The sequence below is a fragment of the Marinomonas arctica genome (genome assembly GCF_003259225.1).
Classification (GTDB): Bacteria; Pseudomonadota; Gammaproteobacteria; order Pseudomonadales; family Marinomonadaceae; genus Marinomonas; species Marinomonas arctica.
On the sequence record NZ_QHJF01000021.1, the window covers coordinates 1 to 115,343 of the forward strand.

Below are 115,343 nucleotides of genomic sequence, written 5' to 3' on the forward strand. Positions count from 1 at the left end.
AGTCGGGGTGAGACAGGTTTCTTTCAACCTGACGGGTTTGCCAGCTTCGCTGGGCAAACAAAAAAAGGCCGATAAATCGGCCTTTTTTAAACACTGTTTTATTATTGACTACTAAGTTGCTGCTCTAGCATAAGCTGGTTAATTTGCTTACGAAGACGGATGATTTCAGCATTCACTTGCGTTCTAAATGCATCACTTGAATTGATTGCATCTTGGTGCTTCGTTAGCGTCTGCTGAATACTAACCATATCTGAAACGCTTGTATCAGCCGTTTGCTTATCAAGAGCATCTACTTTTTTCTGAAGTGCCGTCAGATCTTGCAGAATCTGATCAAGGCTAAGCTGCTGCGCTTGGTTCTGCCCTACTTGAGCTGTGATAAGCTTAACCTGACTCTCTTGCTTTGTTGCCAATGCCTTAACAGTATCGTCAATCGATGCAACCGAAGGAACCAGCTTATTGTAACCCGCCTCAACTTCATTAAATGCATCAGCCTGAACGGCGATAAGCTTAGACTGAGTTGACATATCATCACGCATGGTTGATAGCTTTTTCTGCAAATCATTAATCGCCGCTGTATTATTAGCAATCGCCGGACGGTTGGTATCGTAGGCAACGCCCCATAATTTACGAATCTCGCTATCATGATTCTTCAACGTCTCTTCCAACGTCTCACCTTGTTTGTTGGCAGAAACATCGGCAGCAAGAAGCTGATGATCAAGATTCTGTATTTCGCTTTTAGCACCATAAAGCTCATTTTTAAGCTGCGTGTTTTGCTGCCACAGCCAATAACCAGCTCCGCCAGAGACCAAAAGCAACAGTATTAATAAAAAATATATACCAGCAAGACTGGGCTTTTTGTGCACCACAATGGGCGCATGGGCTGGTCTTGCTGGGGTTGGGGTTGAAGAACCTTTGGGCACACCAGTACCCGGCCTTCTTTCGCTGACTTCATCTTGATCCAGAGTCAGGCTTGGGATCTCAACATCATCGTCTCTTCGCATGGATATCTTATATAGTCGCTATTAACAGGAATTATGGAAAATTGTTCTAGAACAAACCTAAATAATATTATCTTAAGTTGTTCGGTGCTACTATATAAGCACCATTAACTGCTTGATAACAAGCATTTTTCGTTAATAAAAAGCAAGGAGAATTGAAATGGCTTTTGAATTACCCGCTCTTCCTTATGCTAAAGACGCACTAGAGCCTCACATGTCGGTTGAGACACTTGAGTATCACCACGGCAAGCACCACAACACTTACGTTGTTAAATTAAATGGTTTGCTTCCTGGGTCTGAATACGAAAACAAAACGCTTGAAGAGATCATTGTATCTGCTCCTGCGGGCCCTGTTTTCAACAACGCAGCGCAAATCTGGAACCATACCTTTTTCTGGAACAGCCTAAGCCCTAATGGCGGCGGCGAACCGACTGGCGCTCTTGCTGATGCTATCAATGCAAAATGGGGCTCTTTCGAAAAGTTCCAAGCGGCTTTTGATGACAAAGCAGTAAACAACTTTGGTTCTAGCTGGACTTGGTTGGTTAAAAATGCTGACGGTTCTCTAGACATCGTTAATACAAGTAATGCTGCAACACCAATGACAAGCGGTCAAACAGCGATCATTACTGTCGATTTGTGGGAACATGCTTACTATATTGATTACCGCAATGTTCGTCCTGACTACCTAAAAGGTTTTTGGGCACTTGCTAACTGGGAATTCGCGGCAGCGAACTTCGCAGCTTAAACCTATTTTCTGATTTGAAAATAGTGTTAGACCAGTCAAAAAACGCGGCCTGTGCCGCGTTTTTTTTTATTAAGAAGCTTGGATCTCATTTTGCACAAAGAGCTTTGCTTGAATAAACTCTGAATGAGGCATAAACAAGAGCTCACTTATTCTTCTAATGCGATGGTCTTCATGAGCATCAATATTGCCATCAGCCAATGCCACATACCACAACCCTCTCAGCAATGACATTTTTTGCTCTAGCGTTGCCGTTTCATTGATGACCTTAGTAAACTGATACAGATCATTCGCTTCCTCAACGCCCGCGCGGGCTTCTTCAAAAAGTATATCCACATCATCGCCCAGCTCACTGACATCGCGCAAAAGCCGTTTAACTTGACTCTCTTCTTTCTCACTAACATGATGATCCGCGAGCATGACTTCCATCAACAATGCAGCCACAGCCTTTTGATAGGATATTTGTTCTCCCTGCTCAACAGGAAGGCTAAAAAGATTTTTTAATACTTTAAACATTATCTCTCCAAAATATGCTCACGCAGAGCTTCGATTAGAACATTCGGAAACTGTCGATAATCTAGATAAGGACACCAAACATAGGGAAAATGCACATAAGCATGGTGTGAATAACCCATGGATTGGGCACGGTCGTCCACTGGCCATGCGCTTCGAAACGTATTCCCAACAATAAAAACAGTCCCCTTATAGTGATCAAGCTGATCACAAGAAAAAACCATTCCAACCTTGTCAAACAGCTGATCATCCCGAAACGTTTTCCATGAGTGGTAGTCAGGTGCTGTAAGCTTCGCCATGATGGTCAATATTTTACGCCAATGATTACCGTTTAGTTCAATTAAAATAGCCGCGTTCGGTCGCTCTAAAAAAGAAGGATCCAATGGCGCACTAGGCAAAATCGGAACGTTGGGCAGGAGGAAGACGTAATCCGCTTTCTCTAAACAAGCCCCTAACCATAAACGATTCATGACAAACTCCAAATTCTATTAAGAATACAATGCACACTGGCAAATATCCGCTAAGCAATGGGTAAAGACAGTGCAATTTAAAGCACCACACAGAGCAATGCTGGGGTAGCATGCACTTTTTAACGCAATAAAACATTTAACAATATGCTACACAATACATTAGACATTACTTATAAATATAAATTAGAATAGTCTAATATTAATTTGAGGATTTAACGATGGACATGATTTTTAACCCATTAGTGGGCGGCTTATTGATAGGCATCACAACAGTCATTTATCTCCTAAGCCTTGGTAAAGTCATTGGCATTAGCGGGATATTATCTCAATTACTTTTTAGTAAGGAGCGATTTTTACCGTTTCTATTTATTGCAGGGCTTATCATAGGCGGCAGTGCATATGGTGTATTCACTGAGCAAACCGTGGCTTTTCCCGAAACGAGAAGCCCACTTATTTTAATCATTTCTGGACTATTGGTAGGCTATGGCACACGGCTAGGAAGTGGGTGCACGAGTGGCCATGGCGTGTGTGGCATCTCCAGACTTTCGCCTCGTTCTGTCGTTGCCACCTTAGTTTTTATGACTACAGCCATCATTACCGTCAGCATTCTTAATTAGGAGAATAATCATGTACGCCATTATCACCTTTATCTGCGGTTTATTGTTTGGCCTCGGGTTAGCGTTTTCTGAGATGACAAACCCTGCTGTTGTTTTGGGTTTCTTAGATGTCTTTGGAAATTGGAATCCTTCTCTAATTATTGTCATGGCAAGCGCCATTGCAGTCGGCATGATTGGTTACCTTATCAAAGGCAAACGCTTAGCGCCCTTTGTTGCCAGTAAATGGCAAGTACCGACTTTAAGACAGATTGATTCAAAATTAATCATTGGCTCGGCGCTCTTTGGAATTGGCTGGGGCATCAGTGGCTATTGCCCAGGGCCAGGATTAACCGCCTTAGTCAACAACCCAAGCGAAGGCATTTATTTTGTTATTGCATTAATCGTTGGCAGTGCTGCGCATCATTTCCAAACCCGTGCAGTGAAAATGTAAAGAAAACATTGCTGAAATAAAAAGGAGACGGCCTGGGTCGCTTTTTTTTGCCCTAAAATATGAAAAAATACTTGACCAAAGGCGCCTTGCGTCTTAAATTTCGCCCGCGTCATTGCTGAACATAATCCGCACCGCTTCAACTGCTGCGCTAGTCGCTTAAGGCCATAGAGCCGGATAAGTAACAGCCATAAGTAGGACGTGATAGAGTAAAGGCGTTTACTTTTTTTAATCGGTTTATGTTTTGCATAATTAAGGAGCTTCTAGCCCATGACTATTGATGTCAACTCATTTTACACTCCAGAGCGTTTTGCCCGTTTTAAAGCGTTTGCAGAAACTAAAGACACCCCTTTCGTTGTTATCGATACAGAAATTATCGACGAAGCCTACACGGAATTAACAACAGGTTTCCCAGTTGCGGATATTTTTTACGCTATTAAAGCCAACCCAGCACCAGAAATCCTAACGTTGCTTCGCGACCGCGGCTCCAATTTTGATGTGGCATCACGCTATGAGCTTGACAAACTAATGGCCATTGGCGGCGTTTCCCCTGATAGAGTGAGTTATGGCAACACCATTAAAAAGGCGAAAGACGTTCGCTATTTTTATGAAAAAGGTGTGCGCATGTTTGCCACTGATTCAGAAGCAGATTTGCGCAATATAGCAAAGGCTGCCCCAGGGTCTCGTGTATATGTGCGTATTTTAACAGAAGGCACAGTGACGGCTGACTGGCCGCTTTCTCGTAAATTTGGCTGCCGTCCTGACATGGCAATGGACCTTCTTGTTCTTGCAAAAGAGCTAGGATTGATCCCATACGGCATTTCTTTCCATGTTGGCTCTCAGCAACGCGATATCGGCGCATGGGATGCGGCGATTGCCAGCGTCAAAGTGATATTCGAGCGCCTTAAAGAAGAAGACGGCATAGTGCTAGAGATGATCAACATGGGTGGCGGTTTTCCAGCAAATTACATTGCTCGCACCAATGATCTTGCCACTTATGCAGAGGAAATCACACGCTTCTTAGAAGAAGATTTTGGTACAGATCTACCTCGCATCATTCTAGAGCCTGGTCGTTCTTTAATATCAAATGCAGGCGTTTTGGTGAGTGAAGTTGTACTGATTTCCCGTAAATCGCACACGGCCCTAAACCGTTGGGTCTTCACGGATGTGGGTAAATTCTCCGGCCTGATTGAGACACTTGATGAGTCTATTAAGTACCCCATTCATGTTGAAAAAGGCGGTGAGCTAGAAGAAGTGATTATTGCTGGCCCAACGTGTGATAGTGCTGACATTATGTATGAAAACTACAAATATGGCCTACCACTTAATTTGGCCATTGGTGATCGTATGTACTGGCTTTCAACGGGTGCCTACACGACTACCTACAGTGCTGTAGAATTTAATGGCTTCCCGCCATTGGCTTCTTACTACTTGTAATAACATCGGCTAAAAATTAAGCCCATAAAGCCTCAGAGTGAAAACGTCTGGGGCTTTTTTATTGGCATGTTCGTCTTCTTAAGCAATAATCTAAGCAATACTAACCTAACCTCTTACTATGAAAGGATTGTTTTCTTGTATTCACTAAGTGAACTCGCCATTTATCCAGTAAAATCTATCCAAGGTATCGCTTTGCAGTCTAGCAGGGTAGATGATGCCGGTCTTTGTGGAGATCGGCGCTATACTTTAGTGACACCAAATGGTGAACTTGTGACAGGCCGAACACACCCACAATTAACGCTCATTACAGCGAAAGCATTAGAAGATCACTGCTGGCAACTCTCACACCCTAGCACACAAACGTCTCTTATCTTGGATTTAACCAAATACGCGCAAGAGTATAGCGAGATAGTTGTTTGGGAAAACACCGTAAACGCGCAACGCACCTCAGACGAAGCGGACGCTTGGTTTAGTAAAATAGCAGGCGAATCCGTTCACCTAATGCATTTTGGTGAACATTCACAACGTTTTACCAAACGTAGACCCGACGTACCAATGGGCTTTGCTGATGGGTATCCATTTTTATTAACGACAGAAGCCTCGCTGTCGGAATTAAATCGAACCTGCGCACAGCACATTCAGATGGCTCAATTTCGCCCTAATATCGTTATTCGTGGTAACTCAGCATTTGAAGAAGACCGCTGGAAGCGCATTCGCATTGGCGATGTGGAATTTGAAAACATTAAACCCTGCGTACGCTGTATTTTTACGACATTGAATCCTCAAACGGCTGAGAGAATTCCGAAAGGCGAACCATTAAAAACACTGGGCAAATTTCGCCTTCTTGACGGAAAAGGCATTACATTCGGCGCGAATCTAATCGCACTTAATACAGGCATCATCCATATTGGCGATGAGGTTGAGATACTAGAGTATCAAGAAGCGGAAAAATACCAAGACAGACGCAAGTAAATCGCATATTACTTGGTATCACCCACTTGGCTAAAAAAAAGGAAGGCAAAAGAGCCTTCCTTTTTTATTCGCTACATGGTCAAAACACTTTGCTTCACGCTTCCTGTTTTTCCAAATACTCATCGTATGTGCCATGGAAATCGACAATACCCGCACTGGTTACTTCCACAATGCGCGTGGCCAATGTCGAGACAAACTCACGGTCGTGACTGACGAAAATCAAAGTGCCAGGGTAGTTTTCAAGGGCTAAGTTTAAAGACTCAATAGATTCCATGTCCATGTGATTGGTTGGCTCATCCATCACTAAAACGTTCGGTTTTTGCAGCATCAGTTTACCGAACAACATACGACCTTGCTCACCACCAGACAGGACCTTTACAGACTTTTTAATATCGTTTTGTGAAAACAAAAGACGCCCTAAGGTACCGCGAATAACCTGTTCATCGTCGCCTTCTTGAGCCCACTGCGACATCCATTCGATCAAATCCACATCTTTCTCAAATTCGTGATGATGATCTTGGGCGTAATAACCAATATTGGCATTTTCAGACCACTTTATGTGACCTTTCGTTAGCTCAGTATCGCCCACCAAGCATTTTAGTAAAGTGGTTTTACCGATACCATTTGGTCCGATAACCGCTATACGCTCACCCACCTCAACCATCATGTTTAAACCACTAAACAATTCTTCATCATATGATTTGGCAACATTTTCGATTTGTACCGCCATACGATGTAATTTTTTCTCTTGCTCGAAGCGAATAAATGGGCTTTGACGACTAGAAGGCTTCACCTCTTCCAACTGAATTTTGTCAATTTGCTTCGCACGAGACGTGGCTTGCTTTGACTTTGATGCGTTAGCAGAGAATCGACTTACGAAAGATTTTAACTCACTAATTTGAGCTTTTTTCTTCGCATTATCAGACAACAAACGCTCACGAGCTTGAGTTGCCGCTGTCATGTACTCATCATAGTTACCAGAAAACAGGCGCAACTCGCCGTAATCTAAATCCGCCATATTCGTACAAACAGAATTTAAAAAGTGGCGATCGTGGGAAATAATAATCATGGTGCAATTACGCTCAACCAAAACCCCTTCCAACCAGCGTATGGTATTGATATCTAGGTTGTTGGTTGGCTCGTCCAACAACAAAATATCTGGATCAGAAAACAAAGCCTGAGCAAGCAAAACGCGTAACTTTAAACCAGGGGCAACTTCACTCATCAAACCATAATGCTGCTCAGTTGGAATACCGACACCTAAAAGTAACTCTCCAGCACGAGCATCGGCAGTGTAACCATCCATCTCAGCGAATTCCGCTTCCAAATCACCGGCACGAAGTCCATCTGCTTCCGTCATTTCTGGATTGGCGTAAATAGCGTCTTTTTCAGACTTAATCGCCCAAAGTTCAGTGTGCCCCATGATGACGGTGTCAATAACCGAATATTCTTCGTAAGCAAATTGATCTTGCTTCAACTTACCAAGGCGTTCATTAGGATCTTTAGAAACGTTTCCAGAACTTGGCTCCAAGTCGCCGCCAAGGATTTTCATGAAGGTGGATTTACCACACCCATTCGCACCGATAAGGCCGTAGCGCTTACCTTCTCCGAATTTCACAGAGACGTTTTCAAAAAGAGGTTTTGCACCAAATTGCATGGTGATGTTGGCCGTCGTTAACAAAGTATTCTTCCGTTTATCATGAGGTAAATTAGAGCACTCCAGTCTTAGATCAATAAAACTGCTAGAGTGAAAATGACATAGGGCATTATCGCACAGTTTGACAACAGTCTTTAAGAGAGAAAACACATATTCCACAAAAAAGCTGGAACTAACTGTTACATTGAGCCTCATAAGTGTTACTAGAGAATACAAAATACTCCTATCGTTATTGGCTGAATGAGCCTAAAACTATAATTATTGTTTAGGCTCTTTAGAAAAGTATTTTGTAGCCGATGACATAAAAAGACCCAATAGCGGCGGAGGAAACAGTGAAAACCGTCTTGAAAAAACAAGTAAGGTATGACATATCACCTAAACATCTGAAAGAGGGATCCATTTTTGGAGCGCTCTCTGATAATGCCATTCAATTCTTATTAGAAAATGGTGTGTTGCATAACGTTAGTGAGGGCGATGAAATTTTTGCCTATGGCAGTAAAGGCAATAGCTTCCACGCAGTACTGCATGGAAAGCTGGATTTTTACAAACAGCATGGTGAAAAGAAAACACGTACGCGAACCATTAGTTTTGGTGAAGCGATTGGTTTTGTTTCCATGATTGCATTGCATGAACGTGTTGGCAGCCTATACGCTTTAGAAGACTGCTTGCTTTTGGAAATTTCCAGTCAGCTATTTAGTGATTTGCACGATCAATATCCATTCGATTTTGGCATCTTGCTGATGAATCTTTCTAGGGATATGGCAAGAACCATTCGTGTTTTGAGTAATGCCTTGGTAGAAAATGATGTCGTCGTTAAAAGAAATTAAAACAGACTAACGGTAGTGCAATGGTGTCAATCGTTAGTCTGTTCTGAAGAATTATTGCAACGCCGCAACGACGGATATTTCGACCAACAACTCAGGTCGTGCGAGTCTCGCTTCAACACATGCTCTAGCAGGAGCATGCCCCTCGGGAATCCACGAATCCCAAACTGCGTTCATAGCTGCAAAATCTTTCATATCTCGAAGATAAATAGTCGCAGACAATATGTAAGATTTATCCGTACCAGCTTGCTCAAGCAAAACATCTACCTTATTCAGCATTGTTCGTGTCTGCTCGGTAATGTCCGTATTCGCATCCGCACCAACTTGGCCACATAAATACACCGTCTCATTATGCTTAACGATACGACTCATACGTTGACCAACTTCCATGCGCTCAATGGTTGCCATAAAAACCTCTATTTGATTGAGAATTAAAGATTATAATCTTGTTGTTATTAGAATATTTTACAAATCATTAGCCGACTAATATAAAACGACAAGGCATTAAAACTCCAGCCCTTTTTGCGCTTTTATTCCTCTTTTGAAAGCATGCTTTACTTCTTTGATCTCACTAACTGTATCAGCAAGCTCAATTAAAGCATCAGAAGCGCCACGCCCCGTCACCACTAAATGCTGTGCTTCAGGACGGTCCATCAAAGCTTTTAACACCCTATCCTCAAGTAAATACTCGTAATGCAATAAATAGGTTAATTCATCAAGAACCACCAAGTCGATACTAGGGTCTGCTAGCATGGCGGACGCTTTTTCCCATGCTTGCTCTGACGAAGCAATATCAGATTCACGGTTTTGTGTCTCCCAAGTAAATCCAGCAGGCATGATTTCCCATTGCACATTTTTTTGCTCTTTGAAGAAATCAATCTCTCCTGTGTTCCATTCCCCTTTGAGGAATTGCACCACCCCAACCTTCATACCATGACCTAAAGCGCGGGCGACCATTCCCAACGCGGAACTGGATTTGCCTTTGCCATTTCCGGTTAATAGCACAAAAGTGCCTTTGTCTTCTTGCGCTTTCGCAATGCGTTTATCCACATGAGACTTAATGGCTTGCATGCGTTTTTTGTGTAATTCTGGATCTTTGACTGTTTTTGACATGTAAACACCCTTTAAAGTAGAAAAACCTAATTTGCGCTTATGGGTGACACAAATTAGGTTTTCAAAAATGGACTAAAAACGTCTAAATACGATCGTCTTCAGGATCGTAGCCAAGATTGGGAGCTAACCATCGCTCAGCGTCATCTTTACTCATTCCTTTGCGCTCTGCGTAATCATCCACCTGATCTGGACCAATCTTACCAACACCAAAGTAAGTGGCGTCTGGATGAGCAAAATACCAGCCACTTACCGCCGCTGTTGGCAGCATAGCAAAGCTTTCTGTGATCTCCATATCAATCTTTTCCTTCACCCCCAACAAGGTCCAAAGTTTGGCTTTTTCAGTATGGTCAGGACAGGCTGGATAGCCAGGCGCTGGACGAATACCTTGGTATTTTTCTTTGATCAATTGTTCATTGGTGAGCACTTCCGCTTCGGCATACCCCCAAAACTCTTTACGCACTTTTTCGTGTAAATATTCTGCCGTTGCTTCCGCCAATCGGTCAGCAACGGCTTTTATCATAATAGAGTTATAATCATCATGATCCGCTTCATATTTTGCCACCAAAGGATCAATACCAAAGCCTGCTGCACAAGCAAACGCACCAACATAGTCCGCGACACCACTGTCCTTTGGTGCAACGAAGTCCGCTAAACTGTGATTATATTTACCCGGTGCGGTGAGTTCGTTCTGAATACGAAGGAAAGACAAGCGCTCAATCACGTCGCCACGAGATTCATCCGCATAAATTTCGATGTCATCATGATTCACTTGGTTGGCAGGGAACAACCCCACCACGGCACGTGCTTGCAAGCACTGTGTTGCTATCACTTCATCGAGCATGTTTAGCGCGTCTTGGTAGACTCGCGTTGCCTCAACACCCACCACATCATCGGTTAAAATACGCGGGTAAGCGCCTGCCAATTCCCATGTTTGGAAAAATGGCGTCCAATCAATGTAATCTTTAACCACATTAAGATCGATGTCCTTTTCGGTCAGTACAGTTACACCCAATTTCTTAGGTTGAACAACATGACCATCGAATTGAATAGGTGGTTTGTTCTGACGCGCTTTATCCAAGGAAACTCGTCGACCAGCTTTGGCTCGATCCTTATAACGAATACGCGTTTTCTCGTAATCCGCTTTGATCTCATCCACAAATTTTTGACGGCGCTCTGTGTCTTTGCTTAATAAGGCGCTAGCAACCCCCACACTTCGAGAAGCGTTAGTGACATGAACCACTTGATTACGCTTGTAATTTTGTTCGATTTTTACCGCGGTATGCGCTTTTGATGTGGTCGCACCGCCAATCATCACCGGTAAGTTAAACCCTTGACGCTCCATTTCTTTCGCTACGTGCACCATTTCATCGAGTGACGGCGTAATCAAGCCTGACAAGCCAATCATGTCTGCGCCCTCTTCTTTCGCCGTACGCAAGATTTTTTCGGCAGGCACCATGACGCCAAGATCAATCACTTCAAAGTTATTACACTGCAGCACAACACCGACGATATTTTTACCGATATCATGTACATCGCCTTTCACTGTTGCCATGACAATTTTGCCATTACTAGACGATGCAGTGTCCATGTTTAGGCGTTTTTCTTCCTCGATAAAGGGCATCAAGTAGGCAACGGCCTTCTTCATAACACGAGCCGATTTTACCACTTGTGGTAAAAACATTTTCCCAGAACCAAACAAATCACCAACGATGCTCATGCCATCCATTAATGGCCCTTCAATGACTTCTAATGGTCGAGCGAAAGCCTGGCGCGCCTCTTCAGTGTCTTCATCAATAAATTCCGTAATACCTTTGACCAGTGCATGACTCAGGCGCTCAGATACAGACAACCCTCGCCATTCTTGGGTTTCTTTCTCAGCCACTTCACCATTGCCGGCAAATTCACCCGCCATCGCAAGTAGATTGTCCGTTGCATCGGGAGTGCGGTTCAGTACTGCGTCCTCTACCGCATTACGCAGCTTAGGTGGAATATCTTCATACAGCGCAAGCTGCCCCGCATTAACAATCCCCATTGTCATGCCCTGTTTGATGGCATGATACAAGAACACAGCGTGAATCGCTTCGCGAACAGGGTTATTGCCACGGAACGAGAAGGAAACGTTCGACACACCACCCGATACCTTGGCATAAGGCAATTCACGAGTAATGTCGCCTGTTGCCTCAATGAAGTCTAAAGCGTAACGGTTATGCTCTTCTATCCCAGTGGCAATCGCAAAAATATTTGGATCAAAAATAATGTCTTCTGGCGGAAAGCCGACTTCATCAACCAAAATATGATACGAACGGCGACAAATCTCGATCTTGCGAGAACGGGTATCCGCTTGCCCTACTTCGTCAAACGCCATGACAATAACGGCTGCGCCGTATTTCATGAGTTTACGAGCTTGCTCACGGAACTTATCTTCGCCCTCTTTCATACTGATAGAGTTAACGACGCCTTTACCTTGAATCCATTTCAGTCCAGCTTCTAAAATCTCCCATTTCGAAGAATCAAGCATGATAGGTACGCGAGAAATATCAGGTTCTGATGCGATAAGCTTAAGAAAACGCTCCATGGCAGCCTGCGAATCCAACATGCCTTCGTCCATGTTGATGTCGATGATCTGAGCACCGTTTTCCACTTGTTGACGTGCCACATCCAGCGCGGTATCAAAATCCCCTTCTTTAATAAGACGTTTAAACATCGCCGAGCCCGTCACATTGGTACGCTCACCGACGTTCACAAACAAACTATTACCATCAATATTAAACGGCTCTAAACCGGACAAACGACACGCTTTTTCAATGACAGGAATAACACGAGGCGTCGCATCAGCAAATGCTTTGGCGAAGGTAGCAATGTGTTCTGGTGACGTACCGCAACAACCACCAATGATGTTCAAAAAGCCTGAGTCCACCCAGCCCTGAATTTCTTCCAACATTTCCTCTGGTGACTCATCGTATTCACCAAATGCATTGGGTAAGCCTGCGTTAGGGTGAGCAGAGACATGCGTATCCGCAATACGTGAAAGTTCTTCAACATATTGACGCAGCTCTTTTGGCCCCAAAGCACAGTTCAAACCTACAGAAATCGGCTTAGCATGAGAGATAGAATTCCAAAAAGCTTCAGTGGTTTGGCCAGATAAAGTACGACCTGAGGCATCCGTAATAGTGCCTGAAATCATGATCGGGTAACGAACGCCAGTTTTTTCGAAATAATCTAATACCGCGTAAATAGCGGCTTTGGCATTCAATGTATCGAAAATTGTCTCGATAAGAATAATATCAACGCCACCCTTGATTAAACCATCAACCGCTGTGGTATAGGCCGCAACAAGTTCATCAAAATGCACGTTACGAAACCCTGGATCGTTTACATCCGGCGAAATAGTACAAGTACGGCTAGTCGGACCAACCGCACCGGCAACAAAACGTGGCTTATGTGGATCTTGCAGAGTAAATTGATCTGCGGCTTCACGCGCTAAACGAGCGGATTCGAAGTTAAGCTCGTAGCTAAGATCTTCCATGTGATAGTCAAGCATGGAAATGTAATTGGCGTTAAAGGTGTTGGTTTCAATGATATCGGCGCCAGCGGCAAGGTAGCTGGAATAAATGTCTTTAATGATCTTTGGCTGAGTCAGAGAAAGCAGGTCATTGTTGCCTTTTAAGTCACTGTTCCAATCAGCAAAACGTTCACCGCGATAATCTTGTTCTTCTAATTTATACGATTGAATCATGGTGCCCATGGCGCCATCCAAGATCAATACGTTTTCAGCTAATCGTTTCTCAATAATAGAATACGAATCGGACTTTACCACGCTCACCACCTCAAAAAAGAATATGCGAGGGTACTATACCGAAAAGTCATGCTTTTGGCGTTGAAAAAAAGTAATGCGGAGTTGAATGATACGAGAGGGAAAGGATTGCAAAGTCGACATCCTGTATCGACCTTGCGATCTTACTATAGCAGAAAGCTTAAGAGTTCAATTCTTGATTGTGTTTGCGTTTATTTAGGCGACCAATGAAGAACCCGCCTAGTAAAGCAAGTAAAATTGCCCCAGCCCAATAGCCATATTTTTCAAACCAATTAGTGTTAATCAAAGATAAGGTTTCATTACCACGATAGACCTGCTTTTGAATCGTTTGATCTTGGAAGCTAATTTGCTGACTGACAAACAAATTCAGTTGTGCGTCCGGCTTTTCGTTTAACCCCGCCACGCGCCAACGCCACTGCAAACGACCATTTTGAACGACAGCCGTCGCAATGCTATCACTTACCATCTGAATATCACTGTCTGTTACTAATTCTGCCTGATAACTCTGTCCAGAAAGCGAAGGCTGAACCTCAGCCGACACTAAAATTTCAAAGTTATTGTGCAAAGAGACTTCGCTTGGCAGTTGCCATTGAACATTCTGCAATGTTGAACTCAGTTGCAATTGCAGAGCATCTATTGCTGCAGCAATGGAAATACCACTGTTTTCTTTGGATTCTAATGCCTGTTGTGTGCTGGCTAGGCGAGCAGACAAGGCTTCAAGTTCCGTTTGGCTAGCAGCTAACGCTGCACTTGCTGTATTTAATTGATCAGTGAGTAAGGCATTATTTTGTAGTGCTTGTGCCAATTTATTATCAAGATCCTTCCAACGGGCAGCGTAATCAGCGCCTTCATCAAGCGCCGCCTCTAATTTCAATACGTCACGTTTATATTCATCAATCAGGGATTTTTGTGCGGCCATTTGATTTCTTAAGTCGGCAAGTTCTACACGCAACTGAGCATTTTCACGCTCATAATCAGCACTCCCATCCAACATTGGTGTTGCGTCAGTACCTTCAGAAGGTAAAGATTCAACCGCTTCTTCACCACTTAACGCACGAATTTTATCCCATAAAACTTGGTGCTGAGCACGGGCATCAGACAGCGCTCCTCCCAACATGAGATTTTCTTTTTTTAATGCACTGAGTCTTTGCTGATTAACTTGATTATCCGCTTCTAAATTAGCATATTTTTTTTGTAACTCAGTATTATCGCTCAACAATGCAAGGTAACTTTGCTTAAAGTCATCCTGAGACGTTGGCATATTTTCCAGGCTTGACACTTGACTCTTTAAAGATGTGTTTTCATTTTCCAATTGGCTAATACGACGCACGAGTAAATCATTATCAAGCTTCAACGCCGCGTAGCGTGACTCTAAAGCCTGACGTAACTTTTTCTGCTCTTCTAATGCCATCAAATTTTCGGCATTATTAGCGGATTTTTGCAAAGCCGCTATCCTTGCGTCTTTTTCATCAAGAGATTGATTAAGCGCAAACAATTGCTTTTTATTAGCGGCCAATTGCTGTTGGAGCGTATCGATAAGAGAAACTTTGGACTCTAATACTTTTTCTAACTCAATTTCCTTTGAACTGACTTCCGAACTCTGTAAGGGCGATTCAATCTGATTATTAACAGGTTCAGTTATTCCATCAGTTTGTTGGCGTGATGTCGTACTACAAGCAGACATCATCAGCCCCAACGTGATCGGAATTAAAATCGTCGTACGTGCTTTCATTTTTCGCTCCTTAAATAAAATCAAGGTCGACAATAGGTTAACACTCTTATGCCAGATTTGCGTACAGAATGCAAAGAACAGGTAAAGAACTTTGAATTATGGCCTAAAAAAACCTTCATGGGGAAAGCCATGAAGGTTTTGGGTGTTTTTTTACACAAACATAAAAGCACGCAATCAGTAGCAACAGATAACGAAGCTATGACATTGAACCTATTATGCCAAACTTTTAGAGACAACCTCGTACACATCTTTGGACAAATTTTCTGCCAAAATACGCTCAAGTTCTGCTTTCATTTTTACACTTAACTCCGGCTGCAGTTTTTTCCAGCGCGTGAGCGGTGTGCAAAGCCTAGACGCAATTTGTGGATTGCGTTTATTCAATAAAATAATTTGGTCTGCAAGAAACTGATAGCCACTGCCATCCGCCTTATGAAAACCTGAAACGCTTTGACCAAAACCACCAAGAACAGAACGAACTTTATTTGGATTCTTCAAGTCAAAAGCAGGATGCTCCAACAAACCTTTGACTGTCGCCAAAGCATTCTCTTGCTCTTGACTCGCACTGAGCATTAACCACTTATTAACAACCAATGGTTCAGACTGCCATTGCTCATAAAAAGCAGCCAGTAGCTCGGCCGCCTTAGGATGCTGAGAATGAACGGCAATAGACAAAGCTGAAAATTGATCTGTCATGTTGTTTGCTGTCTGAAATTGTGTCACCAGCTCTTGCTGAGCAAGCTCATCCCCAGTTTCCACCCAATACGATAACGCTATATTTTTTAGAGAACGGTGAGCAATGTCTTCTGCGGTTGCTTGATATTCACCATGGATTTTATGTTCGCGATACACTCGCTCAAAGTCCGCTGACAATGCATTGGCCAGTTGCGCCTTTAAGTATTGTCTTGCCTGTTTAATGGCGGCTGGGTAAATGGGATCAGCCAGTTCAGACAAATAGGCTTGGCTTGGTAACGCAAGAATCAAAGCCACCATAGCGGGGTCAAGTGCCGCATCACTCAACAAGGCTTTAAATCCTTGGATTAACTGAGATTCAATACTCAGTTCATCTCCCTTAATCGCCTGATTAATCAGCAATGTCAACTCATTCACGGCCAACTGTTGTGACGCACTCCAACGATTAAAACCATCAGAATCCGCTGACAATAGTAGCAGCAAATCTTTTGCAGAATACTCATAACGTAATTTTACTGGTGCAGAGAAACTGCGCAGCAAAGACGGCACTGGGCGGGACGTCAACCCCGTAAACACGAACTCTTGCTCATTCGCTTTCAAATGCAGCACATGATCTTCTGCTGCGACACCATTGACTTGCGCAGACAAAGCACCACCCTGCTGGCTCAATAAACCAACACGAACAGGAATATGCAATGGCAATTTCGTTGGCTGCCCAGGCGTTGCTGGCGTGTGCTGCTTCATGATCAGGCGATACGTACCCGTTGACTCTTCATAGCTATCGGTCACGGTAACCACTGGTGTTCCAGCTTGTGAATACCAACGCTTGAACTGTGACAAATCGACTCCCGAAGCGTCTTGCATGGCGGCAACAAAGTCATCGCACGTCACCGCTTGCCCATCATGACGATCAAAATACAAATCCGAACCAGCACGAAATTTCTCCGCACCTAACAGCGTATGAATCATTCGTACAATTTCTGCACCTTTTTCATAAACCGTTAGCGTATAAAAATTGGAGATTTCAATAAAAGACGCAGGACGAACAGGATGCGCCATCGGACCAGCATCTTCAGCAAACTGCGCTGTTTTCAGAAAAGACACGTCTTCCACGCGTTTTACAGTTTCAGAATGCATATCAGCAGAGAAGGTTTGATCGCGGAATACAGTAAAACCTTCCTTTAAACTTAACTGGAACCAATCACGGCAGGTCACACGGTTGCCAGACCAATTATGGAAATATTCATGAGCAACAATGGCTTCAACCCGCAGATAAGTGTCGTCCGTTGTGGTTTCTGGGCTCGCCAACAAACAAGAGGAATTGAAAATATTCAATCCTTTGTTTTCCATGGCGCCCATATTGAAGTCATCGACAGCAACGATCATAAAAATGTCTAAATCGTATTCACGTCCGTAGGTTACTTCATCCCAACGCATAGAACGCTTTAGAGCTTCCATCGCGTAATCGACCTTGTCGATGTTGTGAGACTCTGTGAATATTTGCAATTTAATTTCACGCTGGCTTTGCGTTATAAAGACATCGTTTTTTACCGCTAAATTCCCTGCCACCAAGGCAAAAAGGTAAGCCGGCTTAGGAAATGGATCGTGCCATACCACAACCGTTTTACCTTCGTCAGTTTTGCCACGCTCCACTTCATTCCCGTTGGACAACATCACTGGATAGCGAGCTTCATCAGCAATGATCGTCGTTGTAAAAACAGACATTACATCTGGACGATCTAGATAATACGTAATGTGACGGAAACCTTCCGCTTCACATTGAGTGCAGAACATGGAAGACGAACGGTATAAACCTTCAAGACGCGTGTTATTTTGCGGTTCAATCAAGGTTTCGCAGGTCAACACAAACTCATCCGCAGTTGCCGTAATGATCAGCTTATCTTCGCTGATGCGGTATTCTTCCGGAGGCAATTCGTAATCGTCCATTGCGACACCAATCAGCTTGACCTCTTCTCCACCGTCTAAAATTAAAGGCGCGGTGGATTTGCCAAACGCTGGATTACGACGCATATGCAGACGAGACGTCACGATCGTAGTGGTCTCATCCAAATCAAACGTTAATTCTGTTTTATCAATGAGAAAAGGAGGAACTTTATAGTCTTTTAAATAAATCGCAGATGGCTGACTCTCTTTCATGTGCTCTCTCCTAAAAATTCAATGTCGCTTGATAACCAGTGTATTTACGAATATTGATCACACCTGTATCAAGCATCCAATATTGGCCTTTAATGCCCATCAAGGTGCCTTCAATAACGGGTTTTTTTTCTGCATTGAGGCTGGTTATTTTGGTGGGATATTCTAAAACGGGGTAAGCAAATTCATGGGTTTCATTCTCGTCTGACAAATCGGTGATAGACTGCAATCCGAATTCATGTTGCAAAGAGTCTAAGCCTTCATACACTCGATCAATAAGTCGTTCTTGCTCTTGTTCAAGATCCATCTCGACCGATGATCCTTTGAGCATATTTCGCCAATTAGTTTTATCCGCTACTTGGGTCTTAAATAAGGTTTCAACCAAACCTGACATTCGGCGATTTTGAACTCGAAACAAAGCCCTCGCTTGCGTTGCTCCTTGATCGATCCAACGCGTTGGCAATTGATCGCCACGGGTAATCCCCACTTTCAACGCGGACGAGTTAGCCAGATAAACATAATGACTCTGCATGCAATATTGCTCTGCCCATTCAGGTTCACGGCAAGTGCCTAAATGAAAATGGCATTTTTCTGGACTCATGATACAGGTATCACACGCAGCTAATTTGCGAAAACAATTAAAGCAAAAGCCTTGGCTAAAGGACTTTTTAGTGACTTTGCCGCAATTAACACAATGAATGGTTCCATCAATGTGCAAGCTCACTTTTTTACCCAATAAATCATTGACGAATACGCGGTCATCACCCAAGTCTAAATGATAATAAACCTGACCATCACGAACCTCAGTTGACATCTTCTTAAGGTTACCCTGTAACATTAAGCTTGCCCCTCAGGGCCATCGCCAACCCATTTGATGGTATCTTGCTCTTTAGCAGGGTCTTTTTTGCCTATATTTTTATGACCGGTGGTATCAATGTAACCAACACGATCTTTTTCTTCTTTATTGCTGTAGTCGTAAGTAATGACAGCTTGCAAACATAACTCTGTTTGTTCTGGAGTCAGTCTCACGCCATTTGGCCATTTTCCAAGCTCTACCGCTTGCTTTAATCTGACATAAACTTCAGGCGACATATTGTCGATCATTTCTTTAAAATTCATTTTCGGATCTCCCTGCGCCTAGGCAGGCTAATAGTAAATATAAAGTGAAATATACTAATCAATTACGGCGGTATTTGGTCGCTAACCAATAGATTACACTAAGACTCAATCCTGATAGTAAGCCTATAGTATGTGCCGTATTCGCAATACTACCGAGACCTATCATCTCTGGAAAAGGGGTATAGCCTATCCCTAGCCAAACGGTAAAAAAAATCATGAGTTGTTTACTAATAATCGTAGGCCACCGCTTACTAAGCAGTGGTAGTAGCCAAGCAAAGCCGATGAGACCATAAACGACACCGGATAAACCGCCAAATAAGGGGTATTTGCTTATTTGATATTGCACAAGATTGCTCAGCACCGCGATAACAATAACACCCAAACTCCACACTACCGGTCCTAGTAGACGCTCAAGTTTTCTGCCGATGTCCCATACCCATAGCGTATTGAACACAATATGAAGCACACTAAAATGCAGTAATGCCGGTGTAAAAAATCGCCAATACTCACCTCTAGCAAAGACCTCAGCCGAGGTATAAAAATAAATATGCCCATTTTTTATATCAAATGGGCTAATGGACAAGTAAGAAACTGTTGTAAGGTCTGCACCAAGTTGAGTAGCAACCGCCACCAACAAGGTCAATAATAATAGCAAGCTGGTGATCGGGGCCATTTTAAGCTGAGAAAAGAATCCACTCTTAGACAATTCTCTAGCAATGACAGCGGGTTTTGCCTGCTGTAACAATGAAGGGTCGTCTTTCCAAATGCTTATCAGTTGCTCAACCGTTGGCAATTGACTTTGATCCAATATCCACAACTCATCATGCTGTTGTGTTGAAACAATTTGATGGGCTACTTTGTGTTGCCACAACGCTTTGGTTAAGCCTGAAGGGTCTTCTGTTTCTTCGAACTGATAAACAAAATACATGGGGCCCCTAAAAAAGATTCTCTTTGTAAAATGGTAAGATGCGACACTATAACCAAATGTACTTTACGGTCGATAGCTGGATTGCCAACCCAACTTATCACGGCATACGTTATAAAAATCGTGGTTTTTAGGGTGTATTAAACGTATACCCCCTGTTTTCTTAGTGATATGGATTTCATCGCCTGGTGCCGCTGTAATATTTAGCTGGCCATCACAACTCACACTTGGATACGTTAAATTGGATTCGCATACAACAATGCGAATTCGCGCATTAGCATCAATCACGATAGGACGATTACTCAAGGTATGAGGATGCATTGGCACCAAGACTAAGGCATCCAACTTTGGCAGCATAATAGGACCACCAGCCGATAAAGCATAAGCGGTTGACCCTGTCGGAGTTGCCACAATTAAACCATCGGACTTTTGGTTCATCACAAATTGATCATCAATAAAAAGATCAAAGCGAATCATTCGAGCGGATTTACCTGGATGAAGAACCAAATCGTTCAACGCAATACCTTCACCACTAGGGCGATTCTGGCGCTTGATCTTGGCTTCGATCATAAAGCGTTTTTCTTCTTGGTATTCACCACGAAAAATAGGATCCAACTCTTCTTGTAAGTTATGAGGAGAGATATCCGTTAAAAACCCCAACGTCCCTCGGTTGATCCCTAATACTGGAATATCATAATTACAAATGGCTCGAGCGGCACCAAGAAAACTGCCGTCACCGCCAACCACCATAACCATATCACAGTGATCGCCTAATTCTTTTAGAGCCGATGATGCGACTTTCACGCCCGGCATCATAGTCGCCAATTGATCTTCAAGCACTGGCGCAATGTTTTTTTCTTGAAGGTACTCCATCAGCTTCTTAACCGTATCAAGAATCTGAGGTTTGTCTAACCGAGCAATAATACCAACACGTCTAAAAAGACTCATGTGTCATTCTCTTCCCGTCTGTCGATGTAAGCAAAGCAACCCATTGGTATTGTGTAACGCTATTTTATTAGTCTGGGTTTTACATAATTAGCATAACTTTAACATGAAGCAGCCTATTCTCGCCATCTCGTTAAGAAAGCACAAAAGGATTACGGTCTGATGAAAAACCTCGCCATCCCTGCAGACCTCCCGTATGAATAAATAATGTACGACGATATGGCCAAGTCCCAGCTTTCATAGCACTTATTACTGCAAACATGCTTTTACAGGTATAAACGGGGTCTAAGAAGCAACTTGGATTGTCCTTTGCAAACTCATGCATGAAACGCACCAATGTCTGGCTATGTTTGGCATAACCACCTTCATGGCAATTTGCGTGAAAAAACAGCTTTTCTGCAAGATATTTTTGCGACACACGTTTATTTGTAAGCAAATGAGCTTGCTCAATAATGTGCTGCCTTTGCGCTTGAGCACCTTTTAAAGCGCTAAATACATGTAAATCAGGTGTTTTATCATAAGATAATAGACCTGCAGCCGTTGTCCCCGTCCCTGCTGACACGACCCACGCATCATAATCACCAGCCAAGCGACGAATTTTTTCGGCCCAATCGAGACACCCTCGTGCCCCAAGAATTCCGCCACCGCCCTCAGGTATCCAATAAACATTTCTATAATACAGGTTGATTGCATCCGCCACATCGGAGGACGTTCCTAATCGATAGTCTGAACGAGAAGAGGGCCACAAATTCACCCCATCGTCGACCATATCTTGTAAAGTGGGGGTTAACTGCGGGTGTAACTCTCCTCTCACGACAGCAACAGCCTCAAACGGCCGATTCTTCAGTGTTTTCGCAAACGCATGCAAGTGATTTGAAAAAGGGCCACCAAACGTGGCGATAGCATCTGCGTTTTGTTGAGCTGCAGCACTCAAATGGTGTTGAAGTTTATGCCATTTATTACCCGGTGCCTGAGCATGCTCAAGATCGCCACGATAAACATCAAACCTGTAATCACCATCTGCAAGATGCGACCCCAACAAAGACAAATCAATTGGGCAAAGATACGACATAACTGAATCCATCGAAAAACAAAACAGCACACAATAACATATCCATAAACGCCCTAGGGAGCCTATCGGCTCTATATGTTCATACTACCAAGTCGATTTCCCCCTCAAACGACTGTTCTGATATAATTTTCCGACAAAATATTACGCCGTTTATTTGTATGAGTAATCATTAATGTCCAAGAGCACTATCTCACCCTACTCAATGTCATGGATTAGCCTCATTTTGCTAACATTGAGCGGTTGCGAATCCCTCGCCTCGTTTGACTCTGTCACTTCAGTTAAAAAACTGTCTGAACAAATAAAAAACGCAGAGGACATCGATGACATCAAAGCGATTGCTCAGCAAGCTAAAACAAGTCGGGACTTGATTAGAGCGGACATAAAAGCAATTCAAGCCTTATATAAAGAACTGGATGAACAGGTAAATAAGCGATGGGGCAAAGGAAACAGCGAACTGCCTGATAAGAAAAAATACGTCAAATATACTAACGATTATCAAGCAAGAACCATCGTCGATTTTGAAAAAGGTCTTGTCCGTGTCGAGACGTTAGCCACTAGCGCCCCCCTAGACGCATTAACAAACGCGATTACTACCACGTTACTGACAACCTCCGATCCGAGCAAAACCGACATTTTCTCCAGTTCAGCACCGAATGTTGATGGCGTCCCTTTTTTATACCCACAGGTCATGGACCATGATGGGGAATTAGTAAGATACCCTTGGCGTGCACAACGTTATTCAACTTATTTGGTTACTAATCAATTACAAAAAACACAAGCCAATGGCAAAACAGTTTATGCCGTAGAATTTAAACTGGTTCAACAACATCAACACCTTCGTCAGGAAAAGTACAGTCAATATGTGATCGCTGCAGCCAATCGGTATCACTTATCTCCCGCTCTTATCTATGGCATTATTGAAACAGAAAGCTCTTTCAATCCCTACGCGGTTAGTCCAGCTAATGCATATGGGTTAATGCAAGTGGTCCCTTCCACGGCGGGAAAAGATGTATACAGCCTAGTCAAAAAAAGAGCAGGGCAGCCAACAAAAGCCGTCTTGTTCTCGCCCGAAAATAACATAGACATTGGCAGTGCTTATCTGTATCTCCTACAAACGCGCTATTTGGTTAACGTAACGAATAAAACAAGCCAAGAATACTCCATTATTTCAGCTTATAACGGAGGAACCGGCAATGTTTTGAAAACCTTTGATGCAGATAGAAACAGAGCTGTGCAGAAAATAAATCAGACCTCGACCAAAGAAGTGTATAGAAAGCTTAGGTACAACCACCCCAGAACAGAATCGCAAAAATACCTTGAAAAGGTCACTAAAGCCAAAGCGACCTACGAATAACACAAACTCGATTTATCTGGTGGAAATCGCTGTTTTTCATCAGATAAATATCACTACCTCTTCTATTTCTTTGTTAAAATCGGCGCACTCATCATTTGTGGAGATGAAACATGATTCCAAAGCTTTCTGACGTGTCGCCCGTTCAAACTAAGTACCTGTCTTTTATCGAACGCCTGAACGCTTCAGGATTCTCAGGAGATACTCAGCCTGATTACGCCAACCGAGTGGTCCTTTCTACCGATAACTCTATTTATCAAATACTGCCTCAAGGGGTTATTTACCCAAAAAATATTCTAGACATTCAGTTGCTTGTCAAACTATCTAACCAAGAAGAATTTAACGACATTGTACTCAGTCCAAGAGGCGGCGGTACGGGCACCAACGGCCAGTCTCTAACCGATGGTCTGATCGTAGACTTATCCAAGCACATGAATCGAATTTTGGAAATTAATGCCGAAGAAGGTTGGGCTCGTGTGGAAGCGGGTGTGGTAAAAGATCAGCTGAACAAAGCGATTCAACCCCATGGTTTATTCTTCGCTCCGGAGCTATCTACCAGCAATCGTGCCACCATTGGCGGCATGATCAACACCGACGCCAGCGGTCAAGGTTCGGTAATGTATGGCAAAACGCGTGATCATGTTCTTTCCCTTAAAACGGTGTTACTAGATGGTCATCTATTAGAATCCGCGCCTATTGATGACGAAACACTGGCTGAAATCCAAAGCGGCAGTGACTATTCCGCCCATGCCCACCGTATTGTCGACAGTATTCAGAAAAGCAAAGCGCAACAGATCAAAGATACTTTCCCAGCACTAAACCGGTGTTTGACAGGCTATGACTTAGCTCACATTCGCACCGAAGACGGTCGATTCAATATGAACTCAGTACTATGTGGATCAGAAGGTACATTAGGTTTTATTGTTGAAGCCAAAGTAAACCTCCTCCCTATTCCGACCTATGCGGCGTTAGTCAATATTCGCTACGATAGTTTCGAAGGTTCGCTGCGCCATGCGCGTGAGTTACTCGCCACCAAACCTACTTCAATCGAAACCGTCGATTCAAAAGTACTCGGTCTTGCCAAAGGCGATATTATCTGGAATTCAGTGTCTGAGTTTTTCCCGGAAAACCCAGGAGAAAACATTCAAGGCATTAATCTCGTTGAGTACACAGGTAACGATGAAAAAGAGGTTGCCGATAAAATTAAAATCCTCACCGATAAGCTGGATAATTTAGCCAAGCAGGGAGACAGCAGCACCTTAGGCTATACCATTGCCATGGGGCACGACAGCGTTAACAAACTTTGGGCAATGCGAAAAAAATCGGTGGGGTTATTAGGTAACGCCAAGGGAGAAAAACGACCGATTCCATTTGTTGAGGATACCGCCGTTCCGCCAGAAAATTTGGCTGACTTTATTATGGAATTCCGCGAAGTATTAGACAGCTACAAAGTACAATATGGCATGTTTGGTCACGTCGATGCGGGCGTATTGCACGTTCGTCCAGCGCTTGATCTGAAAGAAAAGTCCCAAGAAAAAAAGATCCGTGCCATCACCGACAAAGTGGTTGCTCTTACGCAAAAGTATAATGGTCTACTGTGGGGGGAACATGGCAAAGGGGTTCGCTCTGAATATGCCCCAGCTTTTTTTGGGGAGCTTTATCCAAGCATTCAACAAGTTAAAGGCGCTTTCGACCCAAGAAACCAATTAAACCCGGGCAAGATAGCCACCCCCTTTGAACTGGGTGCTGACTTATTAAAAATCGATGCCGTCCCACTACGAGGTCAATTTGATCGCCAAATCCCCGTTAAAAACCGCGATCAATTTCAAGAAGGCATGTATTGCAACGGTAACGGAGCTTGCTACAACTTCGACCCAAATGATGCCATGTGTCCTTCTTGGAAAGGTACGCGAGATCGTCGCCACTCGCCCAAAGGTCGCGCCTCTTTAATGCGTGAATGGCTGCGTGGCATGAGTCAGCAAGGCGTTGATACTGTCCAAGCCAGCAAAGACGCGAAAGACCGCCGTTTTTTACTTAGCTTCTTACCCAGATTGAAAAACACGCTAGCAAAGCGTCGTGGTGATTATGACTTTTCCAACGAGGTTCATGAATCAATGATGGGCTGCCTGGCGTGCAAGTCTTGTGTTGGTCAATGTCCAATTAAAGTCGATGTCCCAGAATTCAGAGCAAAGTTCTTAGAACTCTACTATAGCCGCTATCTTCGCCCTACCAAAGATTATCTGATTGGCTCATTAGAGTTTGTGATACCAATGATGGCGATCTTTCCGCAACCTTATAACTGGTTAGTTAGCCGCAGCTGGGTGAATCATTTCAGCAGCAAGTACATTGGTTTGTCAGACAACCCTAAACTGAGCAAGCTCAATCTAAAAAAAGAAATGTCACGCCGTGGCATTCGTCTGGCCACGCCACTCTCTATTGAAGCCTTAAGCCCAAGAGACCGCTCTCGCGCTGTCATTGTCGTACAAGATGCGTTTACCAGTTATTTTGAAACCGAGCTGGTATTAGACACCATGGAAACACTGAGTCGTCTAGGCTTTCAGGCCTATCTGGCGCCTTACATGCCTAATGGTAAACCCTTGCATGTGCATGGCTTTATGAAAGCCTTTCAGCGCACAGCGCGTAAAAATTTAGACATGCTGCAAAGTTTGGCCTTCTATGGTTTACCCTTTATTGGCATTGACCCTTCTATGACGCTGACCTACCGAGCGGAATACACAAAAGCCTTTGGCGACAGTCGGCAGATTCCAAATATCCAGTTGATGCAGGAATGGTTGATGAAAAAAAGCGACCACCTGATTAAACAACCTTTGGTGTGCGATAATACAACTTATCACCTAATGACCCACTGCACCGAAAAAACCAATGCGGCGGCGTCTATTCAAGACTGGCAAAAAGTCTATCGCATTTTAGGGCTTGAACTAAAAGTCGAAAACGTTGGTTGTTGCGGTATGGCAGGAACCTATGGCCATGAAACCGCCAATAAAGAGATGTCTAAAACCATTTATGATTTGTCATGGAAAGACAAGGTCACTGACCAAGGGCTGCTCGGTAAACTCGTAGCAACAGGTTACTCTTGCAGAAGCCAAGCAAAACGCTTTGACGATGTTGAAATACCGCACCCTGTGCAGGCGCTTTTGAAACACCTAAGAGACGCAACGGTGAGCAAATAGTCACTATTAGTGATCTTCTAAGGCTCGGCACCCCGAGCCTTATTTTTTTATAAGAAATCTACGCAACGATGATATTTAAAAAAGGGACAACATGAGTCACCAACACTTACTACATGACAGCGCCGATGAACTTGGCCCTATTCGCATTTTTGATGATGGGCAATATCGCATTTTGTCATTTGCTGATGGTGATGAGCAAAGCCGTATTCGTCTTTCTACGCCACATGTTTTACAGCATGAATATACCCAAGCCATGATGTTGCCACTCTTATTCTGCGAACCCAAACGCGTCTGTATATTGGGGTTGGGAGGTGGAACCTTACTGAATGCGCTTTATCATACCGTGCCCGCTATTCACATCACCGCGGTTGAGCTGCGTCAAGAAGTCATGGATGCGGCCGAGATGTATTTTAAACTCCCCAGAGGCAAACGCATTAACCTGGAAGTGGCTAACGCCATTGATTACATAGCGGATGGCCTGCCTAAAAAAGTCGATGTATTAATGACCGATCTCTATAACACCGAAGGAATGGATCGTGCCGTCCTCCAAACAAGCTTCATTGAAAATTGTGCGAAGAACATCAAAGAAGATGGCTGGTTAGCGTTAAATTGCTGGATCGATCAAAAAAACAACCATGAATTAACCGCTATCATCAAGCAGCATTTTAATGACGTTCGAGCACTGGATACTGGCAGCGGCAACTGGGTTATTATCGCGGGCAAAAGAGTCGATAGCAGTAACGCAAAAGAGCTCAAAGCCGCTGCACAAAGACTCAGCGACAAAATGGGCTTTCAATTGACCAAATGGTTATCTAGGTTATCTGAAATTTAACCCAGCGGCTTGTGAGATCAAACAAAAACGCCGCTTATCTTTTTATAAGAATAAGCGGCGTTTTCTTCTGTTTCAAACAGGGTAACGTGTTTGGTTAGCTACCAAGCACACTATCCACCAACGCTTTTGCTTCGTTTTCAAGTTCAGCAAGGTGATCTTCTGATACAAAGCTTTCTAGATAAATTTTATACACGTTTTCTGTACCAGAAGGTCGAGCGGCAAACCAACCATTCTTAGTAGACACTTTCAGTCCACCAATGGCAGCACCATTGCCAGGTGCATGCGTCAATACAGACACAATGGCTTCACCCGCCAATTCGGTTTGCGTGACATTTTTTACATCCAACGCACCGAGTAGTGCTTTTTGTGCAGAAGTCGCAACAACATCAATGCGTTTATAGAAAGGTTTACCATATTTAGCTACTTGCTCTTCATAAAGCGCCTGCGGATCCTTGCCAGTTACCGCTAAAATTTCAGCCGCCAGCAACGCCATAATGAAGCCGTCTTTATCGGTGGTCCAGACGGTCGCATCTTTACGAAGAAAGGATGCTCCGGCACTTTCTTCGCCACCAAATGCCATCGTGCCTTCAAACATGCCATCAACATACCATTTAAAACCAACAGGCACTTCACAAAGTTGGCGCTCTAATCCATTTACCACACGATCAATCATGCCACTGGAGACCAGTGTTTTGCCAAATTGAACATCTTGTGGCCAATGTTTTCTGTGTTGCGATAAATATTCAATCGCAACGGCTAAATAGGCGTTCGGGTTCATTAAACCAGATTTGGCACAGACAATCCCATGGCGGTCATAATCTGGATCATTACCAACGGCAATATCAAACTCGTCTTTCAGCTTTAGCAGCCCTTGCATGGCATAAGGGGATGAACAGTCCATACGAATACGACCATCTTTGTCACGAGGTACAAAGCGAAACGTTGGATCAACCTCTTTATTCACGACAGTAATGTTCAAGGCGTATTTTTTGGCGATAGGCTCCCAGTAGTGAATACCTGACCCACCCATAGGGTCAACACCAATGCGAATCTTCGCATCTGCAATGGCTTTCATATCAATGACGTTTTCAAGATCGTCAACATAATGACTAATATAATCAAAAGGCTCAATCAAGCCACTGGCTTCGACTTCTTCTGGAGAGAAGCGTTTAACGCCTTGCAAGTCTGCTTCCAGTAACGCATTAGCGCGTTTTGCTACCCAATCGGTAATGTCTTTATCGGCTGGCCCACCTTTGCTGGAATTGTATTTAATACCGCCGTCTTCAGGCGGATTATGTGAAGGCGTAATGACAATCCCATCGCTGATATCGGACTGGGTCTTGTTATGGGTTAAGACTGCGTGAGAAATAACTGGCGTTGGCGTGTAGCCGCCGTTTAACTGCGTGCGAACGCGAACACCATTTGCGGTGAGCACGCTCACTGCAGTTTGAAACGCCGCTTCAGACAACGCATGCGTATCTTTACCTAAGTATAAAGGACCAAAGATATTTTTAGAGAGTCGATATTCCGCAATCGCCTGGGCAATCGCAAAAATGTGATTTTCATTGAAACTGGTTAGTAAGGCACTGCCACGATGACCGGATGTACCAAAACTGACACGCTCATCTGGATGAGTCGCCACTCGAGGCTTTTTCAGGTAATAAGCTGACATGAGTTCAGGAAGATTGACCAGTAAATCGTGAGAAGCAAGCTGCCCTGCTTGTGGATGAATTGCCATATGTAAGATGCCCTATTAAGTCATGGAAACCAGTGCAATTAGTCTCTCTTATAATCAGATCTGTTTCAATGACTTAACCAAGGTATTACTTAACTTAGACAATTTATCCACGCATTGAAAAGAATAAGCAATCCGAAGCAAACACTAACGTTTACGAAGAATCAAACTGCCTATTGAATACCCCGCCCCAAATGAACAAATCACACCAATGTCGCCAGCCACTAAGTCCTCATGATATTTCGCAAAGGCAATAATCGAGCCCGCTGACGCCGTATTTGCGTATTCATCAAGCACCACTGGCGCTTCTTCAAGGGTGGCATCACGACCCAATAGACGCTTACTGATCAGCACATTCATATTGATATTCGCTTGATGTAACCACCAACGTTTTAACTGTGACACCTGAATGCCTTGACTATTCAGGTGGCCCTCAATGTGATCGGCCGCCATTGGACAAACCTCTTTAAATACTTTACGACCATTTTGGTGAAATAGCTTATCCGCACCATAAGGGTCTTCATCAGTAACACGAGTGGTGTAGCCAAAATTAGAACGAATATTATTCGAAAAAGACGTAATGCATTTCGTACTTAGCACATCGAACGAGTGAGCTGACTGACAGGTTTCACTACTTTCTACAACGACAGCGGTTGCCACATCGCCAAAAATAAAGTGAGAATCCCGATCCATATAGTTTACTTGTGGAGACGTTAGTTCAGGGTTAATAACCAATACCCCTTTTGCCGTGCCCGCTTTGACCGCGTCCACCGCTCTTTGCAAACCAAATGTCGCAGCAGAACACGCTACTAACATATCAAAACCAAAGCCCTCTATGCCTAGTGCCGCTTGCACTTCGATGGCAATAGCGGGGTAAGAACGCTGAGTATAGGCACAAGACACTATCACCATATCGATGTCTGCGGCGGTTTTATTGGCTGCTTGGAGGGCTTTCTGGGCAGCGGCAATCGCCATTTCAGCTTGATGAGATAGCTGCTCGTCAGTACGAACTTCTAATACAGGGCGCATCCGGTGGATATCTAAAGCGCCTTCTTTGGAATAAACATAGCGACTTTTAATACCAGAGGCCTTCTCAATAAACGCAGCGCTAGATAAAGGCTTTGCTTCAATGTCGCCACGTTCAATATCTTGAGCGTGCTCAAGATTATACTTTTCAGCCCATGCGTTATAACTCGCGACAAGCTCTTCATTGCTAATAGAATGCATGGGGGTCCATAGACCCACCCCACTAATAACGGCGGAATAATTCATTTCGTATCCTTTTTATTGTTTTTAACAACAGTATAGAAGAGATTGTGAATCACATTATGGCGCCAGTCTACAAAATGTAATAACAATGGCAGCATATTATCCAGAATACTTATAATAGACTGGTTTTATAGCATGGCATTCTCAGTAAAATTCTCCCATACTGTTTCTCAATGATTGTTTTAATTGAAGAAACGCTGTTTTTATGTGATACATAGATCACTGGAATAAAACCATACAAAGTGGACTTTTATGACCAATAACAATGCATTAATTCTATCTGGCGGTGGTGCGCGTGCAGCCTACCAAGTAGGTGTACTCTCAGCAATGGGAAAAATACTGCCAAAACATACCGCTTTACCTTTTTCAATATTATGCGGCACTTCTGCTGGCGCATTGAACGCCACTATGCTGGCCTCCTATGCAGACAATTTTTCGAAAGCCGTTTCGACCTTAGCTTTTGTGTGGCGTCATTTAACTCCGGATCAAATCTATACCGTGGGACGCTGGCCTGTGGCCACGTCCCTCACAAAGACTTTATTATCCCTTTTTCATGTCCACAATAGCGAAACATCCATGGCATTGATGGACAATACGCCACTGAAAGAACTGCTCTCAAATCATTTAGACTTTTCTAAAATACACACTGCAATAGACAAACAACAACTAAGAGCATTAGCGATCACCGCTATGAGCTATAGCACAGGTGAATCGACTACTTTTTTTCAAGGACAAGCCGATATTCAAGGCTGGCAAGAAAAAAGACGCAAAGGCGTGATAGCGCGCTTAGGGGTGGACCACTTGTTAGCGTCCAGCGCCATTCCCACTATTTTTCCTGCTCATAAAATTCAAAATCATTATTACGGCGATGGCGCCATTCGCCAAAAATCGGCCATCTATCCTGCCCTTAAATTGGGAGCAAACAAGTTATTTATCATTGGCGTGAGCGGTAACCGCAGCGCAAAAAAATGGGCCGCACCGGATGAAGAGGTAGAGTCCAGCGCTCCCAGTATGGCGCAAATACTAGGTCAGTTATTGAATAGCGCTTTTATTGATAATTTGGAAGACGATATCAACCAATTAGAGATCATGAATAGCCTTATTCGAGATCTACCTAAAGATAAACAAGCATTACATCAAAACCTTCCCACAGAGACGTTAATCATTTCTCCATCGGAAGAACTTAACGCCATAGCCCATCACTACATTAAGACACTACCGAAAAATGTGCGTATCCTCTTAAAGGCGGCAGGCGGATCGACTTCAGAGAAAATAAGCTCAGCAGCAAGCTACTTACTTTTCACGCCGCAATATTGCCGAGCCTTGATGGATTTGGGGTATCAGGATGCCATGTGGGAAAAGGATAGAATTATTGCTTTTTTTGAAGGACACGTTTAAATATTAACGTGTCTTTTATCGCTTATAGCGTCACTTGCCACCACCCATGAGGTGAGTCGCTGCATGTTTTTGGCGCCCAAAGAACTGCATAGCTCTATCTGCCCCTTTGGCTGAGAGGAGGAGTTCTGCAAAGCGTTCATTTGCTCAGGATAAGACGCTTCTAAACGCCGAATAAGTTGAGCGGTCACCCCCTCACTTGGCTCAATAATTTCGCATTCACTTCCTAAGGCCTGAACAAACAAATGCTTCACCAAAGGATAATGGGTACAAGCCAAAACCAACGTATCAATGTTTTGAGCTAGCATATCTTGGCTCAACACATTGATCGTCTGTTTGATTTTATCTTCTGTCTCAGGCCAGGCGTCGATATCAAACGCCAAGGTATCGCTGGACATAATCGATACCTGACTGTCCGACTTCCAAAGCCCAATCAATTGGTTCAAACGCGGACTTTGTGCTGTCACTGGCGTACCCAACACCGCCACTTTACGCTGCTTACTAATACGAAAAGCTGGTTTTACGGCAGGCTCAACGCCAATAATAGGCAATGACGTGCTCGCCCTTAACGCATCAATGGCAGCCACCGTTGCCGTATTACAAGCAACTACAATAGCAGACACTTTTTCATTTTCAAAAAACTGTCCTATTTTTATCAACCTTTCCTGCAATTGCGGGATGCTTTTACTACCATAGGGCGCAAACGCATCATCGGCCAAATAGACCAAATCAAGATAAGGTTGTTTTTTATGTATCGCGTTGAGAATGGTTAAGCCCCCAGCGCCAGAATCAATCACCCCAACTTTCAACCTAATGACTCCGCGTTCATACTGTGATCAACCGAGATTGTCGAGGGCAATTGAACGGGTTCACGCTCTAGCTCAACACCATACAAATCCAAAACAGATTGTTTTATCTGTGCTTCTAGCGTCAATAAAGAATCCGCTGTGTCCTCCTGATAATTAACCAGCACCAGCGCCTGTTTATCATAGACACCAACCCCTTGGAATTGCTTTCCTTTCCAACCAGCTTGATCAATCATCCAACCAGCCGCCAATTTAAATCCTTGCTCAAAAGGAAAAGAAACGAGCGAGGGAAAACGAGCGATTAACTCGCTATGTTTGGCCTGACTGACAATTGGATTTTTGAAAAAACTGCCAGCATTAGCCAACACGGTTGGATCGGGTAATTTTTCATTGCGAACCTGACACACGGTGTTAAAAACATCTTTCAAGCTCGGCTGAGCTTGAACTCGGTCAGATAGACCGCCATAACTTAACTGCAGTTGCCCCTGTTTTTTCAGTGATAACTCCACCGCCGTAATAATAAACACAGATTGCCATTTGCTTTTAAAATAACTGTCGCGATAAGCCAATCCACAGTCGCGAGCATTAATCCAGTAAACATCCCCAGACACGGTATTAATAACTTGAACTCGGGCCAATACATCTTTTATCTCAACCCCATAAGCACCGATATTTTGAACAGGGGCGGCCCCAACCGTTCCAGGGATGAGAGCCAAATTCTCAATACCAAACCACCCTTGAGTGACAACAAATTCGACCAGCTGATGCCAATTTTCACCCGCCGCAACCGTCAAACTCATCAAATTGCCACTGTGCTCTCTGGCATTGATACCAGACAATCGGTTAATAATGACCAACCCTGGCACATCATCAGAAATAAGCAAATTACTACCACCGCCTATCATGGTGACATGGTGTTCCAAGCGATTCGCCCAAGCCAATAAGACTTTGAGCGCGTCAAGGCTGTCTGCAATAGCAAAATATTCCGCCTGATAAGCAAATCGGAACGTATTGTAAGCAGCCAAAGACATGTTTTTTTGGATGGAATCTTCAACGGTTTGCGTGAAAAAATCGCTGGTATTAAGTCGCATATTCATCGGCTGACAGAGTCTTCTCGTTTTAAAGTAAGGTGGTTAACAAACGCTTGTGCAATATTAGTAAGGTGCTGTCTCATTTCAATAAACCCGCTTTCATCGCCATAATAAGGGTCCACCACTTCCCCAAAGGACACACTTGGATGAAACTCACCAAACAAAACCAAAGTGGCCCGACTGTGCTTAGGTTGAATTTTCTTAAGATTGGCTAAATTCTCTCTGTCCATGGCTAGAATCCAATCAAACTCATCGAAATCCGCCTTACTTACTTGTCTGGCTTTTTGTTGATCAATATGAATACCAACTTGCTTTAATACAGCAATGGATCGAGGATCCGGTGGACTGCCAATGTGGTAAGCGGCTGTCCCAGCAGAATCGAGTTCCAAAAAGACGCTTTTACTTTCAGCGCTCAAGCTTTCTATGATGCCCTGTGCGGCTGGAGAACGACATATATTCCCCAAACACACGGTCAGCACTTTTTGCGATGTCATTTTGATGAACCTGACTCCAGTCTCTCGTCTGTTGTTAAAGTACGCGCTTCGGTTTCTAACAACACAGGAATACCATCACGAATGGGATACGCCATTCCACCAATCTTGCTGATCAGCTCAGTACCATCCTTACTCAAGGTAAGTGCCGCTTTCGTGACAGGGCAAACAAGTATGTCTAATAACGTTTTATTCATGGCTATGATCCAATTTTATAAGGTTGAGTTTTTCTAAAAAGCGCTGCTTAAAATGCTCTGGCAATACTAAAGAGACTGGCAAATACCAGACGTTTGAATTCTCTAGACCTAAGGACTGGCATTTCACAGCGTCTTTTTCCGTCATAATAACGGCACCATCAGATGGAATATCGTTAACATCAAACACGTGATGATCGGCAAACCATTGATGAGTAATGTTTTCTTTTTGCAGGCCGAGTCGCTCTAATGTTTCAATAAAACGCTCTGGATTACCAATACCCGCCATAATATGCCATTTTGCCTGATCCACAAATGCGCCAAGACAATCTACGCGTTTTGTGCCATCTAAAGACAGCAACATACTCGGCACCAAAGGTGCGACGGTAATAGGCAAATTCAGTTGATCGAGGGCATTCGTCATGTTGTCCGCCACACTGACAATAAAATCCACGTCTTTTAAACGGTCAATCGGTTCCCTTAACGGCCCGACGGGTAACAAATGGCCATTCCCCACCCCACGCTTTGCGTCTAGCATTGCGATTTCAATGTCTCTGTCTAATTGGTAATGTTGCATACCGTCGTCGCTAACAATAATGTTTACATCTGTTGTTGCAAGAAGGTGTTTCACGGCTTCATCTCGTTTTGAGAATACCACCATAGGACAAGCCGTTCGACGAGCAAGCATAACAGGCTCATCACCAACGGCCTGAGCTGAGCTGTCAGGATACACCCTAGTCGGCACCTTAAGCGTTACGCCATGTCCTCGGGAAACAATACCGGGTCGATAGCCTTGGGCGGACAACAGTTCACACAATGCCACAACCATGGGAGACTTCCCCGTACCGCCGACACTGATATTACCTACGATCACCACGGGAACAGGCGCTTTATAAGACCATTCAGGGTGTGCTAAAAAGCGTTGCCTTTTATTGAGTATCACTCTTCGAACAAGAGGCTGTAACGGCCGAAACACACTTGTCCAACCACAACGACCGTACCAAGAACGAGTAAATAAAGACTCTAAACTCACTGGATGGGCTCTTTCTGTGCAGTATGAGCAAGTTTTGTAATACCGAGGCTTGCTGCCGCATCATACACCCTAAGCACCATGTCATAAGAGGCTTTTGCGTCAGCAGTAATAATAAGCGGACGAGTATAGTCGCCCTCACTGACTTCTTCTAATCCTTGTATTAATGTGCTCACTTTCTCATTAATGAGTGTTTGGCCATTGATAACATACTGACCATCCGCAGTAATGACCAACTCGACATTTTTAGCACGATCAGAACTAGGGGCATTTGAGGTGGCCGTTGGTAAGTCAATCGTCAACTCAGTACTTTGATTAAATGTCGTACTGACCATAAAGAAAATAAGCAATAAAAAAACGACGTCAATCAGTGGTGTTAGATTGATTTGAACGTCATCTATTTTCTGACGACGAAATTTCACTGGGCGACTCCTGTTTTATCTCGATCGCCATGCAAAGCATCGACCAATTTTGTGGACTGCTGTTCCATTGTCACAACAAGCTCATCAATTCGACGACTGAAAAACCGATGGAAAATTAACGCTGGAATGGCCACACCTAAACCCGCCGCGGTGGTAAGCAATGCTTCAGAGATACCGCCTGCGAGTAACGCCGTATTTCCAGCCCCACTTTCCATCAAGACAGAAAAGACCTTAATCATACCAACCACTGTCCCTAGCAAACCTAGCAATGGAGAAATGGCAGCAATGGTACCCAAAGTATTCATAAAGCGCTCTAACTCATGGATGACATGACTGGCGGCCTCTTGAACACTTTCTTTCATCGCATCTCGACCATGTTTAGAATTTAAAAGTCCCGCGGCGAAAATAGACGCAAGGCCTGTTTTCGCTTGCATAGAACGAATGTACTCAATGGTCATTCTGTCATCACGCAATCGCGCCATAACATCCGACAACAACCCTTTGGGGGCTACTCCTGACCTACGCAGCGTCCAAAATCGCTCAAGAATAATAGCCAGTGCAAGAATGGAACAGGCCAACAAAGGCCACATAAAAACACCACCAGTTTGAATAAAAGCTAACACTTCGCTCTCCAATTTTAGATTTGCTTGTAATTTAACACACTCTCTAACTTTTCTACACGCTTGCAAGTGTCAGATTTTAAGAGAAAAAAGTCATAAATACACAAAGAATGCCGCAACGAAACAGAACCATCATGAAAATAAAAAGCCAGTGATTCCCCAGCCGGAACCACCAACCAATTCACGCCCAAAGCGTCCAATATAATCTCGGTTTTAGACAGCCCTTCCTGATGCAAAACAACCCATTTCACATCATGATGCAGCAAAGCGTGTGGCGTGAGTTCTGCAGCAGGCTTTGGCGATAAAAAATACCCATCCTGAGCACGATTCAAGTATGAATCAAACCTTAATTTACTCAAATCAGAGCCCGCCCAAGTATCCACTAAGACCGGTGTTTCTTGATCCATTAATACCAACGAATGGTGGTTGTTTACTATTGTTACATCGGCCTCAAATCCGTTAAAAAAAGTAGAGGAAAACAGAATTGCCCAAATACTTGTCGCCGCTATAACCCCACGCTTTAATGGACTTTGGTACACCCATGCAATTAACAACGATAACATTATCCATCTTGGTAAATTCGACGAAAATGTGTCAAATGACAATACCGGTAACGAAAAAGCGACCCACTCAATACCTAACATAAGGTAACCAAGCCCTGTGTCTAACAGCGCGTAGCTATAACTCGATCCCAGCAACAACACTTCAGCACAAGAAAGCAGCCCCCATGGAAACCAAACAACGCCCGCAAGCGGAATAAGCAGAATATTGACGAAAATTGAAACGCTTGAAATAACCTCTTGCCAGCCAAGGATGAGCACCATCGATGCCGTGCTTAACATCACCTGAACCGCTAATAGGCGTAGCAACTTTGTCGATGTCTGGCAGAACCCTATTAACAAATACACCATGCTAAACGACAGCCATAAGCCAGGGCTCAAAACAGCCCTTGGATCAAACAACAATACCAACCATAGCGCAAACGTAATGATGCTATAAGGAGACACTTTTAAAGCAAGCATACGTGCGCACAAATACACACTTAGCATAATGGATGCCCTAACAACCGGTTCTCCCCAGCTTGTCACATAGGCATAAGCAAACAGCAAAGGAATCACAATAACAGCGTCACAATGCCAACGCGTTACCCCGGATAAAAGAATATTACGCGGCATGATCTGCCAAACTATCCGGCTTAGCATTCGACCAATAATAAACATAAAACCAGTATGCAACCCCGACACAACAAATAGATGAGCCAACCCAAGAGTACGCACAATCCAGGTGTCCCTTTGACTCCATAGGTCATCCTTTCCTAGTAATAACGCTTTAGTAAAACGCCAATAGTCAAAACGCTCCAAATGGTGATCAAGCTTAAACAATATCTGGTCTCTTAAGGAAACATCGGCTTGATGGAAGCGCTGTGGATCATAATGCTCAAACCGAAGGTTTAGCTGGGCTAACTGTCGTTGTATATAAAGATTTCGTTGCCACCAAGGGCCTGTTTTATCGGCCAATACAACCCCCGTAACAACGCCTTGATGCAATATGGCGTTTGGCTTTTGTGCGTTGTCACGGCTTGCGACTGATGCGCCATTAGAGTCGTAAAAAATAAGTGTAAAATCTTCTTGTACGAATCGCGAACCGTCTTCAGAAAAGTACATAATTTGAACACGCTGATTTCGGGAAAACGCCGCTTCATCAAAGGATGATGCTCGTTCGATAAGCACACTTTTCTTTTCAAAATCAATTGATACTTCGTCTCCCGCACTCACCGTAAGCATGGTTACCGCGGAAAACTCATTAAAAAGAACGGAAATAAAGGAGAGAAGTGTCAAAAACAAAACTATTAAACGCTTTGACCATATTAGGTAGAGACACACCAGAATGATATGCGTAGAATACAGCCACAAATAATGGCTCGGCACCAATATGGCGCCCATCAATATGGATAAACTACTTAGTAACACAAGACCTCCATGTCTTAAATTGCTAAATTATTTTTCACCTAATTATGCCAAAAAACTATCTTAAAAAATTCATACCAAATCCAGAAAAGCTGAAGCAAAGTAAAGCCCTTGGCTTATTAGGCGCTCAAATTTATGAAGCGAATTTATGGCACCTAAACCGTAAGTCCGTTGCTCGCGCTTTTTTTAATGGCCTATTCTGGGCATTTTTACCCATGCCTTTTCAGATGTTGGCTTCCGCTTTGCTCGCTATTCCCTTGCGTGCCAATATACCGTTATCGATTGCATTGGTTTGGATCACCAATCCACTAACTATGCCATTTGTCTTTTATTTCAACTATAAACTTGGGACCTTTATCCTTGGCGCTCATGACAAGAAAGACTTTCAACTTTCTGTTGAATGGATTTGGGACAAAATGGAACACATTTGGCTACCACTCTATGTTGGCTCAATTGTGTCCGGCGTGATTGTAGGTGCTATTAGCTACGCTTTAATCACCATATTATGGCGACTACACGTTGTAAAGCGCTGGAAAGAGCGCGCACAACGTAACCAATCTCAAAAATAGGCTTAAAAGCCAAGCTATTTTTTAGCCTGGCTTTCAAGCGATAGAAATGCTTTTAGAACACGCAGCGATTGATCACTTCAGTGACTGTAGCGTCCCTTTAGATAAGCGATAAGCAGAATCCATCCAGCTCAGCATTTTTTCATCGTGAGTAACGAGTAAAAATGCCATGTTATAAGTCACTTTTAATTCGTTAATTAAATTCTGGATCTCCAACGACGTGGTTTCATCTAAGTTCCCTGTTGGCTCATCCATCAACACGCAAGCAGGTCGATTAGCCAGTGCTCTAGCAATGGCCACCCTCTGTCTCTCGCCACCAGAAAGCTGTGAAGGCCTGTGATTAAAGCGATCCTTCAGGCCCACTTGTGCAAGCAATTCCTCACCGCGCAACTTTGCCTCCTGCTTATTCATACCGGCTATCCACATTGGCATCAGTACGTTTTCTAAAGCACTAAACTCCGCCAACAAATGATGAAATTGATAAACAAAACCCATTTCACGATTGCGCATTTTGGCGCGCTTTGAATCGCTCATGCTAGACCAAGAAACTTGCGCAAGCTTAACCTCTCCTGTCGTTGCTAGGTCTAAGCCCGCCAACAAGTTCAATAAAGTTGTTTTCCCTGACCCCGACGCCCCCACAATAGCGCAAGCCTCGCCCTTATTCACGGACAAGTCGATGGATCGAAACACATCTACAACCTGCTTACCATCTTGATACTGCTTAGAAAGTGCATGACACTCTAGAACAATATTATTACTCATAGCGTAATGCCTCTGCTGGCTCTACTTTGGAAGCTCGCCACGCTGGATAAATTGTCGCTGCGACCGTCATAATAAAAGCGGACACTACAATAAGCCTGACGTCAGACCATTCTAACTGTGATGGCAAATAATTAATGAAATACACATCTGAATTCAAAAATTCAACATTAAATAAGGTTTGTACAGCCGCAATCAGATCACTGACGTTCAATGCTAAAGCAACCCCAGATATCACACCAATTAAGGTCCCCAACATCCCGATGAACATCCCCTGAACAATAAACACCCACATCACTTGAGCGGACGTTAATCCCATCGTTCTTAAAATCGCGATATCATTGCGCTTGTCTGTTACGACCATAACCAACGTAGACACAATATTAAAGGCAGCAACCGCAACAATAAGCAGCAGCAGCAAGCCAATCATGGTCTTTTCCATCTGGATGGCTTGAAACAAATTTCCGTGCGTGCGAGTCCAGTCACTGACTCTATTTTGTCCTGGTATGTCACGAGCAATGTCCCAGATACGGACCGGCGCCACAAACAGATCGTCAAAAGAAATTCTTAACGCTTCCGCGTCATCATCGTTGTAACGCTTAAGTTTGGCGGCATCTTTGATATTGATATAGGCCAAACTACTGTCTAACTCAGCCCCAACCTCAAACGTACCAACAACCGTAAAGCGTTTCAAAACCGGAGCCACACCTGCAATCGATACATTGGCTTTGGGTAAAATGGCCGTGACCTTATCACCCACCGCCACTCCTAGCATTTTTGCGAGCTGAGCCCCTAAAACGATACCGAAACTGGTGTCATCAAGCGCACTTAATGAGCCCGATGCCATATTGTTATCAATAATGGAGACCTTTTTTTCCATATTGGGATTAATCCCATTAAGAATGGCACCATGAACACTGTCGCCAGATTGAAACATCACCTGAGCTTGAATATGAGGCGCAACACCAATCACGTTGGGCATTTTTTCAACAAGCTTGGCCGTAGCTCGCCAATCATCTAGTACAGGAGTTCCCCACAATGTAGCATGAGGCACCATGCCCAATATGCGCTGTCGCAACTCTCTGTCAAAGCCATTCATTACGGATAAAACAGTAATAAGTACCATGACCCCAAGTGCCAAGCCAGCAATGGAAGAAAAGCTAATAAAAGAAATAAAGTGATTGGAACGTTTTGCCCGGGCATAACGCAAGCCAATGGCAATAGGAAGGAAGTTAATCAATGTTTGTCCTTGCGCGGTAAAAATGGAGGCGCTTGTCCTCCATTTTGAACTAAGTTACCAATACGCTTATGCGTCGAAATCGATACCTATACGACGACCTACATCTTCGTAAGCTTCGATTACGCCACCCAAGCCTTGACGGAAACGATCTTTATCTAATTTTTCTTTGGTTTTGGCATCCCATAAACGGCAGCCATCAGGAGAAAACTCATCCCCTAATACAACCTCGCCCTTATATAGTCCAAATTCTAATTTGTAATCAACTAGAATCATGCCGCCTTCCGCAAAAATCGCTTTTAATACATCATTCACCTTGAATGTAAGCTCTTTCGCTTTGGCTAAATCTGTGGCTTTCGCCCAACCAAATGATTCAACATGCGACTCATTGATCATTGGATCACCTAGCGCATCATTCTTTAAGAACAACTCAAATGTTGGCGGTGTAAGCGTAATACCTTCTTCGACACCTAATCGACGACATAGACTGCCAGCAGCGACATTTCGAACCACGCATTCCACTGGAATCATATCGAGACACTTAACCAGCGACTCAGTATCACTTAACAGTTTTTCAAAATGGGTTGGAATACCGGCTTCTTGTAATTTTGTCATGATGAATGCATTGAACTTATTGTTCACCATGCCCTTTCGGTCAAGCTGCTCTATTCTTTTACCGTCAAAGGCAGAGGTATCATCACGAAACACTAGAACCATCTTGTCAGGATCATCTGTACGAAATACAGATTTTGCCTTACCTGCATACAGCTCTTGTCGTTTTTCCATTGGAGGGTCTCCGGTTTTCTTTTTTGAGGGGTTAATCTTTAGTTTACAAAACGTTGTGCCAAATGAAACGACACGACTTCTGGAAATGCCATGGAGGACACATCAATCACCAAAAAGTCACCTGCTTTTTGATGCGTGATTTTGTAAGCGTACTCGCGCTCTTCCCAGCTTACGTCGTCTAAGTCGCGACGAATTGTCTTAATGGATTCTAGTTTTTTCCCACTGCTTAGAGGAACACTGAAATCAATGACATCACCGACTCTAGCAACATCTTCTGGTCGCACAGGAGCAAGCATGTTTTCAACGCCTGGAATCAGATAAATATCCGCCGCATTTAACTTAGCTTCAATGTCCGATTGAGAAACGTTATTGCCTAAATAAATGGCATACAGCCCCTGATGATCCACCCAAACTGGGAAAGAAGAGGCGTCATTACGGTTTGAAAGATACGCAGAGGATTGGTTTAATTGACGACCCATTGCGCCCCACAAACGTACAGCAACGGAATAAGCATCATCGTTCTGAACAGGACTCATCCAGCCAGTTGGCTCAACATCCTGTTGCTCGTTGCGGAACTGAACACTTACCAATGTTTTCTCGCCAGATTCACTAAAGCGAAACGAGAAAGCCGTTTGCGCTGGGTGTAAACGGGTAATACCGCTCCACAATGATGCCCACCATCCTTGCGGATGGAAGTCGAAAGGAATGGAAATAATTTGATCTTGTGTTTGTGACGCTATCGGGTCGCCCGCGCCATTCAGGGCGGTCAAAAAATCCGCTACAATACGCTTAGATTGCTCCATGTTTGCTGGCACAGACAATTCCAATGAATCATCTTGCTCCATTACGCCAACATCGACCATTGGGTAGAAAATAAAAGGCGCCCGTGGCGTCGTAAATGGCTTAGATGGCTCCAAACTGGCAATTTTATCTTCATTCGGAATCACTAACACATCTTTTGACGGTACAGACCCTTCAGGCACAACCAAGGTTGTTGCTTTTGGGGTGCCATCTTGATAATCGTCAGAATGATCGGTCAAAAAAAGACTGCAACCAGACAATAAAATAGCCAATGAACTTGCGCTCATTAACTGTAACGTGAACTTATTCATACTAATAAAACTCCAGCTTCTATCATAGCTTGTCGAACAGCGGCATGATGCGGCGCTGAAAGTGGGGTAAGTGGCAATCGAATTCCTTCTTCACACAGACCTAATTGGCTGCAAGCCCATTTAACGGGGATAGGATTGGATTCTAAAAACAAATTTTTATGAAGAGATGCTACCGTTGTGTCAACAGAGTGCGCTTGATCTGCTTTTCCTGCTAAAGCGAGTTCAGCGGCCTGAGCAACGGCTCTTGGGGCAACATTTGCGGTTACAGAAATATTACCTTTACCACCCAATAGGATTAACGAAACCGCAGTCGCATCATCTCCCGAGTACACAGCAAAATGCTCTGGCAAAGCTTTAATCAAGGCTTCGCCACGCTCAAGGTTACCTGTAGCGTCCTTGATACCCACAATATTTTTAACAGAAGCAAGGCGAACAACAGTCTCATTTTGCATATCGCAGGCGGTACGGCCCGGTACATTATATAGAATTTGTGGAATATCAACCGCCTCAGCAATGGCCTTGAAATGCTGATACAGACCTTCCTGAGTGGGTTTATTATAATATGGTGTGACAAGCAAACAGGCATCAGCACCCGCTTCTTTTGCTCGGCGAGTTAAATCAATGGCTTCATGGGTTGCGTTAGCGCCTGTGCCAGCAATAACAGGCACTCTACCCTTAACCGTTTTCACTACTTGGCGAATAACATTGGCATGTTCTTCTGGGGTTAAGGTCGATGACTCACCTGTGGTCCCAACCGCAACAATACCATGCGTTCCCTCGTTAATATGAAACTCTATTAGATCATCTAATTTTTTAGTGTCTACAGCGCCATCTGGTGACATAGGTGTGATAAGCGCAACTAAACTACCTGTGATCATTTCGAGTCTCCGATAAAATTATAAGCGCGCCTATAGTAACGTCCAGACTCAGCTTTAACAATAATTGAGGGACGTAAAGCCAGAGTAAATTAGCAAGAAAACGCATTCAAGGGGATTTTTTGCTTCGCTCTTGGTAAGCTATTCTTATTTAACACATTTCGTTAATAACAGAGAGTAGCATTATGACAATCGAAATTGGACAAATTGCGCCTGATTTTAGCGCCAAAGATCAAAATGGCGAAACCATCACTTTGAGCCAGTTTAAAGGCAAAAAAGTGGTGCTGTATTTTTACCCAAGAGACGCAACACCTGGCTGTACCGCTCAGGCCTGCGATTTGCGTGACAATTACCAAGCACTGTTAGATCAAGACTACGTCGTTCTTGGTGTGAGCACGGACACAGAAAAGAAACACCAAAACTTCATTGCCAAATACGATTTGCCATTCCCTTTAATCGCCGACACTGAAAAAGAGGTACACGAGCTATATGGGACTTGGCAATTGAAAAAGTTCATGGGTAAGGAGTCGATGGGCACAGTAAGAACCACATTTATTATCGATGAAGAAGGTGTTATTGCGGACATTATCAGCAAGGTGAAAACCAAGGCTCATGCAGAACAAATACTAAAATAAAGCATTCAGAGTGGGACGCTATTATGTTCGCGTCCCACTTTTTCTTGCCTGAATTCTTAATACGTTAAATGCCGCCGCGAATTTCCGATCTCACCTCATCACGATAAAAATCGGCCAGCAACACATGCAGCTCTTTGCTCAATGGAGGCAGTGAAGATGCCGCCGCATTACGAACAACTTGTGAGGAACGACTGGCTCCGGCAATAATACTAGACACCTGAGGTTGATCTAAAATCCAGCGCAGTGATACATCAAGAATATTCTGCCCTTCAGGTAATTTCGACTTTAATGATTCCACTAACGCCACACCTTTTTCAAACGGAATGCCATTAAAAGTTTCGCCCACATGAAACGCTGCGCCATCTTTGTTATAAGAGCGATGATCATGCTCATCAAATTGATGATGGCTGGACATTTTGCCTGACAACAATCCGCTTGCTAAAGGCAAACGTACTATGATGCCAACATTATTCTTTTCGGCTAATGGCAAAAGCGACTCAACGGCATCTTGACGAAATACATTAAACAAAATTTGTAAGCTGGCCATTTCAGGATGTTCACAGCAAAACCTTGCTTCGTCTAACATTTCTACGCTGGCACCAAAATGCTTAATAATGCCCTCTTGCTTAAGATCTTCCATCCAAGCAAGGATATCACCATCAAACAGTACCTCTCTTGGTACACAATGTAATTGCGCCAAATCGATACTATCAACCCCCAACCGTTTCGCTGACTCTTGCAGACTTTTTTTCACTGCTGCCTTGCTGTAACCGTTTGGGTATAACGCGGCATTTCGTCCCACTTTTGTAGCAATAATGGGCGGCTTAGCTAAGGCTTTACGCCACTCTCCAATTCGCTGCTCACTGATTCCACCACCATATACATCCGCAGTGTCAAAAAAACGAATTCCCTCAGCCATCGCCGTTTGCAATATCTGCTCAGCGTCTTTGTCTTCTAAAGGGCCGAAGTCGTTACCCAGTTGCCAACAACCTAAGCCAATCTCTGATACTTCAAAGCCTGTTTTTCCTAACACTCTCGTTTTCATACATCCTCCTCGGCGAGATTTAATAACCCATAACACTACTATACGAGCCTTTTTACTGTTTATAATTATCAATCCATTAAATGCATTGTTTATTAAGGCTTAACAATATGAGCGCCAACGTCCCAGAAGGCATACCCGAGTTTTTGGCCGTGGTAGAAACACAGAGCTTTTCAAAGGCAGCCGAACAACGCAATCTGTCACGTGCGAGAATATCGCAAATCATCAGTGGGTTAGAAAAACACATGGGCGTTCAATTGCTCTATCGATCCACACGCTCTCTGTCTTTGTCTCCCGCAGGCGAGACCTTTTACCAACTTTCTCGCCAAGGCATAGATCAGTTGGAACATGCGGTGCAATCGGCGCAAAATGCTCATGCCAGTATCGGTGGGAAAATTCGGATAAACTCGGTTGGAGGTTTGTTTGGTGAAGCCATACTCGCACCGATCATGATTCGCTTTATGATTGACAATCCGCAAATAGAAATAGACCTGAGTTTTTCCAGTACTCGAGAAGATCTAATTGAGGCGCAGTATGATTTAGTGGTCAGAATGGGAAGCTTGTCCAACTCTAATCTAATCGGTCGCAAGTTAACCCACTATACGAATCATCTCGTGGCGAGCCCAGTCTATTTAACATCCATGCCTACACTGAAGAGTCCGAAAGACTTATTAGACCATGCATTAATCAATGGCTCGGTGAAAAGATGGTCTTTTACACACACCACCACCAAAGAAAAGTATGAGCTCCCCGTATTAGGAAAATTAACCTGTTCAAATGGTCATGTCTCCAAGCTGGCAACGCTCAATGGAGCCGGCATTTCCAGACAGCCTGCCTATTATGTAGAGCAAGAAATAGCGGAAGGACTACTCGTTAACCCTTTACCAGACTGGCAGCTATCCTCTTCTGACGTCACTTTGCTCTACCCTAAATCAAGAAATATCAGCTTAAGAGTGAAAACCTTGGTGGACTATTTAATAGAAGCCTTTAACATAACCGCTAATTAATCCCATTGAAATAACCATAAACCAAACCACTCGCAAGGGTTCTTTATGCTAACAGCACTAGCAGGCGCACTTACTCCCATTCTATTACTGATTTGCTTAGGCTTTTTTCTCGGCAAAAAAACCAACTACCTAGAAAATCCGTCACTAGGCGCCCTAGTTTCCAATTTAGGCTTACCCGCTCTGCTACTTCATTCCGTACTGTCCATGCAGATGCAGATTTTTAGTATGCTAAAAATCATTGTAGCGACTACGATTGTCTTAGCACTGGTTAGTTTACTTTCTTATGGTTTTCTAAAGCTTCTCAAACTTCCGACACGGTTTTATTTACCACCATTGGTCAACCCCAATACGGGGAATTTAGGCATCCCCGTTGCGTACGCTTTGTTTGGCGCGGAAGGAATGGCCATCGCGGTGGTGATTTCATCTGTCGTGCAAATAAGCCATTTCACATTAGGTGTTGGGTTTATGTCTGGCGCCTACCACCCTAAGCAAATCCTCAAAAATGGCCCTGTGATTGCGCTAGTCGCTGGCGGTGTGTTGTTAAGTTTAAACGTAAGTCTGCCTGCGCCTTTAATGAATACAATGAACATGCTCAGTCAAATAACCTTACCTATCATGCTCATGCTGCTTGGTAACTCCATCAGCAGCCTTACGATCAAAGAAAGCAGCAAGATTAACCGAGCTATGTTGCTGTCGTTGTTCCGCCCTCTTGTCGGGGCATTATGCGCCAGTTTTGTGGTGATGTGGTTCCCCTTAAGCCAGCTAGAGGGTGCCGTACTGATCGTTCTTAGCACCATGCCCGTTGCTGTTATTAGCTACATGCTGGCGACTAAATTCAAAGGACCCGTGGATGAAATTGCACTCATGATATTACTTTCACTGCCAATGTCGCTTTGTACAGTGGGTTTACTATGGTGGTTGTATATATGAACAACCTAAGATTTAAGCCAATCGATAAAAGCAGAAACTGACGCTGTCGGCGCACGTTTTTTTGAGACAACAATGTGATAACCATGATCCGATTGGACGGCAAACTCGGACAGCGCAATCAAAACGCCACTTTGGATAAAATCATCCAGCAGTGGCGACCAACCAAGACCAATTCCCTGTCCAGAAATAGCCGCTTGAGCCAATAAGGTATAATTATCAAATTCCATGACAGATTCTGAAGGTGTCCATTGTGAGCCATTGAGCTGGAATAAAAGATCCCAATCCATCCATTTTTGCCCCATGTCTGCATTCAACTTTAGTAATGGCGCCTTTATCAAATCAGCAAGACCAGGAAAGCCACCAAACTCGGCATATAATTTCGGACTACACACCGGATAGACCACTTCTGGTAAAAGTTTTTCTGCCACATACCCTTGGTATTGCCCCTCACCAAACAGTACAGCCACATCGGCCTCAAGAGACGCCAAATCGACCTCGGATTGAGATGTGTGGATGCGAATATCAATATCTTTATGCAATCGTCGAAATTCAGGCAAGCGCGGCATCAGCCAAAAAGCGGCAAAAGCAAAATCCGTTGCGACAGAAATTCGTTGGGATTTGGGTTTTTGCTTTATTTTTTGTAACACCTCACGCAAATCTCGCAAACTCGACTGAGTCGTTTTTAGTAAAATATGCCCCGCATCGGTGAGCACAACACCGCGATATACCCGCTCAAATAAAGCGACACCCAGTGACGCTTCCAAGGCCTGTATTTGCTGGCTTACCGCTGGCTGAGTTGTACCTAATTCACGTGCCGCCGCCGTAAAACTTAACAACCTTGCTGCTGACTCAAAAACGACAAGTAATTGCAAAGGTGGAAGATCTGAATCTGATAACATAAGCTCAGCTTATCCCATGTATAAATTTTTAGTCAGTTTACAGCATTGTTTCCATAGCGCAATCTAGTGGACATCATAAGATTATTGAGCAATCCGTGTTCACTTATCTTGTCTTCACTCCTTATCCATTAGAGAAAATCATGGCAGAAAAAAAACCAAACATTCTTTTCATTATGGCAGATCAACTAGCAGCTTCTGCTCTACCCTTTTATGGACACCCTCTTGTTAAAACCCCAAACTTGAGTTCGCTCGCACAAAATGGTGTCGTCTTTGACTCAGCCTATTGCAACAGCCCACTTTGTGCCCCCTCTCGATATGTCCTTATGACAGGTCAACTGCCGAGCAAAATAGGCGCTTATGACAATGCCGCTGACCTTTCGGCTGATATTCCAACATTTGCCCATTACCTTCGAGCACAAAACTACAAAACCGCCCTATCAGGAAAAATGCATTTTTGTGGCCCAGACCAACTGCACGGGTTTGAAGAGCGCCTTACTACAGACATTTATCCAGCCGATTATGGTTGGTTTCCAAATTGGGATGATGTAAAAACACGCCCTACTTGGTACCACAACATGTCTTCTGTCACTCAAGCTGGACCTTGTATACGCAGCAATCAGCTAGACTTTGATGATGAAGTCGTATTCCACGCACAACGTTACCTATACGACTATGTAAGACGGGAGCAAGATCGTCCTTTTTGCTTAACGGTATCAATGACACACCCTCACGACCCATACGCCATTCCGCCCGAATACTGGGACAGATATGAGGACGATGAAATCGATCTGCCGAAAATCACTATTAAAAAAGAAGACCAAGATCCTCATTCTGCTCGCTTGCAAAACGTGTATGACTATTACGCTCAAGATTTAAGTGAGCAACAGATCCGTAACGCTAGACACGCCTATTATGGTGCCATCAGTTATGTCGATGATAAAATTGGTATGCTACTCAAAACGCTGAAAGAAACAGGGCTCGATGACAATACCATTATTGTCTTCTCTGGCGATCATGGCGATATGTTAGGCGAACGCAACCTTTGGTATAAAATGTCCTTCTTTGAAGGGTCTGCTCGTGTCCCCATGATCGTTCATGCCCCCAATCGCTTTACCGCAAAACGGGTTAAAGAGTCGGTTTCCACCATAGACTTATTGCCCACTTTCCTTGAAATGGCAACGGGCATTTCCAATCATGAATATGCCATGCCAATACAAGGCCGAAGTTTAATGCCACACATTCAAGGCAAAAGTGGCGCTCACGATGAAGTAATTGGTGAATATTTTGGCGAAGGCGCCATAGCGCCACTGCTAATGATACGAAGAGCGCAATATAAGTATGTCTACTGTCACATCGATCCAGAACAGCTCTTTGATCTCAACAACGACCCCAATGAATTAGTAAATCTTGCGACTAACCCAGAATATGCTGATTTACTCCAAAGCTTCAAAAAAGAAACATTAGCGCGTTGGGATTCGGACGCTCTTACCCAAGACGTAGTCATCAGCCAGCGTAGACGTCGATTGATTGTAAGCGCCATGAACAAAGGCAAAAAAACAACATGGGATCATCAACCCCTGTTCGATAGCAGCGAGATGTATATGAGAAATCACATCGACCTCGATGATTTGGAAAGTCGATCTCGCTTCCCTAAAGTTGAATAAACCAAATACATAAAAAAGCCACATCACAAATAGGAGCACACCAATGAAGAAAGCACTTCCTTTTAGTATCGCAGGACTAAAAAGCATAGGGATAGCCAGCCTACTGATTGGCAGTAGTTTCGCCATATCTGCCGCACCGGAGCAATGTAAAAAAGTGACGTTTAGTGACCCTGGTTGGACTGACATAGGTGCCACAAATGGTATCGCTATCACTCTTTTAAAAGCCATGGGGTACGATACGCAAGTGTATTTACTCAGCGTGCCAGTGGGATTTGAAGGCTTAAAAAATGCAGAAATAGACGCCTTTATGGGGAACTGGATGCCCGCCCAGTCCGCTTTTATTGATAAATACAAAGACAATGTAGATGTGGTACGCACCAATTTAGAAGGGGTAAAATTCACTTTGGCTGTCCCAACATACGTTTTCGACGCAGGCGTCAAAGACTTCGCTGACCTGCATACATTCAGCAAAGAATTTCGCCAACGAATCTATGGCATTGACGCGGGCGCACCAGCCAATCAAAAATTGCAAAATATGATAGACAGCAACGACTTTAGTTTACAAGACTGGAAAGTGGTGGAATCTGGTGAACAAGCCATGCTCTCTCAAGTGGCAAGAAGTGTAAAACGCGACAACTTTATCGTGTTTCTTGCCTGGGAGCCTCATCCAATGAACGTAAATTTTGACCTAAAATATCTAACAGGTGGCGACGAATATTTTGGCCCTAATTACGGTGGTGCAACCATTCGCACCCTAACTCGTAAAGGCTATTCAGAGGAGTGCCCCAATGTTGGCAAACTGTTAAATAATCTCGAATTTACCCTAACAATGGAAAACGAAATCATCGACTCAAGTGAAAAGCCAGAACAAGCAGCGGCAAATTGGATCAAGGCTCACCCAGAAGTACTTGAAAAATGGCTGCAAGGCGTGACCACTTTTGAAGGAAATCCTGCATTGCCGGTCGTGAAAAAACAACTAGATATACTGTAAACGCACGTCTTTAAAACAAAAAGCCGCCTGCTTTTTAGCCGCCTGCTTTTTAGCCGGCGGCTTTTTGGCTTTACCAGAGCAATGTTTGAATAAAAAAGCTACTGGCGCGTTAAGCGGTCATTCCCTAATACTAGAGGCATGGTTGAACGATAAGGATTGATATCCAAACCGCCACGTCTTACATAACGCGCATAAACAGTAAGATTCTCAGGCTTACATTGACGCATGATATCAATAAAAATTCGCTCAACGCATTGCTCATGAAAGTCCGTATGTTCACGAAACGAAATAACATATTTCAACAAACTTTCGTGGTGAATTTTAGGCCCTTTATAATCAATAAAAACCGAGCCCCAATCAGGTTGATTGGTAACCGGACAATTGGATTTTAAAAGATGACTCACCAAACGCTCTTCAACCATCCCCATGGTCTCGTCAGTTGTCAACAAGCTCGCGTTAGGATGATATTCCGATACATCAACATCCAACTCATCCACACAGTAGTCAGGTGTTAACACAACCAAAGAGGCCATCGAATCAACGTCTCGAATCATCACGGTCACTGCTGCCCCAGCGGCGGCAGATAAATCCTTTTCAAGAAGCGACTGTACCGCCTCAACAGACTCATAACGCATTTGATTCAATGAATTCAAATACAATTTAAACGATTTAGACTCAATAATATTTGGCGAGTCACAGGGCAAACGAAATTCAGCCAAAGCAACGATCGGCTTACCTTTTAAGTTTAACCATGACAATTCATAAGCATTCCAAACGTCCTCACCATAAAATGGCAAGCGCTCAGATTCAATCCCCATTTCAGTCCATTTGTCCACTCTCGCAATGGGAAAAAGCAACCCTGCATCATACTCAGAAACATACTCTGTTTGCTGACCTAAGGGTAAAAAGCCCATATACATTACCTCAATTTCTAATACCTTTGCCCTGATTGAGCAAACGCAGACCAAAACCAAACAACACCACAATAAAAACACTCACGATCACAAGCGCCCAATACACATTAATATCAGAAACGCCTAATACGCCGAAGCGAAACGCATTCACCATATACAAAACAGGGTTTAACAAGGAAACCGACTGCCAAAAGTCTGGTAATAAATCAATCGAGTAGAACACACCACCAAGATAGGTTAACGGCGTCAAAATAAAAGTGGGGACAATGGAAACATCGTCAAAATTCCTCGCATAAATGGCATTAACAAAGCCACCGAGAGAAAACATAATCGCTGTCAAACACACCACCAAGACAGTTAACAACAAATTTTCCAATGCTAAATGCGTAAAAAACAACGACAGCACGGTGACGATTAGGCCTACGCACAACCCACGCGCGACACCGCCTAACGTATAACCGAGTAAGATTACCCAATTTGGAGTAGGTGATACCAATAACTCCTGCACACTATGCTGGAATTTTGCGGAGAAGAACGACGACGAAACGTTTGAGTAAGCGTTAGTAATGACAGACATCATGATCAGACCTGGCACAATATACTGCATATAACTAAAGCCGCCCATCTGGCCAATTCGATCACCGATCAAGTTGCCAAAAATAGCAAAGTATAATGTCATCGTAATGGCTGGAGGCAATAATGTTTGTGGCCAAATTCGAGTAAAACGACGAATCTCTCTCACTAAAATCGTATAAAATGCGACCCAAATTTCCGAATTTTTCATCTATCTAGCCTTTTATTAATTTAACGAAGAGTTCTTCGAGTCGATTAGACTTATTGCGCATGCTAACAACATTAATCGATATGGCATCCAATGCTTTAAAAATAGCGTTGATCGATTGCCCCTTAACGACTTCAACCTCGACTGAACTTGCATCTTTACTCACCACAACACTAAAACCGGGTAAAGACCAACCAGTCGGTAAGCTTGAATCCAAATCCAGAATAAACGTCTCTTGATTCAGTGTTTTCAGTAACGCTTTAATACTGGTATTTTCGACAATCTCTCCCGCATTGATAATCGCAATATTGCGACACAACTGTTCAGCTTCCTCTAGGTAATGCGTCGTTAAAATAATCGTCGTACCTTGCTCGTTTAATTTTTTAATGAACTCCCACATAGAACGACGCAATTCAATATCCACGCCAGCAGTAGGTTCATCTAAAATAAGCACCTCAGGCTCATGTATCAGAGCCCTGGCTATCATTAATCGTCTCTTCATTCCTCCAGACAGCATACGGGACTGATCATTTCTTTTATCCCAAAGATCAAGCTGCTTTAGATATTTCTCTGCACGCTCCTCAGCAACGGAACGACTTATGCCATAAAAACCCGCTTGAGTAACAACCACATTAAAAACGGTTTCAAATACATTAAAGTTAAATTCTTGTGGTACCACACCTAAGTATTTTTTGGCTTTGGCAAAATCTTTATCAATATCTGTCCCAAAAATAGAAACGCTACCTGATGTTTTGTTCACCAAAGAACATAAAATACCAATAGTGGTGGACTTACCGGCGCCATTTGGCCCCAATAACGCAAAGAAATCTCCCTTTTCAACTTTTAAATCGATACCTTTTAACGCCTCAAAACCACTTCCATAGCGTTTTTTAAGGTCACTAATTTCGATTGCATATGTCATAATTGAAGTTCTCGTACGGCAATGCCGACTAAAATAGTTACTTACTTGAATAGGCTTTTATTACGTGGAATCACGCACACAATACATACTTAACGCTTTTGCTGATTTGCGTCAGCGCATTGCAGAACATGCTCCCTTTAACCAGCCAGAACTGGCTGAAGAAGAATTAGACTTCTTAGAAACATGGGACCAACTGGTAAAAAACATACAGAGTACCTCCCACGACTACAGCTTTGATGCCCAAGAAGTATTATCACGCTTCATACGTTGCTACGCAAACCTAGTCCCGCTGATCAAACGGGAACTATTGTGGTTTGTCGGCGGAGAATGCTTACACTTTTTAGGTGATGAGGAAATTGCGCTTTATCAACAGCTGGAAGAACACCTTTATGATCTAGACAGTCACAATAGAAGCTACGATATTCAGGAAGAAATCAATGTACTACGCGGCGCAACAACCCAAATTCATTAGCCATAGTTAACGATAACGGTCGGTTATAGGCCGACCGTTATTACAACACCCCCAAGAGAACAAAGCCAAAGCGTTCTCAAGAAAATGATTTCAAGATATTTTCTTAAAAACCAAAGTGCCGTTTGTACCACCAAAGCCAAATGAATTATTTAAAACAACGTCTATTTTACGCTTTTGTGGGGTTCCAGGAACATAATTTAAATCGCAACCGTCACCAGGCTCTTCTAAATTAATGGTAGGTGGAGCGACTTGATCACGAATGGCTAATATCGAAAAAATAGACTCAACAGCGCCAGATGCCCCCAATAAATGCCCTATCATAGACTTAGTGGAGCTGATAGCAACATCCGATGCATCGGCCCCCATCACAGCCTTAACCGCCTGAGTCTCAGCTAAATCACCAGCTGGAGTAGACGTACCGTGGGCGTTTATATAATCGATATCCAGCGGCTTTAGCTTAGCGTCTTTTAATGCCGCCCTCATAGCCGAGGCTGCGCCCTCTCCACCTTCTGGTGGCGCTGTCATATGGTAAGCGTCATCACTCATACCAAAGCCAGCTAATTCGGCGTATATTTTTGCTCCACGCGCTACGGCATGCTCATATTCTTCTAACACCAAGATACCGGCACCGTCCCCCATGACAAAACCATCACGATTTTTATCCCATGGACGACTTGCTGTTTTATAATCATCATTTCGCGTCGACAGTGCTCTAGCAGCACCAAAACCACCGATACCAAGTGGCGTAATCGCCATTTCAGCGCCACCGGCAATCATGACATCAGCGTCACCATAAGCAATCATACGGCCCGCCATACCAATGTTATGCGTACCAGTGGTACAGGCAGTCACAATCGATATATTGGGGCCTTTAAAACCAAAACGAATCGCAACATGACCTGAAATCATATTAATAATCGCGCCTGGAACAAAAAAAGGAGAAATACGCTTTGGACCTGATTCATTCAATAGCTCTAGATTTTTTTCTATCATTGGTAAGCCACCAATGCCAGAACCTATCGCACAACCAACTCGGCTCAAATTCGCCGTATCGGAATTAAGGTTAGCATCATCCAAAGCCTGCACGGCAGCAGCGATACCATACTGAATGAAAAGATCCATCTTGCGGGCTTCTTTCACGCTCATGTACTGAGTCGCATCAAAACCGTTTACTTGTGCCGCAAAACGAGTGGAAAATTGGCTTGCGTCAAAAGAGGTGATCTCCGATACACCACTCTTACCTTCCAATATATTATCCCACGTATCTTTCACATTATTGCCAAGGGGTGTCACCATTCCCATTCCTGTGACTACAACCCGACGACGAGACATAAGATTTCTCCAGCAATTCGCCCTCAACTCTCAGGGCTATTAATAAGAAAAGCCGCTGTAACGAATACAAGCGGCTTTTCGGAAAACTCAGTTCACCAATATATTACAAGTTAGCGTTGATGTAGTCGTTCGCTGCTTGTACGGTAGTGATTTTTTCAGCTTCTTCATCAGGAATTTCAGTATCAAATTCCTCTTCAAGAGCCATTACAAGCTCAACTGTATCTAGGGAATCTGCACCTAGGTCATCAACAAAAGATGCTGAAGCAACAACATCTTCTTCTTTAACGCCTAGTTGTTCACAAACGATTTTTTTAACGCGTTCTTCAATGCTACTCATTAGAAGTTCCTACTCTACTCATTAACAGCTCAGTGTGAGCATATTATAAAATTCGATCACCTAAAAGGCGTGATTCTCGACATGAACCGGAGATGTATTTTCGTTGAATTAAACATAAAATTCAACTCAAATTACGACATATACATACCGCCATTGACATGTAATGTCTCTCCAGTGATGTAAGCGGCGCCATTTGACGCCAAAAACGCGACTGCTGCCGCAATTTCTTCGGGTTGACCAAGTCGTGATGAAGGCACTTTTTCAACCAATTTGGCTTTATGCTCTTCAGGTAAGACCTTAGTCATGTCTGTTTCAATGAACCCCGGTGCAACACAATTCACTGTGATACCACGAGACGCAATTTCTGCAGCTAGAGAACGGCTAAAACCTTCTAGACCCGCTTTGGCTGCAGAATAATTCGTTTGCCCGCCATTGCCCATAGAGCCAACAACTGAGCTGATGCTAATAACACGACCAAACTTTGCCTTAGTCATGCCGCGCAAGCAAGCTTTTGTGACACGAAATACAGACGTTAGATTCGTATTTACTACTTGATCCCACTCGTCTTCTTTCATTCGCATCATGAGATTATCACGAGTAATGCCCGCGTTATTTACCAAAATCGTTGGCGCACCAAATTCGGCTGTAATCTCTTTTACAACAGCATCAACGGACTCGCTTGATGATACATCTAGCACCCAGCCTTTACCATTAGCACCAAGGTATTCACTAATACTTTGCGCACCAGACTCACTCGTTGCCGTGCCAATAACAGTCGCACCTTGTTCAACCAGTGCGACAGCAATCGCTTTACCAATACCGCGAGTAGCGCCTGTTACCAGAGCAACTTTTCCTTCAAGACTCATGCTTGTCTCCAACAATATATTTCGAATCAAATACTTTTCGAACAAATAAAAATTCTATTACGCATGCAAAGCCGCTTCAAAGCTAGCAATATCACCAAGCGAAGCCGTTTCTAGGCCTTTGACAATACGCTTATTCAAGCCACTAAGCACTTTACCAGGGCCGCACTCTGCTGTAGAGGTCACACCCAATTCAGCCAGCAACATAACGGATTGCGTCCACAATACAGGCTCGCTCAACTGAGACACAAGATTGGCTTTGATCACAGCGGGGTCCGACACAGCCTGAGCAGTAACATTTTGCACCAAAGTACAAGAAGGCGAATGAAACACAATGGTTTCAAGTTTTTCTGCCAATTTCTTGCCCGCTGGAATCATCAATTCGCAATGAGAAGGCACGCTAACAGGCAACGGCAGCGCTCGCTTAGCACCCGCTTCTTTCGCATTCACCATAGCCGCTTCTACCGCAGCAACATGACCGGCAATAACCACCTGACCGGGCGAGTTAAAATTAACCGCACTCACGATACCTGGCGCAGCATCACATGCGGCCACGACCTTATCATCGTCCAGACCAATAATGGCAGCCATGGCACCTTCGCCTGCAGGCACCGCTTGCTGCATGTATTCGCCGCGTAATTTAACAAGTTCTACAGCATCAGTAAACGCCATTACACCCGCACACACTAAGGCGGAATATTCTCCAAGACTGTGACCCGCAACATACGCTGGTTTTTCACCGCCCTGCTGCTCCCACAAACGCCACAAAGCAACACTTGCGGTCAAAAGCGCAGGTTGTGTTTTGTCTGTTTGGCTCAATTTGTCTGCGTCGTTTTGCACAAGATCCCACAAATCATAACCAAGCACAGCAGATGCCTGTGCGAACGTTTGCTCTATTACATCATGTTTTTCTGCCAAATCCGCCAACATTCCCAATTGCTGAGAACCCTGCCCCGGAAAAACAAACGCTAATTTACTGCTCATTTAATCTCCTGACTCTAAAGCTTCATTACAAAGACGCGTTTCAATCGCTGAATACAAATTCGCTCGCGCAATATCGATACCATATTCTATCGCGCCTACCATAGCCGGCAAATCAGAACGACCATGACCTTTTACCAAATTGCCACGCACACCCACAAGGCAGGCCCCATGCCTACGCTCAGTTTGGTAAAAAGTCTCAAATAACGATGACACACCCTCTGCCTTTTTAAATTTGTTCACCATAAAGGAAAGCAGACCCTCAGATGCCTTTAATACGGCATTCCCAACCATGCCATCGCACACAATGACATTTTTCTCCCCTTCAAATAGCTCCGTGCCTTCCGCATACCCGAGATAAGTCGGCCACACCTTACTGGCTAAAAGCCTATTTGCCTCACGAATAACCGCACTTCCCTTAGAACTTTCAACACCAACGTTTAACAGACCAACTTTTGGTATCTCATCACTCAAGGCTTCAACATACGCCGCGCCAAGCTCAGCAAAACCCACTAACATGGATGGCGGACAATGAACATTCGCCCCCAAATCCACCAAACATCGAAGTGGATTCGAATAAAGCTCCCTAATTAAAGCCGGATAAAGTTTAGGACGCAATACACCCAACAAATGACGAGCAAGTGCCACCATAGCACCCGTGTTGCCTAAGGTCACGACAACATCTGAAGACCTATTTGCTAAGGCATTTAAAGATTGGTAAAGCGTACTATTACGACGACGAAATAAGGACAAAACAATTTCTTCATCGCCATCAATCACATCGGAGCAAGCAATCAAAGACAAACGTTTGTGAGGCTTAGGAAGGTCCAAACCAGAGTGAGGGGAATAATACACAGTAATGACGACATCTTCATGGCGAGAAAGGATCTCTATTGCACCGTCAAATGCAATGCGGGGACCTAAGTCCCCGCCCATAGCGTCTAAAGCTACCCTGATCATGGGTATCTTAGTTACTCACCTTTAGGGGTGATAACTTGACGACCACGGTAGAAACCATCAGCAGAAATGTGGTGACGACGGTGAAGTTCACCAGTAGTCTTTTCTACAGAAAGAGTTGGACCAGTCAAAGCATCGTGAGAACGGCGCTGGCCGCGACGTGAACGAGTTACTTTACTTTTTTGTACTGCCATTTTTGGAGCTCCTAACTTTACTTGACCTTTAATTGGGCCAATATACTAAATGGATTCGGTTTTTCGTCATCCGGTGCGTCATCGGTAGACGAGGCATACTTTACAGCTGTTGGGTTGCAACCACTTTCTTCGTGATAAGCGACAATGGGTAAGGCAAGTATAATTTCTTGCTCTACCATATCTGCTAAAATTACTTCACCATCGGTCATGACAACAGGATCGTAATTGTGCGGTAGGTTTTTCGCATGGTCTTCGTCGTAGACGAACCCCAAGGATAAATCTAACGCTAGATCATGTGTAACAGCTCCCATACAACGCTGACAAACAACTTGTACTTGAGCGGTTAATAATCCAGTAGCAATGTAACGCCTATCCTCATCAACTCTAAAGTCTAGATGAATAAAAGCATTACCCTCATCAGAGGCTAATATAGCACAAAGCTCCTTAAATTCATTAAGGCGCACGTACCCTTCGAACGCTTGCTCATTGCTTGCGTATTTTCGAGGGTCAAAATATTTAGGTAACGTATCATTCAACATGGCGGGGGATAATATTGCTAAGGACCCATTTTGTCAAAGTCTAACTGCTCTTAAAGCGCTTTTTTTCTCTTTTTTACACCATTGGAAGCAAAAAAAAGTAAAATACACTCTCATTTTATTAAAACGATGAAAAAAACAATGCCAAACAAACTCATATTAGGTTCCTCCTCACCCTACCGAAAAGACCTTCTCAAACGCTTAGGCGTCCCCTTTGAATGTCACTCACCCAACATTGACGAGACCCCATTACACCCAGAATCTGCTGTTGATTTAGTCAAGCGCCTAAGCATTGCCAAAGCGTTTGCTGTGGACCGTGAACGACGGGTGACGGATCACACACCCAATGGGATCATTATCACCTCTGATCAAGTGGCCGTTTTAAATAATAAAATTTTAGGCAAACCTCACACCGTAGACAATGCGATAAATCAACTAAGCCGTTTTAGCGGCAAAAAAGTCAGTTTCCTAACAGGGTTGTGCGTATTTAATCAACAAGACCAGTCGTATCAATATACACTAAGCGAATATCACGTTTATTTTAGAGCACTTACTCTCAATGAAATTCGCCAATATGTTTTACTTGAGCAACCACTTGATTGCGCTGGTAGCTTTAAATGTGAAGGCCTAGGTGTCTGCTTATTCGATAAAATGGAAGGAGATGACCCTAACAGCCTTATTGGGTTGCCATTGATCACACTCTCGCGTCTGTTGCGTGAGCTCGACATCAACCCAATAGGCTAGAGACTAAATGGCGTAAAAACCGTTAATACCCTTTTGGAAATGAAAAATAACTCGACGTTGGCGATTCCAAACCGTCAATCGCCTTGAGAGCCACTTCATAACCAAAATCAATCAATTCCTTTGCCCGCCAAAATTCATAGAAGCCTGAAATGTCTTTTGGCATAGAAATAAGCAAATCAGGCGGGTAGCCAGCCAATTTGTATTGAGTAAGGGACTCCTGCATGGTTTCAAACATCATATTAATTGTTTGAAGACGCCCCCAGCTTTCAGGTGAGTACTTGGGCTTTTCCTCCAAATCGTCGCCTTTTTCTTTCGCAAAAAAACCTTTCGCGTTCAACCACCAAGCAGGCGCATTAGACGTTGCCTCAGACACGTCCTCTAACATACCTTCTGCTGGCCCATTCAGATCCACCGCAATAATATAATCCGCTCCAGCAGGCACAGAAGGGATGATAGGCAGCGGATTCAATACACCACCATCAACATACATTCGACCATTTAACGGCACAGGCGATACTATCGAAGGAATAGCGGATGAGGCCCGCATCGCACTGATTAGATCACCTCGCTGAAACCAAAACTCTTTTTGATTCAACAAATCGACCGCAACAGACGTGTAATCTATCGGCAAAGACTCAATCACAGGCGTCCCTATCATACTTTGAATCTTTTCAAAAAAACGGTCTCCCTTTATGTAACCGCCATTCAAAAACGACATATCCAACAAACGCAACACACTCACCCGATCTAACGATTCCGCCCACTCACGATACTCAGGCAGCTTACCTGCCGCAAAAACACCGCCGACGATAGCGCCAATCGAGCAACCCGAAATACTAATAATTTCATAGCCGCGCTCTTCAATGGCCTGAATAACACCAATATGCGCATGACCACGCGCTGCTCCACTACCCAATATCAGAGCAACTGTTTTTTTTGCACTCACCAATACCCCCTATGGACGTACATAAACAAAGGACACACGATTAATACCAAGTGATTCACGGCCTAAATCCGCCAAATTAACAAAACGAACCCTATCCTTGAACCTATCCCCTAAACCCGCTTGCATAATAGAAATAAGTTGATCACCAGACTCAAGCGCACTCAACCCAGCGGTTTTTTGACTCGTCACAAAGCCAACCAAACTCTGATCGGCCGATAATGCACTAACAAAGCGACGTATTCGGGGAATGTCCTGAACGTCCATTTGAGCCACTATCTCAAACTCCGTTCCGTTTGCTCGCGCCGACTTCACTTCATCTAAGCGAACCATGACATCGCCAGCACCACGGCGGTTAATATATAAAACTTGGTAAATGTCTTGTGGATTTTTGACCACTAACAGAAATTGACTTTGATCTGGGCCGTATAAAAGGTAGTCACCGAAAAAGTTATTCGCCCATGCATTACTGCTACCACAGCTACGGCTATCACACTCAAACAAGACCGTTCGCCCATCGACCACCATTTGCGAACGATAGTGTCCATAGACATCGGACAACACCGCATTACGATGAATCTTATATAACGATGAGAAAAGATCACCTTCCACGCGCTCAACACTCTCTGGCTCCCAACCGCTTCCGGCGCGGCTAATTTTGCCAAGCGGTATTTCAGCAAACTGCCCTGTTTGTGAGTTACTTTTCACCAATTGAGCATCTCGGTATGGCTCTATTCCTAAAATACCAGCCGCAGAGAAGCCACTAAAAAAAGCCAATAACGAAAATGACATCACACGTAACGTAAGCATATAACCTTCCTTTCACCCAATTCGGGATGGATAACTTTGCTCGACACTAAACAACAAAGACACCCTATTAATTTTGATCGATAAATCGCTGAATTTCCGTCGCAACGGCAAAACATGTTTCAGGTTCGAGGTGAAAATGATGATTACCTTCAAGCCATTTGAGTTTTATCCATGGAAACTGAGCCGCGCGCTTTTCAACTAGGTTGCGATCATTTTGATAAATACCCGACTTAGCAACCAACGCCAAAGTAGGACATTTAATCTCTTGAATAAAAGCTTCAACACCCTCTTCATCCATACGAAACGGAGATGGAAACGTCAGTTTACCATCGTGTCGCCACACCCAGGCATCGTCCGCATTTTGTTTAGCACCACGATCTACCAAAATTTTCGAAGCCGATTTAGACAGCTGGGTAAAACCCTCCATTCGCGCAAGCACCATGTCCTCTTTCGTTGGGTAACTGGTTTCTCGACCTAAACGAAATTTGGCCATTTTATTGACTGCTCTCTGCAACGTCACTACACGATCGGCAGGCGTTCCCGTCAAAGGCCCCATATTATCTAAAACAATTAGACCTCGCACTTTGTCTGGCGCAATGGCCGCGACCAACATCGCCACCGCCCCCCCCATACTGTGCCCAATTAACCACACGCTCTGTTTAGACTGGTTCAATATAGACACCACATCCAAAACATAATCCCACAGGTGATAAAAACTGCCTGCTGGTCGATGCAAAGACAGACCATGCCCTGCGAGATCTAACGCGATATGAGAAAAATCAGACAAATGAGGAGACAAATTAGAAAAGCTCGCCGCGTTATCAAGCCAGCCATGTAAGGACAACACTTTAAAGGCGGATGAATTTTTAGGCAGCCACTGCAACCCAGCTATTTCCGTATGCGTAAGCTTATAAACAATGTCATTTCCCATATTTGTTTTTTTACCGATCCACAAAATTTAATTCAATCATTCATGATGGCGAAACACACCAACGAAATTGGCAACAGGCCCCAGCAAAAAACTCCCCTTCAACCGAGGCCAACGCCCCAGTAGTCATAGCGAAATTGATCGGCAAAGGTTGATCTACCAAATAATCCACAAACTGATGAGAAAACGGTTGGTGCGTGACCAATAAAATAGACTCATAAGGCTGATCATTTAACCACAGTGCCACATCAATTTTTTGGCCATTGGGAGTAATAAGAGGGCAATCTTTTATTTCAACCGAGCCATCTAGACTGGCCAAAAAAACCTTTGCCGTTTGTTGCGCCCGAACATAAGGGCTCACAAAAGCCACATCAAACGTCTCACCTCGTTCACGGAACGCTTGTGCCGCCATTTTTACCTCGGCCACCCCAAGCTCAGTCAGCTCACGACTTTCATCATGAGCGTAACCATAAGGCTGGGCATTGCCGTGGCGTAAAACATAGAGACGCTTAAGCTTCCTCATCCACACCTACCGAGGGCCAAGGTTGAAATGGGAAAGGCTTTTCTTCTGACTGGAAAGACAAAAAAGAAAATATTTGACCAATAAAAGCAGTCACACTGTTTAACCAAGAAGACAGCATGATAGGCTCATGTTTTGAACCTAATTTGACCAAGCTCACTAGCAACAGCAAAATACCAAACACAGTCACCGCAATATTTAGCACAACCCAATACAGCAACATGAAAATTACCCGAAACCAAAAACCTTGATCAGCATAACCTGGCTTAGACATTGTCATTCTCCTCGTTTGTCGCAAATTCGACATCCCACTTTTGCTCCCCCGTCATCATCGAACCAATCAACGACTCCAACTGAGCATTTTCAAATAATAACTTAGACAAACCCTCAGCAAGCGGCATATAGAGCCCATGCTTATGAGCTTCATCAACCACCATCTTCAAGGTATTTACCCCTTCAGCGACCTCACCAATCCCCCCAATGGCTTCGTCCAAATTATGGCCGGAACCAATAGCAAAGCCGACTCGATAATTTCGACTCAACGGCGAAGTACAAGTGGCAATCAAATCCCCCATTCCTGCCAGCCCGAGAAACGTCATCGGATTGGCACCAAAATGCACGGCAAATCGACTCATCTCCGCCAGACTGCGTGTCATAATCATCGACATGGTGTTCTCACCTACATTGAGCGCTTTAGCAAGACCACACACAATCGCATAAATATTTTTTAAAGCGCCCGCTAATTCAACCCCCTTACTGTCTTTGTTTTCATACACACGAAACGTCGGGGACTTGAGCAATTCAATCACTCTGCGACGAACTTGATCGTCCGCACTGGCAATAACCGTTCCAGTCATTTGACCCGCGGCTATCTCTTTCGCCAAATTCGGACCACTCAAAACACCAATTTTTTGCGTTATAGGGTTTCGACGCAAAACATCACTCATAAGTTCAAAACGATTTGGATTAAATCCCTTTGTGGTGCTAATTAATATTTTATCCGCCGTCAGCAAAGGTTCAATGCGCTGCACAACTTGTTCAAAAGATTTGGACGGAATTGATACAAACACAGTATCACTGTCACGAATAGCTTGCTCTAAATTACTGGTGGCCAACAACTCACGGTGCAAAGGCGCATTAGGCAAATAACGACTATTCAAGCCGGTTAAATTAATCTCTTCCACCTGCTCTTCATTACGCATCCACTGGCTCACCTGATGGCCATTTTTCGCCATAATATTCGCCAAAGCCGTACCAAAACTACCACCACCTAATACACACACAGAATGCTTCATATCGACTATTTCTCTTTAAAAATATCGTCCAATTATAGAAAAATGAACAAAACTAAGACGAACAACTTACTTCTAATGATCTCCCCCATTCTGGCGATCTTTGCGCAAGACTGTCGGATTCTGGATGTTCATCAAAAGGATGAGTCAGCACATGCAACAAACGTCGAAAGGGCAAGTAATCACCTCGTTCAGCGGAAAGGATTGCCTCATGTGCCAAATAATTCCTGAGTATAAACTTCGGATTAACCGTCAACATAGAGGCGTTCACCTGAGACCAGGCATGCACGCTTTTGACGCGCACAGCCTCATAGCGCTCAAGCCAAACTGACATTTTTTCGCGATCAACCACCTCATCCAATATAGGCGTGTAAACGCCTTGCTCAAGACGACTCAACAGACGAAAAAACACGTTATAATCCATTTTTTCTGACGCCAATATTGACAACAATGACGGCAATAAAGCATAAACATCCTGCGCTGAATCTAACCCCATCTTACTCATCATCAAAACATCGTAATGAGACTGCAACTCTGGCTCATAACATTGCAAAATGGCAATAAGCTGATCGCGCTCAAGGTGTTTTGAAAAGCAACGCATCAAACAGTTAAGATTCCATAAACCCACACCCGGCTGCCGAGAAAAGGCATAACGCCCCTCGTGGTCAGAATGATTGCAAACCCAATCGGGTTCATAATCCTCCATAAAACCATAAGGACCGTAGTCAATCGTCTCTCCGGTGAACGAGAAATTATCGGTGTTCATCACGCCATGTTGAAAACCAACAGATTGCCACTTCGCCATTATTCTAGCGGTACGCTTAACCACTTCAATCAACATACTTTCTAGGGGAGACTCGGCTGCCAAACACTCGGGGTAATAGTGTGTAAGACAATATTCAATAAGCTGATCCAGCTCCGCCTGCTTACCTTGATAAAAAAAGTACTCAAAATGACCGAAGCGGATATGACCTTGCGCAACCCTTAATAACATCGCCCCCGCCTCTGGCGTTTCTCGATAAACAGCTTCTCTGCTGTCATAAAGCGCTAAAGCGCGAGACGAAGGGATAGAGAGCGCCGTCATGGCCTCACTGGCTAAGTACTCACGAATACAAGAACGCAACACAGCACGACCATCGCCTCGACGAGAATAAGGTGTCGGCCCTGCCCCTTTCATGTGCAAGTCATACAAAAGGCCATCTTGACCACGAACTTCACCTAACAAAACGCCTCGACCATCTCCCAGTTGAGGCGAAAAGCCACCAAACTGATGACCGGCGTACACCATGCTTAAACTGTGCGGCAATGCGTCTTCGCCACTCAAAATGCGTTTGGTTTCAGTGGATTTAATATCAATAGACAGAAAAGAAGCGAGCGATTGATTAAACTCTACCAATCGCTGCTCAAGAAGTGGCTGGACAAGGGTTTTCGAAGAAAACGCCTCCCCCAGACTGGCAAAATGGTGCTTTAAATTCATTTTATCTCACTTAAAAATTAAGCGATCTTTATAGCGAGGTATCAACCATGTACTCACAGCGAATGCTCTCGCCCACAACCCTTTCAATTTCAGGGATCATGAACGCATCGTCCTCGCTCGCAAAACTGACAGATTTGCCAGTTTCACCACCGCGGCCAGTTCGGCCGATGCGATGCACATAATCTTCAGGGTCTTCCGGTAATGAATAGTTAACAACGAGTTCGACGTTATCAACATGAATACCACGACCTGCAACATCCGTTGCCACCAGCACCTGAATGATACCCTCTTTGAAGTTGTTTAATGTCTTAACTCGCTTATCTTGAGCCACTTCGCCAGATAAGATCGCACAGTTGATGTTTGCTTTACGTAGACGCTCGTATAAATCACGCGTTTCATCACGACGATTAGCAAAAATAATCGTACGCTGACCGCCATTTTCATTAATCAGCTGTTTTAAAACGGGCCATTTTTGATCCGCTTCAACCGTATAAATCACCTGATCAATGTTCTGATTAGTGGCTTCTTTTGGCACCACAGAGACTTCTTTTGGAAAATATGTCCATTGCTGCGCAAGCGCTTGAATGTCTTTCGGGAAAGTCGCACTGAATAGCATGGTTTGCCTTAGTTCTTTATGAGGCGTCATGCGGATAATGCTTTTTACATCAGGAATAAAGCCCATCGACAACATACGGTCGGCTTCATCCAACACCAAACATTCCACTTTACCCAATTGCACCTTACGGCTGCGCGCGAAGTCCAACAAACGCCCAGGTGTCGCCACCAAAATATCAACATTTTCCGTTTCCAAGGCGATCTTTTGCTTTTCGTAACTCAATCCGCCGACCAAAGTCACCACATTCAAATGGCAGTTTGATGTCAGCTTTACCGCTTCATCCGCAATTTGAATGGCCAGCTCACGAGTAGGCGCAATAATCAAACCGCGGGCAAAGTTATTAGGGCGCTTCTCTTCAAGGGGATAATCCAGAAAATCACTGATCATCGCGATTAAAAATGCAGCCGTTTTACCCGTTCCAGTTTGGGCTTGTCCGATAATGTCATAACCCAGTAAGGTCATAGGCAGAGTTTCAGCTTGAATTTCACTGCAATACTCAAAGCCCATTTCTGCAATCGACTTAATCACACGATCAGGTAGATTCAAATCATGAAAGCGCAATTTCCCATCTACCTTAGCAACCGGAAAATCCTCTATAGACCAAATAGCATTTTTTCCACTACCCGTCGTCACGGCTTCATGACCGACTTGGGTGTTGGATTGAACTCCATTTTGAGCCTCATCATTATTTCTTGGTCGCTTATTTGGGCGACGGGTGCGTTTTGGTTTTGTGCTAATTTCTGATGGTGCTTCTTGAATTTGGTTTTCCATATTGGAATCTTTACGCTTCTATGTTTTGAGGTTAATGATCTTTGCAAAGAGTGTACCTAATTGGTAAAGCTTTATCACCCCTTGCTTACGCTTTGTCTGTCTATTGATACTTATAAGGTGGCAAGCTGTTAATTAATTGCGATCCATAACGCTTGGTACGCAATCGCTTATCTAAAATATGTATTTCGCCAGCGTCTTGTTCACTTCTCAGCAGCCTGCCCGTGGCCTGAACTAAACGCAATGAAGCGTCAGGAATGGTGATCTCCATAAATGGGTTGCCGCCACGCTTTTGTATCCATTCAGCCAGAGTGGCTTCAACGGGATCGTCCGGCACAGCAAAAGGAATCTTCGCAATATATACGCAGGTTAAGTACTTTCCTGGCAAGTCTACACCCTCTGCAAAGCTTGCCAATCCAAGCAACAAGCTGCCTTTCCCCTCATCAATACGCGCTTTATGAGAATCCAAAATGACGCGTTTGGATTGCTCTCCTTGCATCAACAAGATTTCTTGCAGCTTAGAAGACAAAGACTGCGCCACTTCCTCCATCTGCCGACGAGACGAAAACAACGCCAAACTGCCTTTTTCGACATCAACATGCTCGTTTAAGTAGGTAATGATTTCAGCGGTATGCTGTTCCACTTTATTCGGCTCATTCACCATATTGGGCACAATCAGCAAACCATTCTTTTGAAAGTCAAACGGGCTTAGTACCCGTAAATATTCACTTTCATAGGGCACTCCAGAACGCATATTAAAACGATGGAACTGGTTAAGAGCGGTCAGCGTTGCAGAGGTCACCACCGCACCAAAACACTTATCCCATAATTGTTGTCTTAATGTATTCGCGGCAAGAATAGGCGAACCGCCCAATTCAATATCTTGCTCCATCCCCTGGCCGGATAACACCAACCAACGAGCATTTGGGGGAAAGTTCTGATCATCAATTGCAGAGTATAATCGCCACAAACCAATACATTGCTCTAAGCGACCAAGAATAACGCCCAAAATAGGCTGCCACGTTTCGGCCGTTTCAGGCGTCACGCCCATTCCTTCATTTTGTTTTGTCTTTTTGCATTCGTCCTGAATACTTTCAATATTGTTAAATAACTTTTGATAAGAAGTTTGCAGGCTATAAGCCAATTGCCGCAATTCGTCTGGAATTTGACCAAACTCGAAGCGATGCTGATTATTATCTTGATCCAACCCCAAACCTTGAATATAAGGCGCTAAACCTTGCTGCGCATATTGAATAAAGTTCACAATACTCTGTATTTGCTGCGGTATCTTCAATAAAAGCTGGCCGGTGACACTCACATCATCCGTTAGCTCTTGTTTTAAATTCACCAAGTTTTTCTCTAACTGACGCAACCAAGTGATGCTTTGCTGCAAGCGCACTTCATGGCGGAAATGCCCAATCGCTTTATCTGGCAGGTGATGCCCTTCATCAAATACGTAGATCGTATCTTTTGGTGGCGTCAAAATAGCACCGCCCCCCAATGACAAATCAGCGAGCACAAGGTCATGATTGGCTACAATAACATCCGCCACTTCGATCTCGGCACGCGCCTTAAAAAATGGGCAGGCGGAGTAATTCGCACAATTACGATTTGTACATTGTTGATGGTCGGTTGTTAAGCGTCGCCAATCTTGATCACGAACGATGCCTGCCCAGTTGTCTTTATCACCGTCCCACTCACCTTTTTGTAAAGCAGCGTCCATTTCTTGATAAAGCACGGTATTGATATCATCGGAATGAAGATGTTGCTCAAAAAGACCCGCGAACATATCGTCCATTGCTTGTTCTTCCGAATTGAGAAAACCTTCTAGATTGTTCAAACACAGGTAACGTCCACGCCCTTTGGCAAGCGTGTATTTAAAACTAAGCTGGGTATGCTCTAGCAGATCTGGCAATTCTTTGTGTAAGATTTGCTCTTGCAGCGCCACAGTGGCAGTGGAAATAATTAATTTCAACCCTCGCGCTTTGGCAATTGGAATAGCAGCAAGACAATACGACAAGGTTTTCCCCGTCCCTGTTCCCGCTTCAATCACAGCAACATGCTTTTCTCCTAACCGCTCACCTTCAGAGCCGCGATTAATGTTACCCAAAGTTCGCGCGATCGCAGCAATCATTTGACGCTGCCCAGACCTTGGTTTATGGGACTTTGCATCCAAAGAAGCTCGGTATGCAAGTTGAATTTGTGTTTTTAGTTCATCTGAAAGCATTTATATCATTGAGTATCGTTAAGAATGCTGTATATAATAACAGTTACTGTATAAACAACCAGACAACTTATGATTAAACTAACCAAAAGACAATCTGACGTACTAGAAACCATTCGCGAATTTATTGGCGAAACAGGGTTTCCGCCAACAAGAGCAGAAATAGCGCGCCGATTAGGGTTTAAATCTCCCAATGCGGCTGAAGAGCATCTTAAAGCCTTATGCAAAAAAGGCGCAATTGAGATGCTGTCTGGCGCCTCAAGAGGGATACGCTTAGTTGAGCGGGCTTCTAATGACGATCTAAAAGAAGACCTTGGCCTGCCTGTCATTGGCAAAGTCGCTGCAGGTTACCCTATTTTAGCCCAAGAGAACATCGCCTCACACGTGAACATACCTGCCAGTATGTTTTCACCACAAGCCGACTATTTCTTATCTGTGTCAGGAACCAGCATGAAAAATATCGGCATCATGGAGGGTGATCTGCTCGCCGTACACAAAACAACCACGGTCCGTAACGGACAAATAGTGGTTGCTCGCATTGGCGACGAAGTCACCGTTAAACGCTTTGAACAAAATGGCAAAATTGTTCGCCTGATTCCTGAAAACGAAGAGTTTACAGACATCATCGTTGACCTTGAAAGCGAAGACTTTGCGATAGAAGGTTTATCCGTTGGCGTGATTCGCCAAGGTATTTAAACACTCTTCAACACACAAATAAAAAAGCGAAGCTTAAGCATCGCTTTTTTATTTGTGCTTATATCCGCTCATAAACTAATGCAGAATTTTAGGTCGAAATTCTTCATCATCAAGATAATCTGAATCGTCATCAAAAAAGGTGTCTTCAGAATAAACAAAATCAATGCCCGCGTGAAACATGCATTTTGCCAACTCAAAATAACGATTCTTTAGATAAGATCGAGTATCATCTGGGATCTGCAAGATTGCCAAAGGAACGGTTTCCTCACCATCCTCGCTGGCTGGACGAAGCACGATATCACCATTCTCCAGCTCAACAATTTCTAGGTAGGACTCTTTCATATTCAATACTCTGATGACTCTTCTCTAAAACGCAAAACCAACTCAACCAATTTGGTTAAATAAAAACTCACAGACGCTCCGTTATCACTGCCGCGACCAATCAAATTATCACTTTGAACCGGAGAAGACAAAGAGCCTCGACATTCAAATTGCACCAAATAAGCTTGATTCAGCTGAGAACACCAAGACTCAGGGCGTGAAAACAAATCCGCCAGCTCCGTCAGCACCGGAACCATTATCTGTTTTTTTTCAGCCTCGCGTAGCATGCTAGGCACATCCAAAGAACCAGATAATGAATACGTCGTCGACACTTCTTTCAACAAACCATTCAGCGCACTTCTTAACTGGAAAATCGCTGAACTTTCCAGGCCGACATTGAGCCATGTTTCTTCACTGATTTGACTTTGCTGAATAAAGCGCCTTGCCGTATCCAGCTTTTGGTTTGTCAAACTTGCTAAGGTAACACCGCTCATTTTTTCTTACCTTCTTCAATCACCCATTTAGAACCAACATAAAACGCCTTCCAACCCGTTGGCTTACCTTCCTCTTCCGTCATAACGTACTGTTCTTTTGTCTTACGACTGTAACGGATAATAGCAGGACGACCTTCAGGGTCTTTCTTTGGTGCATCCGCAAAAAAGTGATATTTAGGGTCAATCTGATCCATGTATGGCAACAACTCTTCCACTAATGGCGCACGCGTTTCACGCTTACGAGGAAATTGGCTGGCGGCTAAAAACAGCCCCGTAGCACCATCACGCAGTACATAATGATCTTCTACCTTCTGGCAAGCCAAATCAGGCATAGGCACAGGGTCCATTTTCGGCGGCGCAGCTTCACCACTTTTCAGCAGTTTACGAGTGTTTTTGCACGCTTCGTTAGTACAACCAAAATACTTGCCAAAACGGCCCGTTTTAAGCTGCATCTCGGATCCACACTTATCACATTCCAGCGTTGGGCCGTCATAACCTTTTATTTTAAAGGCGCCAGTTTCTACTTCGTAACCAGAACACGCCGGATTATTACCACAAACATGCAGTTTGCGGTGCTCATCCATCAAATAACTGTCCATCGCCGAGCCACAAATTTTACAACGATGTTTATTGATAAGGGCTTTCGATTCACCCTCTTCGTCATCCACCGCAATCGCTTCGTCACCACGTATAAGATTAATCGTTGCCTTACAACGCTCTTTAGGCGGCAACGCATAACCAGAGCAGGACATGAACACACCTGTGCTGGCAGTACGAATCTGCATTGGGCGAGAGCATGTTGGGCACTCAATATCCGTCGGCGTCGGCTCATTGAGCATCATGCCATCATCAGGCGACTCTGCTTTAGCCAGTACCGTACTAAAATCCCTATAAAACGCATTCAGTGTTTTAATCCAATCTTTATGGCCTTCAGCAATATCATCTAATTGCTCTTCCATTTGTGCAGTAAAACTAAAATTCATCAAAGAACTAAAGCTATCCACCAAACGTTCAGTCACAATATCGCCCATTTTTTCGGCATAAAAACGACGATTTTCAACCCGAACATAACCACGATCTTGAATAGTAGAAATGATAGAAGCATACGTTGAAGGTCGACCAATACCACGCTTCTCCAGCTCTTTCACCAAACTGGCTTCGCTAAAGCGAGCGACTGGTTTAGTAAAATGCTGCTCAGGCAAAAGCTCTTTAAGATCCAGATATTCTCCCTGACCAACATCCGGAAGAATATTGTCTTCCCCTTTTTTAGCCACGGTATGCATCGCACGTGTATAACCGTCAAAACGTAGAATGCGCCCTTTGGCTTTAAATTCATAATCTCCAGAAGTAACCGTAATCGTCGTTGACGTGTACTCTGCAGGTGTCATTTGACACGCCATAAACTGACTGCGAATCAGGTCGTACAATCGATGTGCGTCTTTTTCCATACCTTGCAAGTCGTCAACACGCACTGTCACGTCAGAAGGACGAATGGCTTCATGGGCCTCTTGCGCGCCTTCTTTACTGCTATAACGAATCGGCTCTTCAGGCAAATACGCTTCACCAAAATTAGACAGTATATAACCTCTTAACGCCTCGACTGCATCGACACTCAAATTCGTCGAGTCAGTACGCATGTAGGTGATATAACCCCCTTCATACAGACGCTGAGCAAGCATCATGGTCTTTTTAACGCCATAACCTAAACGCGTACTTGCCGCTTGTTGCAACGTAGACGTAATGAAAGGCGCAGAAGGCTTACTGCTTGTCGGTTTGTCTTCGCGGCTGCTAACCAGATATTTGGCATCGTTCAAACGTGCAACATGCTCGTCAGATTGCGCCTTGTTAACGGGACGATATTCTTTATCTTGATATTTTGCCGCCTCGAATTTGATCACTTCCTTCGAAGGCGTCGCTAGCATCGCATCGAGTTCCCAAAACTCATCAGGAACAAATGCACGAATCTCTTTTTCACGCTCTACAATCAGACGCACAGCCACAGACTGAACACGACCCGCAGAAAGACCTCTGGCGACTTTTGCCCAAAGCAAAGGCGACACCATAAAGCCAACCACACGATCCAAGAAGCGGCGCGCTTGCTGCGCATTGACTCGGTTCATATCCAATTCAGATGGTGTTTCAAACGCCGCTTTTATGGCTTTTTTAGTAATTTCATTAAAAACAACACGCTTATAACGACTGTCATCACCACCAATAGCTTCACGCAAATGCCAAGCAATCGCCTCCCCCTCTCTATCCAAGTCGGTTGCGAGATAGATGGTGTCAGCATTCTTAGCAAGTCGTTTTAATTCGTCGACAACCTTTTCTTTACCCGGCAAAATTTCATAGTGCGCTTTCCAGTTGTGCTCTGGATCCACACCCATTCTAGAAATTAACTGTTGACGGGATTTACTACTTTTATACTCAAGTTTTTCTTCCGGACTCATCTTACGTGTCAAAGCGGCTTGCTTTGCGCGCTCTTGAGGCGTAGAGGTGGCAGTTGTACCTGTTGGCAAATCTCGAATGTGTCCTACACTCGATTTAACAATAAAGTCGTTGCCCAGGTATTTGTTGATGGTTTTCGCCTTAGCCGGCGATTCCACGATAACCAGTGATTTTCCCATTGAACTGTGTAAGCCTTTTATAAAGTAGGTCTGCAAATCCACGTTGCACGAAGTTTCATCTCTAGGGGCGCTGATATTAAGCAAACACCTTTTATATGACAAGCGATCCCTGTATTGTTTCACATTAAATCTTGCTGAACTTAGTATTTCTTATTTAACATACTGAATTCATTGCTTAAGGACAATCATGGCTACCCTTCAAATACTAACAATTGCATTTTTGATCATCATTGTACTTTTGTCTGTGGTCATTGGATCACGCGCACACCAAAAAGAAAAAGAAATTACGCAGCGACGCGTCAAACAACTACAACTTTCTAATCGAGCAGATCGTGCTGAGCAACATATCCGCGGTTTAAAGGATATTAACACAGACACCATCGCCACGGATGTACTCTATGATTTCTATCTAGACACACTTCGTGAACTTCTGCAATATTCAGATGACCCAGAAAAAATAGAAATCCGCATTGCGACCGCCGAAGAAAATCGTAATAATGATCCACATCCATTTAATCCAGAACCCGAGTTATTCAGCTTTCAGGAAAAAACCAATTACAGAGAACGCTTAACAAAACTGGCCAAAATGTTACTCTATCTTCGCCGAAAAGGCCGTATCAGTCACTCTCATTACCAAGCGTGCTATGAGTATCTACGCTGGCTCAACCTCTGGATTCAATTGAATCGCCAAATAGTTCAAGCCAATAAAAACTTTGCCAGTGGCGACATGCGCGTTGCGCAAACGCTTTACGGCGTCATCTTGTCACACCTTAAATCGGATGCGACAGAGCGACCCGAAAAAAACACCTTAAAAAATTTTGTCACAGATCGAATTAGGCAAATTTTATCACCCAAACTTGAAGCCATAAAAGACAGTGACAACCCAGAAGAAGTGCTAAGCGAGTTACTGCATAATTTAGAGACACCTAAAAGATCTTAGGCAAACAGCAATAAGCGCCGCCACTAAACGGCGACGCTTTTTAACTCTACCAATGAAAAAATCAGCTTTGTCAGTGCCTCTAGCGCCTCTTCGTCTCCAGCCTCGTTCCAATACAATGTGACATACTCTGGGGTAATTCTTACCGCAGTAAGCAAGTGACCATAACCTTCCAATGTCTTTTTAGACACTTCATTTAATTCAAAAAATTTACTAGACCACCACCCATCAGCCAAGGCATGATATTTCCATACCTCGAAAGGCAATAACAAAAGCTGCGGCGGCAAAGTAGCAACAGGCTTTAAGCGATAAAAAGAATAAGCGACTGTTTTTTGTCGGTTGATTGACTTATCCCACTTGTCAGGAAGGTCAATTGATGTAAGCTGAACAGTAAGACCCAGTTTTCGAGCATGCATACGTAATGCCATGCGTTGACGCTCTTTTTTAGGTGGCATGATCCACAATGCCGACCCCATTAATGATAGTGTAATAAAAATAACAATAAGAGCAGTCATATTTTCATGTCTCTCGAGTTTTCAACTAAAATAAGTTAATCAAGCCAATTTTTGGAGGTGTTCTATGATGTATAACAGAATTCTACTCGCTGTTGATCTAACCGATGAAAGCATTAAGGTTGCCAATAAAGCTGTCGCATTATGTAAAGCAACCGGCGCAGAACTGACCATACTCCATGTCATTGAGTCCTTGAACTATGCCTACGGCGGTGATGTACCAATCGACATAACTGACATTCAAGCCCAACTGCAAGAAACCGCCAAAGAACGTATATCCATCCTAGAGGCCCAGCTTGATGTTCCCGTGAGCGAAAGCTGTATTTCCCAAGGTGGCATAGAAAGCGAAATACACCGTATTGCCGAAGAAAAAAGAGTCGATCTTATTGTGGTTGGTAGCCATGGCCGTCATGGTCTAGCACTTTTATTGGGCTCTACTGCCAACGGTGTACTGCATGGCGCACCGTGCGACGTACTGGCCGTCAAAGTTGTGAAAGACTAAACCGACAACGCAAACCACAACACAATAAAAAGGCGATGCTCCCATCGCCTTTTTATTTATTATAGCCCACTCTTTTGTTCTGCTTTTGCGAAATACACTTAATGCCTAGTCCAAGTTGTTCCTTCACGACTGTCCAAAAGCTCAATACCTTGACTGGCTAATTCATCACGAATCTCGTCACCGCGCGCAAAATTCTTATCTTTGCGTGCCTGTGCTCTTTCATCAATCAAAGTCTGTATTGCCGCTTCGCTCAGCCCTTCAGATACCGTACTATTTTGTAAAAAGTATTCTGGGTCTTGGTAAAGCAACCCAAGCAATTCCGCCAAAGAACGTAGCTCCGCAGCCAATTTTGATGCCTTATCCGCGTCCTCAGTTTTCGCTTTATTTAAATCTCGAACCAATTCAAATAAAACAGAAACCGCCACAGCGGTATTAAAATCATCCTTCATAGCCTCTTCGAATCGCGCAGTAAATTCTGTCGATACATAGGATTCAGCAATGGGCTGGTAACGCAATGCCGTATAAAGACGCTCTAACGCCACTTTTGCGTCGTGCAAACTTTGATCTGAATAATCAATGGCACTGCGATACTGACTAGACACCATCAGATAACGAACCACTTCAGGATTAAACTTAGCCAATACATCACGCACTGTGAAAAAGTTACCCAAAGACTTGGACATCTTTTCGTTATTTACGCGAACCGCACCACAGTGCATCCAGTAGTTAACATAGTCTTTACCGGTTGCCGCTTCTGACTGAGCAATTTCATTTTCATGGTGCGGAAACTTAAGGTCAGGACCGCCACCATGAATATCAAAATGACTACCTAGACAGTTCGTCGACATAGCAGAACATTCAATGTGCCAACCAGGACGACCATCACCCCAAGGTGACGGCCAAGACACTTCGCCAGCTTTCGCTTGTTTCCACAAAACGAAATCTGCCGGGTGCTCTTTCGCCACCTCAACATCAATTCGCGCACCGGCCAACATATCTTCAAGTTTACGATTATTTAATTTGCCGTAATCTTTGAATTTCGTCGCTCGATAATAAACGTCACCAGAAGCGCCTTGATAAGCAAAACCTTTATCAATAAGGATTTGCACCATATCGATAATTTCTTGCATAAATTCCGTCGCTTTTGGCTCGCGATTTGGCATTTTGTTTCCAAGGCGCAGTTCATCTTCGCGCTGTGCTGCAATCATTCGCTCAGTCAAAGACTGGGTTGATTCATTATTCTCTTCAGCACGTTTGATGATCTTGTCATCAACATCCGTAATATTACGAACATAATTCAGATCGTAACCAAGATGGCGAATAAAACGCGAAATAACATCGAAGGAAATCATCGCACGTGCATGCCCTATGTGGCAGAAGTCATAAACTGTATTGCCACAGACATACATGCCGACTTTGCCTTCAACAATCGGTTTGAAAACTTCTTTTTTACCGCTGAGGGTATTATAAATCTTCAGCATGCGCTTAATTTCCTTTTGCTTCGATCTTTGCCCAAGAGTCACGCAATGTTACCGTGCGGTTAAATACCAAACCGTCTTCTTTTAAATCTCGGCAGAAATACCCTTCACGCTCAAACTGGAAGCCCTGACCTTTATCAGACGCCACCAATGAAGGCTCAACTTTGGCAGTGGTTAGCACAGTCAAAGAATCTGGATTGATAAAGTCTAAGAAAGTTTTGTCTTCATAATTCGCGTCTGGCGCTTCATTAACGAACAAACGATCATAAAGATTCACCGTTGCGTCTACTGCATGTTTTGCGCTAACCCAATGAATCACACCTTTTGGTTTGTAATCTTCTGGATTCACACCAAGGGTATTTTCATCATAGCGACAAAGCAGCTCGACCACGTCACCGGCTTCGTTTTTGATTGCCTCATCACAGGTAATCACGTAACCGCCACGAAGACGAACCGCACCATCCAGTGTCAAACGTTTCCACTTACGAGGTGGCACTTCAGCAAAATCCGCCGCATCAATGTACAGATCCTTACTAAACGGCACTTCACGCGTACCCGCTTCTTCGTTTTTCGGGTGATTTCCAACTGTGAAGATTTCTTCTTTGTCGGCAGGATAGTTGGTCAAGGTCACCTTAATTGGATTTAACACCACCATGACACGATTGGCGCTTGCGTCCAAATCTTCACGAATAGCGTGCTCCAGCATGCCTACATCCACAACACCGTCAGATTTGGTCACGCCAATACGCTCACAGAAATTTCGGATAGACAACGCCGTGTAACCACGACGACGCAGACCAGAAATCGTTGGCATACGCGGGTCATCCCAACCATGAACGTGTTTTTCATCCACTAGCTGCTTAAGCTTACGCTTACTCGTCACTGTGTAGTTTAAGTTCAAACGCGCGAATTCAATTTGCTGCGGATGCGCTGTATTTAATGTTTCTAGTACCCAATCGTACAATGGTCGGTGATCTTGGAATTCCAGCGTACAAACAGAATGCGTAATATTTTCCAATGCATCGGACAAGCAATGTGTGAAGTCGTACATTGGGTACACGCACCACTTATCACCCGTTTGATGATGGTGCACATGGCGAACGCGATAAATGATAGGATCACGCATGTTAATATTTGGGCTAGCCATATCAATTTTGGCACGCAAAACCACTTCACCATCTTTGTACTTACCGTCTTTCATGTCCATGAAAATGGCCATGTTTTCTTCTACGGTACGGTCACGGAATGGACTGTTCTTGCCGGGCTCTTTCAACGTGCCACGGTATTCACGCATCTGCTCTGCGTTTAGCTCACAAGCATAGGCCTTACCGGCCTGAATAAGCTGAACCGCAAAATCGAATAGCTCGTCAAAATAGTCCGAGGCAAATTTAGGCTCACCGCTCCACTGGAAGCCAAGCCATTCCACATCACGCTTAATAGACTCTATGTATTCAACACTTTCCTTCTCAGGGTTGGTGTCATCAAAACGTAGATTACATTGACCGTTGTAACGCTGCGCTAAGCCAAAGTTAAGGCAAATGGATTTCGCATGACCAATGTGTAAGTAGCCATTTGGCTCAGGTGGAAAGCGAGTAAGAACCTTACCGCCATGCTTACCTGATTCGTTATCTTTATCAATGATTTGGGTAATAAAATTACCTGGTTTAGACGTTTCTGACATGTTTGATGTAAGTCCCGATAAGTGTTGGTCTAACAATATTGTTACTTTGACCGGTAAGTATATAGTATTTAAGTTTGCATGGGATATTGAGCAGAAACTCTTTTCAGTGTTTTTCTCTTTTTTATAAAGAAAATCCGTATTTCGCCACAAAGAAAACCAAAACGCCCACTTGAATGGTCAACAACTGTTGCTGACGCCAAACACCGAAAACGAAAGCCGCGAGCGCACCAAGCAACCAAGGATTAGACAATGAGAAATCTATGTACTGATTCGGCATCAGCGTCATAGGGGTGATAATGGCGGTCAAAACGGAAACTGCGACCTAATTAACACACAAAAAGCCGAAAGAGTGGCATTATAGGTGACGGCGCTCAAAGATGAAATTGACTGTAAACCCTTATTTTTACTCTCGCCCTTTATACTGTCTTATGCAGAGTTTCCTAGTTTGGTATCTCGCGCTTCTGTTATACTCCAGCGCTTTATTAACCTTGTCTTTTTTCATTCAAAAAGACCTTTACGAGGACACAAACATGTCTGAAAAAGCCGTCGTTGTGTATTCAGGAGGAATGGATTCTTTCACTGTTCTGAATACGGCCATTCAAAACGGATTGGATGTTTATGCTTTATCTTTTAACTACGGACAAAAGCACAGCAAAGAACTCGAGGTTGCCGCACAGGTATGTCGTGAATTAGGCGTTTCTCATAAAGTGGTCGACATTACGGCAATCAACAGTTTAATGGCAAACTCATCGCTCACCGGCGATGCTGAAATCCCGGAAGGCCATTACGAAAGCGACAGTATGAAGTCAACCGTAGTACCAAACCGTAATATGGTCTTACTCTCCATGGCCATTGCTTATGCGGTGTCATTAGAGGCTGGCAAAGTCTATTACGGCGCGCACTCTGGCGACCACCACATTTACCCAGATTGTCGCCCTGAATTCGTCGAGGCCATGAACGCGGTATCAAAAATAGCAAACTATCAATCCGTTGAAATCGTCACACCGTTTTTGCATTCTTCAAAAGGCGAGATTTTAAAAGCAGGATTAAGCATGAATCTTAACTATGCCAATACCTGGACCTGTTACAATGGCCGAGAAAAATCGTGTGGCAAATGTGGCGCCTGTAACGAACGCCTAGAAGCGTTTGCAGAACAAGGCAAAACAGATCCACTAGAATACGAAGGGTAACCACAGAGTTAAACCCAAAACTTAAACTGATTTTAGTGTGTTTGCTTTAATGCGAGTTGGCTTTTGTTCCACAAATGACCAGTTTCGCCATTAAATTATCAACTAAAGTTATAACCCTTACCTCGACTGTTTTTCGAGATGCTGCTTGTCAGTATGTAATAGGTATAACCCAATGTACTCAATTAAAGAAGCTTTTTATTCATTACAAGGTGAAGGCGCCCATGCGGGACGCCCTGCTCTATTTTGCCGTTTTACCGGCTGCAACTTATGGTCTGGCCTAGAAAAAACACGCGCCAAATCTGAATGTCAATTTTGTGATACTGATTTTATCGGTACCGATGGGCAGCATGGTGGAAAATTCACCACCGCAGCACAGCTACGCACCCACATCGATTCACTGTGGCCAAATGGTCAAGGGCATAAATACGTTGTTTTTACGGGGGGCGAACCCGCCCTTCAACTCGACGAGGCCCTCATAGTCGAAATGAAGCAACACGGTTATACCATTGCCATAGAAACCAACGGCACAATCGCGCTCCCGCAAGGTATAGATTGGGTTTGTGTTAGCCCCAAAACAGCCAAGCCTTTAGTCGTATCAAAAGGCGATGAACTCAAGCTGGTGTTTCCGCAATCACACCTCTCGCCAGAATTATTTGAAACACTGGATTTTGCACATTTCTACCTGCAACCCATGGACCAAAGCCATTTAACAGCAGATCAAATACCGCTCATTGATACCCAACAAGCCACTTTGCACTATTGTTTATCGCATCCAAGGTGGCGTCTTAGCTTACAAACACATAAAATGCTCAACATTGATTAGATAAACGAAACTTTACTGTTCATTAAACAAGGAATCTTAAATGATTATTTTGCACACAAATCACGGTGACATTCACGTTGAACTGGATTACGAGAAAGCGCCAAAATCAGCGAAAAACTTTGAAGACTACGTGACGTCAGGCTTTTATAACGGCGTTATTTTTCACCGTGTTATCAATGGTTTTATGATTCAAGGCGGCGGCTTTGAGCCAGGCATGACACAAAAAGAGTCGCGCACAGCCATCGAAAACGAAGCTGACAACGGTCTAAAAAATGAAATTGGTACTTTAGCTATGGCTCGTACCATGGACCCACACTCTGCCTCAGCACAGTTTTTTATCAACGTGGCAGACAATAGCTTCCTAAACCACCGCAGCAAGACGCCTGACGGTTGGGGCTACGCAGTATTTGGTAAAGTAACGGCCGGTATGGATGTCGTTAACAAAATCAAGGAAGTGAAAACGACAATGAAATCAGGCCACCAAGATGTGCCTGCTGAAGACGTCATCATCGAAAGTGCAGAATTGGTAAAAAGCGAAGGCTAATGATTCGTTACTTTATCTCAGATTTGCATTTGAGCGACAGACGTCCGGATCTCATCCGGGCGTTTGTTCAAATGACAGAAGAACTGATTGCTCGCCAAGAAGAAGCGGAACTGTATATTCTAGGTGATTTCTACGAAGCTTGGATCGGTGACGATTTCCAAGCCGATTGGAACACCCAAATAGAGAACGCGCTCCTAGCGCTGACACACTCAGGCATTAAACTGTATTTTCTGCATGGCAACAGAGATTTTCTCATAGGTCAAGCATGGTTATCTCGGGTTAATGCCTCTTTTATGCAAGAACAAGCACTTTTATCCATAGACGGAAACGCTGTCCTTCTCACCCATGGCGACGAATATTGTTTAGAAGACACAGAATATCAAGCTTTTCGAACAACGGTTCGCTCCAAAGCTTGGCAAGAACATGTTTTAGCCATGCCATTAGAGCAACGCATTGCGCTTGCGGCGCAGCTTCGTAATGACAGTAAAGCCATGGCGACAGAAAAATCCATGGACATCATGGATGTCACAGCAAGCGCCGTAAAAGCGTCTTTGGAACACCATCAATGCAAAACGGTTATTCATGGACACACCCATCGACCAGATATCCATAAAGCAGACAACTGCTTACGCTGTGTACTTGGAGACTGGGACGACGCTGTTTGGCTCGCCAGTATTGAAGGAAGCATTTATCGCCAATATCGCGCTCCTGTGGATGATTTTTTACAATATGGGCTGGTTGGATTAAAAGAAATACAGCGCGAAATACTCTCTGTGTAAACGCACATAATACCACGCAAAAATCGAACGCCTCAGCCAATACATTCGCTGGGGCGTTTTTACATGAATACCGCAGCAAAAAAACGCTACATACTGAGTACGTTCATATCACTCTAACCATCGCATCCAGCCATGGCCAGAACGCCCATTTAACGCTTCAACAGCTGCCGAACCCAAACCGTCTCTTCGGAATTACGAGATCGGCTAAATTCAATGTTGCGGTTATGCAACATAGCCACTGCGCGGAAAAAGGCATTATTGACAATGACAGGGCTTAATTGAATACCATAAGTTTGCCACCAGTGCTGCTGTACTTTGCAAGTCAGCAATTGATATAAAAAGTCCAGTTCTAAAGACCCCTTATACATCACATCCAAATCAACAACAGGATCGACTTTAGCAATCTCTAAGGCAAGCCAATAAGTAACATCTGGGAGGGTTTCGCTCTTATGTATGCCCATTATATTTCTCCAGAGTATCGAGTAATACCATGAGGCCGTTATCCACAGCGTGGACACCAAGGCCTCAAATATTAGTGTAGCAGCCTCTTAAAAACTCTCCATTCAGCAGAAGAAATAGATTGTGGCAATTTGTAACTTAATTGACGCCTGGAGGCCCGCTGTGCACACGAAACTCGACATCAGGCTCCGTGATTAACTGGCGTTCTAACTCTCTGAAGAACGCAACACGATCATCAATTGCCTCGTTGGCATACTCCTGAGCAAGCTCGAGATAGTCTTCAAAATGGCGCGCTTCCGATTTAAGCAAGGAGACATAAAACCTAGACAACTCTTCGTCTAGATGAGGTGCTAATATGGCAAAGCGCTCACAAGAACGCGCCTCAACAAAGGCGCCGATGATTAAAGTATCAACCAAGCGTGCAGGTTCGTGAGTTCTGATATGCTTACGCATACCGTCGGCATAACGTGATGCGGTTAGATGCTCATAAGCAACCCCTCTTTTGCGCATCAATTTGTGCACTTGCTCAAAATGCAACAACTCTTCCCGAGCTAAACGGGACATTTTATGCAACAGATTATCGCGATCCACATACCGATACATTAGACTCATAGCCGTTGACGCGGCTTTTTTCTCACAATGAGCGTGATCATTTAACAGCAAGGTTTGATTCTCTATCGCCCAATTTACCCATGCTTCAGGAGATTTGCATGGAAGAAATTCAACAAGCTCTGGGTATGCAGATAACATTACTCTACCTTTTTGTGTTAAAAAACGTGATTATACCCTGTATTAAACACTTAGGCAGCAACGTCTTGATTTGGATATCAAATTCGTAATGAATGATTTTTATGACTCCCAAAAACTAAAGATTGGACAACATGTTGGTGTCGAGCTCGACCCTTACGTTCTAAATTACCCAGTCGATAGCTCCAAAACTACTTGGGTCGCAGACCAAGGTGGGCGCCCTTTTGTGCTGCGCTTCTTCCAACCTAAAAAAGGCAAAGTTGAAGATTTTTTACAGAACGCAAGAAAATACGCCAGTGTAAAACACCCTGCGATCACCCCTAATTACCCTCCTTTTTACTCAAATTTATGGGTATTTTCATGTTCTGCTGTTTGTGGTGGAGAGAACTTATACAGCTTTTTAGGTAAATACCCAGACGGGGCGCCACTAAATGTCGTCATCGGTTTGTTTGACAATATGGCGAAGGCCTTAGATCAGGTCCATAAAAATGGACTCTTTCACGGGCATCTAGATTTGAATTCCATCCATGTGGTCAATGGTTTGGGCATAATGACGGGATTTGGCTGTTACAATTGGATGAAGCGTATTGAAGAAACCGAAATGGATGTGCGTCTTTTTCCACCTGAATACTCAAAAAAAGAACAAAAACGCGCCCCTATCTCCGACAGTTTTGCTTTTATGAAACTGTTAATGGCAGCACTATTAGGAGAATCGATTCTTGATAAAGACTTTGCAACGAGTCTGCCTGACACACACCCAAACCTCAGTGATGCGACCTGGAGCCGCCTACTCAAATGGAGCCGCGAGAGCGAACGCCACAGACCAAAATCTCTGACCGAAGTCATTCAGATGCTGCGGGCAAATCTCTACAAACCCGAAGCTAACCCCAGCTCAAGCACAAAACGCGCTATTAAGCGCTACATTCGCAATACGTCTTCGAAAACGATGATTATCGCTGGAGCATCACTGGCTTCAGGTCTCATTGCCGCCGTCATTTTATGGCCTGAACCTCGGCAAGAAGAAACAGTGAATGCGCCAACACCTGAACCAAAAGTAGAAGCGCAAACGCACTTTGAAGCACTGCCACAAACACTTGAAGAACCACTCATCTCTGGCGGTACAGCCCCTAAAATAGAAAAAATTCCGCCGGCCACATTCATGATGGGGGATCAAAATAGAATAGGTGACGATAATGAAAAGCCGGTTCATGAAGTTGACATTCCCAATGGCTTTTTTATCAGTAAACACGAAGTGACCTTTGATCAATATGATCGATTTGCCAAAGCCACAGGACGCGACCTACCACCAGACAATGGATGGGGGCGCGGCCAACGTCCGGTCATTAACGTTAGTTGGTACGACGCTAAGGCCTATACAGCTTGGTTGTCTGATCAAACCAACGAAGAATACCGCCTCCCGACAGAAATAGAGTGGGAATATTCTGCCAGAGCCGATTCCAGCACCGCTTTCTGGTATGGCAATAACGTCAAACCAGGCTACAGTGTATGTGATAGTTGTGGGAGTCAATGGGATGGCGTTTCCACTGCCCCTGTTGGCAGTCAGGCGAGTAATCCTCTAGGCTTGTTTGATATGCATGGTAACGTAGCGGAGTGGGTTGAAGATTGCTATCACGACTCTTATGAAGGCGCACCGAGCAAAAACCAAGTGTGGCTATCAGACCAGTGTGACAGCAGAGTGTTGCGCGGTGGATCTTGGTTTGACATTCCAAGAGTAGGCAGAAGTGCCACTCGATATCGAGCTGAGCCGACACTAAAAGCCAGTAATTGGGGTTTTAGAGTCGTACGCATTATTCAGCAACATGATGACATATCTAAATCAGAATAATTCCGCTAAATGTCACCTATTCGAAATTGTTATGGCTTAGAGTAAGTCTTTAGCGCTTTTTTTCTATAAAATAAGCCCATCAAAAAATGGTAAAGATAGTGAAAACGTTGATTGGTTAAATCAATCCAACGTTTTCCAACATTGCGACCGGTAAAGTCGAAAATGAAAGCCCAAGGGATTCAATATGCTAAACACATATTGTAGGCATTTCGAAAGACCTGTTTTAGATACATTATTGTGTCTAACCCTTGATACCTATAACGATCTGTATAGAAAAAGCTAAGCAAAGGAATGACACAGGAAAGTTAGACACGCGATGTTTCTCAAAGAGAAATAGCGTGAACCTACATTCCATTATTAGCACATAACATTATCGTAAAATATTATTCAGAGGTGCAAATGAGCTTATATTTAGAGTACTTACAAGAAATAGAGAATCGTAAAGGCCAAGGATTGCATCCTAAACCCATTGATGACGGTAACTTGGTTGCTGAAATCATTGCTCAAATCAAAGATGAAAAACACGAGCACCGTAAAGAATCTCTTTCTTTTTTCATTTACAACACCTTACCGGGCACGACAAGCGCAGCGGTTGTTAAAGCACAATTCTTAAAAGAAATCATTTTAGGCGAATCCAGCGTAAAAGAAATCACCCCTGAATTTGCGCTAGAGCTACTTTCTCATATGAAAGGCGGCCCTTCTGTTAAAGTATTGATCGACCTTGCATTGTCCGATGATTTGGCTATCGCAACGCCTGCTGCTGACGTGTTAAAAACACAAGTATTCCTATATGAAGCGGACATGGAACGCATTGCAGCAGCCTACAAAGCGGGCAATACGATCGCTAAAGACATCCTAGAAAGCTACGCCAACGCTGAATTCTTCACCAAACTTCCTGACATCAGTGAAAAAATCGAAGTAGTAACCTACATTGCAGCGGAAGGTGATATTTCTACAGATTTACTTTCTCCAGGCAACCAAGCTCACTCTCGCGCAGACCGTGAACTTCACGGCAAATGCATGATCACCCCGCAAGCTCAGCAAGAAATCAAAGCATTGCAAGTCAAACACCCAAATGCAAAAGTGATGCTTATCGCTGAAAAAGGCACAATGGGCGTTGGTTCATCACGTATGTCTGGTGTGAATAACGTGGCACTTTGGGCGGGTCAACAAGCAAGCCCTTACATTCCATTTGTAAACTTTGCCCCTATCGTCGCTGGTACAAACGGCATCTCTCCCATCTTCATGACTACGGTAGGTGTAACCGGTGGTATTGGTCTAGATCTTAAAAACTGGGTGAAAAAGCTGGATGCCAATGGCAAGCCTGTACTTGATGCTAACGGCGATGTCGTTCTTGAACAAGCGTATTCTGTTGAAACCGGCACAGTATTAACGATTAACACCAAAGAAAAGAAACTGTACAACGGTGATAAGGTGTTAGTGGATATCTCTTCCGCTTTCACACCTCAGCAAGTTGAGTTCATGAAAGCTGGCAGCTCTTACGCTGTGGTATTCGGCAAGAAACTGCAAACATTTGCGGCTGAAACGTTGGGCATCACGGCACCAACCGTTTACGCGCCAGCAAAAGAAATCTCCAAAGACAATCAAGGCATGACAGCCGTTGAAAAAATCTTCAATAAAAACGCAGTAGGCGTAAAATCGAAGAAAGCCCTTCACGCCGGTTCAGATGTTCGCGTTAAAGTAAACATCGTCGGCTCACAGGATACAACGGGCCTAATGACAGCTCAAGAATTGGAGTCTATGGCGGCTACCGTTATTTCTCCAAGTGTTGATGGTGCCTACCAATCAGGCTGTCACACAGCCTCTGTTTGGGATTCAAAAGCACAAGCTAACATTCCTAAGTTGATGTCTTTCATGCACAAATTTGGATTAATCACTGGTCGTGATCCAAAAGGCGTCTACCCGCCAATGACAGACGTAATCCACAAAGTGTTGAACGATATTACTGTCGACGATACCTCGATTATCATTGGTGGTGACTCTCATACTCGTATGTCTAAAGGCGTTGCATTTGGCGCTGACTCAGGAACCGTGGCATTGGCTCTGGCAACAGGTGAAGCCACTATGCCAATCCCTGAATCGGTCAAGGTGACCTTTAAAGGCGAAATGAAGAGCTACATGGATTTCCGTGACATCGTACACGCCACACAAGCTCAAATGCTTAAACAGTTTGGCGGTGAAAACGTCTTCCAAGGTCGCGTCATTGAAGTACATATTGGTACATTGTTGGCTGACCAAGCCTTCACCTTCACTGACTGGACTGCTGAGATGAAAGCGAAAGCTTCTATCTGCATTTCTCAAGACGACACTTTAATCCAGTCTCTAGAGCTTGCTAAAAAACGCATTCAGATCATGATCGACAAAGGTATGGAAAATGAAGCCAAAACGCTTCACCACCTAATCGACCTTGCGAACAAGCGTATTGCTGGCATCAAGTCAGGCGAACAACCTGCTCTCGTACCAGACAATAATGCTAAGTACTATGCTGAAGTCGTTGTTGACCTAGACGAAATCATTGAACCAATGATTGCCGATCCAGATGTGAATAACGATGATGTGTCTAAACGTTACACGCATGACGTGATTCGCCAAGTGTCTTTCTATAAAGATAAGCCAGTTGATCTAGGCTTCGTCGGTTCTTGTATGGTTCACAAAGGTGACATGCAAATCATCGCTCAGATGTTACGCAACATTGAAAAACAAAATGGTAGTGTAACATTCAAAGCGCCATTGGTTGTTGCACCACCAACATACAACATCGTTGATGAGTTAAAAGCGGAAGGCGACTGGGATATTTTGAAAAAATACGCTGGATTCGAATTCGATGATACGAAACCAAAAGGCGAAGCACGTACTAAGTACGAAAACATCCTGTACCTAGAACGCCCTGGATGTAACTTATGTATGGGTAACCAAGAGAAAGCAGAACCAGGCGATACGGTTATTGCCACTTCTACTCGTTTGTTCCAAGGTCGTGTGGTAGCAGACTCTAACGAGAAGAAAGGTGAGTCACTGCTAGGCTCGACTCCAGTTGTTGTGCTTTCTACAATATTGGGACGCTTCCCAACATTGGAAGAGTACAAAGCGGCTGTTGATGGCATACACCTAACAGACTTCGCGCCACCATTAGATGCGATGACAATGGCGCCAGTTGAGTTTATCCCTGCTACTAATATTTAATCAGTACTGATTAAGTAGTGTGTAACATAAAAAAGCGACGCCCTAACAGGTGTCGCTTTTTTTTGCACCGCATTTTATTTCGCTTCTCCTTTCTTATTCGCCAGCTAATTTAGGAAAATATAACTGTAAAAAGAGTGATGAAGTTTTTCATACTATTTTTATACGGGCACAAAAAAGCCCCGCTATAAGCGAGGCTTTATCCCATAAGGTTCGGTTAACTAAATAACTTCACGCTCAACAAGCTCATCAAATTCAGCCTGTAACTGGCGCTCGATAGGACTTTCTACATCCTTAGCATTAATGTGGTGCTGTCGACCAGCATTCTTAGGCTTGGCCTTATGCTTAATCAACTGTTTTTCCAACTTACTGACTAACATATCAAGGGCAGGTTTAAGCTGTTTTTCCGTTTGAACCATTGCAAAAAGATCATGGCCAGGAATATGCACACTGGCTTCTACTATTAATTCATGAGTCCCATGCTTCTCTGTATTTAAGGTCACATTAATCGTCGTAATCTGATTATTGATACGCGACAAGTGATCCATTTTTTCTTTTACTACTTCTTGAACTTCTTCACCAGATTGGACGTGGTGACCGCTAATATTCAATGTATACATAGAGAATTTCCTTCTGTTGTAATCAGGTTTTTTATTAACTTACGCTTTGCTCTCCTCTGTTCCCTTACTATAATTTATGGGTGAATTCGTTTAATTTCAATGCCGATAATGTAAATACTTGCTCAAGATCATGAATAAAGCCAAGCATTTACAAAAACCTCCCCTCTTCCACTCAAAACACCTTACACATCAATATCATAACTCTAAAAATCTAGCAAATCTTTCGATAGACTATATTTTAAAGGCACTTATCCTACGCGCCATCAAGCATCCATTTCATTAACAATAGACGATAAATCAACATATCGATATCCCCAAATATGAAAATTTTCTGCGCCTCGCCCTAAGAAGCAGTTGCCACGAAGCGATACAAAACAGCGAGCACAAAGCAGACAAACGCAGGTATGGATAAAGCCCAAAAACTAAGCGTCAAGAACAACCATGACCCTAAGGCTCCCCCACAAATAAAGCCTAGTACAATAATAATAAATAAACACGCTTTACGTCGATCTAACGGCTTACCTTGCAGAGCCTCTCCTAACATAATACCCAAATCAGTAAAGATACCCGTAAGATGGGTGGTTCGTACTACTGCTCCGCTGTAAGTGGTCGCAAGCGCATTTTGTAGGCCACAGGCTGCTGAGGCAAGATAATGTCCCGATGTATAATTATTTAACAATAAATACATCGCGATCAGTAAAAATAGAGCCTCTAGCACCAGCAACACATCATAGAATCGACCGAGCTTTAATGACCGGCCTGTCAGCATGTAACCTGAAATCGCCGACCCTATAACAAAACTGAGTAGAATCCCTATTAGATGCAACAGAGCATCTGACGATTGACTGAACAAAACACTGCCGATAAGTGTCGCCGTGCCTGATAAGTGGGACACCGCTTGATGATGAAAACCCAGTAGTGCAACCGCGTTAACACTGCCAGCCACAAGAGCAAGTAAAAACGCGCCATACTCAACCCATTTAGGCAATCGAGACAACACAGCGCCTCCTATAATGTTTTGCTAAAATCTATTTATCCGCTGTTCAACGATGCATTTCATTCTTCATCACAACACGCCATGAGCCACCTAGCAAGCAAAAAAAAGCGCCAGTCAAAAATGACCGACGCTTTTATTAGCAAGCCTACTCAATAAAACTAGTCGTTGAGTAAAATTCGTAGCATACGACGCAATGGCTCAGCCGCCCCCCACAACAACTGATCACCAACAGAGAAAGCACTGATATACTCAGGCCCCATATTCAGTTTACGAATACGGCCAACCGGAATATTCAATGTTCCTGTCGCCGCTGTCGGAGTCAAACGCTCCATCGTTGCTTGCTTATCGTTAGGTACCACACTGACCCAATCGTTGTGTTGTGCCAAGATACCTTCAATATCCGCAACAGGGATGTCTTTGTTCAACTTGATGGTGAACGCTTGGCTGTGACAACGCATCGCACCGATACGAACGCACAAGCCATCCACAGGAATGATAGCGCCTGTATTGCCTAGGATCTTGTTCGCTTCAGCCTGTGCTTTCCACTCTTCACGGCTTTGGCCATTATCCAGCTGGGAATCGATATACGGGATCAAAGAACCCGCTAACGGCACACCAAATTGATCAACAGGCATAGTATTCGAGCGCATTTGCTCTGCCACTTTGCGGTCGATATCAAGAATCGCACTCGCAGGATCAGCAAGCTCTGCCGCAACAGAACCCTGCAACATTCCCATCTGATTGATCAATTCACGCATGTGGCGTGCACCACCACCAGACGCGGCCTGATAGGTCATCGAGGTCATCCATTCGATATGCCCCTTCTCAAACAGGCCACCCAATGCCAACAACATCAAACTAACCGTACAGTTGCCGCCAACAAAGGTTTTCACACCCTGGCTTAAACCCTGCTTGATAACATCTAAGTTAACTGGATCAAGTACGATAATCGCGTCTTTTTCCATACGCAAGGAAGACGCTGCGTCAATCCAGTAGCCCTTCCAACCTGCATTACGCAACTGAGGGTAAATAGCCTTGGTATAATCCCCGCCTTGGCAGGTAATAATAATGTCCATCTTCTTCAACGATTCGATATCGTTCGCATCTTGAAGTAATGGAATATCTTTACCAACTTCTGGACCTTTCTGCCCCGTTTGTGACGTGGTGAAAAAAACGGGATCAATATGATCAAAGTCCTTTTCTTCCATCATGCGTTGCATCAACACGGAACCGACCATTCCGCGCCATCCGACTAAACCTACAGTGTGTTTTGACATGGTTAACGTTACCTTTTTTTGTGGGGCCACTCATACCAAGAGCAGTATCCCTAATGAATACTCAATATCGTTATGATATTAAGCTTTTAATGCAGCGCTATTAACGCTTTAAGTACGGCATCGCCCATGGCTTGCGTACTAACTGTTTCGCATCCTTTTGATGCTATATCTGCCGTTCTCAGACCTTGGTCTAGAACGTTACTTACTGCCGCCTCGATGGCATCCGCCGCCTCTTTTGCGTCTAAAGAATAGCGCAACATCATAGCAACTGACAAAATCGTCGCCAATGGGTTCGCAATCCCTTTACCGGCAATATCTGGCGCGGAACCGTGACATGGTTCATACATACCACGACCTTCTGCGTTTAGAGATGCAGAAGGTAGCATACCAATAGAACCTGTCAACATGGCCGCCGCATCAGAAAGGATATCACCAAACATATTGCCAGTAACCATTACATCAAACTGTTTTGGGGCACGAACAAGCTGCATCGCAGCATTATCCACTAGCATATGGCTCAATTGGACATCAGGATACTCTTTCGCCACTTCTTCCATGACTTCTTTCCAGAGCACGGTCACTTCTAGCACGTTGGATTTATCAATAGAGCACACACGTTTGCCTCGTTGACGAGCGGCTTCAAAAGCAGATCGGCCAATGCGGCGAATTTCTGACTCGTTATAAACGTAGGTATTGAAGCCTTCGCGTTCACCATTTTCTAATGTACGAATACCACGTGGCTGACCAAAGTAGATACCGCCTGTTAATTCACGAACAATCAGAATATCCAAGCCAGCAACGATTTCTGGTTTCAAGCTAGAGGCATCCGCCAACTGTGGGTACAAAATAGCAGGACGAAGATTCGAAAACAGGTCAAGATTGGAGCGCAGTCCAAGCAAGCCTTTTTCAGGGCGAACCGACATATCCAATTTATCCCACTTAGGACCACCCACGGCGCCAAGCAAAATGGCATCGGCCGCTTTCGCTTTTGCTAACGTGGTTTCGGGTAAAGGAGACCCAGTCTCATCATAAGCAGCACCACCAACCAAGGCACTTTCATGTTGAATATTTAATGAAAACTTCTCATTTACCGCATCCAATACTCGTACTGCTTGCGCTACGATTTCAGGACCAATACCGTCACCCGGCAATACCAATACATTTTTAGTCATTTTAAACCCTTAAAAACTCAGTCTTTTATTTATTGACCGCGTGGCAAGAAAAGCCAAGGCGCATCTTTCATTCGTTTTTCTTCATAACGCTGAATAGCGGCATCTTGCTGCAGCGTCAAACCAATATCGTCTAAACCATTTAATAGACAATGCTTGCGGAAATTATCAACAGTAAACTCGAATGTCGCGCCCGAAGGTGAAGTAACCGTTTGATTTTCAAGATCTATCGTAATTTGCGCACCTTGACGCAACGCCACTTCAGCGAATAATTGATCCACTTCTTCTGCTTGTAGAACGATAGGCAACAGGCCATTTTTAAAACAGTTGTTGTAGAAAATATCGGCAAAGCTTGGCGCAATAATGGAACGGAAACCGTAATCGTCTAAGGCCCATGGCGCATGCTCACGGCTAGAGCCGCAACCAAAGTTTTGGCGAGCCAGCAACACGCTAGCACCTTTGTAACGGTCTTGGTTGAGTACAAAATCGTTGCGCAACGGACGGCCATCACATTCTTGATCTGGCTGGCCTTCGTCTTCGTAACGAAGTTCATCAAATAAATTTTTACCAAAGCCAGTACGCTTGATGGATTTCAAGAACTGTTTTGGAATAATCATGTCCGTATCAACGTTTGCCAAATCCAAAGGAGCGGCTAAACCTGTGTGTTTAGTAAAGGGACGCATGCTCTTCTCTCCTAGTGTTTAACAAACTCATTAACATCAACAAAGTGTCCAGCAATCGCCGCCGCAGCCGCCATAGCAGGACTCACTAAATGCGTACGACCACCAAAGCCTTGACGACCTTCAAAGTTACGGTTTGAGGTAGACGCACAATGTTCGCCTGCGCCTAGCTTGTCAGCGTTCATTGCCAAGCACATAGAGCAACCTGGCTCACGCCATTCTAACCCAGCGGCTTCGAAGATTTCATGCAAACCTTCTTTTTCCGCCTGGGCTTTTACCAAACCAGAACCAGGAACCACAATCGCTTGCTTCAAGCTAGACGCCACTTTACGACCTTTCACCACTTGCGCAGCAATGCGCAAATCTTCAATACGCGAATTCGTACAAGAGCCAATAAAAACACGGTCTAGCGTCACATCGGACAACATGGTTTTACCTTCAAGGCCCATGTATTTCCACGCACGTGCGTAACCTTCTTTTTTCACCGGATCTTTTTGATCTTCAGGACGAGGAATAGGCTCATCAATCGCAATCACCATTTCTGGCGACGTTCCCCATGTGACTTGAGGCTTAATATCCTCAGCCTTCAACACAACCACTTCGTCAAATTGTGCATCTTTATCAGACACAAGATCTTTCCACGCTTCGACAGCCATGTCCCAATGCTCACCTTTTGGCGCATAAGGACGACCTTTAACGTATTCTATCGTCGTGTCGTCTACCGCGATCAAGCCAACACGAGCGCCCGCTTCGATCGCCATGTTACACACCGTCATACGGCCTTCCATAGATAAAGACTGGATACCTGTACCACCAAATTCAATCGCGTAACCAGTACCACCCGCGGTACCAATTGCGCCGATAATGGCCAAAACCACGTCTTTCGCAGACACCCAAGGAGACAATTCGCCATCCACTCGGACTAACATATTGCGGCTTTTCTTTTGTACAAGGCATTGAGTCGCTAATACATGCTCAACTTCAGACGTACCAATACCATGGGCCAAGGCACCAAAGGCACCATGGGTAGAAGTATGAGAATCACCGCACACCACTGTCATACCAGGAAGCGTCGCACCTTGTTCTGGCCCAACAACGTGCACGATGCCTTGACGGATGTCTTTCATGTTGAATTCAGTAATACCAAATTCATTGCAATTATCATCCAAGGTAATGACTTGGATTTTCGAAACAGGATCTTCAATACCATCCACACCAGAAATACGCTCTTTCTTAGTGGTCGGTACGTTATGGTCCGGTGTGGCTAAGCTTGACGACACACGCCAAGGCTTGCGCCCAGCCAAGCGAAGACCTTCAAATGCTTGTGGTGATGTCACTTCATGAAGCAATTGCAAATCGATATAAATCAATGCACTGCCATCATCTCGTTGCTGAACAAGGTGGCTATCCCACAACTTGTCATAAAGGGTTTTACCTGACATACGCTCTCTCCTCAGAAATCTATTGCGCTATCCTAAAACTTTGGCTTAAATTACTCAAATTCATATTTTTCATGTTTTGGATAATTTTTTGGAATGGTAGACATCGCTGAACTGATTACCTTTATAAAAGTCGCGGAAACAACTTCGTTCTCGGAAGCAGGAGCGCAGCTTTTTATCACCCAACCGGCGGTGAGCAAACGCGTTGCCGCCCTTGAAAACAGCCTAGGAGTAAAGCTGTTTGACCGCATAGGAAAACAAGTTCAGTTAACCGAAGCGGGTATTCGTTTGCTACCCAAAGCACGCAAGATGGCCGAAGACCTGCAAGACATAAAACGCAGTATGACCTTGCAAATGCAAGATGTCAGTGGAGAGTTACGCATATCAACGGGCCACCATATTGGTTTACACCGCTTACCCAAATCACTAAAGCGCTTTCAGGAAGATTATCCTAGTGCACAATTGGAAATAGAATTTGTTCAGTCTGAAGAGGCCTACCAAGACGTATTAAAAGGACGAGCTGAATTGGGGATTATTACACTGTCCAATAAAGAAAATCCTCTCATCGAATCCTTGCCTATTTGGTCGGACCCTCTCGCATGTGTTGTCAGTAAAGACCACCCTCTCGCATTTTCCAAGCACGTCAGTCTAATAGAACTGGCGCAACATGCTTGTGTTTTGCCCAATAAAAACACCTTTACTAGACAAATTGCCGAGCAAGCTTTTGGCAAACAAGGCCTAAAGCCTAAAGTCAGAATGAATACAAACAACTTAGAAACATTAGCCATGCTAGTGAATATCGGCTGGGGGTGGTCGCTCTTGCCCTCCACACTGGTCGATGAAAAGTTGGTGGTCTTGAATTTGCCAGATTTAAACGTAGAAAGAAAACTCGGCGTCATACACCACAAGCAAAGAACATTGAGTCGTGCCGCCATCGCTTTCATTGAACTGTTAAAAAGCGACGGCACAAGCTGATATAATCGCTAGCGGCGCTGACTGAACATGAGTATTCCTAGCGCCAACGCGCTCACACAAGACGCCAAAGTAAACACCCAAGCTCCACCAATCCACTCCCATAGATAGCCAGCAATCACCATACCAAGCCCGCCACCGAGCCCGATGGCAAAAGCGCTGTACATAGCTTGCCCTTGCCCAGCAAAACGCTCTGGAAACAGACGCCGAATCTGTTCGATAGAGACCATATGAAAGAGAGCAAATGTAATGCTGTGCAGCAACTGGGTAAAAATCAGCACCCACACCACAGAAGCAAACCATCCCACTAAAAACCAACGCACCATGCCGCAAATAAAACACAAGGTAATGATGTGAACCACATCAAAACGCTTGATCGTATTGCCAAAAAATAAAAACAAGACGATCTCAATGACCACCCCCAACGCCATTAGCAAACCGATGTATTGGCCGCTGTAACCCAAATTCGACAGATGCACCGCAAAAAAAACATTAAAAGGCGCATGAGACATAAACGCCAAAAACGCTAACCCAAAAAACAACATAGATTCTGGCGTTCTCACCAAAGCCAAAAAAGACGTGGTGGCTTTTTGAGTATGGACCTCGTACGCTTGTTCTTTAAGGAAAAAGGACGTCACCACCGCCAGTGCTAAAAATACACACATAGTAGGAATAACGATAACGACACCGAACTGACCAATTAAAAAGCCCGCCCCCGTTACAGCAAATACATAACCAATTGACCCTCCCACCCGCAGACGAGTATAAGGCACATCTAAATGACGAATACTCCTCACTGCCAAAGAATCGGTCATTGGAATCAAGGCCGAATAAAACAAAGCCATCGTGCAAGTTAATAGCCACAAGGTTTCAAATTGGTCACTCCAGTTAAACGGGATAACAGCAATAAAGCACCCTAAAATTCCGATTTGTAATATGCGCTTAGGCAGCCCTACTTTCGCGGTGAGCCATCCCCAAAAATGCGGTATCAAGATGCCAGACAACGTAAAGGTCGACATTAACCGACCAATCTCTGACGCGGTTAAACCGATCGATTTATAATACAAGGAGATATAGGGCATCATTACGCCCACTAATGCACAAAAGAAAAAATAAAAGAAGAATAAAGGCCAGGCCACAGGGCGAGCATTATCAGAGAACATCACAGCTCCAAAAAATAACAAAATTGCCGCCAAATAAAGCAACAAAAATCATGCATTAATTATAATCATTGAGTATGCTGGAAATAGGTCAAAAAAGCACGACAGAGAATGGAACCAATCCGCTATAAATCTAATAAATTCTGTTAGCACTGATACCAACACACCCTTACTTACAGAGAGAGACGTCATGATGAATGATCAAGAATGGTGGCGCGGCGCGGTAATTTATCAGGTTTACCCTCGCAGTTTTTTCGATTCTAACAACGACGGCATTGGCGACCTCCCAGGCGTCACCGCAAAAATGCGGTATATCGCCTCCCTTGGCGTAGATGCGATTTGGCTATCGCCTTTTTTCACCTCCCCCATGAAAGATTTTGGTTACGACGTCAGTGATTATTGTGATGTTGATCCTATTTTTGGCACCTTAGATGACTTCAACCAGCTCATTGCCACGGCGCATCATCATGGCTTAAAAGTTATGATAGACCAAGTACTTAACCACAGTTCCGATCAGCACCCATGGTTTGTCGAGTCGCGCAGCAGTCATGATAACGCCAAAGCCGATTGGTATATTTGGGCCGATGCGAATCCAGATGGCACAGTACCTAACAACTGGCTGTCTGTTTTTGGTGGCCCAGCTTGGCACTGGGACAGTCGTCGTAGACAATATTATCTTCATAACTTTTTAGACAGCCAACCTGATCTAAACTTTCATAACCCTGATGTCGTCGATGCCTTACTTGACACTGTTGAATTTTGGCTAAAACGAGGCGTCGATGGTTTCCGTCTTGATACAGCCAACTATTACTATCACGACATAGAGCTGAGAAATAACCCGCCTAAAAAAGACGTCGTAGAGGGCAGCATTGGTGTCAGACTAGACAATCCTTACGCCTATCAATTGCACCTTTATGACAAATCCAGACCTGAAAACATTGGTTTTTTGCAACGCTTGCGCAGCCTATTAGATAAATACCCCAATACCACCACAGTGGGCGAAGTCGGTTGCGATTTTGCCTTGGAAACCATGGCGGCTTACACCCAAGGTAAAGATAAGCTGCACATGTGCTACTCATTCGATTTATTAACTCATGATGCTTCCATGACACACATTCGCAATACCATGGAGACCATAGAAGCCGGACTAGGAGATGGTTGGCCTTGTTGGTCGATTGGTAATCATGATGTAGAGCGTGTTGTAACCCGCTGGGGGAAAAATCACGATTCCATTGCCAAAAGCAAAATCTACATGGCCATGCTATTAACTTTAAGAGGCAGCGTTTGCTTATACCAAGGTGAGGAACTTGGTTTACCGGAAGCAGAACTGACATTGGATCAACTGGTGGATCCTTTTGGGATTGCCTTTTGGCCAGAGTTTAAAGGCCGTGACGGCTGTCGAACTCCCATTCCATGGAAAAACGAAACACTGGGCGGCTTTACTCTGTCTGCAGAGCCTTGGCTACCCATTGCTGACGCCCAACGTCCGCTGGCCGTTGACGAACAAGAAGGTAATCGCCACTCTGTTCTGCATGCCTATCGCGATTTTCTTCATGTAAGACGCAGCCATCCCGAATTACGCCATGGTGACATTGAATTTATATATAACGATGACACCACCCTAACATTCCTGCGTACTTACAAGGGTAAGCGGCTTTATGTCGCCATTAATACCGCCAATCAAGACATTATTTTACCCGTCGAACTTACACTGTCGGCTTTAATCTTGCCTGAAGCAATACACAGTGGATACATAGACGCGAATACCGTTGTGCTTCCACCATTTAGCATCCTACTTGCGACAGTAACGGCCTAAACGAAAAAAGCCCTTTCTCAATCATGAGAAAGGGCTTTTCGGCTTAAGATAACGGATGAAGTCTAGGCCAACTGTTGGTAATCGGGCCAAGCATTAATAATGGCTTTTACCAAAGTCGCTAATGGGATAGCAAAAAAGATGCCCCAGAACCCCCAGATGCCACCAAAAAACAGCACTGCGACAATAATCGCCAGTGGATGCAAATTCACCGCTTCAGAAAACAATAAAGGCACCAGAACATTACCATCTAAAGCTTGCACCACTAAATAAGCGATCACAACATAAACAAACTCACTTTGCGTACCATACTGATAGAAAGCCACTATTACCACAGGGACAGTGACGGCGGCAGCACCAATGTAGGGAATCAATACCGACAACCCAACCAAAAGAGCGAGAAGTTCCGCGTATTTCAGCCCAAACACCAGAAACACAATGTAGGTGACAACCCCTACTACTAACATTTCGATGAACTTACCACGAATATAATTGGCTATTTGCTCGTTCATTTCATGAGCGATATTGCGCATCATTTTTCTTTCTTTTGGCAACCATGATGTCATGTAAGTCAGAATTTGCTTCTGGTCTTTCAATAGAAAAAACATCACCAATGGCACTAACACCAAATAAATAATTAACGAGAACAAAGACGGAATACTGGCAATCGAAAAAGATACCAGCCATTGCCCTAGATTGGTTGATTCATTCGCGAGCGAGTTAATCACTTCATCGATGGCCGCTTCACTAACAAAGTCTCGGTGTCCTTCCGCAAACAGTTGTATTTCATGACGTATATCCGTAAACATACGAGGCGCATCCTGCACAAGACGAACAGCCTGACGCCAAATAATTGGCACCATAACACCGATGAAAACACCGCATGCGGTTATAAAGGCAGAAAACACCAGCAGCACGGAAGTAACATGCCCAAGCCCCATACTTTGCAATCGATCCACCAAGCCTTGCAAAAGAAAGGCTAGCACGATAGCAATCAGTATCGGTGCTAAAATCCCTCCCCAAAACGCAAACACACACAAGGTCGCTATCATTAGAAGCAAGAAAACAACCACTTCTTCATTTGAAAAATATCGTTTAATCAGCGTATCAACAATTTTAAACATATCGAATCCGTTTCAGCTTTTCTGAATCACAAAGGTATAGACAGCATTATCTTCTTGTACCGACAACAAAGACAATCCAACCAAGGTCACATATTGAGGAATATCTTTTAACGAACCGGAGTCGCTAGCCATGACACATAACCGTTGCCCTATGGTCATTTTACTCAGTGCCATTTTGGTCTTTAGCAAAGGCATTGGACAACGATCTTCTCTTGCATCCAAGATTACGTCATACTCTTCGTATAGATCGTTCATTTTACAACTTACTCAAAAAATACATTAGCTATATTATGAGACTATTTTCAAACGTTACAACAAGCTTAACCATCTTAGCCATTGTTTTTACAAGCACTTTCTCGAATATGGCGAATGCCAACCTACCGGACCTAGAAGCCAACAAGGACGAGAGAGCCTTGTCTAATCCGTCTTACATACTGGGGCAATATTGGTTTAGAAAACTGAACGGCAGCCGTGCCTTGATCGATTTTCCACCAGCCTATGACTATTTAAAAGACGCGCTTTCTCATATATTGCCACAGACCAATCTTTACAACACCACGGTTGAAATGACGTTGCTCAATAGCACCCAAAGTAACGCCTTTGTCATTCCTGGCAATCACCTTTTTATCTATTCCGATATTATGGAGATGATCACCAGTGAAGACATGCTTTATGGACTATTAGCCCATGAAGTGGCTCACTTAGACCTTCGTCATTACGAGCGCCAAACAAAACATTCTAGCGAGGAGCTAAGCAAAACCTTGGTCATGTTAGGCGCTGGGATTGCAGCCGCCCTCGCTGGGGCGGGTGGGGATGCCACCACCGCATTATGGTTAGGTGGTATCGCCAACCAAGCCGAAAACACCCTTACCTACAGCCGTAATCAGGAACAAGAAGCAGACAGACGTGGTCGGGAATACCTCATTAACGCCGGGCTCCCGCCAGAAGGCATGACAAAACTCTTTCAAGCCTTTTTTAAACAAGCCCTAGGTAGACCAAAATTAGAGTTTTTGTCTACCCACCCATCGCCAAACTCTCGCCTCTCTGATTCATTCAGCCTAGACACTCAGGAAAGTATATTAAACACTCGACCTCAAAACGACTTTGAGTATTTCCGCGCCAGTCTGCTTGCGTACAGAGCCGGTTTAGAAGACAGACCATTGACGTATTTGGACCAAAGAATCCAAGACAATGATGTCAGGAACTTTGCGAAAGCACTCTTCTCTTATATTGTCCAGTCTCCTGAACGTGCACTAGACTTCTTAAGCAAGCTAGAAAAGCACAATAAGTTTACAGATTACCTGCAAGCCCTCAGCCACATTGCAGCCAATAATACAGAGGAAGGATTGGTTATTATCAATCAACAATTGGAACTATCACCGAAAAATATTCTTTTTTCTATGCTATACGCACAATCAAATCAATCAAAGCCCATTAATGTTTCATCAGATTATCTTTATGAGAAACGCTTGGTTTGGCGTGCCAACATTCAATACTACCAGTCCAGAAACAATATCCCAATGGCATTAAACTACCGCGCATTATTAGATTTTAGCCAAGGAAAAGATAAAACGGCTCAGTATTTAATAAATCGAGCAGAGAAAGATGCCACAGAAGATGAAAAGAGCATTATTAAAAACACAATAGAAGAATTTAAAATAATAAATGAAGCGGAAAAACAAGAAGATTTAGAAGAAGAAAAATAAAGCAATAAAAAAGCCAAACAAATGTTTGGCTTTTTTATTAGGTCTATACAACATTACTCTGCTGATTGAGCGCGTAACGCATCAAATTGAGCTTGTAGTTCAGCGTGCTTTGCGTTGTAGATGGATACTTTCTGATCTGCTGTATAAGCACCATTCAAATTCACACTAGTGTCGACATCAGCGCCCATGTTTTCAAGAGTCACAGATAGTGCTTCTACACTCCCTTTCGCACTTTGGATACGGTCCGTTGCGCCTTCAGTATCAGCGAATGCGCTCGTTGTCATAACGGTTGCGGCGAGTAGAGTCAATGCTGTTTTATTTAACGTTTTCATAATGTCATCCTTTAAAATTAATACTGTAAAATATGTTTTAATGTAAATTATTCAGCGGCTTGAGCACGCAAAGTATTAAACTGGTTTTGCAATTCAGCGTGTTTAGCTTTATATACAGCTGCTTTTTGATCTGCCGTATAAGCACCATTTAAATCAACACTGGTGTCTACATTAGCGCCCATGTTTTCAAGTGTAACGCCTAAGGCTTCGACACTGCCTTTAGCACTTTGCAAACGATCGGTTGAATCAGAAGCAAAAGCAGACGTTGCCATAACAGAAGCGGTAAAAAAGGTAATCGCTGATTTAGAAAAAGTTTTCATATTTATTCCCTCGGGATTCTAAATTAATGTTAAATCACAATTCATATTGTGTTTCGATGAATTCATAATAGTCTTTTAATTTAATTTAAAAACCCCCAAACCTTATCTTCCACCTTTGTTCCAAATACGAATTAATAAGCATCAAATTGCATAAAAATCACATCTAAAAGAACGAAATCAAAATAAATAAGACGCAAAGCCAGCAAAATAAGGAAGAAAAAGACAAAATAAGACTGGATTCTCAACGATCGGTTTATAGCGAATGATAAAACGGTGGGATACATCGAAAAATTTGTTAATATAGGCCATCAATTTGGATATAAAAGATTATGACGCCGCTTGCTTTAATCGATAACTTAGAAAATCTACCAAACCCTTTCACTCAGTTTGATAGCATTGCAGACCATCTGAGCACATCGACCCCTCAACTTAGTGATCCCGAGTATCGCAGGGACCTCCAGCTTGCCTTATGTTTTATCTATAGCTACAACGGCTCTCAGGCCACTTTCAACTCATACCGTCGAGAAGTGGAACGATTGCTGCTGTGGTCATGGAATATCGCCAATTGCCCTACTACCCAGTTGCGACGCGATCAAATAGAAGAATTTATCCATTTTTGCATAACGCCACCTGAGAGTTGGATTGGTATAAAAAATGTTGCCCGATTCAAATTACACATGGGACAAAGAACCGCAAACAAAGAGTGGCGGCCCTTTGTGGCTCACGTTAGTAAGTTAGAGTTCAAAAATGGTGACTTACCAAAAACAAAATTGCACTCGTTATCTCAAGCCGCAATACGTGCCACATTTTCAATTCTATCGTCTTATTATGGTTTCCTTATGCAAGAGGATGCCGCGCAGCAAAACCCAGTTGCGTTAATTCGACAAAAAAGTAAATTTGTTAAAAAAGAAGTGACACGTAAGCAAGTGCGACGCATTTCCAACTTACAATGGGACTATGTTATTGAAACCGCTGAAATGCTGGCCGAAGAAGACCCCATCAACCATGAACGCACTCTGTTTATTATGAATGCTCTACTTGGCATGTATTTGCGAATTTCAGAATTAGTGGCCGACGAACGGTCAGCACCAGTGATGGGAGATTTTATTAAAGACTCCGATGGACATTGGTGGTTTAAAGTTCTGTCCAAGGGCAATAAAGAGCGCCTAGTTGCCGTATCAGACGACATGCTCAATGCCTTGATTCGCTACCGTCGTTTTCGAGACTTACCCACGCTTCCAACCATTGCTGAAAACACCCCTCTGGTGCCTAAAAATAGAGGCCAAGGCGCCATGACCAGCTCACGGCAAGTACGTAATATTGTTCAGCTGTGTTTCGACAAAGCCTATGAGCGTATGTGTGAAGATGGCATGCGTGCCGATGCCGATGATTTACGTGTTGCAACCGTTCACTGGTTACGACACACAGGCATATCAGAAGATGTTAAAACCAGACCAAAGGAACATGTCAGAGAAGACGCGGGGCACGCGAGCATGGCGACGACGGACAAATACATTGATACCGAATACCGAGAGCGTCATGCAAGTGGACGAAAGAAAACCCTTCGCCCGCATTAGTCACGCACACGCCAAATTACTTTTTCCAGCGCTCTAGGCTCATTTCATCTTGATCATTGGCTTGCACCCAATGACTGTTTGAGCCTTGAGACTCTTTTTTCCAAAACGCCGCTCGGCTCTTTAAGTAATCCATAACAAAATCACAGGCCTGAAACGCTTCCGCACGATGGGCTGCGCTCACGCCGACAAACACAATTTGATCGTCCACTGACAAACGTCCAACTCGGTGTACAACGCAAACATCAAGTAAGGACCAACGTTTCTTGGCCTCATCGACTATGGTTTGCAAATTTCGCTCCGTCATTCCCGGATAATGCTCAAGCTCAAAATGACAAATCGCCTTTGGCAAGTCTGAAAACTGACGTACCAATCCAACGAACATAACGACAGCACCTGTTTCATTGGCTTTCAAGAGACGCTGATACAGCTCATCAACTTGAAAATCTTCTTCTTGTACTCGAATCATCTAGCCTCCGGTTACAGGTGGGAAAAAAGCCACCTCTTTCACGGTTTCAGGGACCATATCTGCGTCTCTGGCGAATTCAAAGTCGATAGAAGATTGAATTCCCTTTTCAAGCAATGCACTGCCTTGATTCAGTTGGCTTGCCAACAGATGCTTTAAATCACCTATACTTAATGGCAGAGCGATCTCAGCCAGATACTCACTTTGTCCGATACGTTCTTTTAGCGAGGCAAAAAAAACCACTTTCACCTTAAGCATTGTTTTTACTCCAATCACCACTTTTGCCGCCTTTTTTCTCTAACAGAGAAACCGCCTGGATCACAATCCCTTTATCAACCGCTTTGCACATATCATAAAGGGTCAAAGCGGCAATACTGGCTCCCGTTAACGCCTCCATTTCAACCCCAGTTTTACCAGATAAAGAACAGGTGCATAGCACTTCTAGTTCACAATCACTCAGCACATTAATATCTACGGTTACTTTCGTCAGCATCAAGGGATGACATAGGGGAATCAAATCGGCCGTCTTCTTGGCCGCTTGGATACCGGCAATACGCGCAGTGGCCAACACATCTCCTTTTGGCAAGCCACCTTCTATCACTTTTTTTAGGGTTATCGGCTGCATGAGAACGATCGCCTGAGCGGTCGCCGTTCGCTTAGTGATGTCTTTATCTGAAACATCCACCATGTGCGCATGGCCTTGACTATCCAAGTGAGTAAGTTTATCGCTCATAAAAATCCTAAACAGTGTACATAGATTAAAAATGTCGCCTATATTTTAAGAAAGCCAGCCGTATTGCAAGCGAAGTCTTTTAAACAATAACCGCCATAATATTAAGAGGCGTATCAGGAATGACAGCCAACCCCCTTTTGTTTTGTCTTTTTATACTGGCTCAATTATCAGCACTAAATGCTTTTGGGAGCGACTCATACACGCCATCCGTCATTCCCACCTTCAAAGAAATGGCCCCCATTAGCGCTGAAGACGCCGTTTTGAGTGACGAATTTAACGACGATCTTTACGCCGAATCACAACACTTCTCAGAAAACGCTTATTGGCACAAACTCACTTTCCCTAAAAACATAGAACAAGAGAACACAAAAACCCTCTATCTTACCCTAAGTTACTACATCATAGAGCGCTTAGATTTTTACGTATTTCATGACGATAAACTCGTCGCTCAATGGAGCAGAGGGGCATTACAAGACTGGGGCAAAGACAGCCGTCAGTATGATGGCATATGGATTCCGATCACACTCTCCAACCAACACAGCACCAGCCTACTCATTCGCAAACAAGGCAGCCATCCGCTACTGACGCCAATCAAGCTAATGGATAGCTCAACCGCGACAAATCAAAAAGCGCAGAAATTGATTTTTTGGACGTTTATTATCAGCACCTTGAGCATTTTATTGATTTATAACGTCTTTCTTTTCGCCTTATTGAAACAACCTGGCTTTATTTATTACCTTGGATTGAACCTGATTATCTTTATATCGCTCTCTACTATCACGGGTTTTAACCGATGGATTTTCTCACAGACATTCAGTCAATGGATCACAACCAACCTCTTTGTTGTGTTTGGACTCGGTGCATGGGCTCTGTTTCGCTTCAGCATACATTTTTTAAAAGACATCCAGATACCTGCCCCAGACTCTCTCATCAAACGGTATGGCGATGGGCTATTTGTGGCCTTTTTACTTGCGACGCAGGTATTTTCTGTAAAAACATTTGCACTGCTTTTTGCATTCATCGAAGTACTTCTCTTCTTCATGTGTATCGCTTGGGGATTAAAAGCCTATAACAAAGGTTTTACACCAGTGCGGTTTTATCTATTCTCATGGTTTTTCTTACTCACAGGCAGCATACTAAATACGCTTATCTTTTGGAAAATACTCCCAATCACCCCCGCCACAGAAGCCATTTTCCCCATCGCGTGCATTTTACAACTACTCGGATTCGCTTTCGCGTTTGCCGACAAAGCCAAACAAATGGAACGTGACCGTCGAATACAAGCTTTAACCGATTTGGCAACTCATTTGCCCAATCGGACTTACTATTTTGACAAACTACCAGCCCAATTAGAAAAGCAAGGCTTAACTAACCAAAAGCTGGCCTTAGTGATGATAGACCTAACGAACCACCAAACATTAAGTCAAGCGTTCGGTCCAGCAAAAGCCGATGCCGCCATGTGTGAAATTATCTTAAAAGTGCATCAGCAAACCATGACAATGGACGGATTATTGCCCTTTTCATTGTCCAATAAAAACGCAATGAAGATCATCCGCATGACAACAAAAAAAATTGTTTTCATCAGCACAATGCCGGATAGGCTCAAAACCCAAATCCAGCACATACAAGACACGCTCGACCACCCAACACTCGTCAATAAAGTGCATTTTCGGCATCAATACAAAATAGGCAGCGCTCTTTACCCATCTCAAGGCACCGATCTCGATAAATTGTATCAACACGCCCTGATTGCGAAAGATTCTGTCACTTACTCCTCCGGTAATTGGGTTCCTTTCACCGACAATCTAAAAAACAACCATGCACATCAACTGCGTTTGATTACCCTACTCACAGAAGACATCCAACACGACGTTCTGTATTTTGATATTCAACCTCAGGTGGATCTTTCAACCAATGAGATTACAGGAGGTGAAGTGCTCATTCGTTGGCACAATGACCACGTAGGGCAAGTTTCACCGGGTGAATTCATTCCACTTGCAGAACAAACAGGCCTTATTTATAAACTCACCGACAAACTACTAGAAAGCGTTTTTTTATGGGCGTCACAACACCCTAGAGCCCTGCACACACAGCGCCTATCGATCAACATTTCAGCACTAGACCTACTCCAAGACAACTTCGCCAAACACACCTTAGACCGTTTAAGCAAATACCAATTAGCGGCCAATAAGTTCACCATAGAAATCACTGAAACCAGTATTTTTCAAAATAATGCTCTGGTACACCATAACGTTAAACAGTTACACCAAGCGGGCTTCAAACTGGCCATTGATGACTTTGGTGTCGGCTATAGCTCCATGCAAAATCTTGTGGCCTTAGAAACGGATGAATTGAAAATCGATCGATTTTTTATTATGAATTTACTCGATGATACCCAAAGCCAAATTTTATGTCGTAATATGATAGACCTGAGTAAAGCGCTTCATATCACCAGTGTCGCTGAAGGCATTGAATCTGAAGGCATACTGCAATTATTAAAAAGTTGGCACTGCCAAGTCGGTCAGGGATACCACCTCTATCGCCCCATGTCTCCTATTGATTACCTTACCCTTTTGGATAAAACAGTTCCGCCTTTGTCAACGCCAATAAATCGTGCATAATGCATTGAGCGTTTATATATTCACCCCACCACGACAAAAAAACGGTTATGTAGCTGACATCCCATGAGCCTAATAGACGATTATCAACTGCTGGAAATTCCCACTACCGCCAGCGAGCAGGAAGCAAAAATCGCGTTTAGACGGTTGGCTAGGCGTTATCATCCTGACAAAAACCCAGATAAAGACACGACTGAGCTTTTTCAGCGACTGCAAGCCGCTTATGAAAATGTGACCAATGCGATTCGTCAAAGCGCGCAAGTCACGGATTGGAAACCCTTTACCTTCACCAAAGAAAACACTCAAAGTTCTGCAGCAAAAAATCGTTATACGCACTTTTCTACGGCGACAGATAAAGAACAAGCGGCCTTTGTCAAAGAGCGTCAGCGTGCCTATGAGGAAATGAAACGCAACAACGCTCATCATGAAAAAACCCGCGACGAAGCCATCAAGGCGGCTCGAAACACCTTGAACGAAAAACGCGTTAAAGCCTTATACGAAGAGGCCTTCAAAGCGTCAAAAGACTTCAACACGCAAGGCTTTAGCTACACAGATAATACAAACGCGAAAGAAAAATCGCCCCATATCCCCCCTTATCAATCCTTTGTAGACGACGAGGAAGAATACACCCAACCTACACGCTCATACTATGACGAGCCAGTGAGTCAGCCTATTCGACTGGATGCGGCTAAGGCCGCTTTTCGAGCCGCTACCTACATCGCGTTTTTTGCGGCAGGCGTTTACAGCACCTTGTATTGGCAGTCTTCTTCACAGGAAACCACCCCCGCGTCCAGCGCGACGACTTACATCACAGGCCTATATCCGCAGTTTCGCATTGGAACAAGCTATACCTTAAGCAGCACGCCACTTTACGCGGAACCAGATGTCTCCAGTGCCATAGTGCAAACCATTCCACCGCAATCAGACATTCAGAGCATTAAGTTACAAGGTAACTGGCTAACAGTGCGCTATGACGGCATGAGCGGCTGGGTACAAGCAAAAAACATCGGTTTTGGTAGCGTTCAGCAGGCCATTCAAACAGGCTGTTTTGGACAACCGGGAATCGCACCACAACATGGTGAATTAATGGGTCAGGCGAACGGCAACAGTCGACTGCGCATACTCAACCAACTGCCAGAACACAGCATGCTCACCTTTGAATCCTATGATGGCAAAGCGCCTTTTTCTATTTATCTCTATGGAAAACAAGCCTATGCCGCCAATTACATCCCGAAAGGCAACTACCGATTGGTGTTAGAGACCGGTTCCCTGTATCATCACGCCTGTAACCAATTCCTCTTTAACGACACAACCAGAGTCATCTTAGATAAGGTCGATTTCGCTAGCACCGAGCAGACACTCACGCTATCACCCTAATCAGCCTATTGGAGACCTTTGCACGAAGTCACGAGCGAAGCCAAGACGAGGCAAAAATAGACGAGAAAGTGGAGTTTATGAGTTATAAATGAGCATTTTGAGTCTATTTTTACAAAGTATTGGCAAGCACAGTAGTCGTGAAAACGTATCTAAGAGACAAACAACCCTGAGTACTTCAAGACCCATGCTAAGTAACATCCGAATCGTACTAATCAACACTTTTCATCCAGGTAATGTTGGCGCTATTGCGCGGGCTATGAAAAACATGGGCTTAACCAATCTCTATTTGGTTGACCCAAATGATTACCCGTCTGAAGAAGCCACCAGCCGTGCCGCTGGCGCCGTTGACCTGCTTGACAATGCCACCATTGTTTCTACGCTAGAAGAAGCCATTGCAGACTGTAGTCTTGTGATTGGCACCAGCGCTCGTCATCGCACCTTTCAATTGCCTATCATGAATGCCCGTGAATGTGCTGAAAGCGTGATACCCGAAGCCGTGGATCATAACGTTGCGATTCTTTTTGGCCGTGAAACCACAGGCTTATTAAACGATGAAATCGCTCAGTGCCACAGACAAGTATACATAGACGCAAACGATGAATACCCTGTCTTAAATATTTCACAAGCGGTGCAAATCGTTGCCTATGAAATTTGGATGGCCAATCAAAACAAAGACAAATACCAGAAAGAAAACCCTGAATATCCTCATAAAAAAGACATGGACCTTTTTTATGAGCATTTAGAAGAAACGCTTTACGGCATCAATTTTATTATCCGCAATCATCCAGGCAAAGTGCTGGATAAACTGCATCGCTTCTTCAATCGCTCTCGCCCTGAGAAACAAGAATTGGGTATTTTACGAGGTGTCTTGGCGGCCATACAGCGCGAAGCTGGACTAACAGAAGCAAACAATCATCCAGAGAAAAAAACCAAAGATGCCCTTAAAGAAGCGGCTAAAGACGCATAGGCAAACGGTCACTTTCTAACGATATCCACCTAAAAAAAATGCAGCCTGATGGCTGCATTTTTTTAACGCGCAAAAAAGAGTAAGCTTACTTCTCTGCACGACCTGCAAATTTACGCTCTTCCACGTTGACCTTAATTCGATCACCAGTAGAGATGTGCTCAGGCACTTGAATCACAGCACCTGTTGATAATTTAGCAGGCTTGTTACGAGACGTTGCAGAAGCGCCTTTAATGGAAGGATCCGTTTCAACCACTTCTAGCTCAACGTTCGTTGGCAATTCAATAGCAACAGGCACCTCGTTCACCAAAACAACTTGGATACCATGTGTTTCTTCATTGATAAAAAGCACTTCTTCTTCAATCGCGCTTTTATTCAAGCTGTAAGGCGTATAGTCTTCATTATCCATGAAAATATACTCATCGCCATCAGAATAAGAAAACATAACTTGGCGACGAACAAGATCGGCAAGATCGATCATGTCGGAATCTTTAAACGTCTCATCCAATTTGCGACCCGATACCACATCATACATACGCATACGGTACAAACTACCGCCCGCACGACCTTGTGGTACAGAACGCTCAATGTCTTTTACTATGTACGTTTTATTGTCATAGCTAATAGCAACATTTTTTTTGATCTCACTTGCCTTAGGCATTTTTCTTCGTCCTAAAATTACGTTTTATAAAAATAAATATGGGCACTACATTCATTGCATTTTGTAATGCGAGATCCTAATCCAGTTTGCCAAAGTTCGCTAGATACTAAATCAACATTTACCCTACAAAACCACCAAAATAACAACGAAAAACGGTCTCAATCTTCACAAACTAATACTGATTGTATTTTTTAGCACTGCCCTTTACTTTTTCAATCGGATAGCGCTCAGCGTTTTTGGCGATTTTTTGTTGCGCTGCGGCAAACAAATCCACGTTCAGTTTATCCGCCAAACGAACCGTAAACAGCAACACATCGGCCAATTCATCCTGCACCGCAGACAATTGCTCAGGGTCTAATTGATAAGACCCTTCTTCCGTTAACCAACGAAAGCAATCAAGTAATTCGGCTGTTTCACCAGCTAAGGCCATCGATAAGTTTTTAGGAGAATGGAATTGCTCCCACTCTCTATCTTCTGCAAATTGACGCATGGCACGTTTTAACGTTACCAACGAATCTAGATCATCTGCCATGAATTAATCATTCGCCTTCATATGAGGGCTCATAATGACTTGATAAATAGGATAAAGCACATCGGCACCCAGAATTTTCGCACGCTCTGGAGACCACCCCACCACCTCATCCGGTAAATTTTTATTGTCTTTAAACGGCATTTCTAAGGTGAAAGACAAGCATTTATACGTTTCACCGATCCATTTGGTCGCCACGGTTAAATTGGCTTCGCCAAATTGAGAAGGCGTATAACCAATTTCTGTCTGAAAATCTGGGCTCACCGCAAGAAAAGCGTCCTTGAACAAGGTTTCCATTGCCTCCATACGCGCATCAAACGACGGCACGCCTTGGCAACCATCAACGAAATTCGCCGGCAACGTCTCATCACCATGGATGTCTAAGAATAAATCCACGCCGGTTTCGGCCATCTTCTTTTGCACCGCCAATACTTCGGGACTGAATTCTGCAGTGGGATTTTTCCATTCACGATTCAAGTTCACGCCTTTAGAGTTGACGCGCAAATTTCCATGCACCGCGCCATCTGGGTTCATGTTTGGCACAACATAAAAGCGACATTGCTTTAGCAGCGCACGGGCGATCGGATGCGATTCATCAAACAACCGCTCAAGCAAACCTTCAACAAACCATTCGGCCATGGTTTCACCAGGATGCTGGCGAGCAATAATCCAAATATTCTTTGCCAAACCTTGGGTTTTACTCACCTCCAACATAGTAATATCACGACCTTCCGCGGTTTCACCCAAGTGGTCCGTAATACAATCCTCATGACTTGCCGCCCAAGCAATCATATCTAAATGACGTTCGTAGCTGTAGGGCGCAAAATAGGCGTAATACACACTGTCTTGCTCTGGTTGATGAGTAATCACCAATTTACCATCAAGGTATTCAGTCGGTACCCGAAACCAATATTCACGGTCATAAGACGCGACCGCTTGATAATCCACCCAACCACCGGGGTATGCAGCGTCACTGGCATTCTCAAATTGAATGACACATTGCTCACCCATTCCACCCTGTAGACGGAAATAAAACCACTGCAAAAATTTAGAGTTTGTATCATTAGGGATCTTTACTCTAATATTGTCCGGCTCCGAGGCTTCAATAACGGAGATGTTACCGCCATCAAACGCACTACTGATCTTGATTCGGCTGGTCATTTATTCTTCCTTAACAATCAAACATTGGTTCTAAATTATGGCAAGTTTACCTATATTCATGACGGCTGTCGCCAATTCTTCTGACGAGCCGGCGTTTCCGCTACTTTTCACTTGGTCCACTCACGAGGCACAAGTCAAAGAAGTTCTGGTCATACCTGACGACGAATGGTTGGAACAACACCGCATCGAGCCCAACGCCCTCGACCTTGATGAACAACAACTCTACGAATTTGGCTATGAAGCCAGCGACATTCTAGCCGAATGGATCAATGAGTTTGATACCGACGTCATTTACACACTTGAACCTGAGGCAATAAGCCTATTAATCGAAGCCGTCTACGACATCAAGGGAATGGAGCCCAGTTTCGAAGTGCAAGGCATTCACTCTTGGTTTGAAGAACGCGATGTAGACTTAGACGATGCCGTGGCACAACTTGGCCAAACAACCCCCTTGCACCTATTACCGCCCGATGAACTCATCATCCAACTGCTGCAAATAGCCGTTGAACATGGGCTAATCGATCCCAGTGACATTCCCGCCATAGAAGACTAATTACCTTACTGAATAGTCAACATGCGCTAGAAAAACTGGCCATTTCACAATCGCTTATTTAGAGTCAAATACATCGTTTTTTGATTCTAAATAGGTGAATGAGATGAAAGACCTCCTCCCTGATCTTTGTGATTTATACCCTGAGCAATTACAAATCGCCGACGCTATTTTTACCTCATACGGAAAACGATGCCATTTTTATGGGCAAGTTGTCACTGTATCTTGCTTTGAAGATAACAGCCGAATCCGAGAACTCGTCAATGAAAATGGCAAGGGAAAGGTCATGGTGATTGACGGCGGTGGCAGTAAACGACGGGCTCTGCTTGGCGACATGCTGGCAGAAAAGGCAGTCAACAATGGCTGGGAAGGCTTTGTGATCCATGGCGCAATCCGTGATGTTGCAGCCCAATCACAACTCAACATTGGCATTCATGCCTTATGCGCCCACCCTATGCCAACTGAAAAGCGTGGCCTAGGTGATATTGGAAGAACATTACGCTTTGCTGGCATCTCTGTTTCTCAAGGGGACTATATCTATTGTGATCTAAACGGTATTGCCGTCTCAAAACAACCATTAGCCCTACCTTAAACAGCACAGCTTTGGTTACAAAGCGGACAAGGTATGAGTAAACAGACTTCGCACGCCATTTACCAACATTTGCACCGACATCATGAGTAACAACATGCCCATTAGTCGCTCTAACGCGGCCAAGCCTTTTTCTTTCAGTATACGATTCAATAAAGGCGCCATGGCTAAAATCACCACAGAAATCCCCCATGCCGCCCCCACCGAAAGCAACAGGTCTTGCTGATCGTTCGGGTAGCTTTTCACCATGACCAGCAAGGTGGCTAACGTCGATGGCCCTGCCAACATAGGGATTGAAATAGGAACAATAAAAGGCTCCATCACAGGAGCTGAGTCTTTCGTATAAGGCGAAGGAAAGATCATCTTCAATGCAATCACAAACAGCACCACACCACCGGCAATCGAAATAGACTCGGTTTCCAAATGCAGCAAGGCCAAAAACTCAGCGCCGAAAAACAAAAAGCACACCAGTATAATTAAACCAATCAGGCCATCTCGAACAACGATCTGATATTGACGTTTTTGTGGCACCCCCTTCATTACCGATAATAAAATGGGAATATTACCAAACGGATCAATAACAAATAAAAATAACAAGGTGGCAGACAAAATGGAAAATTCAGTGCTCATCAATTACTCAGCGCAGGCAGGTTGGATTAAAAAAACACATTGTAATCATCAATAAGGATAAAACAACCTCTGAAAATTATCTTAAAAAAATCTCACTATGAACCGTAAACTCACTGTAACGATCTTTCATGGCAAAACTTTTTACTAATACCATGCAGAATTAAGTTATGTGTTAGCAAAACTTAACATACCTCATTACGTGCACATTTTTTCATTATCACTAGGTGCCACAAACGGTATCATAAGACTTTGTTTCAATTTGTTAAAAAATACCCCCCACTCTCCCCCTCGCACCACCTATCTGGACAACTAAGGAAAACAGATAAATGAAGAAGTTTTTAGAAAACAGGCTCATCGGCACCAAACTCGGCCTAGGCTTTGGGTCCGTTTTAATACTCGCGCTCATCGTAGGAATGGCCGGAATATCTGGTGTTAATACGTTGCTGAGCCGTGCTGATAAAGTACGTTTATCAAATGATTTAGACGACACGCTAACAGAAGTAAGACAGGCAAGAGAGCGTTTTATGACGTCAGGCACCAACGCCGATAAAGAGACCTTAATCAATCGTACGGAAACTTTTGGCGCATTCATTGATAAAGCCAAAATAGTATACGATGGCGCGGACATTCGTGAAACCGTAAAGAAAACCGATGCGGATCTTACTGAGTACAAAAAAGCCATCACTGTGCTGGCAGACGCTCGACAAAAGTGGGACGCGATAGACAAAAATGCCAACACAATACGCGGCAAAATATTTGATAACTACAGCGACGTCATCTCCCAACTAAACCAAAGCAACGACACAGACACTTTAATAGCAGCGCAAAGCATTTCTAGGAACTGGTACGCACTCACCTTCGCCATTAACGACTTTGTGTCTAAAAAGGAAAACATTCCCCTAAAACTGATCACAACGGATTTCCAAGCGGTCTTCAATGATACGCAAAACCTATCTGTTCCCAATGAACTAGAAAGCAAAAAACAAGAAACGCTTTCGCTTTTAAGCCAATACGATGCCCTTGGTAAAAACAACCCCTCTGTAAACAATGAACTGGTTAAATCGCAAGAGAGCATCATGGCAATCGCCAGTAGAATGGATAAAAACATTGACTCGATTACGGTACTGCAAGAACAAAGAAGCAAAGAAGACGGCAATGCCATTTCATCCATTCTCACAACCGTTACCGCAATCGCCATATTAATGGGTATTTTCTTCGCCTTGTTTATACGCCACATGATAGTAACTCCGATGAAGGACGTCATGACCGCGGTCGAAAAAATCGCCTCTGGTGATTTGACACAACAATTGCACACGGACCGA

General features: G+C 43.9%; 113 protein-coding genes and 1 pseudogene (1 of these 114 running past the window's edge). 37 read left to right on the top strand and 77 right to left on the bottom strand.

Features of this window, described 5'->3' with window-relative positions; all coding sequences use genetic code 11:
* Positions 1-101 precede the first annotated feature (101 nt).
* Entirely contained in the window at positions 102-1,001 is a 900-nt protein-coding gene (locus DK187_RS12815; RefSeq protein ID WP_111607746.1) for a hypothetical protein, read from the bottom strand.
* 157 nt (positions 1,002-1,158) lie between these two features.
* On the opposite strand from DK187_RS12815, the gene DK187_RS12820 reads away from it, so the two are divergent.
* Positions 1,159-1,743, top strand: coding sequence for a superoxide dismutase (locus DK187_RS12820; protein ID WP_111607747.1), 585 nt, complete (start codon positions 1,159-1,161; stop codon positions 1,741-1,743).
* 69 nt (positions 1,744-1,812) lie between these two features.
* Here the strand turns inward: DK187_RS12820 and DK187_RS12825 are convergent, their stop codons facing one another.
* Positions 1,813-2,256: a tellurite resistance TerB family protein gene (locus tag DK187_RS12825; protein WP_111607748.1), complete on the bottom strand. Its 444-nt coding sequence runs from the start codon at positions 2,254-2,256 to the stop codon at positions 1,813-1,815.
* Complete coding sequence (locus DK187_RS12830) at positions 2,256-2,723, bottom strand: DUF6942 family protein (protein ID WP_111607749.1); 468 nt, start codon at positions 2,721-2,723, stop codon at positions 2,256-2,258. Before DK187_RS12830 ends, DK187_RS12825 begins: the two co-directional genes overlap by 1 nt.
* Before the next feature lie 218 nt (positions 2,724-2,941).
* On the opposite strand from DK187_RS12830, the gene DK187_RS12835 reads away from it, so the two are divergent.
* The 4 genes from DK187_RS12835 (at position 2,942) to DK187_RS12850 (ending at position 6,176) form a co-directional block, all read left to right on the top strand.
* Positions 2,942-3,340, top strand: coding sequence for a YeeE/YedE family protein (locus DK187_RS12835; protein ID WP_111607750.1), 399 nt, complete (start codon positions 2,942-2,944; stop codon positions 3,338-3,340).
* Positions 3,341-3,350: 10 nt separating this feature from the next.
* On the top strand, positions 3,351-3,770 hold the full coding sequence (locus DK187_RS12840) for a DUF6691 family protein (RefSeq protein WP_111607751.1): 420 nt from the start codon (positions 3,351-3,353) through the stop codon (positions 3,768-3,770).
* Positions 3,771-4,037: 267 nt separating this feature from the next.
* A complete protein-coding gene (locus DK187_RS12845; protein ID WP_111607752.1) occupies positions 4,038-5,204 on the top strand; it encodes a type III PLP-dependent enzyme in 1,167 nt (388 codons plus the stop codon).
* A gap of 135 nt (positions 5,205-5,339) precedes the next feature.
* Entirely contained in the window at positions 5,340-6,176 is an 837-nt protein-coding gene (locus DK187_RS12850; RefSeq protein ID WP_223232374.1) for an MOSC domain-containing protein, read from the top strand.
* Positions 6,177-6,270: 94 nt separating this feature from the next.
* On the opposite strand, the gene DK187_RS12855 is transcribed toward DK187_RS12850, so the two are convergent.
* On the bottom strand, positions 6,271-7,857 hold the full coding sequence (locus DK187_RS12855; protein WP_111607754.1) for an ABC-F family ATPase: 1,587 nt from the start codon (positions 7,855-7,857) through the stop codon (positions 6,271-6,273).
* Positions 7,858-8,165: 308 nt separating this feature from the next.
* On the opposite strand from DK187_RS12855, the gene DK187_RS12860 reads away from it, so the two are divergent.
* On the top strand, positions 8,166-8,660 hold the full coding sequence (locus tag DK187_RS12860; RefSeq protein WP_111607755.1) for a cyclic nucleotide-binding domain-containing protein: 495 nt from the start codon (positions 8,166-8,168) through the stop codon (positions 8,658-8,660).
* A gap of 51 nt (positions 8,661-8,711) precedes the next feature.
* Here DK187_RS12860 and DK187_RS12865 read toward each other — a convergent pair whose 3' ends face one another.
* The 10 genes from DK187_RS12865 to DK187_RS12910 all read right to left on the bottom strand — a co-directional run bounded on the left by DK187_RS12865 (position 8,712) and on the right by DK187_RS12910 (position 22,221).
* Positions 8,712-9,065, bottom strand: coding sequence for a RidA family protein (locus DK187_RS12865; protein ID WP_111607756.1), 354 nt, complete (start codon positions 9,063-9,065; stop codon positions 8,712-8,714).
* Positions 9,066-9,161: 96 nt separating this feature from the next.
* A complete protein-coding gene (gene cobO / locus DK187_RS12870) occupies positions 9,162-9,770 on the bottom strand; it encodes a cob(I)yrinic acid a,c-diamide adenosyltransferase (RefSeq protein ID WP_111607757.1) in 609 nt (202 codons plus the stop codon).
* An 82-nt stretch (positions 9,771-9,852) separates the two neighbouring features.
* Positions 9,853-13,587, bottom strand: coding sequence for a methionine synthase (gene metH, locus DK187_RS12875; protein ID WP_111607758.1), 3,735 nt, complete (start codon positions 13,585-13,587; stop codon positions 9,853-9,855).
* Between the two features lie 157 nt (positions 13,588-13,744).
* A complete protein-coding gene (locus DK187_RS12880) occupies positions 13,745-15,316 on the bottom strand; it encodes a coiled-coil domain-containing protein (protein ID WP_111607759.1) in 1,572 nt (523 codons plus the stop codon).
* 213 nt (positions 15,317-15,529) lie between these two features.
* Positions 15,530-18,163, bottom strand: a complete 2,634-nt coding sequence (gene pepN / locus DK187_RS12885) for an aminopeptidase N (protein ID WP_111607760.1) — start codon at positions 18,161-18,163, stop codon at positions 15,530-15,532.
* Between the two features lie 10 nt (positions 18,164-18,173).
* A complete protein-coding gene (locus DK187_RS12890) occupies positions 18,174-18,998 on the bottom strand; it encodes a DUF2797 domain-containing protein (protein ID WP_111607761.1) in 825 nt (274 codons plus the stop codon).
* On the bottom strand, positions 18,998-19,279 hold the full coding sequence (locus DK187_RS12895; RefSeq protein ID WP_111607762.1) for a YeaC family protein: 282 nt from the start codon (positions 19,277-19,279) through the stop codon (positions 18,998-19,000). Before DK187_RS12895 ends, DK187_RS12890 begins: the two co-directional genes overlap by 1 nt.
* A gap of 58 nt (positions 19,280-19,337) precedes the next feature.
* Positions 19,338-20,207: a rhomboid family intramembrane serine protease gene (locus DK187_RS12900; RefSeq protein ID WP_111607763.1), complete on the bottom strand. Its 870-nt coding sequence runs from the start codon at positions 20,205-20,207 to the stop codon at positions 19,338-19,340.
* A gap of 63 nt (positions 20,208-20,270) precedes the next feature.
* On the bottom strand, positions 20,271-21,152 hold the full coding sequence (locus DK187_RS12905) for an NAD(+) kinase (protein ID WP_111607764.1): 882 nt from the start codon (positions 21,150-21,152) through the stop codon (positions 20,271-20,273).
* Positions 21,153-21,282: 130 nt separating this feature from the next.
* A complete protein-coding gene (locus tag DK187_RS12910; protein WP_111607765.1) occupies positions 21,283-22,221 on the bottom strand; it encodes a 1-aminocyclopropane-1-carboxylate deaminase/D-cysteine desulfhydrase in 939 nt (312 codons plus the stop codon).
* A gap of 172 nt (positions 22,222-22,393) precedes the next feature.
* On the opposite strand from DK187_RS12910, the gene DK187_RS12915 reads away from it, so the two are divergent.
* From DK187_RS12915 to DK187_RS12925, 3 genes are all read left to right on the top strand, one after another.
* Positions 22,394-23,575: a murein transglycosylase domain-containing protein gene (locus DK187_RS12915; protein WP_111607766.1), complete on the top strand. Its 1,182-nt coding sequence runs from the start codon at positions 22,394-22,396 to the stop codon at positions 23,573-23,575.
* Between the two features lie 110 nt (positions 23,576-23,685).
* Positions 23,686-26,763: a D-2-hydroxyglutarate dehydrogenase YdiJ gene (gene ydiJ, locus DK187_RS12920; protein WP_111607767.1), complete on the top strand. Its 3,078-nt coding sequence runs from the start codon at positions 23,686-23,688 to the stop codon at positions 26,761-26,763.
* Between the two features lie 91 nt (positions 26,764-26,854).
* Positions 26,855-27,595, top strand: coding sequence for a spermidine synthase (locus DK187_RS12925; RefSeq protein ID WP_111607768.1), 741 nt, complete (start codon positions 26,855-26,857; stop codon positions 27,593-27,595).
* Between the two features lie 94 nt (positions 27,596-27,689).
* Here the strand turns inward: DK187_RS12925 and pgm are convergent, their stop codons facing one another.
* Together pgm and DK187_RS12935 are read right to left on the bottom strand one after the other, a co-directional pair.
* Positions 27,690-29,333, bottom strand: coding sequence for a phosphoglucomutase (alpha-D-glucose-1,6-bisphosphate-dependent) (gene pgm, locus DK187_RS12930; protein WP_111607769.1), 1,644 nt, complete (start codon positions 29,331-29,333; stop codon positions 27,690-27,692).
* A gap of 144 nt (positions 29,334-29,477) precedes the next feature.
* A complete protein-coding gene (locus tag DK187_RS12935) occupies positions 29,478-30,602 on the bottom strand; it encodes a beta-ketoacyl-ACP synthase III (RefSeq protein ID WP_111607770.1) in 1,125 nt (374 codons plus the stop codon).
* Positions 30,603-30,851: 249 nt separating this feature from the next.
* Here DK187_RS12935 and DK187_RS12940 point away from each other — a divergent pair, with 249 nt between their 5' ends.
* Positions 30,852-31,997 (top strand): patatin-like phospholipase family protein, encoded by a 1,146-nt coding sequence (locus tag DK187_RS12940; protein WP_111607771.1) that lies wholly within the window; start codon positions 30,852-30,854, stop codon positions 31,995-31,997.
* Here DK187_RS12940 and murI read toward each other — a convergent pair.
* From murI to DK187_RS12980, 8 genes are read right to left on the bottom strand one after another with little or no spacing between them, the layout of a single operon-like run.
* Positions 31,994-32,803: a glutamate racemase gene (murI, locus tag DK187_RS12945; protein WP_111607772.1), complete on the bottom strand. Its 810-nt coding sequence runs from the start codon at positions 32,801-32,803 to the stop codon at positions 31,994-31,996. The two genes, DK187_RS12940 and murI, sit on opposite strands and share 4 nt — an antisense overlap.
* Entirely contained in the window at positions 32,800-33,897 is a 1,098-nt protein-coding gene (gene murB / locus DK187_RS12950; protein ID WP_111607773.1) for a UDP-N-acetylmuramate dehydrogenase, read from the bottom strand. Before murB ends, murI begins: the two co-directional genes overlap by 4 nt.
* Positions 33,894-34,385: a low molecular weight protein-tyrosine-phosphatase gene (locus tag DK187_RS12955; protein WP_111607774.1), complete on the bottom strand. Its 492-nt coding sequence runs from the start codon at positions 34,383-34,385 to the stop codon at positions 33,894-33,896. The genes murB and DK187_RS12955 overlap by 4 nt, the downstream gene beginning before the upstream one ends.
* Positions 34,382-34,579, bottom strand: a complete 198-nt coding sequence (locus DK187_RS12960; protein WP_111607775.1) for a Trm112 family protein — start codon at positions 34,577-34,579, stop codon at positions 34,382-34,384. The genes DK187_RS12955 and DK187_RS12960 overlap by 4 nt, the downstream gene beginning before the upstream one ends.
* Positions 34,572-35,609, bottom strand: a complete 1,038-nt coding sequence (gene lpxK, locus DK187_RS12965; RefSeq protein WP_111607776.1) for a tetraacyldisaccharide 4'-kinase — start codon at positions 35,607-35,609, stop codon at positions 34,572-34,574. The genes DK187_RS12960 and lpxK overlap by 8 nt, the downstream gene beginning before the upstream one ends.
* Complete coding sequence (locus DK187_RS12970; RefSeq protein WP_111607777.1) at positions 35,606-36,028, bottom strand: ExbD/TolR family protein; 423 nt, start codon at positions 36,026-36,028, stop codon at positions 35,606-35,608. The genes lpxK and DK187_RS12970 overlap by 4 nt, the downstream gene beginning before the upstream one ends.
* Positions 36,025-36,651 (bottom strand): MotA/TolQ/ExbB proton channel family protein, encoded by a 627-nt coding sequence (locus DK187_RS12975; RefSeq protein WP_111607778.1) that lies wholly within the window; start codon positions 36,649-36,651, stop codon positions 36,025-36,027. The genes DK187_RS12970 and DK187_RS12975 overlap by 4 nt, the downstream gene beginning before the upstream one ends.
* Positions 36,652-36,665: 14 nt before the next feature.
* Entirely contained in the window at positions 36,666-38,618 is a 1,953-nt protein-coding gene (locus DK187_RS12980) for a ComEC/Rec2 family competence protein (protein ID WP_162623516.1), read from the bottom strand.
* Positions 38,619-38,662: 44 nt separating this feature from the next.
* Between DK187_RS12980 and DK187_RS12985 the strand changes: the two genes are divergently transcribed.
* Positions 38,663-39,184, top strand: coding sequence for a DUF2062 domain-containing protein (locus DK187_RS12985; protein WP_111607780.1), 522 nt, complete (start codon positions 38,663-38,665; stop codon positions 39,182-39,184).
* A gap of 72 nt (positions 39,185-39,256) precedes the next feature.
* Here DK187_RS12985 and DK187_RS12990 read toward each other — a convergent pair whose 3' ends face one another.
* The 5 genes from DK187_RS12990 to dapA form a co-directional block, all read right to left on the bottom strand.
* Entirely contained in the window at positions 39,257-39,943 is a 687-nt protein-coding gene (locus DK187_RS12990; protein WP_111607781.1) for an ABC transporter ATP-binding protein, read from the bottom strand.
* On the bottom strand, positions 39,936-41,180 hold the full coding sequence (locus DK187_RS12995; RefSeq protein ID WP_111607782.1) for a lipoprotein-releasing ABC transporter permease subunit: 1,245 nt from the start codon (positions 41,178-41,180) through the stop codon (positions 39,936-39,938). The genes DK187_RS12990 and DK187_RS12995 overlap by 8 nt, the downstream gene beginning before the upstream one ends.
* A gap of 66 nt (positions 41,181-41,246) precedes the next feature.
* A complete protein-coding gene (purC, locus tag DK187_RS13000; protein ID WP_111607783.1) occupies positions 41,247-41,963 on the bottom strand; it encodes a phosphoribosylaminoimidazolesuccinocarboxamide synthase in 717 nt (238 codons plus the stop codon).
* A gap of 38 nt (positions 41,964-42,001) precedes the next feature.
* Entirely contained in the window at positions 42,002-43,075 is a 1,074-nt protein-coding gene (locus DK187_RS13005; protein ID WP_111607784.1) for a hypothetical protein, read from the bottom strand.
* Positions 43,072-43,953 carry a 4-hydroxy-tetrahydrodipicolinate synthase gene (gene dapA / locus DK187_RS13010; protein WP_111607785.1) on the bottom strand — a complete coding sequence of 294 codons (882 nt, stop codon included), beginning with the start codon at positions 43,951-43,953 and terminating at the stop codon, positions 43,072-43,074. The genes DK187_RS13005 and dapA overlap by 4 nt, the downstream gene beginning before the upstream one ends.
* 182 nt (positions 43,954-44,135) lie before the next feature.
* On the opposite strand from dapA, the gene bcp reads away from it, so the two are divergent.
* Positions 44,136-44,585 (top strand): thioredoxin-dependent thiol peroxidase, encoded by a 450-nt coding sequence (gene bcp / locus DK187_RS13015; RefSeq protein ID WP_111607786.1) that lies wholly within the window; start codon positions 44,136-44,138, stop codon positions 44,583-44,585.
* Positions 44,586-44,649: 64 nt separating this feature from the next.
* On the opposite strand, the gene DK187_RS13020 is transcribed toward bcp, so the two are convergent.
* The gene (locus DK187_RS13020; protein WP_111607787.1) at positions 44,650-45,630 is read right to left on the bottom strand and encodes an aldo/keto reductase; all 981 of its coding nucleotides are present in this window, start codon (positions 45,628-45,630) and stop codon (positions 44,650-44,652) included.
* 107 nt (positions 45,631-45,737) lie between these two features.
* On the opposite strand from DK187_RS13020, the gene DK187_RS13025 reads away from it, so the two are divergent.
* Both DK187_RS13025 and DK187_RS13030 read left to right on the top strand, forming a co-directional pair.
* Positions 45,738-46,634, top strand: coding sequence for a LysR family transcriptional regulator (locus tag DK187_RS13025; protein ID WP_162623517.1), 897 nt, complete (start codon positions 45,738-45,740; stop codon positions 46,632-46,634).
* A 45-nt stretch (positions 46,635-46,679) separates the two neighbouring features.
* Positions 46,680-47,564 (top strand): AEC family transporter, encoded by an 885-nt coding sequence (locus DK187_RS13030; protein WP_111607789.1) that lies wholly within the window; start codon positions 46,680-46,682, stop codon positions 47,562-47,564.
* A gap of 5 nt (positions 47,565-47,569) precedes the next feature.
* Here the strand turns inward: DK187_RS13030 and DK187_RS13035 are convergent, their stop codons facing one another.
* Positions 47,570-48,463 carry a choline sulfate utilization transcriptional regulator gene (locus tag DK187_RS13035; protein WP_111607790.1) on the bottom strand — a complete coding sequence of 298 codons (894 nt, stop codon included), beginning with the start codon at positions 48,461-48,463 and terminating at the stop codon, positions 47,570-47,572.
* A 140-nt stretch (positions 48,464-48,603) separates the two neighbouring features.
* Between DK187_RS13035 and betC the strand changes: the two genes are divergently transcribed.
* Complete coding sequence (gene betC / locus DK187_RS13040; protein ID WP_111607791.1) at positions 48,604-50,127, top strand: choline-sulfatase; 1,524 nt, start codon at positions 48,604-48,606, stop codon at positions 50,125-50,127.
* Positions 50,128-50,170: 43 nt separating this feature from the next.
* Positions 50,171-51,118 carry a choline ABC transporter substrate-binding protein gene (gene choX, locus DK187_RS13045; RefSeq protein WP_111607792.1) on the top strand — a complete coding sequence of 316 codons (948 nt, stop codon included), beginning with the start codon at positions 50,171-50,173 and terminating at the stop codon, positions 51,116-51,118.
* 98 nt (positions 51,119-51,216) lie between these two features.
* Here the strand turns inward: choX and queF are convergent, their stop codons facing one another.
* The 3 genes from queF to DK187_RS13060 are packed head-to-tail and all read right to left on the bottom strand — an operon-like array spanning position 51,217 to position 53,735.
* Positions 51,217-52,032 (bottom strand): NADPH-dependent 7-cyano-7-deazaguanine reductase QueF, encoded by an 816-nt coding sequence (queF, locus tag DK187_RS13050; RefSeq protein WP_111607793.1) that lies wholly within the window; start codon positions 52,030-52,032, stop codon positions 51,217-51,219.
* Positions 52,033-52,042: 10 nt separating this feature from the next.
* A complete protein-coding gene (locus tag DK187_RS13055; protein ID WP_111607794.1) occupies positions 52,043-52,816 on the bottom strand; it encodes an ABC transporter permease in 774 nt (257 codons plus the stop codon).
* Between the two features lie 4 nt (positions 52,817-52,820).
* Entirely contained in the window at positions 52,821-53,735 is a 915-nt protein-coding gene (locus tag DK187_RS13060; RefSeq protein WP_111607795.1) for an ABC transporter ATP-binding protein, read from the bottom strand.
* A gap of 64 nt (positions 53,736-53,799) precedes the next feature.
* On the opposite strand from DK187_RS13060, the gene DK187_RS13065 reads away from it, so the two are divergent.
* Complete coding sequence (locus DK187_RS13065; RefSeq protein ID WP_111607796.1) at positions 53,800-54,207, top strand: PA2817 family protein; 408 nt, start codon at positions 53,800-53,802, stop codon at positions 54,205-54,207.
* Between the two features lie 90 nt (positions 54,208-54,297).
* Here the strand turns inward: DK187_RS13065 and fabF are convergent, their stop codons facing one another.
* The 7 genes from fabF to DK187_RS13100 all read right to left on the bottom strand — a co-directional run bounded on the left by fabF (position 54,298) and on the right by DK187_RS13100 (position 59,410).
* The gene (fabF, locus tag DK187_RS13070) at positions 54,298-55,539 is read right to left on the bottom strand and encodes a beta-ketoacyl-ACP synthase II (RefSeq protein WP_111607797.1); all 1,242 of its coding nucleotides are present in this window, start codon (positions 55,537-55,539) and stop codon (positions 54,298-54,300) included.
* 103 nt (positions 55,540-55,642) lie between these two features.
* A complete protein-coding gene (gene acpP / locus DK187_RS13075; RefSeq protein ID WP_012069834.1) occupies positions 55,643-55,876 on the bottom strand; it encodes an acyl carrier protein in 234 nt (77 codons plus the stop codon).
* 131 nt (positions 55,877-56,007) lie between these two features.
* Positions 56,008-56,742 (bottom strand): 3-oxoacyl-ACP reductase FabG, encoded by a 735-nt coding sequence (fabG, locus tag DK187_RS13080; RefSeq protein ID WP_111607798.1) that lies wholly within the window; start codon positions 56,740-56,742, stop codon positions 56,008-56,010.
* Positions 56,743-56,799: 57 nt separating this feature from the next.
* Positions 56,800-57,723, bottom strand: a complete 924-nt coding sequence (fabD, locus tag DK187_RS13085) for an ACP S-malonyltransferase (RefSeq protein ID WP_111607799.1) — start codon at positions 57,721-57,723, stop codon at positions 56,800-56,802.
* Complete coding sequence (locus DK187_RS13090; RefSeq protein WP_111607800.1) at positions 57,724-58,680, bottom strand: fatty acid synthesis protein; 957 nt, start codon at positions 58,678-58,680, stop codon at positions 57,724-57,726.
* A gap of 11 nt (positions 58,681-58,691) precedes the next feature.
* Positions 58,692-58,871: a 50S ribosomal protein L32 gene (rpmF, locus tag DK187_RS13095; protein WP_072839128.1), complete on the bottom strand. Its 180-nt coding sequence runs from the start codon at positions 58,869-58,871 to the stop codon at positions 58,692-58,694.
* Positions 58,872-58,888: 17 nt separating this feature from the next.
* Complete coding sequence (locus tag DK187_RS13100) at positions 58,889-59,410, bottom strand: YceD family protein (protein WP_111607801.1); 522 nt, start codon at positions 59,408-59,410, stop codon at positions 58,889-58,891.
* A gap of 138 nt (positions 59,411-59,548) precedes the next feature.
* On the opposite strand from DK187_RS13100, the gene DK187_RS13105 reads away from it, so the two are divergent.
* The gene (locus DK187_RS13105) at positions 59,549-60,151 is read left to right on the top strand and encodes a Maf family protein (RefSeq protein ID WP_111607858.1); all 603 of its coding nucleotides are present in this window, start codon (positions 59,549-59,551) and stop codon (positions 60,149-60,151) included.
* A gap of 22 nt (positions 60,152-60,173) precedes the next feature.
* On the opposite strand, the gene DK187_RS13110 is transcribed toward DK187_RS13105, so the two are convergent.
* The 9 genes from DK187_RS13110 to dinG all read right to left on the bottom strand — a co-directional run bounded on the left by DK187_RS13110 (position 60,174) and on the right by dinG (position 69,732).
* The gene (locus tag DK187_RS13110; RefSeq protein WP_111607802.1) at positions 60,174-61,097 is read right to left on the bottom strand and encodes a patatin-like phospholipase family protein; all 924 of its coding nucleotides are present in this window, start codon (positions 61,095-61,097) and stop codon (positions 60,174-60,176) included.
* Positions 61,098-61,106: 9 nt separating this feature from the next.
* A complete protein-coding gene (locus DK187_RS13115) occupies positions 61,107-61,904 on the bottom strand; it encodes a DUF4892 domain-containing protein (protein WP_188322883.1) in 798 nt (265 codons plus the stop codon).
* A gap of 67 nt (positions 61,905-61,971) precedes the next feature.
* Positions 61,972-62,835, bottom strand: coding sequence for an alpha/beta fold hydrolase (locus DK187_RS13120; RefSeq protein WP_188322884.1), 864 nt, complete (start codon positions 62,833-62,835; stop codon positions 61,972-61,974).
* Positions 62,836-62,875: 40 nt separating this feature from the next.
* On the bottom strand, positions 62,876-63,355 hold the full coding sequence (sixA, locus tag DK187_RS13125; RefSeq protein WP_111607804.1) for a phosphohistidine phosphatase SixA: 480 nt from the start codon (positions 63,353-63,355) through the stop codon (positions 62,876-62,878).
* The gene (locus tag DK187_RS13130) at positions 63,342-63,626 is read right to left on the bottom strand and encodes a DUF4389 domain-containing protein (RefSeq protein ID WP_111607805.1); all 285 of its coding nucleotides are present in this window, start codon (positions 63,624-63,626) and stop codon (positions 63,342-63,344) included. Before DK187_RS13130 ends, sixA begins: the two co-directional genes overlap by 14 nt.
* Complete coding sequence (locus DK187_RS13135; RefSeq protein ID WP_188322885.1) at positions 63,619-64,647, bottom strand: NAD(P)H-dependent glycerol-3-phosphate dehydrogenase; 1,029 nt, start codon at positions 64,645-64,647, stop codon at positions 63,619-63,621. Before DK187_RS13135 ends, DK187_RS13130 begins: the two co-directional genes overlap by 8 nt.
* Before the next feature lie 52 nt (positions 64,648-64,699).
* Positions 64,700-66,121, bottom strand: coding sequence for a protein adenylyltransferase SelO (locus tag DK187_RS13140; protein WP_111607807.1), 1,422 nt, complete (start codon positions 66,119-66,121; stop codon positions 64,700-64,702).
* 28 nt (positions 66,122-66,149) lie between these two features.
* Positions 66,150-67,508: a DEAD/DEAH box helicase gene (locus DK187_RS13145; RefSeq protein WP_111607808.1), complete on the bottom strand. Its 1,359-nt coding sequence runs from the start codon at positions 67,506-67,508 to the stop codon at positions 66,150-66,152.
* Positions 67,509-67,608: 100 nt separating this feature from the next.
* Entirely contained in the window at positions 67,609-69,732 is a 2,124-nt protein-coding gene (dinG, locus tag DK187_RS13150; protein ID WP_111607809.1) for an ATP-dependent DNA helicase DinG, read from the bottom strand.
* Positions 69,733-69,801: 69 nt separating this feature from the next.
* On the opposite strand from dinG, the gene lexA reads away from it, so the two are divergent.
* Complete coding sequence (gene lexA / locus DK187_RS13155) at positions 69,802-70,425, top strand: transcriptional repressor LexA (RefSeq protein ID WP_111607810.1); 624 nt, start codon at positions 69,802-69,804, stop codon at positions 70,423-70,425.
* A gap of 75 nt (positions 70,426-70,500) precedes the next feature.
* Here lexA and DK187_RS13160 read toward each other — a convergent pair whose 3' ends face one another.
* The 3 genes from DK187_RS13160 to topA are packed head-to-tail and all read right to left on the bottom strand — an operon-like array spanning position 70,501 to position 73,864.
* On the bottom strand, positions 70,501-70,767 hold the full coding sequence (locus DK187_RS13160) for a hypothetical protein (RefSeq protein ID WP_111607811.1): 267 nt from the start codon (positions 70,765-70,767) through the stop codon (positions 70,501-70,503).
* Between the two features lie 2 nt (positions 70,768-70,769).
* On the bottom strand, positions 70,770-71,240 hold the full coding sequence (locus tag DK187_RS13165) for a DUF6586 family protein (protein ID WP_111607812.1): 471 nt from the start codon (positions 71,238-71,240) through the stop codon (positions 70,770-70,772).
* The gene (gene topA, locus DK187_RS13170; RefSeq protein WP_111607813.1) at positions 71,237-73,864 is read right to left on the bottom strand and encodes a type I DNA topoisomerase; all 2,628 of its coding nucleotides are present in this window, start codon (positions 73,862-73,864) and stop codon (positions 71,237-71,239) included. The genes DK187_RS13165 and topA overlap by 4 nt, the downstream gene beginning before the upstream one ends.
* A gap of 187 nt (positions 73,865-74,051) precedes the next feature.
* On the opposite strand from topA, the gene DK187_RS13175 reads away from it, so the two are divergent.
* The gene (locus DK187_RS13175; RefSeq protein ID WP_111607814.1) at positions 74,052-74,804 is read left to right on the top strand and encodes a DNA topoisomerase I; all 753 of its coding nucleotides are present in this window, start codon (positions 74,052-74,054) and stop codon (positions 74,802-74,804) included.
* A gap of 23 nt (positions 74,805-74,827) precedes the next feature.
* On the opposite strand, the gene DK187_RS13180 is transcribed toward DK187_RS13175, so the two are convergent.
* On the bottom strand, positions 74,828-75,316 hold the full coding sequence (locus tag DK187_RS13180; protein ID WP_111607815.1) for a hypothetical protein: 489 nt from the start codon (positions 75,314-75,316) through the stop codon (positions 74,828-74,830).
* Between the two features lie 64 nt (positions 75,317-75,380).
* Between DK187_RS13180 and DK187_RS13185 the strand changes: the two genes are divergently transcribed.
* Positions 75,381-75,815: a universal stress protein gene (locus tag DK187_RS13185; RefSeq protein WP_111607816.1), complete on the top strand. Its 435-nt coding sequence runs from the start codon at positions 75,381-75,383 to the stop codon at positions 75,813-75,815.
* A 98-nt stretch (positions 75,816-75,913) separates the two neighbouring features.
* Here the strand turns inward: DK187_RS13185 and cysS are convergent, their stop codons facing one another.
* From cysS to DK187_RS13200, 3 genes and pseudogenes are all read right to left on the bottom strand, one after another.
* Positions 75,914-77,296 (bottom strand): cysteine--tRNA ligase, encoded by a 1,383-nt coding sequence (gene cysS / locus DK187_RS13190; protein ID WP_111607817.1) that lies wholly within the window; start codon positions 77,294-77,296, stop codon positions 75,914-75,916.
* Between the two features lie 4 nt (positions 77,297-77,300).
* On the bottom strand, positions 77,301-78,974 hold the full coding sequence (locus tag DK187_RS13195; RefSeq protein WP_111607818.1) for a glutamine--tRNA ligase/YqeY domain fusion protein: 1,674 nt from the start codon (positions 78,972-78,974) through the stop codon (positions 77,301-77,303).
* A gap of 121 nt (positions 78,975-79,095) precedes the next feature.
* Positions 79,096-79,284 (bottom strand): annotated as a pseudogene (locus DK187_RS13200) (AzlD domain-containing protein); the annotation flags it as partial.
* A 220-nt stretch (positions 79,285-79,504) separates the two neighbouring features.
* On the opposite strand from DK187_RS13200, the gene queC reads away from it, so the two are divergent.
* From queC to DK187_RS13220, 4 genes are all read left to right on the top strand, one after another.
* The gene (gene queC, locus DK187_RS13205) at positions 79,505-80,164 is read left to right on the top strand and encodes a 7-cyano-7-deazaguanine synthase QueC (RefSeq protein WP_111607860.1); all 660 of its coding nucleotides are present in this window, start codon (positions 79,505-79,507) and stop codon (positions 80,162-80,164) included.
* A gap of 172 nt (positions 80,165-80,336) precedes the next feature.
* On the top strand, positions 80,337-80,987 hold the full coding sequence (gene queE / locus DK187_RS13210) for a 7-carboxy-7-deazaguanine synthase (RefSeq protein ID WP_111607820.1): 651 nt from the start codon (positions 80,337-80,339) through the stop codon (positions 80,985-80,987).
* A 40-nt stretch (positions 80,988-81,027) separates the two neighbouring features.
* Positions 81,028-81,531, top strand: a complete 504-nt coding sequence (locus DK187_RS13215; protein WP_111607821.1) for a peptidylprolyl isomerase — start codon at positions 81,028-81,030, stop codon at positions 81,529-81,531.
* Entirely contained in the window at positions 81,531-82,310 is a 780-nt protein-coding gene (locus DK187_RS13220) for a UDP-2,3-diacylglucosamine diphosphatase (protein ID WP_111607822.1), read from the top strand. Before DK187_RS13215 ends, DK187_RS13220 begins: the two co-directional genes overlap by 1 nt.
* Positions 82,311-82,459: 149 nt before the next feature.
* Here the strand turns inward: DK187_RS13220 and DK187_RS13225 are convergent, their stop codons facing one another.
* A complete protein-coding gene (locus tag DK187_RS13225) occupies positions 82,460-82,771 on the bottom strand; it encodes a hypothetical protein (protein WP_188322886.1) in 312 nt (103 codons plus the stop codon).
* 136 nt (positions 82,772-82,907) lie between these two features.
* A complete protein-coding gene (locus DK187_RS13230) occupies positions 82,908-83,519 on the bottom strand; it encodes a MiaE family protein (RefSeq protein WP_111607823.1) in 612 nt (203 codons plus the stop codon).
* An 88-nt stretch (positions 83,520-83,607) separates the two neighbouring features.
* On the opposite strand from DK187_RS13230, the gene DK187_RS13235 reads away from it, so the two are divergent.
* Together DK187_RS13235 and DK187_RS13240 are read left to right on the top strand one after the other, a co-directional pair.
* Positions 83,608-85,362, top strand: coding sequence for a formylglycine-generating enzyme family protein (locus tag DK187_RS13235; RefSeq protein WP_111607824.1), 1,755 nt, complete (start codon positions 83,608-83,610; stop codon positions 85,360-85,362).
* A gap of 399 nt (positions 85,363-85,761) precedes the next feature.
* The gene (locus tag DK187_RS13240; RefSeq protein WP_111607825.1) at positions 85,762-88,563 is read left to right on the top strand and encodes a bifunctional aconitate hydratase 2/2-methylisocitrate dehydratase; all 2,802 of its coding nucleotides are present in this window, start codon (positions 85,762-85,764) and stop codon (positions 88,561-88,563) included.
* Positions 88,564-88,781: 218 nt separating this feature from the next.
* Here DK187_RS13240 and hpf read toward each other — a convergent pair whose 3' ends face one another.
* From hpf to leuC, 6 genes are all read right to left on the bottom strand, one after another.
* The gene (hpf, locus tag DK187_RS13245; RefSeq protein ID WP_111607826.1) at positions 88,782-89,180 is read right to left on the bottom strand and encodes a ribosome hibernation-promoting factor, HPF/YfiA family; all 399 of its coding nucleotides are present in this window, start codon (positions 89,178-89,180) and stop codon (positions 88,782-88,784) included.
* A 343-nt stretch (positions 89,181-89,523) separates the two neighbouring features.
* Positions 89,524-90,180 (bottom strand): YoaK family protein, encoded by a 657-nt coding sequence (locus DK187_RS13250; RefSeq protein ID WP_111607827.1) that lies wholly within the window; start codon positions 90,178-90,180, stop codon positions 89,524-89,526.
* A 155-nt stretch (positions 90,181-90,335) separates the two neighbouring features.
* Positions 90,336-91,454, bottom strand: a complete 1,119-nt coding sequence (gene asd, locus DK187_RS13255) for an aspartate-semialdehyde dehydrogenase (protein ID WP_111607828.1) — start codon at positions 91,452-91,454, stop codon at positions 90,336-90,338.
* Positions 91,455-91,540: 86 nt separating this feature from the next.
* Positions 91,541-92,626: a 3-isopropylmalate dehydrogenase gene (leuB, locus tag DK187_RS13260; protein ID WP_111607829.1), complete on the bottom strand. Its 1,086-nt coding sequence runs from the start codon at positions 92,624-92,626 to the stop codon at positions 91,541-91,543.
* 29 nt (positions 92,627-92,655) lie between these two features.
* Positions 92,656-93,306, bottom strand: a complete 651-nt coding sequence (gene leuD, locus DK187_RS13265) for a 3-isopropylmalate dehydratase small subunit (RefSeq protein ID WP_111607830.1) — start codon at positions 93,304-93,306, stop codon at positions 92,656-92,658.
* A gap of 11 nt (positions 93,307-93,317) precedes the next feature.
* On the bottom strand, positions 93,318-94,745 hold the full coding sequence (gene leuC / locus DK187_RS13270; RefSeq protein ID WP_111607831.1) for a 3-isopropylmalate dehydratase large subunit: 1,428 nt from the start codon (positions 94,743-94,745) through the stop codon (positions 93,318-93,320).
* A gap of 93 nt (positions 94,746-94,838) precedes the next feature.
* Here leuC and DK187_RS13275 point away from each other — a divergent pair, with 93 nt between their 5' ends.
* Positions 94,839-95,717, top strand: coding sequence for a LysR family transcriptional regulator (locus DK187_RS13275; RefSeq protein ID WP_111607832.1), 879 nt, complete (start codon positions 94,839-94,841; stop codon positions 95,715-95,717).
* Positions 95,718-95,725: 8 nt separating this feature from the next.
* Here DK187_RS13275 and DK187_RS13280 read toward each other — a convergent pair whose 3' ends face one another.
* A complete protein-coding gene (locus tag DK187_RS13280) occupies positions 95,726-96,877 on the bottom strand; it encodes an MFS transporter (protein WP_111607833.1) in 1,152 nt (383 codons plus the stop codon).
* Positions 96,878-97,064: 187 nt separating this feature from the next.
* On the opposite strand from DK187_RS13280, the gene DK187_RS13285 reads away from it, so the two are divergent.
* Positions 97,065-98,690 (top strand): alpha-amylase family glycosyl hydrolase, encoded by a 1,626-nt coding sequence (locus DK187_RS13285; protein WP_111607834.1) that lies wholly within the window; start codon positions 97,065-97,067, stop codon positions 98,688-98,690.
* A gap of 62 nt (positions 98,691-98,752) precedes the next feature.
* Here the strand turns inward: DK187_RS13285 and DK187_RS13290 are convergent, their stop codons facing one another.
* Together DK187_RS13290 and DK187_RS13295 are read right to left on the bottom strand one after the other, a co-directional pair.
* Positions 98,753-99,811, bottom strand: a complete 1,059-nt coding sequence (locus DK187_RS13290) for an AI-2E family transporter (protein WP_111607835.1) — start codon at positions 99,809-99,811, stop codon at positions 98,753-98,755.
* A gap of 12 nt (positions 99,812-99,823) precedes the next feature.
* Positions 99,824-100,066, bottom strand: coding sequence for a sulfurtransferase TusA family protein (locus DK187_RS13295; protein WP_111607836.1), 243 nt, complete (start codon positions 100,064-100,066; stop codon positions 99,824-99,826).
* A gap of 35 nt (positions 100,067-100,101) precedes the next feature.
* Here DK187_RS13295 and DK187_RS13300 point away from each other — a divergent pair, with 35 nt between their 5' ends.
* Positions 100,102-101,517, top strand: a complete 1,416-nt coding sequence (locus tag DK187_RS13300; protein WP_111607837.1) for a M48 family metallopeptidase — start codon at positions 100,102-100,104, stop codon at positions 101,515-101,517.
* Positions 101,518-101,570: 53 nt separating this feature from the next.
* Here DK187_RS13300 and DK187_RS13305 read toward each other — a convergent pair whose 3' ends face one another.
* A complete protein-coding gene (locus DK187_RS13305) occupies positions 101,571-101,849 on the bottom strand; it encodes a hypothetical protein (protein ID WP_111607838.1) in 279 nt (92 codons plus the stop codon).
* 47 nt (positions 101,850-101,896) lie between these two features.
* Positions 101,897-102,169: a hypothetical protein gene (locus DK187_RS13310; RefSeq protein ID WP_111607839.1), complete on the bottom strand. Its 273-nt coding sequence runs from the start codon at positions 102,167-102,169 to the stop codon at positions 101,897-101,899.
* A 329-nt stretch (positions 102,170-102,498) separates the two neighbouring features.
* Here DK187_RS13310 and DK187_RS13315 point away from each other — a divergent pair, with 329 nt between their 5' ends.
* On the top strand, positions 102,499-103,746 hold the full coding sequence (locus tag DK187_RS13315; RefSeq protein ID WP_111607840.1) for a tyrosine-type recombinase/integrase: 1,248 nt from the start codon (positions 102,499-102,501) through the stop codon (positions 103,744-103,746).
* Positions 103,747-103,762: 16 nt separating this feature from the next.
* Here the strand turns inward: DK187_RS13315 and DK187_RS13320 are convergent, their stop codons facing one another.
* Genes DK187_RS13320 through moaC form a run of 3 tightly spaced genes read right to left on the bottom strand, consistent with a single transcriptional unit; the run spans position 103,763 to position 104,942 of the window.
* Positions 103,763-104,212 carry a molybdenum cofactor biosynthesis protein MoaE gene (locus DK187_RS13320; protein ID WP_111607841.1) on the bottom strand — a complete coding sequence of 150 codons (450 nt, stop codon included), beginning with the start codon at positions 104,210-104,212 and terminating at the stop codon, positions 103,763-103,765.
* On the bottom strand, positions 104,213-104,467 hold the full coding sequence (locus tag DK187_RS13325; protein ID WP_111607842.1) for a MoaD/ThiS family protein: 255 nt from the start codon (positions 104,465-104,467) through the stop codon (positions 104,213-104,215).
* On the bottom strand, positions 104,460-104,942 hold the full coding sequence (moaC, locus tag DK187_RS13330) for a cyclic pyranopterin monophosphate synthase MoaC (protein WP_111607843.1): 483 nt from the start codon (positions 104,940-104,942) through the stop codon (positions 104,460-104,462). The genes DK187_RS13325 and moaC overlap by 8 nt, the downstream gene beginning before the upstream one ends.
* 119 nt (positions 104,943-105,061) lie before the next feature.
* Between moaC and DK187_RS13335 the strand changes: the two genes are divergently transcribed.
* From DK187_RS13335 to trmJ, 3 genes are all read left to right on the top strand, one after another.
* Complete coding sequence (locus DK187_RS13335) at positions 105,062-107,563, top strand: EAL domain-containing protein (RefSeq protein WP_111607844.1); 2,502 nt, start codon at positions 105,062-105,064, stop codon at positions 107,561-107,563.
* A gap of 63 nt (positions 107,564-107,626) precedes the next feature.
* Positions 107,627-108,937: a DnaJ domain-containing protein gene (locus DK187_RS13340; RefSeq protein WP_111607845.1), complete on the top strand. Its 1,311-nt coding sequence runs from the start codon at positions 107,627-107,629 to the stop codon at positions 108,935-108,937.
* 184 nt (positions 108,938-109,121) lie between these two features.
* A complete protein-coding gene (gene trmJ, locus DK187_RS13345; RefSeq protein ID WP_111607862.1) occupies positions 109,122-109,904 on the top strand; it encodes a tRNA (cytosine(32)/uridine(32)-2'-O)-methyltransferase TrmJ in 783 nt (260 codons plus the stop codon).
* A gap of 85 nt (positions 109,905-109,989) precedes the next feature.
* On the opposite strand, the gene efpL is transcribed toward trmJ, so the two are convergent.
* The 3 genes from efpL to DK187_RS13360 form a co-directional block, all read right to left on the bottom strand.
* Complete coding sequence (gene efpL, locus DK187_RS13350) at positions 109,990-110,562, bottom strand: elongation factor P-like protein EfpL (protein ID WP_111607846.1); 573 nt, start codon at positions 110,560-110,562, stop codon at positions 109,990-109,992.
* 172 nt (positions 110,563-110,734) lie between these two features.
* Complete coding sequence (locus DK187_RS13355) at positions 110,735-111,094, bottom strand: nucleotide pyrophosphohydrolase (RefSeq protein WP_111607847.1); 360 nt, start codon at positions 111,092-111,094, stop codon at positions 110,735-110,737.
* Positions 111,095-111,097: 3 nt separating this feature from the next.
* On the bottom strand, positions 111,098-112,252 hold the full coding sequence (locus tag DK187_RS13360; RefSeq protein ID WP_111607848.1) for a M14 family metallopeptidase: 1,155 nt from the start codon (positions 112,250-112,252) through the stop codon (positions 111,098-111,100).
* A 37-nt stretch (positions 112,253-112,289) separates the two neighbouring features.
* Here DK187_RS13360 and DK187_RS13365 point away from each other — a divergent pair, with 37 nt between their 5' ends.
* Positions 112,290-112,805 carry a hypothetical protein gene (locus DK187_RS13365; protein WP_111607849.1) on the top strand — a complete coding sequence of 172 codons (516 nt, stop codon included), beginning with the start codon at positions 112,290-112,292 and terminating at the stop codon, positions 112,803-112,805.
* Positions 112,806-112,908: 103 nt separating this feature from the next.
* On the top strand, positions 112,909-113,394 hold the full coding sequence (locus DK187_RS13370; RefSeq protein ID WP_111607850.1) for a putative 4-hydroxy-4-methyl-2-oxoglutarate aldolase: 486 nt from the start codon (positions 112,909-112,911) through the stop codon (positions 113,392-113,394).
* 15 nt (positions 113,395-113,409) lie between these two features.
* Here DK187_RS13370 and DK187_RS13375 read toward each other — a convergent pair whose 3' ends face one another.
* Positions 113,410-114,021, bottom strand: coding sequence for a MarC family protein (locus DK187_RS13375; protein ID WP_111607851.1), 612 nt, complete (start codon positions 114,019-114,021; stop codon positions 113,410-113,412).
* A 326-nt stretch (positions 114,022-114,347) separates the two neighbouring features.
* Between DK187_RS13375 and DK187_RS13380 the strand changes: the two genes are divergently transcribed.
* Positions 114,348-115,343 carry the 5' portion of a HAMP domain-containing methyl-accepting chemotaxis protein gene (locus DK187_RS13380; protein ID WP_111607852.1) on the top strand. 906 nt of this gene lie beyond the right edge of the window, so the window shows 996 of its 1,902 coding nt (coding positions 1-996); its start codon is at positions 114,348-114,350; the stop codon falls past the right edge of the window.

Excerpts from the sequence above, each read along its gene's own strand:
- DK187_RS13195 (WP_111607818.1), bottom strand. The coding sequence starts at position 78,974 with ATGTCAGAAACGTCTAAACCAGGTAATTTTATTACCCAAATCATTGAT.
- DK187_RS12990 (WP_111607781.1), bottom strand. The coding sequence starts at position 39,943 with ATGAGTAATAATATTGTTCTAGAGTGTCATGCACTTTCTAAGCAGTAT.
- cysS (WP_111607817.1), bottom strand. The coding sequence starts at position 77,296 with ATGCTGAAGATTTATAATACCCTCAGCGGTAAAAAAGAAGTTTTCAAA.
- DK187_RS12915 (WP_111607766.1), top strand. The coding sequence starts at position 22,394 with ATGTCCAAGAGCACTATCTCACCCTACTCAATGTCATGGATTAGCCTC.
- DK187_RS12960 (WP_111607775.1), bottom strand. The coding sequence starts at position 34,579 with ATGAATAAAACGTTATTAGACATACTTGTTTGCCCTGTCACGAAAGCG.
- DK187_RS12895 (WP_111607762.1), bottom strand. The coding sequence starts at position 19,279 with ATGAATTTTAAAGAAATGATCGACAATATGTCGCCTGAAGTTTATGTC.
- DK187_RS13120 (WP_188322884.1), bottom strand. The coding sequence starts at position 62,835 with ATGGGAAATGACATTGTTTATAAGCTTACGCATACGGAAATAGCTGGG.
- cobO (WP_111607757.1), bottom strand. The coding sequence starts at position 9,770 with ATGTCAAAAACAGTCAAAGATCCAGAATTACACAAAAAACGCATGCAA.
- DK187_RS13370 (WP_111607850.1), top strand. The coding sequence starts at position 112,909 with ATGAAAGACCTCCTCCCTGATCTTTGTGATTTATACCCTGAGCAATTA.
- queC (WP_111607860.1), top strand. The coding sequence starts at position 79,505 with ATGTCTGAAAAAGCCGTCGTTGTGTATTCAGGAGGAATGGATTCTTTC.
- DK187_RS13230 (WP_111607823.1), bottom strand. The coding sequence starts at position 83,519 with ATGTTATCTGCATACCCAGAGCTTGTTGAATTTCTTCCATGCAAATCT.
- DK187_RS13140 (WP_111607807.1), bottom strand. The coding sequence starts at position 66,121 with ATGAATTTAAAGCACCATTTTGCCAGTCTGGGGGAGGCGTTTTCTTCG.
- DK187_RS13215 (WP_111607821.1), top strand. The coding sequence starts at position 81,028 with ATGATTATTTTGCACACAAATCACGGTGACATTCACGTTGAACTGGAT.
- DK187_RS12820 (WP_111607747.1), top strand. The coding sequence starts at position 1,159 with ATGGCTTTTGAATTACCCGCTCTTCCTTATGCTAAAGACGCACTAGAG.
- DK187_RS13235 (WP_111607824.1), top strand. The coding sequence starts at position 83,608 with ATGAATGATTTTTATGACTCCCAAAAACTAAAGATTGGACAACATGTT.
- ydiJ (WP_111607767.1), top strand. The coding sequence starts at position 23,686 with ATGATTCCAAAGCTTTCTGACGTGTCGCCCGTTCAAACTAAGTACCTG.
- DK187_RS12845 (WP_111607752.1), top strand. The coding sequence starts at position 4,038 with ATGACTATTGATGTCAACTCATTTTACACTCCAGAGCGTTTTGCCCGT.
- betC (WP_111607791.1), top strand. The coding sequence starts at position 48,604 with ATGGCAGAAAAAAAACCAAACATTCTTTTCATTATGGCAGATCAACTA.
- DK187_RS13290 (WP_111607835.1), bottom strand. The coding sequence starts at position 99,811 with ATGTTTAAAATTGTTGATACGCTGATTAAACGATATTTTTCAAATGAA.
- rpmF (WP_072839128.1), bottom strand. The coding sequence starts at position 58,871 with ATGGCAGTACAAAAAAGTAAAGTAACTCGTTCACGTCGCGGCCAGCGC.
- DK187_RS13115 (WP_188322883.1), bottom strand. The coding sequence starts at position 61,904 with ATGCTTACGTTACGTGTGATGTCATTTTCGTTATTGGCTTTTTTTAGT.
- pepN (WP_111607760.1), bottom strand. The coding sequence starts at position 18,163 with ATGAAAGAGAGTCAGCCATCTGCGATTTATTTAAAAGACTATAAAGTT.
- DK187_RS13315 (WP_111607840.1), top strand. The coding sequence starts at position 102,499 with ATGACGCCGCTTGCTTTAATCGATAACTTAGAAAATCTACCAAACCCT.
- pgm (WP_111607769.1), bottom strand. The coding sequence starts at position 29,333 with ATGGCAATTCATCCACAAGCAGGGCAGCTTGCTTCTCACGATTTACTG.
- DK187_RS13135 (WP_188322885.1), bottom strand. The coding sequence starts at position 64,647 with ATGAAGCATTCTGTGTGTGTATTAGGTGGTGGTAGTTTTGGTACGGCT.
- DK187_RS13160 (WP_111607811.1), bottom strand. The coding sequence starts at position 70,767 with ATGAAAGAGTCCTACCTAGAAATTGTTGAGCTGGAGAATGGTGATATC.
- purC (WP_111607783.1), bottom strand. The coding sequence starts at position 41,963 with ATGGAAAAACGACAAGAGCTGTATGCAGGTAAGGCAAAATCTGTATTT.
- fabD (WP_111607799.1), bottom strand. The coding sequence starts at position 57,723 with ATGAGCAGTAAATTAGCGTTTGTTTTTCCGGGGCAGGGTTCTCAGCAA.
- DK187_RS12835 (WP_111607750.1), top strand. The coding sequence starts at position 2,942 with ATGGACATGATTTTTAACCCATTAGTGGGCGGCTTATTGATAGGCATC.
- moaC (WP_111607843.1), bottom strand. The coding sequence starts at position 104,942 with ATGAGCGATAAACTTACTCACTTGGATAGTCAAGGCCATGCGCACATG.
- fabF (WP_111607797.1), bottom strand. The coding sequence starts at position 55,539 with ATGTCTCGTCGTCGGGTTGTAGTCACAGGAATGGGAATGGTGACACCC.
- DK187_RS13310 (WP_111607839.1), bottom strand. The coding sequence starts at position 102,169 with ATGAAAACTTTTTCTAAATCAGCGATTACCTTTTTTACCGCTTCTGTT.
- dinG (WP_111607809.1), bottom strand. The coding sequence starts at position 69,732 with ATGCTTTCAGATGAACTAAAAACACAAATTCAACTTGCATACCGAGCT.
- DK187_RS13035 (WP_111607790.1), bottom strand. The coding sequence starts at position 48,463 with ATGTTATCAGATTCAGATCTTCCACCTTTGCAATTACTTGTCGTTTTT.
- DK187_RS13280 (WP_111607833.1), bottom strand. The coding sequence starts at position 96,877 with ATGTTCTCTGATAATGCTCGCCCTGTGGCCTGGCCTTTATTCTTCTTT.
- DK187_RS12955 (WP_111607774.1), bottom strand. The coding sequence starts at position 34,385 with ATGACATCGCAAAAAGTGCTGACCGTGTGTTTGGGGAATATATGTCGT.
- DK187_RS13340 (WP_111607845.1), top strand. The coding sequence starts at position 107,627 with ATGAGCCTAATAGACGATTATCAACTGCTGGAAATTCCCACTACCGCC.
- DK187_RS13025 (WP_162623517.1), top strand. The coding sequence starts at position 45,738 with ATGAGCGCCAACGTCCCAGAAGGCATACCCGAGTTTTTGGCCGTGGTA.
- DK187_RS12905 (WP_111607764.1), bottom strand. The coding sequence starts at position 21,152 with ATGAGTCTTTTTAGACGTGTTGGTATTATTGCTCGGTTAGACAAACCT.
- DK187_RS13285 (WP_111607834.1), top strand. The coding sequence starts at position 97,065 with ATGATGAATGATCAAGAATGGTGGCGCGGCGCGGTAATTTATCAGGTT.
- DK187_RS12815 (WP_111607746.1), bottom strand. The coding sequence starts at position 1,001 with ATGCGAAGAGACGATGATGTTGAGATCCCAAGCCTGACTCTGGATCAA.
- leuB (WP_111607829.1), bottom strand. The coding sequence starts at position 92,626 with ATGACTAAAAATGTATTGGTATTGCCGGGTGACGGTATTGGTCCTGAA.
- DK187_RS12890 (WP_111607761.1), bottom strand. The coding sequence starts at position 18,998 with ATGTTACAGGGTAACCTTAAGAAGATGTCAACTGAGGTTCGTGATGGT.
- DK187_RS12840 (WP_111607751.1), top strand. The coding sequence starts at position 3,351 with ATGTACGCCATTATCACCTTTATCTGCGGTTTATTGTTTGGCCTCGGG.
- murB (WP_111607773.1), bottom strand. The coding sequence starts at position 33,897 with ATGAATATGCGACTTAATACCAGCGATTTTTTCACGCAAACCGTTGAA.
- DK187_RS13090 (WP_111607800.1), bottom strand. The coding sequence starts at position 58,680 with ATGATCAGGGTAGCTTTAGACGCTATGGGCGGGGACTTAGGTCCCCGC.
- DK187_RS13030 (WP_111607789.1), top strand. The coding sequence starts at position 46,680 with ATGCTAACAGCACTAGCAGGCGCACTTACTCCCATTCTATTACTGATT.
- DK187_RS12925 (WP_111607768.1), top strand. The coding sequence starts at position 26,855 with ATGAGTCACCAACACTTACTACATGACAGCGCCGATGAACTTGGCCCT.
- DK187_RS12880 (WP_111607759.1), bottom strand. The coding sequence starts at position 15,316 with ATGAAAGCACGTACGACGATTTTAATTCCGATCACGTTGGGGCTGATG.
- choX (WP_111607792.1), top strand. The coding sequence starts at position 50,171 with ATGAAGAAAGCACTTCCTTTTAGTATCGCAGGACTAAAAAGCATAGGG.
- DK187_RS13240 (WP_111607825.1), top strand. The coding sequence starts at position 85,762 with ATGAGCTTATATTTAGAGTACTTACAAGAAATAGAGAATCGTAAAGGC.
- DK187_RS13360 (WP_111607848.1), bottom strand. The coding sequence starts at position 112,252 with ATGACCAGCCGAATCAAGATCAGTAGTGCGTTTGATGGCGGTAACATC.
- DK187_RS13055 (WP_111607794.1), bottom strand. The coding sequence starts at position 52,816 with ATGAAAAATTCGGAAATTTGGGTCGCATTTTATACGATTTTAGTGAGA.
- leuD (WP_111607830.1), bottom strand. The coding sequence starts at position 93,306 with ATGCGTCCCTTTACTAAACACACAGGTTTAGCCGCTCCTTTGGATTTG.
- DK187_RS12910 (WP_111607765.1), bottom strand. The coding sequence starts at position 22,221 with ATGTCGTATCTTTGCCCAATTGATTTGTCTTTGTTGGGGTCGCATCTT.
- DK187_RS13305 (WP_111607838.1), bottom strand. The coding sequence starts at position 101,849 with ATGAAAACGTTAAATAAAACAGCATTGACTCTACTCGCCGCAACCGTT.
- queF (WP_111607793.1), bottom strand. The coding sequence starts at position 52,032 with ATGGGCTTTTTACCCTTAGGTCAGCAAACAGAGTATGTTTCTGAGTAT.
- DK187_RS13005 (WP_111607784.1), bottom strand. The coding sequence starts at position 43,075 with ATGAATAAGTTCACGTTACAGTTAATGAGCGCAAGTTCATTGGCTATT.
- fabG (WP_111607798.1), bottom strand. The coding sequence starts at position 56,742 with ATGAGTCTTGAAGGAAAAGTTGCTCTGGTAACAGGCGCTACTCGCGGT.
- DK187_RS13320 (WP_111607841.1), bottom strand. The coding sequence starts at position 104,212 with ATGATTCGAGTACAAGAAGAAGATTTTCAAGTTGATGAGCTGTATCAG.
- DK187_RS13300 (WP_111607837.1), top strand. The coding sequence starts at position 100,102 with ATGAGACTATTTTCAAACGTTACAACAAGCTTAACCATCTTAGCCATT.
- DK187_RS13105 (WP_111607858.1), top strand. The coding sequence starts at position 59,549 with ATGCCAAACAAACTCATATTAGGTTCCTCCTCACCCTACCGAAAAGAC.
- asd (WP_111607828.1), bottom strand. The coding sequence starts at position 91,454 with ATGTCAAAACACACTGTAGGTTTAGTCGGATGGCGCGGAATGGTCGGT.
- DK187_RS13295 (WP_111607836.1), bottom strand. The coding sequence starts at position 100,066 with ATGAACGATCTATACGAAGAGTATGACGTAATCTTGGATGCAAGAGAA.
- DK187_RS13060 (WP_111607795.1), bottom strand. The coding sequence starts at position 53,735 with ATGACATATGCAATCGAAATTAGTGACCTTAAAAAACGCTATGGAAGT.
- DK187_RS13275 (WP_111607832.1), top strand. The coding sequence starts at position 94,839 with ATGGTAGACATCGCTGAACTGATTACCTTTATAAAAGTCGCGGAAACA.
- DK187_RS12940 (WP_111607771.1), top strand. The coding sequence starts at position 30,852 with ATGACCAATAACAATGCATTAATTCTATCTGGCGGTGGTGCGCGTGCA.
- hpf (WP_111607826.1), bottom strand. The coding sequence starts at position 89,180 with ATGTATACATTGAATATTAGCGGTCACCACGTCCAATCTGGTGAAGAA.
- bcp (WP_111607786.1), top strand. The coding sequence starts at position 44,136 with ATGACAATCGAAATTGGACAAATTGCGCCTGATTTTAGCGCCAAAGAT.
- lexA (WP_111607810.1), top strand. The coding sequence starts at position 69,802 with ATGATTAAACTAACCAAAAGACAATCTGACGTACTAGAAACCATTCGC.
- DK187_RS12825 (WP_111607748.1), bottom strand. The coding sequence starts at position 2,256 with ATGTTTAAAGTATTAAAAAATCTTTTTAGCCTTCCTGTTGAGCAGGGA.
- DK187_RS13175 (WP_111607814.1), top strand. The coding sequence starts at position 74,052 with ATGGCTACCCTTCAAATACTAACAATTGCATTTTTGATCATCATTGTA.
- dapA (WP_111607785.1), bottom strand. The coding sequence starts at position 43,953 with ATGATCACAGGTAGTTTAGTTGCGCTTATCACACCTATGTCACCAGAT.
- DK187_RS13020 (WP_111607787.1), bottom strand. The coding sequence starts at position 45,630 with ATGAAAACGAGAGTGTTAGGAAAAACAGGCTTTGAAGTATCAGAGATT.
- DK187_RS12865 (WP_111607756.1), bottom strand. The coding sequence starts at position 9,065 with ATGGCAACCATTGAGCGCATGGAAGTTGGTCAACGTATGAGTCGTATC.
- DK187_RS12935 (WP_111607770.1), bottom strand. The coding sequence starts at position 30,602 with ATGAATTATTCCGCCGTTATTAGTGGGGTGGGTCTATGGACCCCCATG.
- DK187_RS13100 (WP_111607801.1), bottom strand. The coding sequence starts at position 59,410 with ATGTTGAATGATACGTTACCTAAATATTTTGACCCTCGAAAATACGCA.
- efpL (WP_111607846.1), bottom strand. The coding sequence starts at position 110,562 with ATGCCTAAGGCAAGTGAGATCAAAAAAAATGTTGCTATTAGCTATGAC.
- DK187_RS12900 (WP_111607763.1), bottom strand. The coding sequence starts at position 20,207 with ATGTATTTTGTTTATCAGTTCGAAGAAACAGAAGACCCTTCAGGCTTA.
- DK187_RS13185 (WP_111607816.1), top strand. The coding sequence starts at position 75,381 with ATGATGTATAACAGAATTCTACTCGCTGTTGATCTAACCGATGAAAGC.
- DK187_RS12985 (WP_111607780.1), top strand. The coding sequence starts at position 38,663 with ATGCCAAAAAACTATCTTAAAAAATTCATACCAAATCCAGAAAAGCTG.
- leuC (WP_111607831.1), bottom strand. The coding sequence starts at position 94,745 with ATGTCAGGTAAAACCCTTTATGACAAGTTGTGGGATAGCCACCTTGTT.
- queE (WP_111607820.1), top strand. The coding sequence starts at position 80,337 with ATGTACTCAATTAAAGAAGCTTTTTATTCATTACAAGGTGAAGGCGCC.
- DK187_RS12830 (WP_111607749.1), bottom strand. The coding sequence starts at position 2,723 with ATGAATCGTTTATGGTTAGGGGCTTGTTTAGAGAAAGCGGATTACGTC.
- DK187_RS13165 (WP_111607812.1), bottom strand. The coding sequence starts at position 71,240 with ATGAGCGGTGTTACCTTAGCAAGTTTGACAAACCAAAAGCTGGATACG.
- DK187_RS13225 (WP_188322886.1), bottom strand. The coding sequence starts at position 82,771 with ATGGGCATACATAAGAGCGAAACCCTCCCAGATGTTACTTATTGGCTT.
- DK187_RS13335 (WP_111607844.1), top strand. The coding sequence starts at position 105,062 with ATGACAGCCAACCCCCTTTTGTTTTGTCTTTTTATACTGGCTCAATTA.
- topA (WP_111607813.1), bottom strand. The coding sequence starts at position 73,864 with ATGGGAAAATCACTGGTTATCGTGGAATCGCCGGCTAAGGCGAAAACC.
- DK187_RS13145 (WP_111607808.1), bottom strand. The coding sequence starts at position 67,508 with ATGGAAAACCAAATTCAAGAAGCACCATCAGAAATTAGCACAAAACCA.
- DK187_RS13355 (WP_111607847.1), bottom strand. The coding sequence starts at position 111,094 with ATGGCAGATGATCTAGATTCGTTGGTAACGTTAAAACGTGCCATGCGT.
- DK187_RS13325 (WP_111607842.1), bottom strand. The coding sequence starts at position 104,467 with ATGCTTAAGGTGAAAGTGGTTTTTTTTGCCTCGCTAAAAGAACGTATC.
- DK187_RS13365 (WP_111607849.1), top strand. The coding sequence starts at position 112,290 with ATGGCAAGTTTACCTATATTCATGACGGCTGTCGCCAATTCTTCTGAC.
- DK187_RS13180 (WP_111607815.1), bottom strand. The coding sequence starts at position 75,316 with ATGACTGCTCTTATTGTTATTTTTATTACACTATCATTAATGGGGTCG.
- DK187_RS13220 (WP_111607822.1), top strand. The coding sequence starts at position 81,531 with ATGATTCGTTACTTTATCTCAGATTTGCATTTGAGCGACAGACGTCCG.
- DK187_RS13130 (WP_111607805.1), bottom strand. The coding sequence starts at position 63,626 with ATGTCTAAGCCAGGTTATGCTGATCAAGGTTTTTGGTTTCGGGTAATT.
- trmJ (WP_111607862.1), top strand. The coding sequence starts at position 109,122 with ATGCTAAGTAACATCCGAATCGTACTAATCAACACTTTTCATCCAGGT.
- DK187_RS13375 (WP_111607851.1), bottom strand. The coding sequence starts at position 114,021 with ATGAGCACTGAATTTTCCATTTTGTCTGCCACCTTGTTATTTTTATTT.
- acpP (WP_012069834.1), bottom strand. The coding sequence starts at position 55,876 with ATGAGTAGCATTGAAGAACGCGTTAAAAAAATCGTTTGTGAACAACTA.
- sixA (WP_111607804.1), bottom strand. The coding sequence starts at position 63,355 with ATGAGGAAGCTTAAGCGTCTCTATGTTTTACGCCACGGCAATGCCCAG.